The 111529-nt window shown below is 70.1% G+C and carries 105 protein-coding genes, 1 tRNA gene and 1 pseudogene (2 of these 107 cut by a window edge); 44 read left to right on the forward strand and 63 right to left on the reverse strand.

Features of this window, described 5'->3' with window-relative positions:
• On the forward strand, positions 1–946 hold the 3' end of the coding sequence (gene uvrA / locus KBZ08_RS05685; protein ID WP_254972000.1) for an excinuclease ABC subunit UvrA. Its footprint begins 2081 nt before the window's first position; 946 of the gene's 3027 nt are visible here — the last part of the coding sequence; its start codon lies beyond the left edge, outside the window; its stop codon occupies positions 944–946.
• Positions 947–949: 3 nt separating this feature from the next.
• Positions 950–1444: a TerB family tellurite resistance protein gene (locus tag KBZ08_RS05690; protein ID WP_254972001.1), complete on the forward strand. Its 495-nt coding sequence runs from the start codon at positions 950–952 to the stop codon at positions 1442–1444.
• 4 nt (positions 1445–1448) lie between these two features.
• Here the strand turns inward: KBZ08_RS05690 and KBZ08_RS05695 are convergent, their stop codons facing one another.
• Both KBZ08_RS05695 and purT read right to left on the reverse strand, forming a co-directional pair.
• On the reverse strand, positions 1449–2378 hold the full coding sequence (locus tag KBZ08_RS05695; protein WP_254972002.1) for an LCP family protein: 930 nt from the start codon (positions 2376–2378) through the stop codon (positions 1449–1451).
• 135 nt (positions 2379–2513) lie between these two features.
• The gene (purT, locus tag KBZ08_RS05700; RefSeq protein ID WP_254972003.1) at positions 2514–3719 is read right to left on the reverse strand and encodes a formate-dependent phosphoribosylglycinamide formyltransferase; all 1206 of its coding nucleotides are present in this window, start codon (positions 3717–3719) and stop codon (positions 2514–2516) included.
• A gap of 61 nt (positions 3720–3780) precedes the next feature.
• Here purT and KBZ08_RS05705 point away from each other — a divergent pair, with 61 nt between their 5' ends.
• Complete coding sequence (locus tag KBZ08_RS05705) at positions 3781–3987, forward strand: 5'-phosphoribosylglycinamide transformylase (protein WP_106222278.1); 207 nt, start codon at positions 3781–3783, stop codon at positions 3985–3987.
• Between the two features lie 12 nt (positions 3988–3999).
• Here the strand turns inward: KBZ08_RS05705 and KBZ08_RS05710 are convergent, their stop codons facing one another.
• On the reverse strand, positions 4000–4248 hold the full coding sequence (locus KBZ08_RS05710) for a hypothetical protein (protein WP_106222280.1): 249 nt from the start codon (positions 4246–4248) through the stop codon (positions 4000–4002).
• 357 nt (positions 4249–4605) lie between these two features.
• Between KBZ08_RS05710 and KBZ08_RS05715 the strand changes: the two genes are divergently transcribed.
• Entirely contained in the window at positions 4606–9012 is a 4407-nt protein-coding gene (locus KBZ08_RS05715; RefSeq protein WP_254972004.1) for an autotransporter domain-containing protein, read from the forward strand.
• Positions 9013–9033: 21 nt separating this feature from the next.
• Here the strand turns inward: KBZ08_RS05715 and mraY are convergent, their stop codons facing one another.
• Both mraY and KBZ08_RS05725 read right to left on the reverse strand, forming a co-directional pair.
• A complete protein-coding gene (gene mraY / locus KBZ08_RS05720; protein WP_254972005.1) occupies positions 9034–10110 on the reverse strand; it encodes a phospho-N-acetylmuramoyl-pentapeptide-transferase in 1077 nt (358 codons plus the stop codon).
• Between the two features lie 34 nt (positions 10111–10144).
• On the reverse strand, positions 10145–10396 hold the full coding sequence (locus KBZ08_RS05725; RefSeq protein WP_015109952.1) for a DUF3134 family protein: 252 nt from the start codon (positions 10394–10396) through the stop codon (positions 10145–10147).
• Between the two features lie 53 nt (positions 10397–10449).
• Here KBZ08_RS05725 and KBZ08_RS05730 point away from each other — a divergent pair, with 53 nt between their 5' ends.
• Both KBZ08_RS05730 and KBZ08_RS05735 read left to right on the forward strand, forming a co-directional pair.
• Positions 10450–10662: a hypothetical protein gene (locus tag KBZ08_RS05730; RefSeq protein ID WP_254972006.1), complete on the forward strand. Its 213-nt coding sequence runs from the start codon at positions 10450–10452 to the stop codon at positions 10660–10662.
• A gap of 93 nt (positions 10663–10755) precedes the next feature.
• Positions 10756–11964, forward strand: coding sequence for an argininosuccinate synthase (locus KBZ08_RS05735; protein WP_254972007.1), 1209 nt, complete (start codon positions 10756–10758; stop codon positions 11962–11964).
• Here KBZ08_RS05735 and KBZ08_RS05740 read toward each other — a convergent pair.
• From KBZ08_RS05740 to KBZ08_RS05755, 4 genes are all read right to left on the reverse strand, one after another.
• Positions 11927–12715, reverse strand: a complete 789-nt coding sequence (locus KBZ08_RS05740; RefSeq protein WP_254972008.1) for a hypothetical protein — start codon at positions 12713–12715, stop codon at positions 11927–11929. The genes KBZ08_RS05735 and KBZ08_RS05740 overlap by 38 nt on opposite strands.
• A 57-nt stretch (positions 12716–12772) precedes the next feature.
• The gene (gene rpsF / locus KBZ08_RS05745) at positions 12773–13135 is read right to left on the reverse strand and encodes a 30S ribosomal protein S6 (protein ID WP_015109956.1); all 363 of its coding nucleotides are present in this window, start codon (positions 13133–13135) and stop codon (positions 12773–12775) included.
• A gap of 93 nt (positions 13136–13228) precedes the next feature.
• The gene (locus tag KBZ08_RS05750; protein ID WP_106222289.1) at positions 13229–13696 is read right to left on the reverse strand and encodes a Tic20 family protein; all 468 of its coding nucleotides are present in this window, start codon (positions 13694–13696) and stop codon (positions 13229–13231) included.
• A 36-nt stretch (positions 13697–13732) separates the two neighbouring features.
• Positions 13733–14647 carry a shikimate dehydrogenase gene (locus tag KBZ08_RS05755; RefSeq protein ID WP_254972009.1) on the reverse strand — a complete coding sequence of 305 codons (915 nt, stop codon included), beginning with the start codon at positions 14645–14647 and terminating at the stop codon, positions 13733–13735.
• Between the two features lie 176 nt (positions 14648–14823).
• Here KBZ08_RS05755 and dnaK point away from each other — a divergent pair, with 176 nt between their 5' ends.
• Positions 14824–16728, forward strand: coding sequence for a molecular chaperone DnaK (dnaK, locus tag KBZ08_RS05760; protein ID WP_254972010.1), 1905 nt, complete (start codon positions 14824–14826; stop codon positions 16726–16728).
• A 77-nt stretch (positions 16729–16805) separates the two neighbouring features.
• On the opposite strand, the gene KBZ08_RS05765 is transcribed toward dnaK, so the two are convergent.
• Both KBZ08_RS05765 and psbQ read right to left on the reverse strand, forming a co-directional pair.
• Positions 16806–17975, reverse strand: coding sequence for an FAD-binding oxidoreductase (locus tag KBZ08_RS05765; RefSeq protein ID WP_254972011.1), 1170 nt, complete (start codon positions 17973–17975; stop codon positions 16806–16808).
• A gap of 158 nt (positions 17976–18133) precedes the next feature.
• Positions 18134–18589 (reverse strand): annotated as a pseudogene (psbQ, locus tag KBZ08_RS05770) (photosystem II protein PsbQ); the annotation flags it as partial.
• Between the two features lie 124 nt (positions 18590–18713).
• On the opposite strand from psbQ, the gene purU reads away from it, so the two are divergent.
• Together purU and KBZ08_RS05780 are read left to right on the forward strand one after the other, a co-directional pair.
• Positions 18714–19568: a formyltetrahydrofolate deformylase gene (gene purU, locus KBZ08_RS05775; protein WP_254972012.1), complete on the forward strand. Its 855-nt coding sequence runs from the start codon at positions 18714–18716 to the stop codon at positions 19566–19568.
• 49 nt (positions 19569–19617) lie between these two features.
• A complete protein-coding gene (locus KBZ08_RS05780; RefSeq protein WP_254972013.1) occupies positions 19618–20898 on the forward strand; it encodes an O-antigen ligase in 1281 nt (426 codons plus the stop codon).
• On the opposite strand, the gene KBZ08_RS05785 is transcribed toward KBZ08_RS05780, so the two are convergent.
• Entirely contained in the window at positions 20825–22438 is a 1614-nt protein-coding gene (locus tag KBZ08_RS05785; protein ID WP_254972014.1) for a radical SAM protein, read from the reverse strand. The genes KBZ08_RS05780 and KBZ08_RS05785 overlap by 74 nt on opposite strands.
• A 148-nt stretch (positions 22439–22586) precedes the next feature.
• Here KBZ08_RS05785 and KBZ08_RS05790 point away from each other — a divergent pair, with 148 nt between their 5' ends.
• On the forward strand, positions 22587–23678 hold the full coding sequence (locus tag KBZ08_RS05790) for a calcium/sodium antiporter (RefSeq protein ID WP_106219729.1): 1092 nt from the start codon (positions 22587–22589) through the stop codon (positions 23676–23678).
• Positions 23679–24348: 670 nt separating this feature from the next.
• Here KBZ08_RS05790 and KBZ08_RS05795 read toward each other — a convergent pair.
• Both KBZ08_RS05795 and KBZ08_RS05800 read right to left on the reverse strand, forming a co-directional pair.
• Entirely contained in the window at positions 24349–24933 is a 585-nt protein-coding gene (locus KBZ08_RS05795) for a hypothetical protein (protein WP_254972015.1), read from the reverse strand.
• 250 nt (positions 24934–25183) lie between these two features.
• The gene (locus KBZ08_RS05800; protein WP_254972016.1) at positions 25184–26053 is read right to left on the reverse strand and encodes a DUF488 family protein; all 870 of its coding nucleotides are present in this window, start codon (positions 26051–26053) and stop codon (positions 25184–25186) included.
• Between the two features lie 385 nt (positions 26054–26438).
• Between KBZ08_RS05800 and KBZ08_RS05805 the strand changes: the two genes are divergently transcribed.
• Complete coding sequence (locus KBZ08_RS05805; RefSeq protein WP_254972017.1) at positions 26439–27182, forward strand: hypothetical protein; 744 nt, start codon at positions 26439–26441, stop codon at positions 27180–27182.
• A gap of 110 nt (positions 27183–27292) precedes the next feature.
• Positions 27293–27673 (forward strand): thermonuclease family protein, encoded by a 381-nt coding sequence (locus KBZ08_RS05810; RefSeq protein ID WP_254972018.1) that lies wholly within the window; start codon positions 27293–27295, stop codon positions 27671–27673.
• Between the two features lie 25 nt (positions 27674–27698).
• Here KBZ08_RS05810 and acnB read toward each other — a convergent pair whose 3' ends face one another.
• The gene (gene acnB / locus KBZ08_RS05815; protein ID WP_254972019.1) at positions 27699–30341 is read right to left on the reverse strand and encodes a bifunctional aconitate hydratase 2/2-methylisocitrate dehydratase; all 2643 of its coding nucleotides are present in this window, start codon (positions 30339–30341) and stop codon (positions 27699–27701) included.
• A 164-nt stretch (positions 30342–30505) separates the two neighbouring features.
• Here acnB and KBZ08_RS05820 point away from each other — a divergent pair, with 164 nt between their 5' ends.
• On the forward strand, positions 30506–31579 hold the full coding sequence (locus tag KBZ08_RS05820; RefSeq protein WP_159817941.1) for a 3-deoxy-7-phosphoheptulonate synthase: 1074 nt from the start codon (positions 30506–30508) through the stop codon (positions 31577–31579).
• Positions 31580–31727: 148 nt separating this feature from the next.
• Positions 31728–32084 (forward strand): hypothetical protein, encoded by a 357-nt coding sequence (locus KBZ08_RS05825; protein ID WP_254972020.1) that lies wholly within the window; start codon positions 31728–31730, stop codon positions 32082–32084.
• A gap of 16 nt (positions 32085–32100) precedes the next feature.
• On the opposite strand, the gene KBZ08_RS05830 is transcribed toward KBZ08_RS05825, so the two are convergent.
• The 7 genes from KBZ08_RS05830 to KBZ08_RS05860 form a co-directional block, all read right to left on the reverse strand.
• A complete protein-coding gene (locus KBZ08_RS05830; RefSeq protein ID WP_254972021.1) occupies positions 32101–33564 on the reverse strand; it encodes a mechanosensitive ion channel family protein in 1464 nt (487 codons plus the stop codon).
• Positions 33564–34235: a diacylglycerol/polyprenol kinase family protein gene (locus tag KBZ08_RS05835; RefSeq protein ID WP_254972022.1), complete on the reverse strand. Its 672-nt coding sequence runs from the start codon at positions 34233–34235 to the stop codon at positions 33564–33566. Before KBZ08_RS05835 ends, KBZ08_RS05830 begins: the two co-directional genes overlap by 1 nt.
• A 20-nt stretch (positions 34236–34255) precedes the next feature.
• Complete coding sequence (locus KBZ08_RS05840) at positions 34256–35281, reverse strand: sigma-70 family RNA polymerase sigma factor (RefSeq protein ID WP_106219718.1); 1026 nt, start codon at positions 35279–35281, stop codon at positions 34256–34258.
• Between the two features lie 117 nt (positions 35282–35398).
• Positions 35399–37540, reverse strand: coding sequence for a polyphosphate kinase 1 (gene ppk1, locus KBZ08_RS05845; protein ID WP_254972023.1), 2142 nt, complete (start codon positions 37538–37540; stop codon positions 35399–35401).
• 55 nt (positions 37541–37595) lie between these two features.
• Complete coding sequence (locus tag KBZ08_RS05850; RefSeq protein WP_254972024.1) at positions 37596–38876, reverse strand: MFS transporter; 1281 nt, start codon at positions 38874–38876, stop codon at positions 37596–37598.
• A 7-nt stretch (positions 38877–38883) separates the two neighbouring features.
• Positions 38884–40188, reverse strand: coding sequence for a glycosyltransferase family 4 protein (locus KBZ08_RS05855; RefSeq protein ID WP_254972025.1), 1305 nt, complete (start codon positions 40186–40188; stop codon positions 38884–38886).
• Between the two features lie 66 nt (positions 40189–40254).
• Positions 40255–41247 carry a glycosyltransferase family 2 protein gene (locus KBZ08_RS05860; protein WP_254972026.1) on the reverse strand — a complete coding sequence of 331 codons (993 nt, stop codon included), beginning with the start codon at positions 41245–41247 and terminating at the stop codon, positions 40255–40257.
• A 102-nt stretch (positions 41248–41349) separates the two neighbouring features.
• Between KBZ08_RS05860 and KBZ08_RS05865 the strand changes: the two genes are divergently transcribed.
• Entirely contained in the window at positions 41350–41997 is a 648-nt protein-coding gene (locus KBZ08_RS05865; protein ID WP_254972027.1) for a succinate dehydrogenase, read from the forward strand.
• Between the two features lie 8 nt (positions 41998–42005).
• A complete protein-coding gene (locus KBZ08_RS05870; RefSeq protein ID WP_254972028.1) occupies positions 42006–43916 on the forward strand; it encodes a fumarate reductase/succinate dehydrogenase flavoprotein subunit in 1911 nt (636 codons plus the stop codon).
• Here the strand turns inward: KBZ08_RS05870 and KBZ08_RS05875 are convergent.
• Positions 43873–45606 carry a bifunctional diguanylate cyclase/phosphodiesterase gene (locus tag KBZ08_RS05875; RefSeq protein ID WP_106219711.1) on the reverse strand — a complete coding sequence of 578 codons (1734 nt, stop codon included), beginning with the start codon at positions 45604–45606 and terminating at the stop codon, positions 43873–43875. The two genes, KBZ08_RS05870 and KBZ08_RS05875, sit on opposite strands and share 44 nt — an antisense overlap.
• A gap of 306 nt (positions 45607–45912) precedes the next feature.
• Between KBZ08_RS05875 and KBZ08_RS05880 the strand changes: the two genes are divergently transcribed.
• The gene (locus KBZ08_RS05880) at positions 45913–46656 is read left to right on the forward strand and encodes a succinate dehydrogenase/fumarate reductase iron-sulfur subunit (protein ID WP_254972029.1); all 744 of its coding nucleotides are present in this window, start codon (positions 45913–45915) and stop codon (positions 46654–46656) included.
• Between the two features lie 4 nt (positions 46657–46660).
• Here KBZ08_RS05880 and KBZ08_RS05885 read toward each other — a convergent pair whose 3' ends face one another.
• The 3 genes from KBZ08_RS05885 to KBZ08_RS05895 all read right to left on the reverse strand — a co-directional run bounded on the left by KBZ08_RS05885 (position 46661) and on the right by KBZ08_RS05895 (position 50912).
• Positions 46661–47752 (reverse strand): acetate/propionate family kinase, encoded by a 1092-nt coding sequence (locus tag KBZ08_RS05885; protein WP_254972030.1) that lies wholly within the window; start codon positions 47750–47752, stop codon positions 46661–46663.
• Entirely contained in the window at positions 47749–50181 is a 2433-nt protein-coding gene (locus tag KBZ08_RS05890; RefSeq protein WP_254972031.1) for a phosphoketolase, read from the reverse strand. The genes KBZ08_RS05885 and KBZ08_RS05890 overlap by 4 nt, the downstream gene beginning before the upstream one ends.
• A 110-nt stretch (positions 50182–50291) precedes the next feature.
• A complete protein-coding gene (locus KBZ08_RS05895) occupies positions 50292–50912 on the reverse strand; it encodes a histidine phosphatase family protein (protein ID WP_254972032.1) in 621 nt (206 codons plus the stop codon).
• 100 nt (positions 50913–51012) lie between these two features.
• Between KBZ08_RS05895 and KBZ08_RS05900 the strand changes: the two genes are divergently transcribed.
• Positions 51013–53181, forward strand: coding sequence for a molybdopterin oxidoreductase family protein (locus KBZ08_RS05900; RefSeq protein WP_254972033.1), 2169 nt, complete (start codon positions 51013–51015; stop codon positions 53179–53181).
• A gap of 29 nt (positions 53182–53210) precedes the next feature.
• Here KBZ08_RS05900 and KBZ08_RS05905 read toward each other — a convergent pair whose 3' ends face one another.
• From KBZ08_RS05905 to KBZ08_RS05925, 5 genes are all read right to left on the reverse strand, one after another.
• Positions 53211–54044, reverse strand: a complete 834-nt coding sequence (locus tag KBZ08_RS05905; RefSeq protein ID WP_254972034.1) for an ABC transporter ATP-binding protein — start codon at positions 54042–54044, stop codon at positions 53211–53213.
• Between the two features lie 39 nt (positions 54045–54083).
• Positions 54084–56126, reverse strand: a complete 2043-nt coding sequence (locus tag KBZ08_RS05910) for a nitrate ABC transporter ATP-binding protein (RefSeq protein WP_254972035.1) — start codon at positions 56124–56126, stop codon at positions 54084–54086.
• Between the two features lie 2 nt (positions 56127–56128).
• Positions 56129–56962 carry a nitrate ABC transporter permease gene (gene ntrB / locus KBZ08_RS05915; RefSeq protein WP_254972036.1) on the reverse strand — a complete coding sequence of 278 codons (834 nt, stop codon included), beginning with the start codon at positions 56960–56962 and terminating at the stop codon, positions 56129–56131.
• A 52-nt stretch (positions 56963–57014) separates the two neighbouring features.
• Positions 57015–58328 (reverse strand): CmpA/NrtA family ABC transporter substrate-binding protein, encoded by a 1314-nt coding sequence (locus KBZ08_RS05920; protein ID WP_106219703.1) that lies wholly within the window; start codon positions 58326–58328, stop codon positions 57015–57017.
• Between the two features lie 177 nt (positions 58329–58505).
• The gene (locus KBZ08_RS05925; protein WP_219903826.1) at positions 58506–59684 is read right to left on the reverse strand and encodes a hypothetical protein; all 1179 of its coding nucleotides are present in this window, start codon (positions 59682–59684) and stop codon (positions 58506–58508) included.
• 229 nt (positions 59685–59913) lie between these two features.
• Between KBZ08_RS05925 and KBZ08_RS05930 the strand changes: the two genes are divergently transcribed.
• Genes KBZ08_RS05930 through KBZ08_RS05940 form a run of 3 tightly spaced genes read left to right on the forward strand, consistent with a single transcriptional unit; the run spans position 59914 to position 62773 of the window.
• Positions 59914–61533, forward strand: coding sequence for a ferredoxin--nitrite reductase (locus KBZ08_RS05930; protein WP_219903825.1), 1620 nt, complete (start codon positions 59914–59916; stop codon positions 61531–61533).
• Positions 61534–61540: 7 nt separating this feature from the next.
• Positions 61541–62233: a hypothetical protein gene (locus KBZ08_RS05935; protein ID WP_254972037.1), complete on the forward strand. Its 693-nt coding sequence runs from the start codon at positions 61541–61543 to the stop codon at positions 62231–62233.
• Positions 62234–62263: 30 nt separating this feature from the next.
• A complete protein-coding gene (locus KBZ08_RS05940; RefSeq protein WP_254972038.1) occupies positions 62264–62773 on the forward strand; it encodes a universal stress protein in 510 nt (169 codons plus the stop codon).
• Here KBZ08_RS05940 and KBZ08_RS05945 read toward each other — a convergent pair.
• The 6 genes from KBZ08_RS05945 to KBZ08_RS05970 form a co-directional block, all read right to left on the reverse strand.
• Entirely contained in the window at positions 62743–64341 is a 1599-nt protein-coding gene (locus tag KBZ08_RS05945) for a glycine betaine ABC transporter substrate-binding protein (protein WP_254972039.1), read from the reverse strand. The two genes, KBZ08_RS05940 and KBZ08_RS05945, sit on opposite strands and share 31 nt — an antisense overlap.
• Entirely contained in the window at positions 64338–65714 is a 1377-nt protein-coding gene (locus KBZ08_RS05950; RefSeq protein WP_254972040.1) for an APC family permease, read from the reverse strand. The genes KBZ08_RS05945 and KBZ08_RS05950 overlap by 4 nt, the downstream gene beginning before the upstream one ends.
• A 23-nt stretch (positions 65715–65737) precedes the next feature.
• Positions 65738–65899: a hypothetical protein gene (locus KBZ08_RS05955; protein ID WP_181279974.1), complete on the reverse strand. Its 162-nt coding sequence runs from the start codon at positions 65897–65899 to the stop codon at positions 65738–65740.
• Between the two features lie 67 nt (positions 65900–65966).
• Positions 65967–66905: an oxygenase MpaB family protein gene (locus tag KBZ08_RS05960; RefSeq protein ID WP_254972041.1), complete on the reverse strand. Its 939-nt coding sequence runs from the start codon at positions 66903–66905 to the stop codon at positions 65967–65969.
• 7 nt (positions 66906–66912) lie between these two features.
• Positions 66913–67458, reverse strand: a complete 546-nt coding sequence (locus tag KBZ08_RS05965; protein WP_106219696.1) for a DUF924 family protein — start codon at positions 67456–67458, stop codon at positions 66913–66915.
• A 3-nt stretch (positions 67459–67461) separates the two neighbouring features.
• Positions 67462–67683, reverse strand: coding sequence for a hypothetical protein (locus tag KBZ08_RS05970; RefSeq protein ID WP_219903824.1), 222 nt, complete (start codon positions 67681–67683; stop codon positions 67462–67464).
• Between the two features lie 63 nt (positions 67684–67746).
• Between KBZ08_RS05970 and KBZ08_RS05975 the strand changes: the two genes are divergently transcribed.
• The gene (locus KBZ08_RS05975; RefSeq protein WP_254972042.1) at positions 67747–68505 is read left to right on the forward strand and encodes a type 1 glutamine amidotransferase; all 759 of its coding nucleotides are present in this window, start codon (positions 67747–67749) and stop codon (positions 68503–68505) included.
• Positions 68506–68520: 15 nt separating this feature from the next.
• On the opposite strand, the gene KBZ08_RS05980 is transcribed toward KBZ08_RS05975, so the two are convergent.
• Complete coding sequence (locus KBZ08_RS05980; protein ID WP_254972043.1) at positions 68521–69636, reverse strand: anthranilate phosphoribosyltransferase; 1116 nt, start codon at positions 69634–69636, stop codon at positions 68521–68523.
• 40 nt (positions 69637–69676) lie between these two features.
• On the opposite strand from KBZ08_RS05980, the gene KBZ08_RS05985 reads away from it, so the two are divergent.
• From KBZ08_RS05985 to KBZ08_RS06010, 6 genes are read left to right on the forward strand one after another with little or no spacing between them, the layout of a single operon-like run.
• Positions 69677–70333 (forward strand): CbiX/SirB N-terminal domain-containing protein, encoded by a 657-nt coding sequence (locus KBZ08_RS05985; protein WP_254972044.1) that lies wholly within the window; start codon positions 69677–69679, stop codon positions 70331–70333.
• A gap of 7 nt (positions 70334–70340) precedes the next feature.
• A complete protein-coding gene (gene cobA, locus KBZ08_RS05990) occupies positions 70341–71150 on the forward strand; it encodes a uroporphyrinogen-III C-methyltransferase (RefSeq protein WP_106219692.1) in 810 nt (269 codons plus the stop codon).
• Between the two features lie 28 nt (positions 71151–71178).
• Positions 71179–71997, forward strand: coding sequence for a molybdate ABC transporter substrate-binding protein (gene modA / locus KBZ08_RS05995; protein ID WP_254972045.1), 819 nt, complete (start codon positions 71179–71181; stop codon positions 71995–71997).
• On the forward strand, positions 71997–73874 hold the full coding sequence (gene modB, locus KBZ08_RS06000) for a molybdate ABC transporter permease subunit (RefSeq protein WP_254972046.1): 1878 nt from the start codon (positions 71997–71999) through the stop codon (positions 73872–73874). The genes modA and modB overlap by 1 nt, the downstream gene beginning before the upstream one ends.
• Before the next feature lie 41 nt (positions 73875–73915).
• Positions 73916–74431, forward strand: a complete 516-nt coding sequence (gene moaC, locus KBZ08_RS06005) for a cyclic pyranopterin monophosphate synthase MoaC (protein ID WP_106219689.1) — start codon at positions 73916–73918, stop codon at positions 74429–74431.
• A complete protein-coding gene (locus KBZ08_RS06010; protein WP_254972047.1) occupies positions 74424–75680 on the forward strand; it encodes a molybdopterin molybdotransferase MoeA in 1257 nt (418 codons plus the stop codon). The genes moaC and KBZ08_RS06010 overlap by 8 nt, the downstream gene beginning before the upstream one ends.
• Position 75681: 1 nt before the next feature.
• Here KBZ08_RS06010 and KBZ08_RS06015 read toward each other — a convergent pair whose 3' ends face one another.
• Genes KBZ08_RS06015 through KBZ08_RS06030 form a run of 4 tightly spaced genes read right to left on the reverse strand, consistent with a single transcriptional unit; the run spans position 75682 to position 80363 of the window.
• A complete protein-coding gene (locus tag KBZ08_RS06015) occupies positions 75682–76263 on the reverse strand; it encodes a pyridoxamine 5'-phosphate oxidase family protein (RefSeq protein WP_254972048.1) in 582 nt (193 codons plus the stop codon).
• 43 nt (positions 76264–76306) lie between these two features.
• Entirely contained in the window at positions 76307–76792 is a 486-nt protein-coding gene (locus KBZ08_RS06020; protein ID WP_254972049.1) for a molybdenum cofactor biosynthesis protein MoaE, read from the reverse strand.
• 3 nt (positions 76793–76795) lie between these two features.
• Positions 76796–77083 (reverse strand): MoaD/ThiS family protein, encoded by a 288-nt coding sequence (locus KBZ08_RS06025; RefSeq protein ID WP_254972050.1) that lies wholly within the window; start codon positions 77081–77083, stop codon positions 76796–76798.
• A 49-nt stretch (positions 77084–77132) separates the two neighbouring features.
• On the reverse strand, positions 77133–80363 hold the full coding sequence (locus tag KBZ08_RS06030) for a GGDEF domain-containing protein (RefSeq protein ID WP_254972051.1): 3231 nt from the start codon (positions 80361–80363) through the stop codon (positions 77133–77135).
• A 370-nt stretch (positions 80364–80733) separates the two neighbouring features.
• Here KBZ08_RS06030 and KBZ08_RS06035 point away from each other — a divergent pair, with 370 nt between their 5' ends.
• Entirely contained in the window at positions 80734–81810 is a 1077-nt protein-coding gene (locus KBZ08_RS06035; protein ID WP_254972052.1) for an NAD(P)/FAD-dependent oxidoreductase, read from the forward strand.
• Positions 81807–82997 (forward strand): pyridoxal phosphate-dependent aminotransferase, encoded by a 1191-nt coding sequence (locus KBZ08_RS06040; RefSeq protein ID WP_254972053.1) that lies wholly within the window; start codon positions 81807–81809, stop codon positions 82995–82997. Before KBZ08_RS06035 ends, KBZ08_RS06040 begins: the two co-directional genes overlap by 4 nt.
• A gap of 15 nt (positions 82998–83012) precedes the next feature.
• Here the strand turns inward: KBZ08_RS06040 and KBZ08_RS06045 are convergent, their stop codons facing one another.
• Positions 83013–83867 carry an MOSC domain-containing protein gene (locus KBZ08_RS06045; protein WP_254972054.1) on the reverse strand — a complete coding sequence of 285 codons (855 nt, stop codon included), beginning with the start codon at positions 83865–83867 and terminating at the stop codon, positions 83013–83015.
• A gap of 80 nt (positions 83868–83947) precedes the next feature.
• Here KBZ08_RS06045 and KBZ08_RS06050 point away from each other — a divergent pair, with 80 nt between their 5' ends.
• Positions 83948–84409 carry a hypothetical protein gene (locus tag KBZ08_RS06050; protein ID WP_106219680.1) on the forward strand — a complete coding sequence of 154 codons (462 nt, stop codon included), beginning with the start codon at positions 83948–83950 and terminating at the stop codon, positions 84407–84409.
• A 25-nt stretch (positions 84410–84434) separates the two neighbouring features.
• On the opposite strand, the gene KBZ08_RS06055 is transcribed toward KBZ08_RS06050, so the two are convergent.
• The 3 genes from KBZ08_RS06055 to KBZ08_RS06065 form a co-directional block, all read right to left on the reverse strand.
• Positions 84435–84620, reverse strand: a complete 186-nt coding sequence (locus tag KBZ08_RS06055) for a hypothetical protein (protein ID WP_254972055.1) — start codon at positions 84618–84620, stop codon at positions 84435–84437.
• Between the two features lie 20 nt (positions 84621–84640).
• Positions 84641–85663 carry a restriction endonuclease gene (locus tag KBZ08_RS06060; RefSeq protein WP_106219678.1) on the reverse strand — a complete coding sequence of 341 codons (1023 nt, stop codon included), beginning with the start codon at positions 85661–85663 and terminating at the stop codon, positions 84641–84643.
• A gap of 184 nt (positions 85664–85847) precedes the next feature.
• A complete protein-coding gene (locus tag KBZ08_RS06065) occupies positions 85848–86279 on the reverse strand; it encodes an NUDIX hydrolase (RefSeq protein WP_254972056.1) in 432 nt (143 codons plus the stop codon).
• Positions 86280–86402: 123 nt separating this feature from the next.
• Between KBZ08_RS06065 and KBZ08_RS06070 the strand changes: the two genes are divergently transcribed.
• Complete coding sequence (locus KBZ08_RS06070) at positions 86403–87227, forward strand: GGDEF domain-containing protein (protein WP_254972057.1); 825 nt, start codon at positions 86403–86405, stop codon at positions 87225–87227.
• 22 nt (positions 87228–87249) lie between these two features.
• On the opposite strand, the gene KBZ08_RS06075 is transcribed toward KBZ08_RS06070, so the two are convergent.
• Positions 87250–88602, reverse strand: coding sequence for a glutamine synthetase (locus KBZ08_RS06075; RefSeq protein WP_254972058.1), 1353 nt, complete (start codon positions 88600–88602; stop codon positions 87250–87252).
• Between the two features lie 50 nt (positions 88603–88652).
• On the opposite strand from KBZ08_RS06075, the gene KBZ08_RS06080 reads away from it, so the two are divergent.
• Together KBZ08_RS06080 and KBZ08_RS06085 are read left to right on the forward strand one after the other, a co-directional pair.
• Positions 88653–89366, forward strand: a complete 714-nt coding sequence (locus KBZ08_RS06080) for a cysteine hydrolase family protein (RefSeq protein ID WP_254972059.1) — start codon at positions 88653–88655, stop codon at positions 89364–89366.
• A gap of 10 nt (positions 89367–89376) precedes the next feature.
• Positions 89377–89808, forward strand: a complete 432-nt coding sequence (locus tag KBZ08_RS06085; RefSeq protein WP_254972060.1) for a type II toxin-antitoxin system VapC family toxin — start codon at positions 89377–89379, stop codon at positions 89806–89808.
• A 7-nt stretch (positions 89809–89815) separates the two neighbouring features.
• On the opposite strand, the gene KBZ08_RS06090 is transcribed toward KBZ08_RS06085, so the two are convergent.
• The 6 genes from KBZ08_RS06090 to KBZ08_RS06115 all read right to left on the reverse strand — a co-directional run bounded on the left by KBZ08_RS06090 (position 89816) and on the right by KBZ08_RS06115 (position 92754).
• On the reverse strand, positions 89816–90121 hold the full coding sequence (locus KBZ08_RS06090; protein WP_254972061.1) for a hypothetical protein: 306 nt from the start codon (positions 90119–90121) through the stop codon (positions 89816–89818).
• A 209-nt stretch (positions 90122–90330) separates the two neighbouring features.
• On the reverse strand, positions 90331–91041 hold the full coding sequence (locus tag KBZ08_RS16485; RefSeq protein WP_254972062.1) for a response regulator transcription factor: 711 nt from the start codon (positions 91039–91041) through the stop codon (positions 90331–90333).
• A 92-nt stretch (positions 91042–91133) separates the two neighbouring features.
• Positions 91134–91562 carry a type II toxin-antitoxin system VapC family toxin gene (locus tag KBZ08_RS06100; protein ID WP_254972063.1) on the reverse strand — a complete coding sequence of 143 codons (429 nt, stop codon included), beginning with the start codon at positions 91560–91562 and terminating at the stop codon, positions 91134–91136.
• On the reverse strand, positions 91562–91798 hold the full coding sequence (locus KBZ08_RS06105) for a type II toxin-antitoxin system Phd/YefM family antitoxin (protein ID WP_254972064.1): 237 nt from the start codon (positions 91796–91798) through the stop codon (positions 91562–91564). Before KBZ08_RS06105 ends, KBZ08_RS06100 begins: the two co-directional genes overlap by 1 nt.
• A gap of 172 nt (positions 91799–91970) precedes the next feature.
• The gene (locus KBZ08_RS06110) at positions 91971–92393 is read right to left on the reverse strand and encodes a type II toxin-antitoxin system death-on-curing family toxin (protein ID WP_254972065.1); all 423 of its coding nucleotides are present in this window, start codon (positions 92391–92393) and stop codon (positions 91971–91973) included.
• Positions 92394–92682: 289 nt separating this feature from the next.
• Positions 92683–92754: transfer RNA gene (locus KBZ08_RS06115), tRNA-Val, on the reverse strand.
• An 89-nt stretch (positions 92755–92843) separates the two neighbouring features.
• Here KBZ08_RS06115 and KBZ08_RS06120 point away from each other — a divergent pair.
• The gene (locus KBZ08_RS06120) at positions 92844–93410 is read left to right on the forward strand and encodes a metal-binding protein (protein ID WP_254972066.1); all 567 of its coding nucleotides are present in this window, start codon (positions 92844–92846) and stop codon (positions 93408–93410) included.
• Here KBZ08_RS06120 and KBZ08_RS06125 read toward each other — a convergent pair.
• From KBZ08_RS06125 to KBZ08_RS06145, 5 genes are all read right to left on the reverse strand, one after another.
• The gene (locus tag KBZ08_RS06125; protein WP_254972067.1) at positions 93352–94443 is read right to left on the reverse strand and encodes a methyltransferase domain-containing protein; all 1092 of its coding nucleotides are present in this window, start codon (positions 94441–94443) and stop codon (positions 93352–93354) included. The genes KBZ08_RS06120 and KBZ08_RS06125 overlap by 59 nt on opposite strands.
• Before the next feature lie 52 nt (positions 94444–94495).
• Positions 94496–95467: an arsenosugar biosynthesis radical SAM (seleno)protein ArsS gene (gene arsS / locus KBZ08_RS06130; RefSeq protein ID WP_254972068.1), complete on the reverse strand. Its 972-nt coding sequence runs from the start codon at positions 95465–95467 to the stop codon at positions 94496–94498.
• 66 nt (positions 95468–95533) lie between these two features.
• Complete coding sequence (locus KBZ08_RS06135) at positions 95534–96874, reverse strand: cation:proton antiporter (RefSeq protein WP_254972069.1); 1341 nt, start codon at positions 96872–96874, stop codon at positions 95534–95536.
• A gap of 230 nt (positions 96875–97104) precedes the next feature.
• Complete coding sequence (locus KBZ08_RS06140) at positions 97105–97419, reverse strand: P-II family nitrogen regulator (protein WP_015110057.1); 315 nt, start codon at positions 97417–97419, stop codon at positions 97105–97107.
• A gap of 50 nt (positions 97420–97469) precedes the next feature.
• Positions 97470–98477 (reverse strand): sodium-dependent bicarbonate transport family permease, encoded by a 1008-nt coding sequence (locus tag KBZ08_RS06145; protein WP_106219620.1) that lies wholly within the window; start codon positions 98475–98477, stop codon positions 97470–97472.
• 733 nt (positions 98478–99210) lie between these two features.
• On the opposite strand from KBZ08_RS06145, the gene mazG reads away from it, so the two are divergent.
• A complete protein-coding gene (mazG, locus tag KBZ08_RS06150) occupies positions 99211–100137 on the forward strand; it encodes a nucleoside triphosphate pyrophosphohydrolase (RefSeq protein ID WP_254972070.1) in 927 nt (308 codons plus the stop codon).
• Here the strand turns inward: mazG and arfB are convergent.
• Complete coding sequence (arfB, locus tag KBZ08_RS06155; RefSeq protein ID WP_254972071.1) at positions 100097–100531, reverse strand: alternative ribosome rescue aminoacyl-tRNA hydrolase ArfB; 435 nt, start codon at positions 100529–100531, stop codon at positions 100097–100099. The two genes, mazG and arfB, sit on opposite strands and share 41 nt — an antisense overlap.
• Positions 100528–101295, reverse strand: a complete 768-nt coding sequence (locus KBZ08_RS06160) for a carbonic anhydrase (RefSeq protein ID WP_254972072.1) — start codon at positions 101293–101295, stop codon at positions 100528–100530. The genes arfB and KBZ08_RS06160 overlap by 4 nt, the downstream gene beginning before the upstream one ends.
• Before the next feature lie 57 nt (positions 101296–101352).
• Here KBZ08_RS06160 and speE point away from each other — a divergent pair, with 57 nt between their 5' ends.
• Together speE and speB are read left to right on the forward strand one after the other, a co-directional pair.
• The gene (gene speE, locus KBZ08_RS06165) at positions 101353–102246 is read left to right on the forward strand and encodes a polyamine aminopropyltransferase (protein WP_254972073.1); all 894 of its coding nucleotides are present in this window, start codon (positions 101353–101355) and stop codon (positions 102244–102246) included.
• A complete protein-coding gene (gene speB / locus KBZ08_RS06170; protein WP_254972074.1) occupies positions 102243–103127 on the forward strand; it encodes an agmatinase in 885 nt (294 codons plus the stop codon). The genes speE and speB overlap by 4 nt, the downstream gene beginning before the upstream one ends.
• Here the strand turns inward: speB and KBZ08_RS06175 are convergent.
• Together KBZ08_RS06175 and KBZ08_RS06180 are read right to left on the reverse strand one after the other, a co-directional pair.
• Positions 103121–103519 (reverse strand): cyclic nucleotide-binding domain-containing protein, encoded by a 399-nt coding sequence (locus tag KBZ08_RS06175; protein ID WP_106219614.1) that lies wholly within the window; start codon positions 103517–103519, stop codon positions 103121–103123. The two genes, speB and KBZ08_RS06175, sit on opposite strands and share 7 nt — an antisense overlap.
• Before the next feature lie 145 nt (positions 103520–103664).
• Positions 103665–103904 carry a hypothetical protein gene (locus KBZ08_RS06180; protein ID WP_159816280.1) on the reverse strand — a complete coding sequence of 80 codons (240 nt, stop codon included), beginning with the start codon at positions 103902–103904 and terminating at the stop codon, positions 103665–103667.
• 156 nt (positions 103905–104060) lie between these two features.
• Between KBZ08_RS06180 and gcvT the strand changes: the two genes are divergently transcribed.
• The 5 genes from gcvT (at position 104061) to KBZ08_RS06205 (ending at position 110145) form a co-directional block, all read left to right on the forward strand.
• Positions 104061–105176, forward strand: coding sequence for a glycine cleavage system aminomethyltransferase GcvT (gene gcvT, locus KBZ08_RS06185; RefSeq protein WP_106219612.1), 1116 nt, complete (start codon positions 104061–104063; stop codon positions 105174–105176).
• Between the two features lie 85 nt (positions 105177–105261).
• A complete protein-coding gene (gene aspS / locus KBZ08_RS06190) occupies positions 105262–107085 on the forward strand; it encodes an aspartate--tRNA ligase (protein ID WP_254972075.1) in 1824 nt (607 codons plus the stop codon).
• A gap of 89 nt (positions 107086–107174) precedes the next feature.
• Positions 107175–107660 carry a Dps family protein gene (locus KBZ08_RS06195; RefSeq protein ID WP_106219610.1) on the forward strand — a complete coding sequence of 162 codons (486 nt, stop codon included), beginning with the start codon at positions 107175–107177 and terminating at the stop codon, positions 107658–107660.
• A 183-nt stretch (positions 107661–107843) separates the two neighbouring features.
• Positions 107844–109523: a CTP synthase gene (locus KBZ08_RS06200; protein ID WP_254972076.1), complete on the forward strand. Its 1680-nt coding sequence runs from the start codon at positions 107844–107846 to the stop codon at positions 109521–109523.
• Positions 109498–110145: a 7-carboxy-7-deazaguanine synthase QueE gene (locus KBZ08_RS06205; protein WP_254972077.1), complete on the forward strand. Its 648-nt coding sequence runs from the start codon at positions 109498–109500 to the stop codon at positions 110143–110145. Before KBZ08_RS06200 ends, KBZ08_RS06205 begins: the two co-directional genes overlap by 26 nt.
• Before the next feature lie 31 nt (positions 110146–110176).
• Here the strand turns inward: KBZ08_RS06205 and KBZ08_RS06210 are convergent, their stop codons facing one another.
• Positions 110177–110725 carry an ecotin family protein gene (locus KBZ08_RS06210; RefSeq protein WP_254972078.1) on the reverse strand — a complete coding sequence of 183 codons (549 nt, stop codon included), beginning with the start codon at positions 110723–110725 and terminating at the stop codon, positions 110177–110179.
• Between the two features lie 119 nt (positions 110726–110844).
• Here KBZ08_RS06210 and queC point away from each other — a divergent pair, with 119 nt between their 5' ends.
• Positions 110845–111529, forward strand: partial view of a 7-cyano-7-deazaguanine synthase QueC gene (gene queC / locus KBZ08_RS06215; RefSeq protein ID WP_254972354.1) — the 5' portion only. It continues 56 nt past the right edge of the window; only the first 685 of its 741 coding nucleotides appear in the window; it begins with the start codon at positions 110845–110847; its stop codon lies off the right edge, out of view.

Raw genomic sequence — 111529 nt, forward strand, 5'->3', positions numbered from 1 at the left:
GGTGTGCGTCACCGGGGTGAGCGGCAGCGGCAAGAGCACCCTGGTGAACGAGCTGCTGCACCCGGCCCTCGAGAACCGCCTCGGCATGAAGGTGCCCTTTCCCACCGGACTCGAGGAGCTGCGGGGCATCAAGGCGATCGACAAGGTCATCGTCATCGACCAGTCGCCGATCGGCCGCACCCCCCGCTCCAACCCCGCCACCTACACCGGCGCCTTCGATCCCATCCGCCAGGTGTTCGCCGCCACGGTGGAGGCCAAGGCCCGCGGCTACCAGGTGGGCCAGTTCAGCTTCAACGTCAAGGGCGGCCGCTGTGAGGCCTGCAGCGGCCAGGGGGTGAACGTGATCGAGATGAACTTCCTCCCCGACGTCTATGTCCAGTGCGACGTCTGCAAGGGGGCCCGCTACAACCGCGAGACCCTGCAGGTGACCTTCCGGGGCCACACCATCGCCGATGTGCTGGAGATGACGGTGGAGCAGGCCGCCGAGGTGTTCGCCGCCATCCCCCAGGCCGGTGACCGCCTCAGCACCCTGGTGGACGTGGGCCTCGGCTACATCAAGCTGGGCCAGCCCGCCCCCACCCTCTCCGGCGGTGAAGCCCAGCGGGTGAAGCTGGCCACCGAGCTCTCCCGCCGCGCCACCGGCAAGACCCTCTACCTGATCGACGAACCCACCACGGGCCTGAGCTTCTACGACGTCCACAAGCTGATGGATGTGATGCAGCGTCTGGTGGACAAGGGCAATTCGATCCTGGTGATCGAGCACAACCTGGATGTGATCCGCTGCGCCGACTGGCTGGTCGACCTGGGGCCGGAGGGCGGTGACAAGGGGGGCCAGATCGTGGCCGTCGGCACCCCCGAAACCGTGGCCGAGAACCCTGCCAGCCACACCGGCCGCTACCTGCGGCACGTGCTGGAGCAGCATCCCCCCATCCCCCTCGCGGCCTGACCCATGGCTGAATTCACCCCCGCCCAGGCGGCCCTGCTGCGCATCGTCTGCACCGTCGCCTGGGCCGACGGCGAATGCTCCAAGGCGGAGCGGGAGCTGCTGGCCGAACAGATGGCCACCCAGCTGCACGGCGGCAGCCCCGAGAGCTTCGGCGACGCGCAGCTGGAGGCCTTCCTGGCCGAGCGGCTGCCGGTCTCCGGCCTGGACGACCTGGTCACCCAGCTCCCGGGCTCCGACGACCGCCACCTGGCGCTGAAGCTCAGCTACATGATGGTGCGGGTGGGGCGGCGTTCCCCGGCGGAGCCCAGCATCAACGCCCAGGAACGGGTGGCCTACCGCCACCTGGTGGAGCTGCTGGGCCTGGAGGACGCCAGGATCCAGGAGATCGAGTGGGCGGCGGAGGCCGACCTGCCGAAAAAGGAGGGGCTGGCCCAGCTGCTGGCCGAGCTCACCGCCGGCTGGCGCAGCCCGGATGACGGCCGGGGCCCGGCCGCCTGAGGCCTCAGGGCAGGGGCTCCTCGCCGCTGCCGCCGGGGTAGGCCTGGTTGCTGTCGGGCATCCAGTAGCTGAGGTCGTTGTGCCAGTAGAGCCGGCCGGGCACCCGCTGGGTGCTCAGCTTGGTCTTGCCGAGGGCGGACATCAGCTGGGTCATCTCGATCGGCGAGAGGTCGGTGACCATGTCGTTGCCGGCGATCTCCAGCAGGGCCGGCAGCTTGGCGATCGTGGCCGGCTGGGCCAGTTTGCTGAACACCTGGGCCATCACCAGCCGCTGGCGCTCCATCCGGCCCAGGTCGCCCCGCTCGTCGTGACGGAAGCGCAGGAACCCCTCCAGTTCCTTGCCCTTCAGCAGCTGCTTGCCGGGATAGAGGTCGATGTAGAGGCCCTGGGCGTTGTCGACGTAGTACATGCGCTTGGGCACATCCACCTCGACGCCTCCGAGGGCTTCGGCCACCTTGTTGACGGCGTCGAGGTTCACCTTGAGGTAGCGCTCCACCGGGGTGCCCAGCAGGGTGCCCACCTCCGCCTTGGCGGTCTGGATGCCGCCGAGGGCGAACAGGGAGTTGGCCTTCACCACCCCCAGATGGGGCGATTCGATGAACGTGTCCCGCGGCACCTGGGTGATGTGGGTGATGTCGCCATCGAGCCGCACGGTGAACATGACGTCAGTGTTCTCACCGACGGCATCGCGGCCGAGCACGAGGATCGGCCGGTTGTCGATCGTGAGGGGATTCAGCACCGCGCCGATGCCGCGCGAACTGGGAATCAGGCCCGCCAGGAAGGGGGCGATCCGGGCCGGCAGGGGGCCCGCCATCAAGGCTCCGACGGCGACACCGATGCCGAAGGTGACCAGGGGCCGACGCCGGGAACGCTGCGGGGCCGGGGGCCGCTGCTTCGGATCGGGCCGGGCGCCGGTCTTCTCCGGCAGCGCCACCGCCCCGAGTTCCCGCTTCTGCCGGGTCTTCCGGGAGCGAGCGAGCCTCGAGGGGGAATGGGCCTGATTCATTGTGCTACCTGCAGGCGCGCACCATAGGGCTCAAAGCGGCGAAAATCCAGTGGTGGCGACGGTTTATCGGCTGGTCTGCACCTGCACGAGGGCCGCAGCCCCGTCGGCGCGCCGGCGGGCGTCCGCCTCATCGTCGCCGCGGGCCAGGGCCACCCCCAGGCGCCGCCAGGGCCGGGCCTCCGGTTTGCCGAAGATCAGCACCTGGGTGTCCGGCACCGCCAGGGCCTGCTCCAGCCCCCGGTAGGTGGGGCTTCCGGCACCCGGTGGCACGTCCGCTCCGGCCAGGATCACCCGTGAGGCCGCCGCTCCGAGGCTGCGGATCTCCGGAATCGGCAGCCCCAGCACCGCCCGCAGGTGCAGCTCGAATTCGCTCAGGTTCTGGCCCACCAGCGTCACCAGGCCGGTGTCGTGGGGCCGCGGCGACAGCTCGGAAAACACCACCTCCTCGGCGCCGGGCTCGCCGCAGAGGAAGAACTCCACCCCGAACAGGCCGGCGCCGCCCAGGTCGTCGGTGACGGCCTTCGCCATCGCCTGGGCCGCCGCCAGCTGCTCCTCCCCCAGCCGGGCCGGTTGCCAGCTGCACTGGTAGTCGCCCCGTTCCTGGATGTGGCCGATCGGCGGGCAGAACAGGGTGGGCCCCTGCCACTGGCGCACCGTCAGCAGGGTGATCTCCAGGCCGAAGCGCAGGAACTCCTCCATGATGACCCGCGCCCCCTCCCCGCGCGCCCCGGCCATGGCCGCCTCCCAGGCGGCTTCGATCCCCTCGGGGCCGTCCACGACGCTCTGCCCCTTGCCCGAGGAGCTCATCACCGGCTTCACCACCACCGGCCAGCCCAGGGGCGCCGCCGCCGCCGCCAGTTCGTCGGCGCTTTCGGCATAGGCGAAGCGGGCGGTGCGCAGCCCCAGCCCGCCGGCGGCCAGGTCCCGGATGCGGTCGCGATTCATCGTCACCGCCGTGGCCCGGGCGGTGGGAATCACCGTGAGACCCTCCGCCTCCAGTTCGGCCAGGGCATCCACCGCCAGGGCCTCGATCTCCGGAATCACCACGTCGGGCTGATGGCGCCGCACCACTGCCTTGAGGGCCTCGGGGTCGGCCATGGCCACCACCTCGCTCACCTGCGCCACCGCCATGGCGGGGGCACCGGCGTAGCGGTCGACAGCGATGACGCGGCAGCCGAGCCGCTGGGCGGCGATGGCCACCTCCTTGCCCAGTTCGCCGCTGCCCAGCAGCATCACCGTCCGCGGGAAGGGGGAAGGGCCTGGTGCCATGGCTGCGGTGCGGATCAGGCGATCCTGACGCGGCACCTGCCCCTTCCCCTAACGTGCCGCGATGCCCGCGGCTCTCCCCTTGCTCCCCCAGAGCTTCGGCCCCCTGGCCCCCCGAACCCTCGCCTTCAGCACCGCCGGTGACGCGGCCAACGGGCTGCTGCCCTTCGGCTGGAACGTGACCGACTTCCAGACCTGGACGCTGGTCTACCTCGGGGTGTCGTCCCTGGCGTTCGTGCTGGTGTGGCTGGTGGGATACCTGCGCCGCTGAGGGGCCCCGCCCTCAGGCGCCGGACTCGTCCAGCAGGGTGAGCTGGCTTTCGGCCGATTCCTCGCTGACGAAGCCGTAGGCCCCGAACACCGCCGGATCGGGGTGGGTGATGCGCTGCCCCTCCGGGTGACGCTCCACCTTGAAGCCCTCATCGGCCATGCGGCGCATCAGGGCGGCCGCCTCCTCAAAGCGCGCCGCCATGGCCTCCAGGCTGGCGCAGTCGGCGGTGAGACCCGTTTCCTTCCAGGTGAAGTAGGCCATGGTGGTGACGTCCTGAAAAGGATTCGTTCTTAAAAGGATCTTGGACCAAGTTTAGTTCGAGCCGAACGGCTGGTGTGTCGGTGGTGTGTGTCGATTGATGGAGCTTCCCTTGTGGGGGAAAAACCAGTCGACCGTGAGCTAGATCGCCAGATCCCTGCAGGACATTCTTCAGCCACGGGTGGCCTGATCCTTTGCCGATCTGTTGGCCGTGATCCGCACCCCCGCCACCTGGCAGTCCCTTCATCAAGGCACTAGATTTCGCGCCGAAAAAAGTTTTGAGCCTTCTTCCGGTGCCATCACGCTCGTCGCCAAACGCCGATCTGTTCGGTCAACCGAGTTCCAGCGATTGATCGTTCGATGCTGTTCCAGGAGCTTCCGTCAACAGACGATGAGTGTGGCGGCAGGCCACGGGCGCGGATGGTCCCCTGTGGCCGCTGGCGCGCTCAGTTCCACGTCAGCGGCAGCGTTGCAGTCCTGCCCCTGGCTCTGTTGGCCGGGGGGGTCATCGGCGCGACCAGCGCTTCCGCACAGGTTGTCAACACCGGCACGTTGACCGGGACCGCGGGGACAGCCGGTGCGGCGGGTCTGCCGGGCACCACCGGCCCGGCCGGTTCCAACGGCAACGAGGGAGGGGCCGGTGGTCCCGGCGGCAACGGCAGCCTGGGTGCTGCCGGCGGCGCCGGTGGAGATGGTCAGACGGGTGCCAACACGTCCATCACAAATTCCAGATCCATTAATGGCGGCAGTGGTGGGACTGGCGGCGCCGGCGGCGACGGCGGCACCGGTGGTGTGGCCAGTGGCGCAGGTGGTTTTGGTGGCACCGGTGGGATCGGCGGCCGCGGTAACGACGGGGGCGCTGGCGGCAATGGCGGGGCTGGCGTCTCCGGGACCGGCCTCCTGATCGAGAACACAGGAAGCATCACAGGCGGCGCAGGAGCTGGCGGAGGGGCTGGCGGCTCTGGTGGCCGCGGTGGCAGCGGCGGCCAGGGCACGCCTCCGGCCATTCGGGGCGGCGCTGGTGGCAACGGCGGCGTCGGTGGCAACGGTGGCGCAGGCGGCAATGGCGGGGCTGGTGTCTCCGGCTCCGATCTCTCGATCAACAACACAGGAACCATCACGGGCGGCGCTGGCGGCGCTGGCGGCGTTGGCCGCGCTGGCGGTGCTGGTGGCAGCGGCGGGTCTGGCCCCACGAATGGATCAAGCGGCTCCTCGGGGGGTGCGGGTGTTGCTGGCGCCAGAGGGATTGGCGCGGCTGGCATCTCCCTGACGGGGGGCACGAACACGATCACCAACGGATCCAGTGCAACGATCCGGGGCGGGAGCGGGGGCACAGGTGGTGACGGCATCAACCTGAGCGGCGGCACGACCGCAATCACCAACCTTGGCACCATTGTTCGTGGCGTGGCCTTCACGAGCTACAGCGTCCGGCTGAGCGGGGATGCGCGTGTCAGTGTGCTGACCAATGCGCAGGCCAGCTCCCCGCTGACCTACTTCGGAGCGTTGCCGGGCACCTACAACGTGGTTGTCCAGTCACTTTCAAACCGGGGCAGACTTTCGGTGTTCGAGCCATCTGGAACGATGACCTTCGGCATCGATCCATCGTCAAGTCTTGCTGTCAATCGCTATACGAATATCCTCACCGGTGTGGCCGCTTCTGCCATCACGAATGAAGACACGCAGTTTGCATTCGGTCTGTTGTCGTGGCGCCTCAGCGCCGGATCGGAAACGAATAGCTGGGATCTGATCGTCTCTACAAAGATCAATCCCAGCCAAACGTATCATGAGGCGAGCCAACTCGGGGCTGGCCTGCTGCCGGATTTTGAGAGCGGCACGCTGAGGGTGGACCAGGCCAACGGCAGTTACGCGCAGAACTTCACACTCGACTCCTCATCCACCAACCGGATCGATCAGTACGGAAACGCGGCCACCTTCTCTGGGGTGTTCTCCGACGCCGTCGCCGGAACGGCGGGCAATCTGGCCATTGTCAATTCTGCTTCGGGCGGTCGAACCACCTTCACGGGCGCGAATACCTTCACCGGCACCACGACGATCGAGAACGGCGCGACGCTGGAGATCGGCAATGGCGGCACCACCGGCTCCATCAGCAACGCATCCAATATCATCAACAACGCAAGTCTTGTCTTCAATCGTAGCAACGACTATACCTACACCGGTGTTGTATCAGGAACTGGGCGCCTGATCCAATCTGGTGGTGGTGTCCTGAACTTGAATGGCATCAATCTCTATACTGGCAGTACCACGGTTGCCGCTGGAAGCGGCTTGGCGGTGAATGGTTCCATCGCCGCTTCTTCTGGGTTAACCGTGAATGCCGGTGCCACGATTAAGGGTACTGGAACGTTGCCTGCCACGTCGGTGCTTTCTGGGGGTATTCTTGCCCCCGGAAATTCCATTGGCACGCTCACTTTCAATGGCGACCTCAGCTTAAGTAGTGGATCAATCAGTAGCTTCGAGGTTGGAGTAGCCAGTGCAGACCAGGTGGTATCCACTGGATCTATCGCCCTGGGAGGAACACTGAATCTCAATTTTGGAAACTTCGATGGCGCGCCACTATCGAGCTATACCTTATTCTCCGCGCCAACGATTAGCTCTCAATTCTCATCGATCAATGCGACCGGCCTTTCGTCGTTCTTCAGCTACGGAATCCAATACACCGGTAATAGCGTGCTCCTTTCGGTGTTGCGGGGTATGGCCACCGGGACAACAACCGACATTACCAATGTCAACAGCACGATCTTTTCGGGTGGCACGTTGGTTGTGAATAGTCCAGGCCTGTATACGCAGAATTGGTTGCTTGGAGCCGAGGCCACAAGCACGGTTGACCTCGATGGCAATCGCTCCGTGTTCAGCGGGATCTTCTCTGATTTAACTCCAGGTCAGGCTGGGAGTATCACGTTCTCTAATCCCGGGTTTCTCTCTCTTACGGGCAATAGCACCTACACAGGTTCAACAACGGTTGCCAACGGCGCCACGCTATCGGTCAACGGGTCCATTGCTTCATCCTCCGAGTTGACCGTCCAGCCAGGCAGCACCATTGGTGGTTCCGGCAGCTTGCCTCAAACCAACCTGGTTGCAGGAGCCCAGATTTCGCCTGGCAATTCGATCGGCACGATCACGGCGGCGGGTCTCCGTCTGAACGGCGGCACCATCAACGCTGAAATCCAAGGCCCCCAGAACGACAAGATCAGCGTGATCGGTGACGTGACCAACGTCACCGGCAGTGTCAATCTGATGGCCTATGGCGGCGGCAGCCCCTGGCCGAACTTCAGTTACAACATCATCACAGCCGGCAATGGCTTTGCAACAAGCAACAGCCTCACACTCAATCCGTCCGGTATCAGCAGTGCCCTCCTGACTTACGGCACCAACCTGGTTCAAGAAGTGGATGGCAATGCGTCCACCTTCGATGTGCAGTGGCAACCCAGGAATGGCTCCGGGGCTACCGCTTCGGCACTCTCCAGCTTGGGCAAGGGTCAGCGGAATCAGTTGGCCATGGCGGGTGCCTTTGACCGTGTCTTCGCCTACCTGGCTACGGCGGCTGGCAACCAACCGGGAACCACCACAGGTGCCAATGCCACAGGGACTGCGATCGGTACGACGGGGTTCACATCAGGGCAGGCTGCGGCAGCGGGTGTCAGCAGTGACTTCCTCACCGCCACCTCCGAGCTCCTGGGCTTGACTTCAGGCAGTCAGCTTGCGGCGGCGATTGACTCTCTCTCACCGGAGCCCTATGCGGCTTACCAGGCTGTTGGCCTGGCGACCCTCAAGCGTCAGCGCGAGCTGTTGTTTTCGCTCGCTGGCAACTGCCAGAGCCATGGCTGGTTGATCAACGGCCCGGAGACCAGGAATGGGCAAGCCCCAGAACGTCCCGTGTGTGTCTTTGCTCAAGCCTCGAATACGACAAGCAGCATCAGGGGGCAGGAGGGTCTTTCCTCCTATGACGCTGGCATTTTTTCCTCCGTTTTTGGTCTGGAGTATGCGCTTTCCAGGCAGTGGAGTGTTGGCGCTGCCTACGGCTATGGAACCTCCAATCTCGATGACATGAGTCTGACGTCGGCCAATGTCAGCGCCGATGTCAATGGTGGTGCCTTCTACGCCGTCTATCGACCCACGGAGCGGTGGACCATCAAGGGTTTGCTCGGCTACAGCAGCTTTGCTGTCGACGGCAGCCGCAACGTGGCCTCCATCGGAAATGGCTCAACGATCCATGGGGCCACCGCTGCCAAGGGCTACACCGCGGCGATCCATGCCTCCTACGACATCCTCATCAACGCCGGCCAGGGGAATGGATCGATGCGGCTCAAACCCATTGCTGGTCTGGCCTGGGGCGGCTACCAGCAGAATGGGTTCACTGAATCGGATGGTGGGGCGCTGAACCTCCGTGTTGACGGCAATACGGCCAGCAGTCTGGTGGCCACCCTTGGGATGGAGTTGGCGTTCAGCCCCATCGCCTTGAGTCAGGACAAGGTTCAGAGCATCACACCCCGGTTGGCGGTGGCGTATCAGCTCGATGCACTGGCCAACAGCACTGGAAACAAGTCACTCAACGCAACCTTCGTTGCGGCGCCGAGTGCGGGCTCCTTCTCCACCCAGGGCGAAAACGGAGGGGCCAATGCCCTCACCGTTACCGGTGGTGTTGATGTTCAGCTTGCCAGGAATGCTTCTCTGTATGCAACGGTGAACTATCAAGTGGAATCCAACGGCAGTCAATTCGGCTACGGAGGCGGACTGAGGATTCAGTTCTAAACATCATGCGGTGGCAGGGGCTCAAGGCAGCAGCACCAGCCCCACCAGCACCAGGATCAGGCTGGCGCCCCACAGCCCCAGCACCACCTGCTGCTCCGCCATCCCACCGAGTTCGAAATGGTGGTGCAGCGGCGCCATGCGGAACAGGCGCCGCCCCTGGCCGTCGGGGCCCTTGGTGGCCTTGAACACCCCCACCTGCAGGATCACCGAGAGGGATTCGGCCAGGAACACCCCGCCCATCAGCAGCAGGGGCCAGAGGCTGTCCGTGAGCAGCGCCACCGAGGAGAGGGCCGCCCCCATGGCCAGGGAGCCCGTGTCGCCCATGAACACCCGCGCCGGGTGGCGGTTCTGGCTGAGGAAGCCGAGCCAGCAGCCCGCCATGGCGGTGCAGAAGGCGGCCAGCACCGGATCGCCCCCGTGCCCCCGCAGCATCAGCTGCAGCCCCATGCCGGTGAACACCACGGCGCCGCAGCCGGCGGCCAGGCCATCGAGCCCATCGGTGAGGTTCGTGGCGTTGCTCTCGGCCAGGAACACGAACAGGGCCAGGGGCCAGATCAGCAGCCCGAGGGTCAGCACCCGGCCGAAGGGCAGCCCCAGATCGCCGGGCACCCCGCCCCCCAGCCAGCCGCCCTGGTGGGCCCAGACCAGGAAGCCGACGGCGGCCAGGGCCTGGAGCAGCAGCTTGCCCCGGGGGCTCAGGCCCGTGTTGGTGCGCCGGGTGAGGCTGCGCCAGTCATCGACGGCGCCGATCGCCATGTAGGCCAGGGTGACCGCCGCCACCGCCAGCGGGCGGGGATCCTCCGGGCTGATCAGCCCCCCCACCAGCACCCCCACGGGGACCACCAGCAGGCCCCCCATGGTGGGGGTGCCCGCCTTGCTGTGGTGGGCCTGGGGCCCCTCATCACGGATCACCTGGCCGAGCTTCAGGGCCCGCAGCCGCGGCACCCCGAGGGCCGCCACCCCGGCGCTGACCAGGGCCGCCACCACCAGCGGCAGGGTCAGCATGGAATTGGCCACCAAGGTATCGCTGGCCAGGCAGGCGCCCAGCAGGATCAGGGCGAGCAGGGCCGCAGGGAGGCGGCCGTCGCGGGAGGCCATCGGAAACGCTGCAGGGTGGAGCCGGCGCGGGCCGTCAGTCCTCCCAGTCTTCCTCCGAGGGCTCGTCGGCCGGGTTGTAATCCTCCTTCTCGCCCATCAGCGCCGACAGCTCCTCCTCCTCCACCGTGCTCACATCGGTGCTGGCGGTCTCCTCGTCGGCGACCAGGCGGCCGCTGGCCTCCAGCAGGCTCAGCAGGTCGGGCTCATCCCGCAGCGGCAGCACCGGCGCCGGCTCGTTGCGCCGGTAGCGGGTCAGGGAGGGGTTGATGGTGTCGAGAATGCTCATGCCGTCAGGCTGGGTCGTCAAGGACCGACTCACCACTCTATCGCGCCGCCCCCATGACCCCGTCCAAGTCCCTGGAGGTGGGCCGGCTCTGGTCGGCGGCCCTCCTGCTCAGCACCCTGCTGGCCGCCGCCGGCCTGCGCTGGCCCCAGCCCCTGCCGGTCCAGCCGGCGGTGGTGGCCGCCCTGGTGCTGGGGCCGCCCCTGCTGCTGGCCCTGGTGGTGCTGCTGCGCTGGCGGCTGCCGCCGGCGGACCAGGGGGGAGAATGACCCCCAGGCGCCAGAATCGGGCGCCACAGCGCAGGAGCGGCACGGATGGCGACGTTGGGGCAGCAGGGGGCGGGCGCTGAACAGCCCGGGGGCATGCCGCGTGCCGAGCGGGTGGTGCTCGCCTATTCCGGTGGTGTCGACACCAGCGTCTGCATCCCTTACCTGATGCGCGAGTGGGGGGTGAAGGAGGTGATCACCTTCGCCGCCGACCTCGGCCAGGGCGATGAGCTCGAGCCGATCCGCCTCAAGGCCCTGGCGGCCGGCGCCAGCCAGTCGCGGGTGGACGACCTGATCGACCCCTTCATCCGCGAGTTCGCCTTCCCGGCCATCCGCGCCAACGCCCTCTACGAGGGGCGCTACCCCCTCTCCACGGCCCTGGCCCGCCCCCTGATCGCCCGCCGCCTCGTCGAGGTGGCCCGCGAGGTGGGGGCCGACGCGGTGGCCCACGGCTGCACCGGCAAGGGAAACGACCAGGTGCGCTTCGACGTCGCCATCGGCGCCCTGGCCCCCGACCTCAAGGTGCTGGCCCCGGCCCGGGAGTGGGGCATGAGCCGGGAAGAGACGATCGCCTACGGCGAGCGCTGCGACATCCCGGCGCCGGTGAGCAAGAAATCCCCCTACTCGATCGACCTCAACCTGCTGGGCCGCAGCATCGAGGCCGGCCCCCTGGAGGATCCGATGGTGGAGCCGCCGGAGGAGGTCTTCGCCATGACCCGGTCGGTGGCGGATGCCCCGGCCGAGGGCCAGGTGGTGGAGATCGCCTTCGAGCAGGGCAACCCGGTGGCGATCGACGGCGAGCGCCTCGATCCGGTGGCCCTGATCCGGCGGGCCAATGCCCTGGCGGGGGCCCACGGCTTCGGCCGCCTCGACATGATCGAGAACCGGGTGGTGGGCATCAAGAGCCGGGAGATCTACGAGACCCCGGGCCTGCTGCTGCTGATCCGCGCCCACCAGGAGCTGGAGAGCCTCACCCTGGCCGCCGACGTGCTGCGCTACAAACGCCAGATCGAGATGAGCTGGGCGGAACTGGTGTACCAGGGCCTCTGGTTCGGACCCCTCAAGGACGCCCTCGACGGCTTCCTCGACCGCACCCAGGCCACCGTCAACGGCCTGGTGCGGATCCGGCTCCAGAAGGGCAGCGCCACCGTGGTGGGGCGCTCCAGCGCCAGCGACAGCCTTTACGTGCCCGACATGGCCACCTACGGCGCCGAAGACCTCTTCGACCACCGGGCCGCTGAGGGCTTCATCTACGTGTGGGGGATGCCTACGCGGTTATGGGCCGCCCGTCGTCGTGGCGACTGATCTTCTGGGGTGCCCCTCCACCGCCGCGTCCCTCCCGATCCGAGCGGCTGGCGGCGTCCGGGCCGCCCAGCCGCAGGGCCCGCTTCAGGGCCTGACCCCAGCCCTGCTTCCTGGCCACGGTGGGCACCAGCAGGGGTTGGGGGCGGCCTGAACCGGGGGGCGGTCCGTCGGCCGCGGCGGGGTTGAGGCTGTAGAGCCGATCCCGCAGGGACTGGTTGTCGGCGAGCAGGTGCTTCTGGTGCTCCATCACCGTGGCCAGGCGCTGCTGGAACTTGCGCTCGAAGATCTCCGGCAGGTCCTCCAGCATTTCGTGCAGGGCCTTCAGCTCATCGCGGGCGGCGGCCAGCTCCATCTCCAGCTGCTGGGCGTCGGGGCCGGTGGTGGTGATGGCCAGGCTGGTGGGGCTGGCGGTGGCGGGGCCAGGGGTGGCCGCCGTGGCTGTGGCCGGTGGAGCCGCGGCCGCCGGGGGGGCGGTCGCCATGGCAGGGCCGAGGTCGTCAGCGACGGGCTCGGCGACGATGGGGGCCGGATCGTGGGCGGCGGGGACGTCGCCGAAACTGAAGCTGGCGGGCGGTGGCACCGGTACGGGGGCCACCGGCTGGCCGGGCGTCAGCACACTGGCGGCCGGCGGCGGCGGACTGGAGGGCCAGCTGGAAGGGGGGAAGGCCGGCTGGGCCGGCAGTCCGCGCGACGCCGGTCTGCCTTCCGGGCCGGCCTCATCGCCGTCCGTGGACCTGTCCGTCGCCGTCATCGCCTGGCACCCATTGGGCGGACTTTAGGCCCAGGGAACAGGGGAGAACAAGCCGACTCAGGCCGTCGCCGCTTCGGTGGGAGCCACCTCGACCGCCGCGCCGGGGACGCTGCGGGGCGGGGGCATGGGACCGTCCTGAATGACGGTGAGGTAGCGGATCACGTCCTCGGAGAGACGCATGGCCCGCTCCAGCACGGCCACCTGCTGGCCGTCGCCGCTGTGGTTGAGCTGCACGTAGATGCCTTCCCGATGCTTGGCGATCGGGTAGGCCAGGCGGCGCTTGCCGCGCATCTGGGTGTCGAGCACTTCGGCGCCGGCCTCGACGACGATGTCGCGGTACTTGGCGACGTGGGTCTCGACTTCCTCCTCCGGGATGTCCGGCCGGAGGATGTACATCGTTTCGTAATAGGGCTGCGTCATGGTCGCCTGTGGAGGGGCTGATGGGCACCGGGGCCCGTCAGCGACGGATCCAAGACCCTATCGCAGCGCCGTGGCTCCCTCCAGCGGAGCTGCTCAGTAGAGCTGCATCCGCACCGCCTCGGAGACGGTGGGGATGTCGGCCTCCTTGCCCCGCAGGCTCTGGACCACGGAGAACAGCACCAGCAGCACCGTGCCCAGGAAGATCGTGTTGGAGAGGGTGCGGACGGCGAAGCCGGCGCCGAGGGGTGCCAGCACCGTGTCGAAGGCCAGGCTGAGCAGCACCAGCACGATGTCGATCAGGATCGCCTGCAGCACGTTGAAGCGGATCGGGTAGGGCACCCGGGGGTTGCGCACCACCAGCAGGAACAGCAGCAGGAACAGCACCAGGCCACCGAAGGGGACGGCCTGCTCCAGGATCACCAGGGGCAGGGCCGGCAGCGCCAGCCACTGCAGCAGCGGGAACATGTCAAACAGGGCCTGCCCGAAGCGCAGGGCATCGCTCAGGGGCAGCAAGTAGGCCAGGGCTCCCAGCAGCCGCTGCCAGATCGGGGGACCTTCCATGGGGGCGCTGGCTCGGGGGCGGACGGTTCCCGCAGGCTAGGGGGGCCCCAGCCGGGCCAGGGCGGCCTCCCGCATGGCGATCACCGGCACGTCCCGCCGGCCGCTCCAGAGCCGCAGGGAGGCGGCCCCCTGCTGCACCAGCATCTCCAGGCCGTCGATGGTGCGGCAGCCCCGGGTGCCGGCCAGGCGCAGCAGGGCCGTGGGCCGAGGTGTGTAGATCAGGTCGTAGACCGTGGCGGCCGGTCGCAGCAGGGCCACCTGCTCCGGGGTCAGGGGCGAGCGGCCCGCCGCCGCCGGATCCCCGCCGGAGGCCATGCCCACCGGGCTGGTGTTCACCACCAGGTCGGCGCCCGCCAGCGCCGCGGCCAGGGGATCTGCCCGGTCGGCCATTGCGGAGTCCCAGGCCAGGGGTTCCAGGCCGGGGGCCCAGTCGGCGCAGGAGGTGAGGAAGTGCTCCAGGCGGGTGCTGTCACGGCCCGCCACCCGGATGCGGCCCAGGCCCAGCTCCACCAGCCCCGCCACCACCGCCCGGGCGCTGCCGCCGCAGCCCAGCACCAGGGCCTCGCGGGCGGCCAGGTCGCGCAGCGGCGCCAGGAACCCCTCCACATCGGTGTTGGTGCCCAGCCAGCCGCCGCCGTCCCGTCGCACCAGGGTGTTCACCGCCCCCAGCCGCTGCGCCAGGGGGGTCAGTTCCTGGGCCAGGGCGGCGGCGGCCTGCTTGTGGGGCAGGGTGACGTTGAGGCCGCGGCAGTCGATCGCCTCCAGGCCCTCCAGCACCACGGCCAGGTCTGCCGCCGCCACCGGCAGGGCCAGGTAGACCCAGTCAAGGCCGAGGGCGGCGAGGGCGGCGTTGTGCATCGCCGGCGAGAGGGAGTGGCGCACCGGATCCCCCAGCACCCCCGCCAGGGCGGTGCCGCCACCGATCGCCGGTGCTGCCTGGGGGGTCGCCATGGGCTCGGGTGAGCAGCTGCCGCCCGACCGTAGATCCCCCGGATCCCAGGCTCCGACAGGCCCAGACCCGCCTCCCGGTACGGCACCGGTTCGGGAACCACCCCTCGCCTGGGTGAACCCTGGATGCGGAAGATGGCTCCAGTCAGAACTTCATCCACACCAGGAGGTGGTCATCCATGGGCAAGGTCGTCGGTATTGACCTCGGCACCACGAACAGCTGCGTCGCCGTGATGGAGGGCGGCAAGCCCACGGTGATCGCCAACGCCGAGGGCTTCCGCACGACGCCGTCGGTGGTGGCCTACACCAAGAACCAGGACAAGCTGGTCGGACAGATCGCCAAGCGCCAGGCGGTCATGAACCCGGAGAACACCTTCTATTCCGTCAAGCGGTTCATCGGCCGTCGGGTGGATGAGGTGAACGAGGAGTCGAAGGAAGTCAGCTACGGCGTCGAGAAGGCCGGCGCCAACGTCAAGATCAAGTGCCCGGTGCTCAGCAAGCAGTTCGCCCCCGAGGAGATCTCGGCCGAAGTGCTGCGCAAGCTCGCCGAGGACGCCGGCAAGTACCTGGGTGAAACCGTCACCCAGGCGGTGATCACCGTTCCGGCCTACTTCAACGACTCCCAGCGCCAGGCCACCAAGGACGCCGGCAAGATCGCCGGCCTCGAGGTGCTGCGCATCATCAACGAGCCCACCGCGGCCGCCCTCGCCTACGGCCTGGATCGCAAGAGCAACGAGCGCATCCTCGTCTTCGACCTCGGCGGCGGCACCTTCGACGTCTCCGTGCTGGAAGTGGGCGACGGTGTCTTCGAAGTGCTCTCCACCAGCGGTGACACCCATCTCGGCGGCGACGACTTCGACAAGGTGATCGTCGATCACCTGGCCGACAGCTTCAAGGCCAACGAGGGCATCGACCTGCGCCAGGACAAGCAGGCTCTGCAGCGCCTCACCGAGGCGGCCGAGAAGGCCAAGATCGAACTCTCCAGCGCCACCCAGGCCGAGATCAATCTGCCCTTCATCACCGCCACCCCCGAGGGCCCCAAGCACCTCGACCTCACCCTCACCCGGGCCAAGTTCGAGGAGCTGGCCTCCAAGCTGATCGACCGCTGCCGGGTGCCGGTGGAGCAGGCGCTCAAGGACGCCAAGCTCTCCACCAGCGAGCTCGACGAGATCGTCATGGTGGGCGGCTCCACCCGCATCCCTGCCGTGCTGGAGCTGGTCAAGCGGATCACCGGCAAGACCCCCAACCAGACTGTCAACCCCGATGAGGTGGTGGCGGTGGGTGCTGCCATCCAGGGCGGTGTGCTGGCCGGCGAGGTGAAGGACATCCTGCTGCTCGATGTCACCCCCCTCTCCCTGGGTGTGGAGACCCTCGGCGGCGTGATGACCAAGATGATCACCCGCAACACCACCATCCCCACCAAGAAGTCGGAGGTGTACTCCACCGCCGTCGACGGCCAGACGAACGTGGAGATCCACGTGCTGCAGGGCGAGCGTGAGATGGCCTCCGACAACAAGTCGCTGGGCACCTTCCGCCTCGACGGCATCCCCCCGGCCCCCCGTGGCGTGCCCCAGATCGAAGTCACCTTCGACATCGACGCCAACGGCATCCTCAGCGTCACCGCCAAGGACAAGGGCAGCGGCAAGGAGCAGAGCATCTCGATCACCGGCGCCTCCACCCTCAGCGACAACGAAGTCGACAAGATGGTGAAGGATGCGGAGGCCAACGCCGCCGCCGACAAGGAGAAGCGGGAGAAGATCGACCTGAGGAACCAGGCCGAGACCCTCATCTACCAATCCGAGAAGCAGCTGGGCGAACTGGGCGACAAGGTGGCTGCCGAGGACAAGGCCAAGGTGGAGGGCTTCGCCAAGGACCTCAAGGAGGCCCTCGAGAAGGACGACTCCCCGGCCATCAAGGCCAGCCTCGAGGAGCTGCAGAAAGCCCTCTATGCCGCCGGTGCCTCCGTGTACCAGCAGGCCGGGGCCGAGGGTGCCGCCGCCGGCGCCGCCCCCGGTGGCAATGGCAACGGCACCGCTTCGGCCGCCGATGACGTCATCGACGCCGAGTTCACCGAGAGCAAGTGATCCGTCGGCCGAGTGCCGCGGTTCCGACAGCCACGGCCCCCCTCTCCAGGGGGGCTTTTTCATGGCTGCCGCAGTGTTCAGGCGCCGCTGGGGCGGGCCTCGATCTGCTCCGCCACCCAGGCGGCGCTGGCGGGAGCCAGCAGGATGCCGTTGCGGTAGTGGCCGCTCGCCAGCAGCAGCCCCGGGGCCGGCTGCTCCAGCAGGGGGGCCGGCCGGCCGACCGGGCGGGGGCGCAGGCCCTGCCAGCGGCGCACCACCCGCGCCTGCCGCAGCCACGCCGGTGCCGCCCCCCCCAGGTCCCGCAGCCCACTGAGCTGGTCCGGGTCGGCCTCGCGGCCCGGCTCCAGGGTCGCCCCCAGCCACAGGCGCCGGCCCCCCTCCAGGTCGGGACGGGGCACCAGGTTGATGCCCCGCCACACGACCGCCCCGGGCCAGTGGGTCGGCAGAGGGCTGTCCAGTTCCAGCTCCAGGGCCTGGCCCAGCACCGGCTCCAGCACCCTGGGGCCACCATCCCCCCCCAAGTTCACCCCCGCGGCCAGCCCCGCCGCAGCCTCCAGCAGCGTGCCGCTGGCGCTGCCCGCCGCCAGCACCACCCACGCCGCCCGCTCCACGCCGCCACCGGCCAGCTCCACCCGCCAGCCGCCCCCTTCGGGGCGCAGGGCCACGGCCGCCTCCGCCCGCAGGGTCAGACCCCGTTCGCGGCCGTCCGCCGCCAGGGCGGCCAGGGCCGATCCGGGATCGAGCTGGCCGTCGCGGCCGGAGTGGAGCCCGGCCAGCGACGGCTGGGGCAGGCCCGGTTCGAGCTGATCCAGCCGCCGCCGGTCCCAGGGCTCCAGGGGCAGGCCCAGGGCCCGCTTGCGGGCCCCCAGTGCCACGAGCCGTTCCTGCTCCTTCCCATCGGCCGCCAGCAGCAGCACCCCGGAGCGGTAGGGGATCCGATGTCCCCGCCGGGCCAGATCGTGGCGCCAGCGGCTCCAGAGCTCCAGGCTGCGCTGACGCAGCTCCCAGGCCCGGCCCCGGTCGCGGTGGAAGCTGTCGGCCATCAACACCCCGAGGGCGGCCAGGCTGCCGCTGCGCTCGGGGGATTTGCCCGGGCCGGGGTCAGCGCCGGGGGGCTCCCCAGGGGCAAGGCGCTGGGTCGGATCGAGCAGCAGCACCGTATGGCCACGGCCCTGGAGCCACCAGGCGCAGGCCAGACCCACGATGCCGCCTCCGATCACGATGACGGAGGTGCCGGATGCGGACAACGGGGACCCGCCCGGTTCAGGAGGGGTTGCGGGGCCAGCCGCGGTGCGGATCAGGCGTCGTCGCCGCTGGCGACGGGCTGGGGCGCGGGGGTGGTGGGGGACGGGGCCGGAGGCACGGCGTTCGAGACCTTGGCTTCGGCGGCGAAGGTCTCGGCCAGGGCGATGGCCTCGGCGGGGATCACCTCGGCATAGGAGCTGAAGCCGGTGGCCACCTTGATGTAGTCCTTGCGCAGGTTCTCGCCGTCCTGCAGACGGGCGGCCTCATCGAGCTTGGCCAGGGAGGCCTTCAGCTTGGTGGCCCGCTTGGTGGCCTCGGCCCGGTCCGCCGGCAGCAGGCGCTGGTTGATGTAGAGCATCTGGCGGCCCAGATCCTGCATCGGACCGTGGATCAGGTTGCGGGTGAACACCCAGTTGCGCTCGTTGACCAGGTCGGCCAGTTCCGGCAGGCGCTCCTTCGACGCCAGGAACCCTTCGGCCTGGCGGGCGATCAGGGTCATGTCCTCCGGGCTGATCGTCGGCGGCTTGCGGGTCTGGTCGCCCGAGCAGGCCACCAGGGAAAAGCTGAGCACCAGGGCCACCGCAACCAGGCTGAGGCGGCGCAGGACACCCATCAGGGAGAGGGGCGCAGGGATCGACGCGACGGCCATGGGACGGTGCAGTGACGTGGCTGGCGCCGTGACTTTACCGGCCCGACTGCGCCACGATGCAGCTTCCGACCGATCCGTTCCGGATTCATTGATGCGTTCCCCCACGGCGATCCTGCAGCTGATCTGCCCCGATCGGCCAGGGCTGGTGAGCGAACTCTCGGGCTGGGTGGCCGCCAACGGCGGCAACATCCTCCATGCCGACCACCACACCGATGCGGGGGCGGGGCTGTTCCTGAGCCGGATCGAATGGGCCCTGGAGGGGTTCGGCCTGCCCCGTGAGGCGATCGTTCCGGCCGTCGCGGCCCTGGCGGGGCGCCTCGGCGGCGAAGGCCAGGTGCATTTCTCCGATGCCCTGCCCCGGGTGGCGATCTTCGCCAGCCGCCAGGACCACTGCCTGGTGGACCTGCTCTGGCGCACCCGCTCCGGGGAGCTGCCGATGCAGGTGCCCCTGGTGATCTCCAACCACCCCGACCTGGAGGCGCTGGCGGTCGATTTCGGTGCCCGCTTCGTCCATCTGCCGGTCACGGCGGCCACCCGCCCGGAGGTGGAGCAGGCCCAGCTGGCCCTGCTGGAGGAGGAACGGATCGAGCTGGTGGTGCTGGCCAAGTACATGCAGGTGCTGAGCCCCGCCTTCCTGGACCGCTTCTCCCAGGTGATCAACATCCACCACTCCTTCCTGCCGGCCTTCCAGGGGGCCCAGCCGTACCACCGGGCCTGGGAGCGGGGGGTCAAACTGATCGGCGCCACGGCCCACTTCGTCACCGAGGAGCTGGACGGCGGGCCGATCATCGAGCAGGCCACCATGCACGTGGGCCACCGCGACGAGGTGGAGGACCTGATCCGCAAGGGCCGCGACACCGAACGGCTGGCCCTGGCCCGGGCGGTGCGTCTGTTCCTGCGCCGCCAGGTGATGGTCTACCGGGGCCGAACCGCTGTGTTTGATTGAGCCTTGCCCCGGGACCCGCCGTCGGTCCTTCGCTGCCGCCGCCGCTCCGGTGATCCGTTTCTCTGCCCTCGACGAGCGCCTGATGGCGCCCAAGCCGGCCGCCGCCACACCGCTGGGCTGGCGCTGCTTCCAGCTGGGGATGGTCCTGCTGGCCAGCAGTGCCTTCCTGGCCGGCCTGGCCCTGCTGCTGGCACTGATCCTGGGCAGCCGCGGCCGACGCCCGGTGCTGGCGGACCGGGTCAACGTCGTGCTCCTGGCGGCGGCGGTGCTGATGGTGCTGGGCTGCTTCCGGGCCGCCAGCAATGACCTGGCCTGGCTGGGGCTCGGCAACTGGCTGCCCTTCTTCTGGGGCTTCTGGGGCTTCCAGGTGTATCTGGGCACCCCCGCCGCCCGCCGCCGGGTGGCCCTGGCGGTGGTGGCCGGCACGGTGCCGGTGATCCTCACCGGCCTGGGCCAGATCTGGTGGGGCTGGAGCGGACCCTTCCAGTGGCTGGGGGGCCTGATCATCTGGCACATCAAGGCCGGCGGCAATCCGCCGGAGCGGCTGGCCGGGCTGTTCGACTACGCCAACATCGCCGGCGCCTGGCTGGTGCTGGCCTGGCCCCTGACCCTGGCGGCCCTGCTGGAGGGGGGCCTCGGCTGGCGCCGCCGGGGGGTGGTGCTGGTGATCGCCGCCGGCCTGGTGGCGGCGGTGTTCCTCACCGATTCTCGCAATGCCTGGGGGGCCCTGATGCTGGCGGTGCCCGTGGTGGCCGGGCCCGGCAGCTGGCTGTGGCTGCTGCCGGTGCTGCTGGTGGTGCTGGCGGTGATCGGCCTGTCCACCCTGCCCTGGGTGCCGGCGGCCCCGCAGGAACTGGCCCGGCAGGTGGTGCCCGAGGCGATCTGGGGCCGGCTGATCGACCTCGAGCACGGCGGCCAGCGGCCCCTGGCGATCACCCGCCTGGCCCAGTGGCAGGTGGCCCTGGGGCTGATCGCCGAACGGCCCTGGCTGGGCTGGGGGGCGGCCGCCTTCAGCATCATCTATCCGATGCGCACCGGCTTCTGGCACGGCCACCCCCACAACCTGCCGATCGATCTGGCGATGAGCCACGGGGTGCCGGTCGCCGTCCTGGTGGTGGGCCTGGTGCTGTGGCTGCTGCTCCGGGCCGGGCGGCTGGGCATGGCCGGCGGGGCCCTGTTCGACCGGGCCTGGTGGGCCGCGGCCCTGGTGCTGGTGGCCTTGCACGCCACCGACATCCCCCTTTATGACAGCCGGGTCAATGTGGCGGGGTGGGTGCTGCTGGCGGGTCTGCGCTGCTATCGCCGGCCAGCGCCTCCTGCCGATGCCTGAGCAGGGTGGCGGGCGGCAGGGGACCCTCCAGATGGGTCCAGGGCAGCACCCGCTCCTCGTCCCAGGTGGCGTGGACCACCTCCTCCCAGGGGGGCGGCGCCGGCAGGGGGACCGGCAGGTCGGCGGGGGCCGTTGCCTCCCCGGCCCGCACCGCCCGGTAGGCCGTCTTCCAGCCGCCCTGGCTGTCGTGGCGGCCGCGGGCCGCGGCGATCACCGGCGCCAGGCGCCGGTCGCTGCGGGAGAGCAGGGCCTGGATCACGCTCCAGCCGTAGCTCTCGGGGCGCAGCTCGATCCCCTTGGGCTGCAGGCGCCGGGCCAGCCGCTGCAGGCGCTTCTCCGCCTCCGGCCGCACCCCTTCCCACTGGAAGGGGGTGTGGGCCTTGGGCACGAAGGTGCTCACCCCGAGGCTCAGCCGCAGGCCCGGGGTGGCCTTCCTGAGGGCCAGCAGCAGGTCGGCGGTGGCCTCGATGTCGGCCTCCTCCTCGCTGGGCAGGCCCGCCATGCCGTAGAGCTTCAGGCCGCTGAGGCCCCCTTCCTTCGCGTAGCGGGCCGCCGAGAAGATCTCCTCGCCGGCCAGCTTCTTGTTGACCACCCGGCGCATCCGTTCGCTGCCGCTTTCAATCGCGATCGTCAGTGATTTGCTGCCTCGCCGGGCCAGGATCCGCCCCAGCTGGGGGGTCACGGTGGCGGCCCGCACCGAGCTGACGCTGACCCGGGTGCCCTCGAAACGGTCCTGATCGAGCCAGGTGAGCAGGTCGGCGAACTGGGGGTGCTGGGTCACCGAGGCCCCCAGCAGGCCGAGCCGCTGGGTCACCGCCAGGCCCGTCTCCACCGCCGGGATCAGGCCGTCGTCGAGGGAGGCGGTGCGGAACGGCAGGGTCAGGTAGCTGGCCAGGCAGAAGCGGCAGAGCTCCGGGCAGCTGCGGGCCACCTCGACCATGTGGATCGAGGGCCAGGCCGCCTCCGGTGTGATCACCGTGGAATGGCTGAGGGTGTTGCCGCGCCAGGTCTGCTTGGCGACGGTCGCCGGCACCTCGGCGGCGGTGGGCTCCACCGCCAGCAGGGTGCCATCGCTGTCGTAGCGGGGGGCATACAGCGACGGCACGTAGACCCCGGGAACCCGGGTCAGCTGCCGCAGGCGTTCGGGCCGGGGCAGGGCGCGGGCCGCCTGGAGCGCGTCGATGAAGGCGGGCAGCAGCAGTTCACCGTCGCCCAGCAGCACCACATCGAAGAAGGGGGCCAGGGGCTCCGGGTTGGCGGTGAGCACCGGGCCACCGCCGAACACGATCGGGTCGTCCTCCCCCCGCTGGTGACTCCACAGGGGGATGCCCTGCTGCTCCAGCAGGTCGAGCAGCACCGGTCCGTCCAGCTCCCAGCTGAGCGACAGGCCGAACAGGTCGCAATGGCGGTGCGGTGGGTCCCCCTGGTCGGTGAACAGCCGCCGCACGTCCAGGTCGCTGCGGCGCGCCAGGCTGGCCCACACCACCTGGTAGCCCAGGCTGGTGATCCCCACCGAATAGCTGCTCGGGAAGGCCAGCACGGTGCGCAGGGCATCCGCGCAGGGCCGGGCCGGCTCAAACAGCAGCGTTTCCTGGTTCAGGGGGGCGGCGGGACGGGGAGATCCAGCGTGTCACTTTCGGTGGCGGGCTGGCGCCTCCCTAAACTCACGCGCTATCCGACAGGCCACCATGCCCACCCTGCCCAGTTTCGTCGAGATCATCCTCGGGATCCTGGTGCTGTTCGGCGGCGGGGAACTGTTCGTGGCCGGTTCGGTCGCCCTGTCCCTGCTGCTGGGCATCCCCCAGCTGGTGATCGGCCTGACGGTGGTGTCTTTGGGCACCAGTACGCCGGAGCTGTTCGTGAGCGTGCTGTCCACCATTCAGGGGGATGCGGACCTGGCGGTCAGCAACGTGGTGGGCAGCAACATCTTCAACATCCTGGTGGTGCTGGGCGCCAGCGCGGCGATCGTTCCCCTGCGCGTCAGGAGCCGCCTGGTGCGCCGGGACGTGCCGCTGCTGCTGGGTGTCTCGATGGCCGTGTGGGGCATGGCCTCGGGGGGCCGACTCACCTGGCAGGCCGGGGTGGCGCTGCTGTTCGCGACGGTGGCCAATCTGGTCTGGGAGATCCGCACCGCCTCGGAGGATTCCGAGGAGGACGACGACAACGAGAACGAGCGGGCCACACCGCTGGTGGCCGCCTTCAAGCTGGCGGCGGGCCTGGCCCTGCTGGTGGTCGGCTCCCAGCTGCTGGTGCGCGGGGCCACCACGGCCGCCGTGGCCCTGGGGGTGAGCCAGACGGTGATCGGCCTGACGATCGTGGCGGCCGGCACCTCGATGCCCGAGCTCGTCACCTCCGTGGTGGCCGCCTACCGGGGCAAGGCCGACCTGGCCATCGGCAACGTGGTGGGCAGCAACCTGCTCAACCAGATCGTGATCCTGGGGCTCTGCGCCGTGGTGGCCGGCGGCAAGGGGCTGGCGGTGGATCCAGTGATGATTAACCGCGATCTGCCGATCATGGTGGCCACCACCCTGGCCTGCCTGCCGATCTTCTGGACCAACGGGGTGATCTCCCGCCTTGAGGGCTGGATTCTGCTGGGTCTCTATGGGCTCTATCTGGTGGAGCAGGTCCTGGCCTCCACCGCCGGCGGCGAGATCGTCGACAACACCTACCGGTTCGTGGTGCTGGTGGCGGTGCTGCCCCTGCTGATGGTGTTCCTTGTCTGGCAGGTGCTGCGCTGGAAGCAGCAGCGCAAGCTTCTGGCCGTTCAGGGCGGCGACTAGAAGGACGGCAGGCCTGGCTGGTGTGAGTCGCGCCGATAGGCCCTTGGGGTCAGCGGCGGTAGCGTTTGGCCATGGTCTCTGCCGCCGCACAGCCTTTCGTACCGCCTGCTGGCACGTGTTCGGCGATGTGGCCAGCGAGGGGAAGGTGCTCTTTGTCGCCGGCTGAGGACGCGGCCCTGCAGGAATTCGCCGTCGAGGCCCGCTATGAGGCAGGGCCCTTCCCGCTGCCGGCCGAGCGATTGGTGCTGCTGGCCCTGGCTGGAGGCAGAACTGGAACGCTGCGAGCGGGCTGTGGCGGGGCTCGACTGATCGGCGAGTCCGCGGGCGCCTGGGGTTCAGCGCTTCATAGTGACGCATGGTGGGGCTTCGCGCTCAAGCTTCTCCATCGGAACCGGACCCAACGCGGTGAGATTGGGTGCAAACACTGATTGGATGGACCGCTCACGGTTGGCAAGGTTGGACCACCACAGCAGCAGGGTGTTTCTCCGGGTCTGCCTAAGTCGACGGGATTGTGTAGCGCTGAGAGGTGAACCCAGGCAATGTCAAGAGTTTGGCGGCGTTGCTCTCAGAGCAACTTGCTTGTATGCTTCCCAAGGCTGAAAGTTTGGAACTTAGCTGGTTCCGCACAAGATGCGTTCGGTGGAGCGACTAAATAGGTCCTGCGACACCTCTAGAAAAGTGGTAGCTGGGTCTGGTATGGCGCAGGAAAGACGCCAATGATTAACCAAGGATTAGGGGCAACAGAATGAAACTGGAGAGTTGTTCCTAGAAAGAAATGAAGATCTTTAGTGGTAAACTCATCAAAGTATTTTGCCCTGACCTTCTCAATCGCAGCTTGTTCATTCTGGCGGTGATCTCGCCACAAGCAGTTCCAGAATAGCGCCCCAATCTCCCAGTCAAGAATTTGCAGCTGGCTGCGCTGGCCATTTGCATCTTCGAAACGATATGAGAACTTATACGGCAGTTTGGGAATCACCCTAAAGGTCTTTCGCCATTCGTTGTCATCAAAAAGAGAGAGCTGATCGATGTGTGCCCTCATTGCACTGAGCTTCTTCGGATCCCACTCTCGCGATTCTTCTCTTTCAGCGATAAAGTCAATAACCTTGGCGGGCTTGAAAACCGCTAGCGATATCTCATTCTGCTTTGCACCATGAATTAGCTCATCAAGCGTATGAGATACTTTTGCTTTGCCGAGTACTATTCTTCGCCTTTCGTGCCATTGGTCTTGAGTCCCAATATGGGCGGTTGCTTGCAATTCAGACTCATCTGCAGGCCGAAAGCTCTCAGGCCTTCGGTCCTGGGTGTTTCGTGCAATACGGCATTCAAGCCAATCGTACTTCTTGTATTGCTCTGTCTCTCCTAAGCGTCAAAATGGAACTGGATAAAGGCGTACCCATGACCCATCCTCCCTGATTGCTGCTGTACAGACTGTTTCGCCGTACTTCGTTGAAAGTGTAGGATAGGTCTTAACAAGAATAAGCAGCCTTTCCCGTTTCATCTTGAAATTACAGATGCTTAACCTGAAGATCTTTAGAGCAAGACTGGATAAGGCTAGCTACACAACCTCGATGGCACTGCCTTACGTCAGCCTCGTAGCAGGTTAGGGCCACCCTCTCTCCTGATTCAATCCAAGAGGAGATCATCGTTAACTCCTTTTCTTGTCTTGGGAGATACTCGATAGAGTATCCGGAAAATAAGTCAGCGTAGTCCGCTTGTGAACTGAGATTGTGGCGCTTGCTTGACTCAATTCCAAGTTGTGGTACGTGCTCATATTTAATTCCAACTCGCGAGCATCCAGAGGCAAGTACTCGCTTTGAAAAGCCATACTTTCGGCTGATCGGATTACGTCTTACATCACACAAAAGGGTAACACCGTCTTGCAGAAGAAGATTGAGATACGCTTCGATTGACTTGCCTTCATAGCCAATAGTCGCCAATCCGGAGATTACGGTACTGGGCTTGCTGTTTCGTATCGCGTCCAAGGCCGAAGAGTCGCTCGATAGTATATCGCTGGCAATCTCGCTATGAGTTGCGTAGTAGGGGAAATGCTTGTAAGTGTAGGCAATGAGCTCCCTGCCTCTCATCCAGCCAAGTCGACTGACAAAGGATTCCGCATCCTTTCGATAGCCAGGCTCTGAATAGATAGCGGCTTCTCCATCAGTAGAAAGTTCCCAATGATCACTAGAGCGGTTCAGGATTCCTTTCTCAATAAGCTTAAGCCGATCAGCATAAGAGGTAAACGAGAAGGCGCCATACTTATAAGGTACAAACTCGTATAGAGGAGGATCGGCTGCCTCTCTGGAAAAAAGAAATAGCAACTTCTGAAAATCAGTATTTGATGCTCTGCCGCCTATTGCCTCAAGCAGTGCAAGCAAGTATCGATGCCTCCGATAGAGCCGAGCCGCGGGGATGCTGGTTCTCACTACTGGGACTTCAAGGCTCGAGGCATCCTAGCGGCTTAAGGCACCAGCCGGAAGTGAGGCGGACTTATTTCAACACGGCTCAACGAGACTACCCAAGAGCTTCTGATAGTGTCGAATACACATGGCCCGCCGAACATCCAGATTCAGAAGACGGGAGCCGGCGTTGTCTGCCAAGGCGATGCTTGCCTACCCGCTTCTGATCTAGAGCGTTAGCTTAAGAGTCCATTCCACCCTTCTACACAAATCGGAACTCCCCACCCAGCCCTTCCATCGGCTGCAAGAAACGTTCCCGAGAGCAAGCGAGGTAGGGTATGCATTGGCCCCAAGCCAAGGACCGATGCGTGCTCCCCTCGCCTTCGCTGCCGCTGGCCTTCTGGCCATCAGCCTCCCTGCTGGAGTCGGACTGACCCAGAGCGCGATCGAGAGTCAAAGGGTCACGTTTCGAGCCGCAGCTGATTCCACCCTGCTGAAGGGCCAGCTCAAGGGCGACCAGACCATCGATTACAACCTGCGGGCCGCCGCCGGTCAGACCCTGACCGTGGAACTCAAGGGTTCCAACCCACAGAGCTACTTCAATGTGATGGCGGCCGGAACCGACACTGCCCTGTTCATCGGCAGCAGCTCCGGCAATCGCTTCCGTGGGCCTTTGCCCAGCGATGGTGATGTCAGGGTGAGGGTGTATCTGATGCGGCCGGCGGCGCGCCGCAATGAATCCAGCACCTACAGCCTCAAGGTGGGGATCAGTGGTGCTCCCCTCGCCCCGGTGCCCGCGTCCCGCGATGCCCTGATCCCAGGCACGCCGTACCACGCCTCTGCGGAGGTGCCCTGTGGGTCCGGCAGCAGCGGCAAGGCCGCCCGGTGTAAGGCCTCCGTGATCCGCCGGGCCAACAACAGCGCCACGGTGGTGGTGATGAACCCCGAGGGCCAGAAGCGTCAGTTCCTGTTCGTGAAGGGCAAGGCTGTTGCCTCCGATCAGCCAGAAAAGCTCACGGTGCAGCGGCGCGGCGATGTGTCGGTGCTGGTGCTTGGCGAGAACGTCGAGCGCTACGAGATCGTCGACGCCCTGGTGGTGGGGGGGTGAGGGATGGCGCCGTGAATCGCCCGTTGGTTGGTGTGTCCGCCCTGCTCCTTTCGATGTCGGGGGCTCCGGTTCTCGCCATTCCCCCGCCCCCTCCCAACGACGTCCGGGTCGTGAAGGTGCTGGATGGCCACACGATCGTCGTCACCCCCTACGGCGACCCGTTCAAGGTGCGGCTGGCCTGCATCCGTACCCCGCAACTCCCACAGGGCAGCTCGGGCCTGGCCGCCAAGGCCGCCCTGGAGGCCCGTCTCCAGCCCGGTGCCTGGGTGACGCTCTCGACGCGCAGCAAGGCTGCTGACGGCGTCGAGCTGGCGGAGATCACTCACGTTGGTTCGAGGGTGCCGATCAACCTGAGCCTGGTGCAAGTCGGATTGGCGGCGCTGGATCGCCAGGCCGCGAACCCATGCAACCAGGAGATCTACCGAGAAGCGGAGATGAGAGCCCAAGCCATGCGACTGGGACTCTGGATGTCATCGCCGGGCACCCGATAGGGGCAGCCCGGCTCCTCTCGGACCCCTACACCTCCGCCAGCACCTTCTCCTCCTCCTCCACGCTCACCACGCGGCCCACATCCTCGAAGCCATCGATCTGGTCGAAGTTGAGGTAGCGGTAGAGCTGGTCAGAGAGGGGATCGATCTTGGCCGCCGCGATCTCCAGGTATTCGGCCGGGCTGGGAATGCGGCCCAGCAGGGCGCACACCGCCGCCAGTTCGGCGCTGCCCAGGTACACCTGGGCGCCGTTGCCGAGGCGGTTGTTGAAGTTGCGGGTGCTGGTGGAGAAGACGGTGGTGTTGTCCTCCACCCGGGCCTGGTTGCCCATGCAGAGGGAGCAGCCGGGCAGCTCCATGCGGGCGCCGGCGGTCTCGAACTTGGCGGTGTAGCCCTCGGCCCGCAGCATCTCGTCGTCCATGCGGGTGGGTGGGCAGACCCACAGCCGTGCAGCGCTGGTGCCGGCCCCGTCCAGCACCGTGGCGGCGGCGCGGTAGTGGCCGATGTTGGTCATGCAGGAGCCGATGAACACCTCATCGATCCGGTCACCGGCCACTTCGCTCAGCAGCTTGACGTTGTCGGGATCGTTCGGGCAGGCCAGGATCGGTTCGGTCAGCTCGTCCAGGTTGATGTCGATCACCGCCGCATACTCGGCATCGGCATCGGCCTCCATCAGCACCGGATCGGCCAGCCAGGCCTCCATCGCCTTGATCCGCCGCGCCAGGGTGCGGGCATCGCTGTAGCCCCGGGCGATCATGTTGCGCATCAGCGCCACATTGCTGCGCAGGTACTCGCTCACCGTCTCGACGCTCAGCTTGATTGTGCTGCCGGCGCAGGAGCGTTCGGCGGTGGCGTCCGTCAGTTCAAACGCCTGCTCCAGCTTCAGGTCGGGGAGCCCCTCGATCTCCATGATCCGGCCGCTGAAGATGTTCTTCTTGCCGGCCTTCTCCACCGTCAGCAGGCCCTGCTGGATGGCCACGTAGGGGATGGCGTTCACCACGTCCCGCAGGGTGACGCCCGGCTGCAGGGAGCCGGAGAAGCGCACCAGCACCGACTCGGGCATGTCGAGGGGCATGGCGCCGATGGCGGCGGCGAAAGCCACCAGGCCGGAGCCGGCCGGGAAGGAGATGCCGAGCGGGAAGCGGGTGTGGCTGTCACCGCCGGTGCCCACCGTGTCCGGCAGCAGCAGGCGGTTGAGCCAGCTGTGGATGATGCCGTCGCCGGGCCGCAGGGCGACGCCGCCCCGGGAGCTGATGAAGTCGGGCAGCTCGGCGTGGGTCTTGAGATCCACCGGCTTGGGGTAGGCGGCGGTGTGGCAGAAGCTCTGCATCACCAGATCGGCGGAGAAGCCCAGGCAGGCCAGCTCCTTCATCTCGTCGCGGGTCATCGGCCCGGTGGTGTCCTGGCTGCCGACGCTGGTCATCAGCGGTTCGCAGCTGGTGCCCGGGCGCACCCCCGCCAGGCCGCAGGCCTTGCCCACCATCTTCTGGGCCAGGGTGAAGCCCTTGCCCGTGTCGACCGGGGCCACCGGCCGAATGAAGGCCTCCGACGGGGGCAGGCCCAGCTGCAGCCGCACCTTGTCGGTGAGGGAGCGGCCGATCAGCAGGGGGATGCGGCCGCCTGCCCGCACCTCGTCGGCGATGGTGCTGGGCTTGAGCTCGAAGCGGGCCAGCACCTCCCCGGCCCCCGGTTCGCCGGCGGCCCGCTCGATCGTGCCGGCGTGGGGCCGGATCGTGATCACATCGCCGCTGTTGAGGGCGCTGACGTCGCACTCGATCGGCAGGGCGCCGGAATCCTCGGCGGTGTTGAAGAAGATCGGCGCGATCTTGCCCCCGATCACCACCCCGCCGCTGCGCTTGTTGGGCACGTGGGGGATGTCGGTGCCGATGTGCCAGAGCACCGAGTTGATCGCCGATTTGCGGGAGCTGCCCGTGCCCACCACATCGCCCACGTAGGCCAGCGGATGGCCCTTGGCCTTCAGCTCGGCGATCAGGCCGAGCCCTTCGGGCATCCGCGTCTCCAGCATCGCCATCGCGTGCAGGGGGATGTCGGGGCGGGTGGTGGCGTGGGTGGCCGGCGACAGGTCGTCGGTGTTGGTTTCCCCGGTCACCTTGAACACCGTGACGGTGATCGCCTCCGGCAGGGGCGGCCGGGCGTGGAACCATTCGGCCGCCGCCCAGCTGTCCACCACCTGGCGGGCCAGGGGGTTGGTCTCGGCCAGCTCCAGCACGTCGTGGAAGGCGTCGTACACCAGCAGGGTGCGGCTCAGCCCCCGGGCGGCCTCCTCGGCGACGTCCGCCTCCGGGCAGGAGAGCAGCTCGATCAGGGCGCCGACGTTGTAGCCGCCGATCATGGTGGCCAGCAACCGTGTGGCCTCCAGGGGGCTCACCAGGGGGCTGGTGGCCGTTCCCTTGGCGATCCCGCTCAGCCAGCCGGCCTTCACATAGGCGGCCTCATCCACCCCCGGCGGAATCCGTTCGCTCAGCAGATGCAGCAGAAAAGCTTCCTCACCGGCGGGCGGCTGCTCCAGCAGCTCGGTGAGGGCCTGGGCCTGGGGGGCGGTGAGCGGCAGGGGCGGCACGCCGAGGGCTTCGCGGGCCGCGGCGGCCTCGCGGTAGCTGGGCAGCAGTTCGGCCGGGGTCAGGGGAGCGGGGCTGGGGGAGACGGACATATGGACGGATGACCGGGTCGGACCCCCGGTTGGCATGGGCATGGCTTCCATTGTTCTTCCCCGCGGGTCCGCCCTCTGGTGACGACGGCTGCAGAAGTCGGCGCTGGCATCGGTGCCGCCAGTTCGTAGGCTGGGGGGTCTGACCATTCCCCGCCGTCGGCCGCATGATCCCCACCTCCGATCTCCATGTGGTGGAAACCCGGCCGCTGGTGCCGCCGGCGGTGCTGCACCGGGAGCTGCCCCTCTCCGAGCAGGCGGCCCGCACCGTGCAGCAGGCCCGGGAGCGGATCAAGGCCATCCTGCACGCCGGCGACCAGCGGCTGCTGGTGATCGTCGGCCCCTGCTCGGTCCACGACGTGGCCGCCGCCCGGGAGTACGCCGAGGCGATCGCCCAGGCCCAGCGCCGCCACCGGGACGAGCTGGAGATCGTGATGCGGGTCTACTTCGAGAAGCCCCGCACCACCGTGGGCTGGAAGGGGATGATCAACGATCCCCACCTCGATGGCAGCTACGACATCAACACCGGCCTGCGCCGGGCCCGTTCCCTGCTGCTGCACCTGGCGGAGCTGGGCCTGCCGGCGGCCACCGAGGTGCTCGATCCGGTGGTGCCCCAGTACCTCGCCGACCTGATCAGCTGGACCGCCATCGGCGCCCGCACCACCGAGAGCCAGACCCACCGGGAGATGGCCTCGGGCCTGTCGATGCCGATCGGCTTCAAGAACGGCACCGACGGCAGCGCCGCCACCGCCATCAACGCCATGGAGGCGGCCGCCCGGCCCCACCATTTCCTGGGCATCAACAAGGAGGGCCAGGCCGCCATCGTCTCCACCACCGGCAACCCGGACGGCCACCTGGTGCTGCGGGGGGGCAAGAGCGGCCCGAACTTCCACGCCGAGGCGGTGGAGGCCGCCGCCGCCCTGCTGGCCCGGGACGGCCTGCCGGCCCGGCTGATGGTGGACTGCAGCCATGGCAACTCCAACAAGGACTACCGCCGCCAGGGGGAGGTGCTGCGCAGCGTGGCCGAGCAGGTGCGGGGCGGTTCCGTCCACGTGATGGGGGTGATGCTGGAGAGCCATCTGGTGGAAGGAAATCAGAAGATTTCCGCCGACCTGGCCTCGCTCACCTACGGCCAGAGCATCACCGATGCCTGCATTGATCTGGCCACCACCCTGGATCTGCTCGTCGAGCTGGCGGAAGCCGTGCGCCAGGCCCAGGCCCGCAGTCTGGCCCTCGCCTGAGGGGCTGTGGCCAACTCCAGAACACCGAAATCAGCACTCCGAGGGTGAGAGTGCTGATCCCATCTTCTGCAACAGAGTGTTCCTGGTGAACAGCTGACTGGCGTGCCCTGGGTACGTTTGGCATCAGCAAGATCGTGGTGGTCCGCTGATGACCTATCTCCTGCAGTTCTGCGGGTTGTCCGACCCCTTGCAGCTCTTCTATCTCGAACAGAAATCGGCCGCCGCCCCCGCCGGTGGCACCCCGGCCCCCGGCCCGATCTACGGCGGCTTCCGCCCTTTCCAGCTTGACGACCTGCTGGGCTGGGCCCTGGACACGGCCCGGGGCCGCTGCTGGGACGGTGAGGCCATCCAGCGCCTGGTGATCGATGTCTGGATGGAGCGGGCCGATGTGATCCGCCAGTGGCAGCTGCGGCTGCGGGAGGAACCGGCCGAGCGGGTGCTGGTGGCCGGCATCGGCACCCAGCGCGACTGGGAGCTCCGCTGCGAGCAGCTCCTGCGGGTCTGAGCTGCTGGGGCGCCCCTCAGTCGCCCTCGAGGCCGAACAGCTGCCGCATGCGCTCCAGGATCGAGGTCTGGCGGCGGGCCGCATCCGGCGAGGAGAGTTTCTCCAGTTCGGAGCGCCGCTGGCCCACGATCGCCGCCAGCGCCTCCAGCACCCCGTGATCGTCCTCCACCAGGGGCATGAAGTCGTCCCGCTCCACCTCCAGCAGCACACATTCCCCCCGTGAGCGCACCGTGGCCGTGCGGGGTTCCCCGGTGCAGACGGTCATCTCCCCGAAGATCTGATCCCGGCCCAGCACGGCCACCGAACGCCCCAGGGGCGAGCCGTCGGCCTTGAACACCTCCACCTCGCCATCCACCACCTGGAACAGGGCCTCCCCCTCTTCCCCTTCGGCCACGATCGTTTCGCCCGAGCCGAAGCGCAGGCAGCGCACCGAGCCGGCCAGCCGATCCACCTGCTCGGGATCCAGCTGGGCGAACAGCCAGCTGCGCCGCAGCAGCTGCGCCGTCAGGGAGGCATCCACGCCGGTGGGGTGGGCCGGATCCCGCTGGGGCTGGCGCCGCTTCAGCTCCCGCACCGGATAGGGCAGCTCCCAGCCCTGCCGCTCCAGGGCATACCAGATCTGCTCCAGCAGCTCGCTGCGCAGCCGCAGCCGTTCCCCCTCCGAGGGCCCCCGCTGGGCGGCCTGCAGCTCGTAGCGGATGCGGGAGTCCTCGTAGGCGAGGACCAGCACCTCCGGCGGTGGATCGTTCAGCACCAGGGGGTTCTCCACCATCACCCGCTCCAGCAGCTGGCGGGCCCGGGCCGGCGGGATCTCGTAGCCCAGGGCGATCTCGAAGCGGTTGCCCACTGGCTCGTGCTGGCTGAAGCGCCGCATCGGGTTGTCCGCCACCGTGTTGTTGGGCAGGTTCACGGTCGAGCCGTCCTTGCGGCGCAGGCGGGTGCTCATCAGGTGCAGGGATTCCACCGTGCCGCTCTCGTCGCCGACGCTGATCCAGTCCCCCTCCCGGAAGGGGGGATCCACCTGCAGCTCGATGCCGGCGAACAGGTCCTTGAGGGTCTCCTGGGCCGCCAGGCCGATCACGGCGGTGAGCACCGCCGAGGTGGTCACCAGGCCCACCAGGTTGAGGTTGGCCAGGCGCTGCAGCACCAGCACCGTCGCCAGGGCCGAGAGGCCCAGCATCAGCAGGTCCCGCAGGATCTTGGCGGTGGGCCGCCACCAGCCCAGGGCCTCCGGGCACTCCAGCACCAGCCAGCTCACCAGGGCGATCAGGGCGTAGGCGCTGGCCAGCTCGTCGACGGCGCCGAGCCAGGGCACCCCGGCCGGCCGGGTGGTGCCGCCGAGCACGCACCAGAGCAGCACCGCCACCAGCGGCAGCAGCAGGGGCGGCGACGGCAGGTGGAGGCGGCGGCTGACCAGCCGCAGGGCCAGCAGCACCGCCGCCAGGGCCAGGCCGATCAGGATCCGCTCGATCGGTCCCATCAGCTCAGCACCCGCCACAGCCCTGCCACCGCCAGGGGCACGCTGATGTTGTCGATGCCCAGCAGGGCCCACTGCTCCAGCCCCGTGGCCACCAGGGCGATCAGGGCGATCGCGGCCGGCGCCGGGCCACCGCCCAGCAGGCCCAGGCTGAGCAGCACCGCCAGGCTGGCGATCCCCATGGCGGCCGTGCCGGCCAGGGAGCGCCGCTCGCCGAACACCGTCCAGCTCGGTGACGGGATCAGCGGGCCCAGCAGACCGGCCAGACCGTCGCCGAATGCCATCACCAGCACGCCCGCCGCCACCGTGTCGGGGTGGGCGGGCCACCAGAGCCACAGCAGCAGGGTGATCGAGGCGCCGTAGGCGACCGTGCCGTAGCTGTGCCGCTCGACGTCCTCGATGGCCGGCAGCACCCGCACCCGGTGGTTGAGGGCGGCCAGCAGGGTGATGGCGGCGGCGGCGGGCACCGCGATCAGCCGCTCGACGCCGAAGGCCCAGGCGATCAGCACCACCGGCCCGGCTCCGATGTGCATCAGCTTGCGGCTCCATTCCCGCTGGTCGGGCCAGCGGCGGCGCACCAGCAGGGATCCGGCGCTCAGCAGGGCCAGCCAGACGGCCACGGCCAGCACGCCGGTCAGCCGGGCCAGGTCGTCATGCTCCGGTGGAAGGACCAACGCCAGCAGGGATGCTCAGGTCAGGCGGCCTGGTGAAGGTTGCTCATCAGGCGCAGCTTCATGATCGCCTTGGCCTCCAGCTGCCGCACCCGTTCACGGGAGACGTTGATCTGACGGCCGATCTCGGCGAGGGTGAGCGGTTCGGCCCCCTCGAGGCCGAACCGCAGCCGCAGGATCTTCTGCTCCCGTTCGTTCAGCTGGGAGAGCCAGGCGCCGAGGTGCTCCTTCTGCAGATGGCGGTCCATCGAGTCGAAGTGCTCGTTGCTGGCCGGATCCGCGATCAGTTCGCCCAGGGTGCTGCGGTCCTCCTCCCCGCGGGCGTGGGCGTCGAGGGAGGCGCAGGGGGCGCTCTGGGTCATCAGTTCCTCGAGCTCCTCCGGCTGCATGCCCATGGCATGGGCCAGCTCGAGCCGGTTGGGCTGGCGCCCGAGCCGGTGGGAGAGCTCGCGGGTGATGCGCCGCATCTTGGAGAGCTTCTCGCTGATGTGAATCGGCAGGCGAATCGTGCGGGCGCTGTTATCGATGGCGCGCGTCATTCCCTGGCGGATCCACCAGTAGGCGTAGGTGGAGAACTTGTAGCCCATGGCGGGGTCGAATTTGTCGACGGCCCGCTCCAGGCCGATCGCCCCTTCCTGCACCAGATCGAGCAGTTCGAGACCCTGGTTCTGATACTTCTTGGCGACGCTCACCACCAGCCGCAGATTGGCGGCCATCATGCGGTCGCGGGCCCGCTGGGCCATGCGCAGCTGGCGCCTCTGGCGGGCCGTGAGTTCCCCCTCAACGAGGGACAGCAAGGTCTTGCCGGCCTGAACGTGATGGGCGAGTTCGATCTCCTCAGCCGGTGTGAGAAGCGGCACACGACCGATGGTGCTGAGATACCAACCAATGGAGTCGGCGCTGATGCGCCCCCCCTGGCGGGCCGTTGTCTTGGCTGTGGCTGTCGGTTTGGAACTGGCTGAACCGCCGCTGGGTCTGGTCCTGTTGGACGAAGACCCATCCGCACTGCTTTTCAGCAGCGAGAGGGCGGAATGCAGAGGTGTCCCCATCACCCCAGGCTCCCGAATGAATTTGGCCGGAATGTAGCACCGCGGGAACGTTGAAACCCGGATCCAGCTGCAGATTGTATGTATTTTGACGGAAAGATGTTGCGTATGTCGTGATGGCTACGCTTTGGCCTCCGAAACAAGGCCACCCCGCCAGCGTTCCATCAGCAGCTTCTGGGTCAGTTTCGGCTCGCCGGAGTGCTGACGCTGTGCAAAGTGTCCATCGCTGTGCATGTGCCAGGCGCCCGTATCGGTCAGGTAAAGCTCAAGCAAGGCCTCGATCTGCTGCTGGAGCCGCGGGTCCTCGATCGGCGCCACCGCCTCCACCCGTCGATCCAGGTTGCGGGGCATCCAGTCGGCGCTGCCGAAGAACATCTCCGGCTGGCCGCCGTTGGCGAACCAGAACAGCCGCGAATGCTCCAGGAAGCGACCGATGACACTCACCACCGTGATGCCCTCGCTGACCCCCTCCACCCCCGGCCGGAGGCAGCACATGCCGCGGATGATCAGTTCGATCCGCACCCCGGCGGCCGAGGCTTCGTAGAGCAGGGCGATGATCGCCGGATCGACTAGGGCATTCATCTTGGCCTTGATGTGGCCGCCGCGACCGGCCTTGGCGTGCTCGATCTCCCGTCGGATCAACCCCTCCATCCCCTTGCGCAGGGTGACGGGCGCCACCAGCAACTTGCGGAAACTCTGCTGCTTCGAGAATCCGGTCAGGTAGTTGAACAGTTCCACCAGATCCTGGCCGAAGTCCTCCCGGGCCGTCAGCAATCCGATGTCGGTGTAGAGCGAGGAGGTCTTGGAGTTGTAGTTGCCGGTGCCGATGTGCACGTAGCTGCGCAGGGCTCCCTTCTCGCGTCGCACCACCAGCAGCACCTTGGTGTGGGTCTTGAGTCCCAGCACCCCGTAGACCACATGCACCCCGGAGCGCTCCAGCTGGCGGGCCCACTGAATGTTGTTGTCCTCGTCGAAACGGGCCTTGAGCTCCACCAGCGCCATCACCTGCTTGCCGTTCTCGGCGGCGCGGATCAGGGAGGCCACCACCGGCGAATCCTTCGACGTGCGGTAGAGGGTCATCTTGATGGCCAGCACCGAGGCATCGGCGGCGGCCTGGCTGAGGAATTCCTCCACGGAGGTGGAGAACAGGTCGAAGGGATGGTGCAGCAGCACATCACCGCGCCGCAGCACCGAGAAGATGCTCTCGAACTCCTCCTGCTTGATCGAGCCGTCCTCCAGCTGGCTGCGCTGGGCCCGCACCAGGGCCGGCGCCGTGCGTCCCTTGTGGGGGGCGTCCCGCAGCTGGCTGAGGGGGATCGCCATCAGGCTCATCAGGTCGTCGAGGCCCAGGGGACCGTTGGTGCGGTATACGTCCTCCGGCTCCACGTCGGTGCCCTCCATCAGCAGGTGCACCACCTCCTCGGGCATCTCGTCGGCCACCTCCACCCGCACCACCTCGCCGCCCACCCGGCGCTTGCGCAGGCCCTCCTGCAGGGCCTCCATCAGGTCGTCCGCCTCCAGATCCCGCAGCTCCAGGTCGGCGTCCCGGGTGATCCGGAAGAAGTAGTGCCCCTCGATGGTCATGCCCGGGAACAGCCAGCGCAGGTTGAAGGCCACCAGCTGCTCGAGCGGTACCGCTGTGTAGCCCGGGGTGGGCACGACGCCGCTCAGCTCGGTGGGGATCGGCACGAAGCGCGGCAGGATCTTCTGGGGCACCTTCACCCGGGCGAACTGCTGCCGGCCCGTGTCCGGGTCGCGGATCAGGGCCGCCACGTTGAGGCTCAGGTTGCTCAGGAACGGGAACGGGTGGGCCGGGTCCACCGCCAGGGGGGTGAGCACCGGAAAGATCGCCTTGCGGAAGTAGTCGTCGGCCCAGGTCTTCTGGGCCTCGTTGAGCCGCAGGTAGTCGAGCAGCTGGACCCCGTACTCGGCCAGATGGGTCTTGAGGGAGTGGCGGTAGTGCTGCTGCTGCATCTCCAGCAGGGGCCGCAGCTTCTTCTGGATCGCCTCCAGCTGCTCCTGGGGCGTCAGGCCGTCGTCGCTGCGGCTGGTGACCCCCGCTTCCAGCTGGGACTTCAGGGATGCCACCCGCACCATGAAGAACTCATCGAGGTTGTTGCTGAAGATGGCGCTGAACTTGGCCTGCTCCAGCAGCGGTGTGTGCTCATCCAGCGCCAGGGCCAGCACCCGGTGGTTGAAGTCGATCCAACTCAGCTCGCGGTTGATGTAGAGATCGGGAGCGACGACCGGCTGCGACGACATACGGCGGGGCTCCGCGGGCATGAGAGACGGCAACGTAGCAATGGCGATCCCGCCCTCAGGGTGTCGCCTCTGCTTGACGGTGGGTGCCCGCCGCCACAAGCCACACCACCACGGCCATCAGGACGATCCCCAGCCAGAACGGACTGCGGCGGCCGATGGTCTCGTAGGCCAGCCCCGCCAGGGGCGGACCGAGGAAGCTGGCCAGGCTCTGCAGTCCCTGCAGGCTGCCCAGGGCGGCGCCCTGGCCACTGTCGGCCAGACGCCGTGACACCAGGCTGCGCAGGCTGGGGGTTACCAGGCCGGTGCCCAGGGCCAGGATCGCCACCGCCGTGAACACCAGGGGAACGGCGTTGCCCCGATCCGCCAGGGGCACCAGCAGGAAGCCCGCCATGACGCAGCCCAGGCCGATCTGGGTGAGCCGCCACTCCCCCAGCCGCTGCACCAGCGGGCCGATCAGGCCCCCCTGCACCACCGTGGCCACCACCCCGACCACCAGGAAGGCGCCGGCCGAGAGGCCCGGGCCCCAGCCGAAGGCCTGCTTGAAGTACAGCACCAGCAGGGCGGTGAAGCCGCTGAAGCCCAGGAAGAACAGGAAGAAGGCGGCGCAGAGGCGGCGCACCCGCGGATCGGCGAACACCCGCTGCAGCTGGCCGAAGGGCTGCAGCTCCCAGACCCTGGGCAGGGGCAGCCGCGCCTGGGGCGGATGGGTTTCCGGCAGCAGGGTCACCACCACCACCAGGTTCAGCGCGGCGAAGCCCACGGCGAGCAGCAGCGGCAGGCTCACGTTGATGCGACCCAGCAGTCCGCCCAGGGCCGGCCCGAGGATGAACCCCAGCCCGAAGGCCACGCCGATCAGGCCGAAGGCCCGGGCCCGCCGTTCCGGCGTCGAGATGTCGGCCAGCACCGCGGCGGCGGTGGCGGCGGTGCCGCCGCTCACCCCGTCGATCAGGCGGGCGGCGAACAGCAGGGCCAGGGGCAGGCCGGCGGCGGCCGCCTCGGGCCAGACCCGGCCCCAGGGCAGGATCACGGTGAGGGCGAACATCCCCAGGCCCAGCACCGAGCCGGCGACGCAGGCGGTGATCACCGGCTTGCGGCCGTAGCGGTCGCTGAGGGCCCCGATCAGGGGGGTGAAGGTGAACTGGGCGATGGCGTAGCTGCCCGCCAGCAGGCCGAGGGTGCGGCCGTCGGTGGTGAAGTCCGCCAGCAGGAACGGCAGCAGAGGGAAGACGATGCTCTCCCCCAGCCGGTCGTTCAGCAGCGTCAGGAAGGCGCAGAGGAGGGTGGAGGGGCGCGAGAGTCGCACGGCCGGGAGCCGGGGATCGGTGCACCCTCCCATGGCGGGGTCACCCGCCCCGCCGACGGCCCAGGACCCGTCGGATCCGATGCTTGGCTCTGGCCACGGCCGTGCGCAGGGCCTGCCGCAGGGCGGCGGAGCGGGATCGGGGGGCCCGGTACTCCCGATGGAAGGAGGTCGGGATCCCCCGCAGGCCCTCGACCCGGCGGCAGGGGATCGGGTAGGGGCTGGACGGGGCGGCCCTGCCCTGCTGGTCGAGCTCCTCCAGCAGCTGGCGCCACAGCCGGTAGCTGGCGTCGGCGTTGTAGCGGGTGCTGACGAGCTCCCTGGCCGCCGTCGAGCAGCGCCGCCAGAGGGCGGGATCGTCGGCCAGCCGCCGCAGGGCCCGGGCGGCCTCGTCGGGATCCTCCGACACCAGCAGGCCGGTGCGCCCGTCCTCGACCAGCTCGGGGATGCCGCTGGGGATGCGGCGCACCACGGGCACCACCCCGGCCGCCATCGCCTCCAGCAGGGCGATGGGCAGCCCCTCGAAGTCGGACATCAGCAGGATGGCCTGGGCGTCCAGGAGCCGGGCCTTCACCTCCCCAGGGGGGAGCGATCCGCTGAAGTCGATCGCACCGGCGAGACCGGCCTCGGCCACCTGCCGCTCGCAGTCCGGGCGGGCATAACCGTCGCCGATCAGGGTGGCGCGGAGGGCGCCGTGGGAACGGCAGGCTCGGATCAGGGCCTGGATCACCAGCGAGGCCCGTTTCTGGTGCTCCCAGATCCGGCCGCTGAACACCACCCGGAACGGATCGGGGCGGAACTCCGTCGCCGCCTCCGGCACCTGGACGCCGTAGGGAATCACCCGCGCCGGCCGATCGATGCCCCGGGCGGTGCAGGCCTCGTGGATGTGGCGCGACACGCAGACGAGGACACTTCCCTGGCGGGCGCCCCCGAAGCCCCCGACGGTCGCCCAGTAGTCGGGATCGTCCGAATGCAGGGTGAGGGCCCAGGGCAGCCCCCGCCGGCCGGCCTGGGCCGCCGCCGCGTAGTGGGTCGGCTTGCACTGGGGCAGGAACACCGTGGGCCGCCAGTGGTTGAGGAAGGCCAGGGTGTCCCGGGCGTCCGCCGCCAGGCTGGTCCGCCTGGGCGTGGCGAACACCGCGATCCCCTCACGCCGGAGTGTCTCGAACAGCGGCGGTTCGCCCTCCCCCGCACCGGGACCTTCGCGGCCCCCCTCGCCGGGTGTCATCACGAAATGGATGGCGACGCTGATGCCATCGGCCGCCAGTCGTCGGGCCAGTCCCAGCACCCAGGTGGTGACGCCGCTGATGTCATCCGCCTGGCTGTAGTGGGCAAAGGCGACGCGCAATGACCACCCTGGGCTGCCGGGGCCAACGATAGTCGCGGCCACCGGGTCGGCCCTGGCCCCGGCGTTTCAGCCGGTGGGCCAGCCCAGGTAGCGGCGGCGCAGCTGCGGGGATTGCAGCAGCCGCGCGTACAGCCCCAGGCGCAGGGGGCCGTGCAGAATGCGGATCAGCAGCTTCTCGGCCAGCGATGGCCGGTAGCGCCAGAGGTATTCGTAGAGAATCCAGTCCCAGCCGCCGCTGGTGGCGACGGCATGCCAGTGCCAGGCCGGCTTCGGCCGGGTGATCCGCAGCACCGAGGCGATGGCGGAGGAGTATTCCGCGAAGCGGAGCCTTTCCCGGCTGCGGCTGACGGTGCTGCGGGTGGTCTGGTCGTGGCAGCGGAAGCCGGAGAGGGCGTCGGCGTCGAAGGCCACGGTGCCACCCATCCGCATCAGGTAGTGGCTCCAGAACAGCCAGTCGCCGGTGCAGCGCCGGCCGGCGGTCAGCGGACCCAGGGCCTGGAGGGTCGCGGGATCGGGCCTGCGGAACACCACCCCACTGGCATTGGCGATGACGTTGCCCCGGTCCATGTAGGCGCGACACAGCCGGGCCCCCTCCAGCGTGAAGGAACGCTGCCAGCGCTCGGGGTCGAAGTGATCGGGCCAGAAGCTCTGGTCGGCGATCGGATCGCCTGCGGCATCAATCGTGGTGGTGCGGCAGTAGGCCAGCACGCTGCCGTCCTCGAGGTGGCGCACCATCCGTTCCAGGAACAGCGGCGAGCAGGTGTCATCCGATTCGGCGATCCAGATGTAGCGGCCCGTGGCCATGGCCATGCCGCCCAGCCACTGCGCGCAGGGCTGACCTGAGTTGACCGCATTGCAGACCAGCCGGTGGGGATGGGCCCGCAGCCGCTCCCGGATCACCGCGAGAGAATCGTCGCTGGAGGCATCATCGAGAACGATCAGCTCGAAGTCCTGAAACGTCTGGTCGAGGATCGATCGCAGCCGCTCGCCGAGGAAGGCCCGGTGGTTGAAGTTGGGTACGATGACGCTGACGAGAGGCGACTGGTCGGATCGCTTCATGGGGGCGCCCCACCCGGTGAGTGGCGGCCGGGTCCCCCGTCCCAGCCGATCCCGCCGCTGCCTTCTGCCACCTTGCCTCCAGGGGCGCTGACCGCCAGCTGAATGATCACCGGATTCTGGATCGCCGTCACCGGCCTGGTGCTTGTCCTGTTCCTCGCCGTCCATCTCGGCGGCGTGCTCCTGGCCGTGCTGGATCCGTCGTCGTTTGAAACCTATGCCGCCTCCCTGCACCAGCAGGGCTGGCTCCCCTGGCTGGAGGTGGCGCTGCTGGCGGCCGGCCTGGCCCACCCCCTGCTCTCGCTGCACCGGGCCCACGTCAATCGCCGGGCCCGCGGGCCGGTGGCCGGCCCCCTGCGCAGCCGCCGCCAGGGGGGCTGGGAGCCCGTTGCGGCCTGGGCGGGCCGGGCGATTCCCTGGAGCGGTTCGCTGCTGCTGCTGTTTCTCCTCCTGCATCTCACCCAGCTGCGCTGGCCGCGGCCTGCGGCCGGGGCTGAGCTGGCCGCCCTGATGGAGGTGCTGCGAACGCCCTGGTGCCTGGCCCTGTATGGGGCCGCCGGAATCGCGGCGGGTCTGCACCTGGTCCACGGCACCGAGAGCGCCGTGCGCCGGCTGGGGCTGCTGGAGCCCGCCCATGCGGCCGCCCTGCGGCTGGGGGGCCGGGGCCTGGCCCTGCTGCTCGGGGCGGGGTTCACCCTGGTCCCCATCGCCCTGGTGCTGCGGCCCGCGGCCCCGCTGCTGGCCGGCGGATGAGCACGCCGATGCGGCCGGATCCGCGCCTGCCCGACGGCCCCGTCGCCACCGCCTGGCAGCGGTGCCGCGAGAGCCTGCCGCTGATCAGCCCCAACCGCAAGCAGCGGCTGCGGATCCTGGTGGTGGGCAGTGGCCTGGCGGGGGCTTCGGCGGCCGCGAGCCTGGCTGAGCAGGGCTATCGGGTGCAGGTGCTCACCTACCACGACAGCCCCCGCCGGGCCCACTCGGTGGCGGCCCAGGGGGGCATCAACGCCGCCCGCAACTACGCCAACGACGGCGACAGCGTCGAGCGCCTGTTCCGCGACACAGTGAAGGGCGGCGATTTCCGCGCCCGGGAAGCCGGCTGCCACCGGCTGGCCGAGATCAGCGGCGCGATCATCGACCAGTGTGTGGCCCAGGGGGTGCCCTTCGCCCGGGAGTACGGCGGCACCCTCGCCAACCGCAGCTTCGGCGGCGCCCTGGTGAGCCGCACCTTCTATGCCCGCGGCCAGACGGGCCAGCAGCTGCTCTACGGCGCCTACCAGGCGATGCTGCGCCAGGTGGCCGCCGGGCGGGTGGAGCTGCTCTGCCGCCGCGACATGCTCGACCTGATCGTCCATGACGGCAGGGCCAGGGGGGTGGTCTGCCGCCACCAGCGCACCGGCGCCCTTGAGGTGCTCGGTGCCGATGCGGTGCTGCTGGCCACCGGTGGCTATTCGAACGTCTACTACCTCTCCACCAATGCCCTGAAGTCGAACGCCACGGCGATCTGGCAGGCCCACCGGCGCGGCGCCTGGTTCGCCAACCCCTGCTTCACCCAGATCCACCCCACCTGCATCCCCAGCGGCGACGTCCACCAGAGCAAGCTCACCCTGATGAGCGAGAGCCTGCGCAACGACGGCCGGATCTGGCTGCCGCTGCGCCCCGGCGACGACCGGCCGCCGGCGGCGATTCCGGAGGCGGAGCGGGATTACTTCCTTGAGCGCCAGTACCCCAGCTACGGCAATCTGGTGCCGCGGGATCTGGCCTCACGCCGCGCCCGCGAGCTCTGCCTGGAGGGCCGGGGCGTGGGGCCCGGCGGCCGGTCGGTCTACCTCGATCTGGCCGGGGCCATCGACCGGGACGGCACCGAGGCGATCGACGCCCGCTACGGGAATCTGCTGGAGATGTACGAGCGGATCACCGGCGAGGACCCCAGGGTCACGCCGATGCGGATCTATCCCGCCCCCCACTACACGATGGGGGGCCTGTGGGTCGATTACCACCTGATGAGCACGGTGGGCGGCCTGTTCGTGCTCGGGGAGGCCAACTTCTCCGAACACGGCGCCAACCGGCTCGGGGCCAGTGCCCTGATGCAGGCCCTGGCTGACGGGTACTTCATTGCCCCGGCGACGGTGACGGGTTGGCTGGCCGGCGCCGGGGCCGGCGCCCTGGCGGACGACCACCCGGCCTGCCGCGAGGCGGTGGCGGCCGTGGAGGCGCGTATCGGCGCCCTGCGAAGCACCGGGGGAACCCAGCCCGTGGATGTCTTCCACCGCCGGCTGGGCCACCTGATGATCGACGCCTGCGGCATCAGCCGCCGGGCCGATCGCCTCACGGCGGCGCTGGCTGAGCTGGAGGCCCTGCGCCAGGACTTCCTCGGGGATCTGCGCCTCCCGGAGCAGGACGGTGTCCTCGACGGCGAGCTGGAGAAGGCCCTGCGGTTGGAGGACTTCTTCGGGCTGGCGGATCTGATGCTGCGGGATGCCCTGGCGCGGCAGGAATCCTGCGGCGCCCACTTCCGCGAGGACCATCAGACCCCGGACGGGGAAGCCCGGCGGGACGACGAGCGCTTCGCCCACATCGCGGCCTGGGAGCACCGGCCCGGGCAGCCTCCCCTGCGCCACTGCGAGCCCCTCACCTACCGATCCGTTGTGCCGGGACCGCGAAGCTACGGCTGAGCGGCTCGGGCCGGCCGAAGAAGAACCCCTGGCCCTGGTCGCATCCCATGGCAAGCAGCCCCTCGTGCTGCTCGGCGGTTTCGATGCCCTCGGCGATCAGGCCCAGCCCCAGGTCGTGGGAGAGGCGGATCATGGCATCGAGCACCACGGCCTTGCGGTGGTCGTTGAGAAAGTCGGCGATGAAACTGCGGTCGACCTTGATCGAGTCGATCGGCAGCCGCGCCAGCCACGACATGCTCGAGTATCCCGTGCCGAAGTCATCGAGATGCACCTTGACGCCGGCCTCCCGCAGGCGGCTCAGCTCGCAGGTGGCCAGTTCGGGGTGTTCGATCAGGATGCTTTCGGTCACCTCGATCACGGTCCAGCTGGGATCCACTCCCACCCGCTCCGCCTGGGTGAGGAAGTAATCGCTGAGGCCGCTTTCCTTCAGCTGCAGGGGACTCACATTGATCGCCATGGTGATCTCCGAGCCCCTGGCGCGGAGATCGGCGAGGTGCCGGAGGGCTTCGCTGATCACCCAGCGGCCGATGGGGAGGATCAGGGCCGTGCGCTCGGCAAGGGGGATGAATTCCGAGGGGGTGGCGATCGGTGCCGTGATGTCCCCGAGGCGCAGCAGCGCCTCCATCCCCACCACCGTCCGATCCTCCAGCCCGACGATCGGCTGATAGGCGAGAAACATGGCCTCGTGCTGGATCGCGCCTTCCAGTTGATGGCGCAGATGGATGTTCTTCCTGACTTTCTTGTCGATGGAGGAATGGTAGAAAGCGATGTGCTGGTCGTTGCTCTTGGCTTCGTACATGGCGAGATCCGCACGCCGGATCAACTCATCGACGGAGATGTCCGGATCATCCGAGATGGTGATGCCGATGCTCATCGACGGGCGGATCGTGTGATCTTCCACCGACCACGCCTGGCCGACGGCGTCGTTGAGGCGCATCGCCAGCTGCAGGGCATCGGCCTCATTGAAGATGCCCATCGTCAGGACAACGAACTCATCACCACCGAGGCGGGAGAGAATGTCGCCGAAGCGCAGCGAGCGCTGCAGCCGGCGGCCGATCTCGATCAGCAGGTCATCGCCGATCTGATGGCCGTGCAGGTCGTTGATCTCCTTGAAATTGTTGAGATCGCAGAAGAGGATGCTGATCCGGCCGCCACTCTGGCGCTGGGTCTTGAGGGCGGCGCGGATGCTGACGTGGAGCCCGCGGCGGTTGGGAAGGCCGGTGACCGGACACTCCATCACCTTGGTGGCCAGGGCGAGGCGTTCCAGTTCCAGGGCCCGGTTCAGGTTCTCGGTCTGCTGGCGCCGCCGCTCGATCCGCTCCACCTCGACCCGCAGCTGCTCGTAGGAGAGCAGGGCGCTGACGTCCCGGAAGCAGAAGATCAGCGGCCGCAGCCGCTCGCTGCGGATCGGCTTCCACTCGATCTCGATGGCCCGCAGCTTGCTGCGGTCCAGCACCCGGGTGAAGTGGCCCCCGAGGTCACCGCCGGCAAGCACCAGCTCCGGGTTGAGCAGGGGGGCGCTGTCGCAGTCGCGGGGCAGCTGGTCGTAGATCGACTCGCCCAGGACCGCCGGGGGGGTGCGGTCCACCAGCCGGGCGTAGCTGGCGTTGCACCACAGCACCCGCCCCTCGCAACTGGTGATCACCAGGGCATCGCTGATCGTGCCGAGGGCCGCCTCAAGACGGCCCATCGACCGGCGAAGTTCCACGACAAGTTTTCGGTGGTCGTTCACGGGGCGGTCGTTCTCGGGTCGTTCACACGGGACGCTCAGGGGGCAGCAGGGACCCGATGGGGGGTGGGGGCCGGACCCCTATTTCTGAAAATTGACTGAGTCTTGCATCTTTCGCCCCGCCACTGGGGCCCTGGCCGCACGGATGAAGCGGAACGACAACATCCCCGCCGCCCGAGCAGCAGAATCAGGGTCGACCCCCGGTGCCTGCCGGGGCTCGCCGACGGCAGCCCCCACGCCACGGCTGTCCCCGACACCGCCGTTCCCATGCCGACCGTTTCCCTCACCCTGAGGATCTGGCGCCAGGCCGGTCCCGACCAGCCCGGTGGCTTCGAGGTCCATGCGCTCGAGGCGGTGTCCACCGACCTCTCCCTGCTGGAAGCCCTCGACCTGCTCAACGAACGGCTGATCGCCGCCGGCGCACGACCGGTGGGCTTCGAGCACGACTGTCGCGAGGGCATCTGCGGGTCCTGCGGCTTTCTCGTCAACGGCCAGGCCCAGGGGCCCCTGCGGGCGACGAGCGTCTGCCAGCTCTACCTGCGCCAGTTCCGCGACGGCGCCGTGCTGACGCTGGAGCCGTTCCGCGCCCGGGCCTTCCCCGTGCTGCAGGACCTGGCGGTGGACCGTTCCGCCTTTGACCGGATCATCGCCAGCGGCGGCTACTGCTCGATCAACACCGGCAGCGCGCCGGAGGCCAATGCCCTGCTGATCGGCCGGGAACAGGCGTCCCAGGCCTTCGACACCGCCACCTGCATCGGCTGCGGCGCCTGCGTGGCCAGCTGCCGCAACGCCTCCGCCAGCCTCTTCGTGGCGGCCAAGCTGGCGCACCTGGGCCAGCTGCCCCAGGGCCAGCCGGAGCGCAGGGACCGTGCCCGTGCCATGCAGGACCGGATGGTCATTGAGGGCTTCGGCAGCTGCAGCAGCCACTTGGAATGCGAGGCCGCCTGCCCCAAGCAGATCTCCGCCGACTGGATCAGCTGGATGCACCGCGAAGCCTGGCGGCGCCCCTGAGCGCTCACACCCCGGCCGCGCCGCAGTGCCGGGCGATCACTCCCTCCTCATCGGCCGGGATCCGCAGCAGCTCGAACGGCCCCAGCCAGCCCAGCGCTTCCTCCAGCTCCCGCTTCAGGGCCCCATCGTGCTCGCCGATGCCGCCGGTGAGGGCGATCACATCGACCCCGCCGAGGCTGGCGGCCATGGCCCCGATGCCCTGCAGCAGCTGGTGGCGGAACACCGCGATCGCCAGCTCGGCACCGGCGTGGCCTTCGGCGGCGGCCCGGCGCAGGTCCTTCATGCTGGCGCTGAGCCCCGACAGACCCAGCAGCCCGCTCTCCTGCTGCAGCGCACGGTCGAGTTCCTCGGCCGTGACGCCCCGGCGCAGCTGGTGCAGCAGCAGGCCGGGATCGATGGAGCCGCTGCGGGTGGCCATCACCAGTCCCTCCAGGGGCGTGTAACCCATGGTGGTGGCGATGCTGCGGCCCCCCCGGATGGCGCAGAGGGAACAGCCGGCCCCGAGGTGGCAGCTGATCAGCCGCAGGTCTTCACCCCGGCGGGCCACGGTTTCGGCCACATGCTGGTGGTTGAGGCCGTGGAAGCCGAAGCGCCGCAGGCCCTCGGCGCGCCAGCGGGCCGGAATCGCGTAGGTGCGGGCGGCCGCCGGCAGGGTGCCGTGGAAGGCCGTGTCGAAGCAGGCCCACTGGGTGAGCCCGGGCTGCCAGCGGCTCAGCCAGCGCATCACCCGCAGGGCCGGACCGTTGTGCAGCGGCGCCAGCGGCACCAGCTCCTCCAGGACCGCGAGCACCGCGGCGTCGAGCTTGACCGGGGCCGTGAACCGCTCACCGCCGTGGACGACCCGGTGGCCGGCGACGGTCAGCCCGGCGACGCGGCCGGCCAGGGCGCCGGGCAGCCAGGCGTCCAGCACGGCCTCCAGGCGCTCCTCAGGGGCCGCCCCTTCCGCGGCGCCGACGCTCCAGCTGCGCTGGTCCCGCCAGAGGCTGTCCCCGGAGCGGCTGTGCACGGAGACCTTGAGGCTGGAGCTGCCGGCGTTGAGCACCAGCACCACGCCGGTCGCGGCGTCAGCCACCGCCGCCGTCGCCGGCTCCGTCATCCCTGCGCGGCAGCCGGTGGCGCCCAGCGCCAGTCGGTCACCTCCGGGGCATCGGTGCCGTGGGTGTGGGCGTAGGCCCGGTGGGAGAGGATCGCGTCCTGCATCCGTTCCTTCACGTGGGCGGCGCGGGAGCGCAGGAAGGGCACACGGTTGACCACGTCGATGACCAGGTTGAAACGATCGATCTGGTTGTTCATCGCCAGTTCAAGGGGCGTGTTGATGTTGCCCTTCTCCTTGTATCCGCGCACGTGGATGTTGGCGTGGTTGGTGCGGCGATAGGTGAGCCGGTGGATCAGCCAGGGGTAGCCGTGGAAGTTGAAGATCACCGGACGGTCGGTGGTGAACAGGGTGTCGAAGTCCCGGTCGCTCAGACCATGGGGATGCTCGTTCGGCTCGGTGAGGGCAAACAGCTTGACCACGTTGATCACCCGGATGCGCAGCTTCGGGATCTCCCTGCGCAGGATCTCCACCGCCGCCAGCGTCTCCTTGGTGGGGATGTCGCCGGCGCAGGCCATGACCACGTCCGGTTCATCCAGCTCGGCGCCGCAGTCGTCGTTGCTGGCCCAGCCGACGATGCTCACCCCCTTGGCCACATGGCGCCGGGCCTGTTCCAGGGTGAAGTACTGCAGGTGCTTCTGCTTGTCGGAGACGATGATGTTGCAGACGTTCGTCTCCTGCAGGGCCTCCTCCGCCACCGCCAGCAGGCAGTTGGCGTCGGCCGGGAGGTACACCCGCACCACGTCGCCGCTCTTGTTGCCGGCCAGGTCGATGAAGCCGGGATCCTGGTGGGTGAAGCCGTTGTGGTCCTGGCGCCACACCGTGGAGGAGATCAGGCAGTTCCAGGGGCCGATCGGGGCCCGCCAGGGGGCATGCAGGAGGCAGGACTCCAGCCACTTGGCGTGCTGGTTGAACATCGAGGCGATCACATGGGCGAAGGCCTCGTAGGTGTGGAAGAAGCCGTAGCGCCCGGTGAGCAGGTACCCCTCCATCATCCCCACCAGGGTGTGCTCGCTGAGCATCTCCACCACCCGCCCGCTGCGGGCCAGTTCACTGCCGTTGAGGTCCTCCGGCAGGAATTCCTCCATCCAGACCTTCTTGCTCACTTCGTAGATGGCCTGCAGCCGGTTGGAGGCCGTTTCGTCAGGGCCGAACACCCGCATCGAATCGGGATTGGAGCCGATGATGTCGCGCAGCAGCTCGCCGAGGGGATGGGTGTTCTCCACCTGGGTGGTGCCGGGGGCCGCCACCTCCACGGCGTAGTCCTCCAGGGGGGGGAACTGCAGCTTGCGGCGCAGCAGGCCGCCGTTGGCGTGGGGGTTGGAGCCCATGCGCCGGTGCCCCTGGGGTGACAGCGCCTGCAGCTCCGGCCGCAGGGTGCCGTTCCCGTCGAACAGCTCCAAGGGCCGGTAGCTCTTCAGCCACTGCTCGAGCAGCTGCAGCTCCTCCGGATCGGTGTTCGGGCAGGCCAGGGGCACCTGGTGGGAGCGCCAGAACCCCTCCAGTTTCTTGCCGTGCAGGGAGGCCGGCCCGGTCCAGCCCTTGGGCGAGCGCAGCACGATCATCGGCCAGGCCGGGCGGACGGCCTCGCCGCTGCTGCGGGCCTCGGCGCGGATCTCGAGGATGCGCCCGATCGCCCGGTCCATAGCGGCCGCCATGGCCTGGTGCATCGCCATCGGTTCGTGGCCTTCGACGAAGATCGGCTCCCAGCCGTAGCCGCGCATCAGGCTGGCCAGCTCCTCGCGCGGAATCCGGGCCAGCAGGGTGGGGTTGGCGATCTTGTAGCCGTTGAGGTGCAGCACCGGCAGCACCGCACCATCGTCGATGGGATTGAGGAATTTGTTGATGTGCCAGGAGGTGGCCAGGGGGCCGGTCTCCGCTTCGCCATCACCCACGCAGGCCAGGGCGATCAGGTCGGGGTTGTCGAACACCGCTCCGCAGGCGTGCGAGAGCACGTAGCCGAGTTCGCCGCCCTCGTGGATCGAACCGGGGGTTTCCGGGGTGCAGTGGCTGCCGATGTGGCCGGGGAAGGAGAACTGCTTGAAGAAGCGGCGCATCCCTTCGGTGTCCTGGCTCTTGTCCGGATACACCTCGCTGTAGCTGCCGTCGAGGTAGGTGGGGCCCAGCACGCCGGGGGCGCCGTGACCGGGCCCCGACAGGTAGATCATGTCGAGGTCGTGGCGGCGGATCACCCGGTTGGCATGGGCCCAGAGGAAGGCCTGGCCGGGGGAGGAGCCCCAGTGGCCCAGCAACCGGGCCTTGACGTGCTCATGGCGCAGCGGCTGGGCCAGTAACGGGTTGTCGCGCAGATAGATCATCCCGACGGCCAGATAGTTGGCGGCGCGCCACCAGGCATCGATCAGGGACAGCTCCTGCTCCAGTTCCGGCGTCATGGCCTGGGCCTCGAAGGGGGCCATCGTCGAGATGGTCATGGCCGTCGCATGCAGGGGGCTGTGACCTCAACTTTCGCCTGCCTTCGTAAAAAAGCAGGTAAATCAACCGCTCTCCTTTGGAGGGGTCAGGAATCCGACATGGACCGCCCTCAGGGGGTCGGGGCCAGGGGGGCGTTCCAGCACTTCACGGCCGGCAGGCCGCGGTAATCGGAGAGCACCGAGAGGGTGGCGGTGTCGAGCAGGAAATGGGCGCCGTGGCTGGGCGTCAGCCCGATCCAGCGGGCCATGAACACCCGCAGCAGATGGCCATGGGCGACCAGGGCCACCCGGCCGCCCTCCTGCCGCAGCCGGCCGATCACCCGGTCGACCCGCTCCCCCACCTGGGCCGGGCTCTCCCCGTCCGGACAGCCGTCGCGGAACACCATCCAGCCGGGACGCCGCGCCTGGATCTCCGCGGTCGTCAGACCTTCGTAGGCGCCGTAGTCCCACTCGACCAGATCGGGCTCGAGGCAGGCCTGGGCGGCCAGGCCCGCCAGTTCGCAGGTGCGCCGGGCCCGCTGCAGGGGGCTGCACAGCACCAGGGAGAAGGGGCTGGCCGCCAGCAGCGGCGCCAGGCTGCGGGCCGCCTCCTCCCCCCGCGCGGTGAGGGAGATGTCGGTGCTGCCGGTGTGCTGACCCGAGAGGCTCCATGCCGTCTCGCCATGGCGGATCAGGACCACCTCGACGGGGCCGGTGGGAGAGGCGGCTGGGCCGTTCTGAATCGTTGTCACGGAAGGGCTCCCGCGGGATGACGTCGTGACGCTCACTTAAGCTCGACACCCCGGACGGAGAGGTGATGAGGGTGGCCGCCGCTGACACCCGAACGCCATCTTGAGCCTCCCCGCCACGCCTCCTTCCCCCTCCGACGGCCCGGCCCGCGCCCAGTGTCCCTACTGCGGTGTGGGCTGCGGCCTGGAGATGAAGCCCCCCGCGGCCAGCGACGCCGGTGCGGCGATCTGGACGGCCCGCGGTGACCGCCACCACCCCTCCTCCCTTGGGCAGGTCTGCGTCAAGGGGGCCACCGTGGGGGAGACCCTGCACCGCAATCGCCTCACCACCCCGCTCTTCCGGCCGCACACCGACCAGCCCTTCGCGCCGATCGGCTGGGACCGGGCCTTCGACCTGATCGAGGCCCAGGTGCGCCGCACCCTGGCCGAGAAGGGCCCCGGAGGGATCGCCATGTACGGCTCGGGGCAGTTCCTCACCGAGGACTACTACGTCGCCAACAAGCTGATCAAGGGGGCGCTGGGCAGCAACAACTTCGATGCCAACTCGCGCCTGTGCATGAGTTCGGCCGTGTCCGGCTACGTGCGCAGCTTCGGCAGCGACGGCCCCCCCTGCTGCTACGACGATCTCGACCAGGCCGGCCTCGTGCTGCTGATCGGCACCAACACGGCCGCGTGCCATCCGGTGCTGTTCCAGCGGCTGCTGAAGCGCAGGCGCAAGCAGCAGCAGGACCTGCAGATCGTGGTGGTGGATCCGCGCGCCACCGCCACCAGCGATGCCGCCGACCTGCACCTGGCGATCCGCCCCGGCACCGACCTGGCCCTGCTGCATGGCCTCGGCCATCTGCTGCTGGAGCGGGGGGCGGTGGACCGGGCCTATTTGGCGGCGTCCACCGAGGGTTTCGAGGCGCTCGCGGAGCTCTGGGCGGGCTGGACGCCCGAGGCGGTGAGCCGGTTCTGCGGCATCGAGGAGCAGCTGCTGCACCAGCTGGCCGACCGCTGGGCCGCCAGCAGCGGCGTGATGAGCCTCTGGTCGATGGGGGTGAACCAGAGCGTGGAGGGCACCGCCACCGTGGCGGGGATCATCAACCTGCACCTGGTGAGCGGCCAGATCGGCCGGCCCGGGGCGGGGCCCTTCTCCCTCACCGGCCAGCCCAATGCGATGGGGGGCCGGGAGGCCGGCGGCCTGGCCCGGCTGCTGCCGGGCTACCGCTCCGTCACCGACGCCGGCCACCGCAGCGAGATCGAGCAGCACTGGGGCCTGGCGCCGGGGAGCATCGCGCCGGCCTCGGGCCTCACCGTGTGGGAGCAGATCGAGGCGATGGAGCGGGGGGACCTGGGGCTCTGGTGGGTGGCGGCCACCAATCCGCTGGTGAGCCTGCCCTGGCTCGATCGGGTGCGGGCCGCCGTGGCCCGCTGCCCGCTGGTGGTGCTCAGCGAGGCTTACGCCGGCACCGAAACCGCCGCCATCGCCCACCTGGTGCTGCCGGCGGCGCAGTGGAGCGAAAAGGCCGGGGTGATGACCAATTCCGAGCGCCGCGTCACCCTCTGCCCGGCCTTCCGCACCCCCCCGGGGCAGGCCCGTCCCGACTGGGCGATCTTCGCCGAACTGGGCCGTCGCCTCGGCTTCGAGCAGCAGTTCCGCTACAGCTCCTCGGCCGAGGTGTTCGCCGAGTTCGCGGCCATCACGGCGGGCCGGGTGTGCGATCTGAGCGGCCTCAGCCATGGGCTGCTGCGGGAGCACGGTCCCCAGCAATGGCCCTTCCCCGCCGGCACGGCGCCCGGAGGCGGTGCCCCGCGTCTGCACACCTCCGGCCGTTTCCCCACCCCCTCCGGCAGGGCTCGGCTGATCAGCGAGCAGCCGATGGGCCTGGGCGAACCCACCGATGGCGCCTACCCCCTGGTGCTCACCGTGGGCCGCTATCTGGAGCAGTGGCACACCATGACCCGCACGGGCCAGGTCGAGCGGTTGCTGCGGCCCCACGCCGAGCCTTTGCTGGAGATCCATCCCGCCGACGCTCGAGCCCACGGACTGGTCGATGGCGGCCGGGCTGAGGTGCGCTCCCGAAGGGGCGCCGTGACGGCCCGGGTGTGCGTCACCGACCGCATCCGCCAGGGCACGCTGTTCCTGCCCATGCACTGGGGGGCGGCCCAGGAGCGGGCCTGCGAGGCCAACCGGCTGATGCATGCCCTCGGCTGCCCCATCTCCCAGCAGCCGGAGCTCAAGGCCGCCGCGGTGACCGTGCGTCCCTGCGAGCAGGCTCCGGGGGACTGAGCCCCTGCGGGGGGTGGCTCAGCGGTGGATCACTGGTCGTCGTGGGCGAAGCGGCGGTAGAGGAAGTCCAGGGCGTGGTTGCGGTAGTCGTAGTACTCCGGCATCTCCATCAGCTGGGCCCGCTGGCGGGGTCGGGGGAAGGGCAGCTCGAGGATCTCGCCGATGGTCGCCGCCGGGCCGTTGGTCATCATCACCACGCGGTCGGCCATGAACAGGGCCTCATCGATCGAGTGGGTGATCATCAGGACGGTCACCCGGTGCTCCCTCCAGATCCGCAGCAGCTCCTCCTGCAGCTCCTCCTTGGTGATCGGATCGAGGGCTCCGAAGGGTTCATCGAGGATCAGCACCTTGGGCTGCAGCGCCAGGGCCCTGGCGATCGAGACCCGCTGCTTCATCCCCCCCGACAGGCTGGCGGGACGCTTGTCGGCGGCCTCGCTCAGCCCCACCATCGCCAGATGGCTCTCCACGATCCGGTCGGTGTCGCCGCTGCGCCGCAGATGGGGGAAAACGTTGTTCACCGCCAGGGCCACGTTCTCGGCGGCCGACATCCAGGGCAGCAGCGAGTAGTTCTGGAACACCACCATCCGGTCCGGCCCCGGCTCCCGGATCGGCACCGACTGGAGGCGCACCTCACCGCTGGTGGGCTGGCCGAAGCCGGAGACCAGGTCGAGCAGGGTGGATTTGCCGCAGCCGGAATGGCCGATCACACAGACGAACTCCCCTTCGGCCACCTCCAGGCTGATGTTGTCGAGCACGGTGTAGGGCCCGTTGGGGGTGGGATACACCTTGCTGACCCCATCGATCACCAGGAACGGTTCAGCGACGCCGGCGGTGCTGGGCTGGGGCAACGTCTGGGTCTGCATGCGATCGGAGCGTGGGGAGGGACAGGAGGGGAAGGGGCGTCAGCGGCGGGCCGGGGTGGGCAGCGGGGGGTCAGGGACCCGCACCGGCGCTGGGGGCAGGGGCGCCGGGGCCACCGTCACCGGACCCTTGACGCGCAGGCGTTCGAGGTAGGCGAGGGGATTGAGCGGGTCGAGAGGATCACCATCGAACGCCGACACCACCGCCACCGGTGACAGGGGGCGCTCGGCGGCCGGCAGCCCCAGGGCGGCGGCCGCGCTCCGGAACAGGGCCCGATCCTGCACGCGCTCGGTCACCTCCTGCCAGTTGCTGGGGAAGCTGGCCAGGCCCCAGCGGCCGAGCTGGCAGAGGATCCAGACCGCCTCCGCCGGGTTGGGCTCGTTGACCTCGGGGCCGTAGAAGCGGTTGAAGGACGGCATGGCGGCGGGCGCGCCGGTGCCGCGGTCGTAGGCGTCGACGAGACCAGGCCGGAGCATGGCCCCATCCGTGCCCACGTACTGGCTCTGGGAGAGCAGCTCCACCAGTTCGCCGCGGTGGGCCGGGTCCTCGCAGTAACGGCAGGCCTCCAGCAGGGCCTGCACCAGGGCCCGGTGGGTGCGGGGGTAGGCGGCCGCCCAGGCCTCCTTCACCCCCAGCACCTTCTCACCGTGGCCGTTCCACAGCTCCACATCCGTGGCGATCACCGTGCCGAGGCCCTCCTGGACGGCGCGGGAGTTCCAGGGTTCGCCGACGCAGTAGCCATCGATGGTGCCCGCCTTGAGGGCGGCCACCATCTGGGGCGGCGGGATCACCAGCAGTTCCACGTCACGGTCGGGGTGGATCCCCGCCGAGGCCAGCCAGGCCCGCAGCATCAGGTTGTGCATCGAGGCCGGGTGCACCACGGCCAGCACCGGCCTGGACTCGGGGTGGGCGCCGATCCAGGCCTTGAAGTCGGCCAGGGTGTTCACCCCGGCGTCGTGGAAGCGGCGGTGCAGGGTGATGGCATTGCCGTTGCAGCTGAGGGTGAGGGCACTCACCATCGCCAGTGGCGGTTGGCCACCGCAGCCGAGGGTCATGGCGATCGGCATCCCCGCCACCATCAGGGCACCGTCCAGAACGCCCTGGCGCACGTGGGTCTCGAGGGTTTTCCAGTTGCTCTCCCGCCGCAGCTGCACCTGGGTCAGGCCGTGCCGGGCGAAGAACCCCTTCTCCTGGGCCACCACCAGGGGCAGGCAGTCGGTGAGGGGAATGAAGCCCAGCTCCAGGTTCACCTTCTCGAGTCCGTCGGCGGCGATGGCCCCGGCGGGCTTGAGCCGCTGCTGCCGGGCCCGACGCTGGTCTGAGAGGAAGCCGACGATCTCGGCCCGCAGCCCGTAGTAGCGCGGGTGCTCCACCGTGCCCAGCTGGGTGCGGGGCCGGGGCAGGGGCACTTCGAGGATCTGATCGATGTGGGCCTCGGGGCCGTTGGTCATCAGCACCACCCGGTCGGAGAGCAGCAGGGCCTCGTCGACGTCGTGGGTGACCATCAGGGCGGTGACCTTCGCCTCCTGGCAGATCCGCATCAGCTGCTCCTGCAGGTTGCCCCGGGTGAGCGCGTCGAGGGCCCCGAAGGGTTCGTCGAGGAGGAGGAGTTTCGGGCGCAGGGCCAGGGCGCGGGCGATGGCAACCCGCTGCTTCATTCCGCCGGAGATCTCCCGGGGGTACTTGTCGGCGGCGGCCTTCAGGCCCACCAGCTGGATGTGGTGCTCGATGAGGGCGTCCCGCTCCCGGCGGTCGCTGGCGGTGATCACGTTGTCCACACCCAGGGCGATGTTCTGGCGCACCGTGAGCCAGGGCAGCAGCGAGTAGTTCTGGAACACCACCATCCGGTCGGGCCCCGGATCGGTGACCTGCCGGCCGCTCATCAGGATGCCGCCCTGGGTGGCGGTGGTGAGGCCGGCCAGCAGGTTGAGCAGGGTGGACTTGCCGCAGCCGGAGTGGCCGATGAGGGAGATGAACTCGCCCTCGGCGATATCCAGGAAGATGTCCCTGAGGGCCACGTACTCCCCCCCGCCGGGCAGGGGGAAGGCCTGGGTGACGTGGTCGACGGTGAACAGGGCGGCCATGGTCAGGCGGCTCCCTTGCTGAGCTTGCGCCCGGCGAAGGCCACCAGGCGATCGAGCAGCAGGCCGACAAGACCCACATAGATGATGGCCAGCACGATCTCACTGGAGCTGCCATCTCCCCCTGAGTTGTAGGCATCCCAGATGAAATAGCCGATGCCGCCGTCGGCCTTGAGCATTTCGGCGGCCACGATCGCCAGCCAGGCCAGACCGACGGCGATGCGCAGGCCCGCAAACACGAAGGGTACGGTGGCCGGGATGACGATGTCCCTGATGTAGGCGCCTTTCCGCAGCTTCAGCACCCGGGCGACGTTGATGTAGTCCTCGGGGATCTCACGGATGCCGATGGCCGTGTTGATGATGATCGGCCAGATGGCCGTGATGAAGATCACGAAGACGGCGGAGACGGTGGAATCCTGGAACACCATCAGGGCGATCGGGAACCAGGCCAGGGGCGGCACGGTGCGCAGCACCTGGATCACGGGATCAAAGCCCTTGCCGAGGAAGCGGCTCATTCCCAGGAGGCCACCGATGGTGATTCCCACCACCGCGGCCAGCCCGTAGCCCATCGCCACCCGCTGCAGCGAGATCAGGATCTGCCAGGCCAGGCCTTTGCTGGTGCCCCCATCATCGAAGAAGGGATGGATGATGTAGGGGTCCCACGTGTCGACGACGACATTGATGGGCCCCGGCAGGCGGGCGACTCCCAGGATCAGCGACAGCAGCTGCCACAGCACCAGAAAGGCGCCGATGCAGATCAGATAGGGAGACACCCGGGACACCCAGATCGGCGTGATCCTTCGGGAACGTTGGTGGGGTACTGCTGCGCTGAGGGCCATGGGGAATGGGTGGGGAATGGCAACGGGGGCAAGGGAAGCAGGAGCTTCCGCGTCAGGACATGGCCTTGATCTTCAGGGCGTCCAGGTAGGCCTTCGGATTTTCCGGGTCGAAGACGACACCGTCGAAGAAGGTTTCCTTGCCACGGGAATCACTGGCGGGAATCGCCTTCTCCTGGCCGATCGCCTTGGCCGCCTCCTTCCAGAGATCGGCCCGGTTCACCTGGTTCACGAGGGCGTCGACGTCGGTGCTGGCGGGGAGGTAGCCCCAGCGCATGTCCTCGATCACGAACCACTGGTCGTGGCTCTTGAACGGGAAGGAGGCGTTCTCGCTCCAGAAGCGCATCCGGTAGGGGCTGTCGGTCACCGTGCGACCGTCGCCGGCATCGAAGGTGCCGGCGAGGCGGGGTTTGATGTCGGCCACCGACGCCTTGAAATACCTGTCCTTCGAGGTGATCTCACAGAGCTCGTCGAGGTTGGCGGGGTCCTCGCACCACATCTGCGCTTCCAGCACCGCCATCAGCAGGGCCTTGGTGGCCTTGGGATTCTTGGCGACCCAGTCGGCGCGCATCGAGAAGGACTTCTCCGGGTGGAACTTCCAGAGTTCACCCGTTTCCGCCGCCGTGTAGCCCAGCTTCTTGTTGACCAGCCGCTGGTTCCAGGGCTCGCCGACGCAGAAGGTGTCCATGGTGCCGGTCTGCATGTTGGCCACCATCTGGGGCGGGGGCACCACCACCAGGTCGGCGTCCTTGTTGGGGTCGATGCCGTTGGCGGCCAGCCAGTACCGCATCCACAGGTCGTGGGTGCCGCCGGGGAAGGTAACGGCCGCCTTGAACTTCCGGCCGGTCTTGGCCGTGGCGGCCACGGCGTCGGCGAGGCCGGCCTTGTTGTCGATGGTGAGCTTGTTGGCCAGGAAGTCCTTGGAGACCGACAGACCCTGGCCCTGCAGATTCAGCCGGGCCAGGGTGGCCATCGGCAGCGGCTGCTGGCTCTTGGTGATCTTGCCCGCCGCCAGCAGCAGGGGCATCGGCGTGAGGATGTGGGCGCCATCGATGCCGCCGCCGCCGCCGCCCAGTTCCAGGTTGTCGCGGGTGACGGCCCAGGAGGTCTGCTTCATCACCTTCACCTCCGGCATGCCGTGCTTGGCGAAGAAGCCCTTCTCCTTGGCGATGATCAGCGGGGCGGCATCGGTGAGGGCGATGAAGCCGAGGGACACACCGGTGACCTCGGGCGCATCGGCACCACCGGCGGCTGGAGCGGCGGCGGGGGTGGCGACCTCCTTCTTGCCGCCACAGGCACTCAGCCAGATGGCGCCTGCCGTGGTGCCGGCAGCGGTGATCAGGAACTTGCGACGGGAAAGGTTGGACATGAAGCCTGAAGGGGAGCCAGGAAGGACCGGAGGGATGCACCGTGAGGTGCATGGGTTCTCAGGACGGGCTCCACAACGAAGCGCACCGTGCTGGCGAAAAGTGGGGTGGCTGGCGCGCAGGCTGACCAGTCAGCTCTCAAAAGACCACGCCGGCGGCCCCCACCAGGGTCGCGTCGGTTACCGATTCGGATCTTCGAGCGGCGGGTCTCCGTTCTCGGGTGCCGCCAGCTGGCGGCGCAGCCGTTCGCCGCTGCGGGCCATCAGCAGCGCCGTGGCCTGCTCAAGGGCGTCCTCGAGGTGCTCGAAGCGTCCGGCGAACCAGAGGTAGGCCGCCACGTTCCAGCGCAGCGCCGGCACCAGGGCCCCTTCGCCCCGGAGGGCCTCCAGGGCCTGGGTCCGCCAGACCTCCAGTCCCTGCCACGGCACCTCCGCGCTGGTGATGCCGTGGTCGCGGGGGTGGAGCAGGATCCGCTCGGTGGCTCCCCGACGCACCCGGGCGGTGATGCCGGCGCGGGAGGTGGGCAGGTCGGTGGAGCCCTCCAGACCCTTCACCGTCAGCAGGTCGGTCTCGCCGCAGTCCTGCAGGGCCTGCCAGGCGCGGGTCTCGGTGGGGGGATGGACGAAGCCGCTCACCAGCAGGTGCTCCCCGCGGTGCGGTGTCCAGAGCAGCTCCAGGCTGGCCACCGGGGGGCGTTTGCCGATGGCGTCCCGCACCGGCACCAGTCGTTCCGCCCAGACGAAATGGTCGGGCTGGTGGGTGAGGGCCAGCCCATGCCGGTCAAGGCGCCGCTGCACCGCGTCCAGCGGCAGGCCGGTCCAGGTGATGCCGATGGCGCTGAACAGCTCCGCCAGGGTGACGCCGAACTTCACCGGCATCGGATCGCCGCCGTGCAGCACCACCGGCACCGCGTCGCTGGCCAGCACCAGGGCCACCAGCGGCAGAAGGGGTGCGGTGCGGCTGCGGCCGTCGTAGGGCACCCCGAAGCACAGCGGCCGCCGGCCGGGGGTTTCCAGCACCGGCCCGCTGCGCCGGTAGCTGTCGAGCATGCCGGAGAGTTCGGTGGGGTGGGGGCGGCGGATCCGGTGGGCGATCAGGAAGGCCCCCATCTGGGCGTCATCGACCAGCCCCTGGAGCATCAGGTCCATGGCCTCCGCCGCCTCCTGGCGGTCCAGACCGGTGCTGGTGTGCTCGCCGCTGCCCACCTTGCCGATCAGCTCGCGGAACCGGGACCGCTCGGGGCCGAGCGCCCGCAGGCGCACCTGACGGCGATCCTCCGCACCGTGCAGCGGCTGGGCCGTCCCCGGCGGGGAGGCGTCAGGTCCCGGACCTGCCGGTTCTGGTAACAGTGACGACATGGGTGGACGGTTCCATGCCGGAAACTAAAGCCTTCCTGATCGGTGGGTTCGCGCAGCTTTCTCCGGCGCTCCCCGACACAACGATCCTTCCGGACGACGCAGCTCTCATCGGCGTCCCGGGTTCCCGTCTCGCCTGACCGGCTTGAGACGTGCTCCCCAAGCCCCGCTTCCGCCCACCTGCCTGGCAGGACTCCTCCGCATGGCCGGCCATGCGGACCGCCGCTTTCGCATGAACAGCACCGACACCAGCGTCGTCAACGACACCGCCAGCCCCACCCCCGACCGCTCTTCCAGCGACGGTTCCGCCCTGCCGCCGGAGGGCCTCAGCAAGGTCGAACGGGCCAAAGCGGAGCTCTGCGGCCTCGACCTGGCCCCCAGGCTGGCGGAACTGGCCGCGGCGGGCTGGGAGTCCCTCGATGAGGCCACCCTGACGATCCGCCTCAAGTGGCTGGGGATCTTCTTCCGTCCCGTCACCCCCGGCCGCTTCATGGTGCGGCTGCGGCTGCCCAACGGCGTCCTCCTTGCCGACCAGCTGGAGCTGCTGGCCGACGCCGTCGACCGCTGCGGCGAACACGGCAGCGCCGACATCACCACCCGCCAGAACCTGCAGCTGCGCGGCCTGCTGCTGGAGGACATGCCTCCCCTGCTGGAGGGGATGGAGCGGGTCGGCCTCACCAGCCGCCAGTCGGGCCACGACAACCCCCGCAACATCACCGGCAACCCCCTGGCGGGCCTCGACCCGGAGGAGCTGATCGACACCCGGCCGCTGGTGGCGGCGATCCAGGCCCGCCTCCTGGCTGATGACGGCCCCCGCAACCTGCCCCGCAAGTTCAACGTGGCGGTGGGCGGGGCCCCCGACAGCTTCCTGCTCCACAACGACCTCGCCTTCCTGCCGGCGCCCCATCCCCAGGATCCGGCCGCGCCGCTGGGCTTCACGGTGATGGTGGGCGGCTTCTTCTCGGCCCAGCGCAACGAACTGGCCGTGCCTCTCGGCCTGTGGCTGCGGCCCGACCAGCTGCCCGACTTCACCCTGGCCCTGCTGCGGCACTACGACGCCCACGGCAACCGGGTCCAGCGCAACAAAAGCCGGCTGATGTATCTGATCGATGGGCTGGGGCTGGCGGCCTATCGCGATGCCGTGGTGGCGGCCTACCGGGAGCTGGCCGGGGCGTCGGCGCAGGCACCCCTGCCCCATGACGGCCGCCATCTGGTGGTGCGGCCCCCCCGCGACGGGCTGGGATTCCAGCCCCAGAAGCAGGCGGGCCTCCACTGGGCGGGGCTGCACGTGCCGATGGGGCGGCTCGATGCCGCTTCGATGCTGGAGCTGGCCCGCCTGGCCCGCGCCTACGGCAGCGGTGAGCTGCGCCTCACCGAGGCCCAGAACGTGCTGATCGTGAATGTGCCGGCCGATCGCCTGGCGGCCCTGGGGGCCGAACCCCTGCTGGCACGGTTCCGGTTGGAGCCCGGTGCCCTCCAGGCTGAAGCGGTCAGCTGCACCGGCAGCCGGTACTGCAGCTTTGCCCTGATCCCCACCAAGCGCACCGCCCAGACGGTGATCGACGAACTGGAGCGCCGGCTGGAGCTGCCCGAGGCCGTGCGCAGCCACTGGACCGGTTGCCCCAACGCCTGCGGCCAGCCCTACATGGGCCAGATCGGCCTGATGGGGGCCAAGGCCCGCCAGGACGGCCAGATGGTGGAGGCGGCCAAGATCTTCCTGGGGGGCCGCCTGGACAGCGACCCGCAGCTGGCCGAGCTGCACGGGAAGGCCGTGCCCCTCTCCGAGCTCCCGGACGTGCTGGAGGGGTTGCTGGTGGAGCGCTTCGGTGCCCGGCGGCGGGCGGCGCCGTGAGTGCCCCATGACGGCCGCTTGCGGCCCGTGGGATCCCCGGCAGCTGCCGGCCGGCGGCAGCCCCGAGCGCTGGCCCTGGCTGCAGGGCCTGCGGCGGGCCCGGGACCTCGACCTGGAGCCCTGGCTCCAGGCGGTAGAGGCGGGATCGCTGCGGCCCGACGCCGACCTGCTCGCCGCCCTGGCGGAGCGGCTCGACGGCCCGGCGGCGGCGCGGCTGCTGGCCTGGTGGCTGGCCGAGCCCGCCGCCGACCCGGCCCTGCTGGCGGTGATCGGCCGCCACCGCCACCCCCGCTGCCGGACCCTGCTGCGGCAGGCCCTGGCACCGATCGCCGACGTCCCCGGCAAGGGCTCCGCCGCAGGGGCGCCGGCCGCGCTGCTGCTGCCCCTGCTGGGCCACCAGCGGCACCCGGACGATTTCCCGCTGCTGCGGGAACGGGTGCTGGCGCCGTTGCCGCATCAGCAGCGGCGGGCCGCCCTGGAGGGCCTGGCCGTGGGGCTCGGGGCCTGGCCGCTGCTCTCCCTGCGGCAGGTGCTCATCGCTCTGGTGGAGGATCTGGACCCGACCCTGGCCGCCACGGCCGTGGACCTGCTGGCCCGTCTGCCCGGGGGAGGCCAGGACCTGTCCGCCCTGGATCGCTGCCGCCTGGCCCCCGAGCTGGCGCGGCGGGTGGAGCGGCGGCTGGCGGCCGGGCGATCATGACCGCACCCCAGCGCGCTTGAGGCGAGGCCGATGTTCCGTCACCTGCTGGTGCCCACCGATGGCTCCGATCTCTCCGACGGCACGATCCGCCGGGCGGTGAGCTTCGCCCGCGACTCCGGGGCGACCATCACCTTCCTGCACGTGCTCGCCAACCTGGCGATGCCACCCCAGGGCTCCCTCTACGGCGATCCGGTGCTGCTGGACCCGGCCGTGGTGGAGCAGTTCAGCCAGGCGGAGCGAAGCTATGCCGACGAGCTGCTGGGGCGGGCCAGGGCCCTGGCCGAGGAGGCCGGGGTCCCCTGCGACACCGCCGTCGGTGAGCATCCGGTCGTCTACGAGGCGATCATCGAGGCCGCCAGCCACCACGGCTGCGACCTGATCTTCATGGCCTCCCACGGCCGCCGCGGCCTCGCCGGGCTGCTGCTGGGCAGCGAGACCCAGCGGGTGCTGACCCACACCGAGCTGCCGGTGCTGGTGTTCCGGCGCCCAGGGCCCGCCGCCGGCCATGGTCAGGAAGCGCCCTCGGCCCCCGCCTCCTGAAGCCGCCAGCGGCGCACCACCTCGGCCACGTCCAGGCCGTCGAGGTCGACCTGGGCATTGAGGCGCTGCATGGTGGCGGCGGAGATCCGGCCGGCCAGCCCCTGGATCACGGGCACCAGCTCCGGGCGCCGTTGCAGGGTCGCGGTGTGGAACACGGGCACCGCGTCGTAGGGGGGGAAGTAATGCCGGTCGTCCCGCAGCTGCTGCAGGTCGAGGGCGGGGATCAGTCCGTTGGTGGTGTCACCGGCGATCAGGTCGACGCGGCCCTCGGCCAGGGCCCGGTAGGTGAGGCCCAGATCCATGGCCTCGGGGGGCCGGGCGAAGCGCAGCCCGTAGCGCCGCGCCAGGCCGGCGAAGCCATCGGGCCGGTTGAGGAATTCGTAGCCGAAGCCCGCCCGCCAGCCGGGGGTGTGGGGGGCCGCCTCGCTGATCGTGGCGATCCCCAGCCGCCTGGCCTCGGCGCGGCGCACCAGGATCGCGAAGCTGTTCTCGAAGCCCAGGGAGGGGAACACGGTGAGCCCGAAGCGCTCGGCGTACAGCCGGCGCGTCTGCTCGAACACCCGCTCCGCCGGATCGGGCGTCTCCGGTGGCGGCGGCGGCTGGTCAAGAAGCGTGGTCCAGGCGGTGCCGGTGTACTCCACGTAGCCGTCGATGCGGCCGCTGCGCACGGCGGCGTGGATGAGGCCGGTGCCCCCCAGGCCGAAGTCGCGCCGCACCGTCAGTGGCGTGGTGGCCTCGATCTGCTGGGCCAGCAGTTCCCCCAGGATCAGCTGCTCGGTGAAGCTCTTGCTGCCGATCCGCACCGTGCCGCCGCCGGCGGGCGGCAGCAGTTTCAGGGCCAGCACGGCCCCCAGGGCAAGGCCCGCCAGGCCCCAGGCGAGCCGCAGCACCCGTCGCCGGCCGGGGGCGTTGGTGCCGCCGCTGGGGCGCCGGGCCAGCCGCCGCTCCAGCAGCCCCAGGCCGCCATCGGCGAGCAGGGCGATGGCGGCGGCCGGCAGGGCCCCCGCCAGGATCAGGCCGTTATTCACCGTGGCGATGCCCCGGAAGATGAACACCCCCAGGCCACCGGCGCCGATGGCGGCGGCGATGGTGGCCACCCCCACGCCGATCACCGTGGCCACGCGGAGGCCCGCCATCAGGGTGGGCAGGGCCAGGGGCAGCTCCACCCGCAGCAGCACCTGGCGGTCGCTGAGCCCCAGGGCACTGCCCGCCTGTTTCAGCCCCGGGGGCACCTGGGCCAGGCCCGTGACCAGCCCCCGCAGCAGGGGCAGCAGGGCGTAGAGGGTGAGGGCCACGATCGCCGGGGTGGTGCCGATGCCCCCGAGCAGCGGCACGGTCAGCAGCAGGCCGAAGATCGCCAGGCTCGGCACCGTCTGCACCGTGCTGGCCAGCGCCAGCACCGGCCCGGCCCAGCGGGGCCGGCGGCTGATCCAGAGCCCCAGCGGCAGGCTGATCGCCAGGGCCAGGCCGATGGCGCTGCCCACCAGCAGCAGGTGCTCACCGCTGCGCTGCAGGATCTCCCCCGCCAGGGCGCCGTCCCACCAGGCCGGCGGCCACCGGGAGGTCATGGCGCCTCGGCCGGCGTCAGGGCCCGGGTGGCCTGGAACACCGGCACGGCCACCCCGATCAGCAGCAGGGCCCAGCCGCTGTTGGCGGTGTCGTTGCGCAGGGCGCCGACCAGGAACGCCACCGATCCGATCAGCACGATGGCGGTGCTCCACGGGTGGCCCCAGGCCCGGTAGGGCCGCGGCCGTTCCGGCTCCCGCGCCCGCAGCACGAACAGGCAGACGATCCCCACCAGGTAGAGGCTCACGTACAGGAAGGCCGCCAGCCCCAGCAGGATGGTGAAGTCGCCGCCGAGCACCAGCAGGGCCGACGCCAGGCTGGTGAGCACCAGGGCCACGGTGGGGGTGCCGCCCCGGTTCACGCGGTCGACCAGGGGGCTGAACAGGCGGTCGCGGCTGAGGCCGTAGAGGATGCGCGGGGCGCCCATGATCGAGGCGTTGATCAGCCCTGCCAGGGACAGCAGCGCCAGCACGGTGATCGCCTGGCCGCCGAAGGCGCCGAACAGCAGGGCGGCCGCGTCCGCCACCGGCAGGCTGGAGACGGCGATCGCCGGCAGCGGCAGCACCCGCAGCAGGGCCAGGTTGAACAGGGTGTAGAGGACGATCACCGCCAGCACGCCGCCGATCAGGGAGCGGGGCAGGTCCTCCTGGGGTTCGCTGAACTCCTCGGAGAAATAGATGGGGCTGTGCCAGCCGTCGTAGGTGGTGACGATCGCCTGCAGGGAGAACACCAGCGCCACGGCCAGGCCCGTCCAGCCCACCGGGGTGGCCAACACCGCCGCGGTGGTGGGGATCGCGGCGGCGGCCGTGGCCCGGGTGGCGGGGCCGCCCAGCAGGAAACAGGCCGCCACCACCGCCAGGAAGGCGACCGCCTTGGCCAGGCTCAGCAGCTTCTGGCTGCCGCTGCCGGCCTCCACCCCCAGCAGCTGGATCAGGGTGAAGAGCAGCAGCACCGCCAGCCCCACCAGCTTTCCGTGCGGCGCCAGTCCCGGCAGCAGGAACGCCGCGTACTCGCCGATCGTGACCGCCACCCAGGCGATGCCGGTGCAGTGGCCGATCCAGTCCATCCAGCCCACGGTGAAGCCGGCGGCATCGCCGAAGCAGCGCCGGGCGTAGACGTACCAGCCGCCGGCCAGGGGCAGGGTGGCCCCCAGTTCCGCCACGGCGTTGGCGCCGAGCAGGGCGTAGAGGCCGCCGGCCAGCCAGGCCGCCATCACCCAGGGGCCGCTGCCCAGCTGGGCCGCCACCAGGCCAGGCGTGCGCAGGATGCCGGCGCCGATGGTGCCCCCCACCGCCCCGGCGATGCCGAAGCTCACCCCCAGCACGCTGAGCAGGCGGCCCGGGGCCTGGGCGGTCGACGCCTGGTCTGGGACCATCGGATCGGGGGGAGCGGGGCGGGTCAGGGGGCGATCACCCGTTCCAGCAGCCCGTGCAGCTCCTCCAGCTCGTGGCGGCTCAGCAGCCAGTCGCCGTCGAGATCCTTGGTGACGCGGGCCTCGAGGATCCAGCCATCCTCCGTGCGCACGACGGCGAAGTGGGGGGACTGGAAGGGGGCGGCCATGGCTGGCGGGAAGGCAGCGGTACCTCCTGCTTAGCCAGGGCCGGCGGGGCGGGCAGCGCCGGGGAGCTCAGGGACCCTCGGAGGGGGGCGGTGCCAGCTGGTCCAGCAGCGGCGGCGGCCCCAGCTGCTCGAGGTGGAAGGTGGCGCCGTAGCTCGGGGTGGGGCGCTGGGAATAGAAGCGGGCGGGGGTCGGCCTACCCAGCCCGGCACGGACTCCGGCCACCAGGGCGGCGGCCCGGCTGCGGGCCCGCAGGGCCTGCAGCACCAGCGCCTGCAGCCCCTCGGGCGCCCTGCTCCAGCCCAGGGCCGTGCAGGTCTGGTGGTCGAGCAGGCCCATCAGTGCCCAGCGCAGGGCGGGGCGCAGGGGGGCGGGCCAGTCGGCCAGGAGCATGGCCAGGGTGGCGTCGGCGATGCGCCGGTTGGTGGCCGCCGGGGCGAAGGCCTCCCGCTCCACCCGTTCGTTCAGGGCCAGCAGGTCGGCCAGGGTGTCCGGCAGGTCCACGATCCCCATGCGCTCGCCCACCCCGCGCCAGAACCGGAACAGGTGCTCCTGCTCCAGGGGGGTCAGGGGCCGCCAGCCGTAGCGCGCCAGCCAGCGGATCGGCTCGGCCACGAAGGTGGAGAGCACGTAGAGGAAATCGTCGTTGCCGATCGCGTAATGACCGTGGATGCGGTTCATGCGCTCGATCACCGCCGCCCCGGCCGGGCTGTCCAGCCCATGGCGCAGCAGTTCGGCCACCATCAGACCGGTGTCGTCATAGCGCTTGCGGGGCCGGCGCTCGAATTCCCCGGTGCGGGCCAGCAGGCCGGAGATGGTGGGCACACAGAAGGTCTTGAGCAGGGCCAGCTCCAGGGCCCGGGTGAGGTCCCAGGGAAACAGCTCGCCGGCCAGCCGGTGGGCGGTGGCCTCGGCGGCCCGCAGGCTCGCGGCGTCGTCGGCGGTTTCTGCGGCGTCGGCCGTGGTGCCGGCGGCCGGGGCGTCGCCGGGATCGAAGGGATCGGTCATCGGGGACTCAGAAGCGGGAGCCGGGCTGCTGCAGGAACGCCTCCTCCTCAGGGAGGCTCGGCCGCCCGAGGATCCGGTTGCGGTGGGGGAAGCGGCCGAAGCGGGCGATCACCGCCTGGTGGCGGCGGGCGAACTCCGCTGTGCGGGCGTCGGTGTGGCGCTCGAACAGGGGCAGGCCCAGCTCCTGCACCGCCGGATCCTCGCTGTGCATCAGGGGCATCAGCCAGAACGGCCGCCGTTCCGGTGCCGGCTCCGCCGCCACCCAGCCGGCCTCGACGGCCCGCAGCGTCAGGGCCAGGGCCTGACCATCGCCGGCGAAGGCGCGGGCCTGGTCGCGCCAGATCTGCCGCGGGAACTGGTCGAGCACCAGCAGCAGGGCCAGGGCCTCGGCGGGGCGTTCCCCCCAGGGGGCCAGGCCGCCGTCCAGGGCCTGGTCGGTGAGGGCCCCGAACCGTTCCCGCACGGTCCGGTCGCGGTCGGGACCGGGTCGGAACCAGGCGGAGGGGGGCGTCTCCTCGAACCAGAAGCGCAGAACCTCCTGCGGGGTCGGCATGGTTCAGACGAGGAATCGGTGCAGAAGAAATGGAAGCACCATCAGCAGCAGGGCGATGGCCACCAGGGCCGGCAGGTGGCTGATGCCGTAGGGAACCACCATCAGCAGCACGCCGCAGCCCAGGGCCACCGCATGGGCCTGCTTCCGGCCGTAGAGCAGGTAGCCCAGCCCGATCGACCCGATCACCAGCGTCAGCAGCTGGCGGAGGCTGGGATCGCTGCCCATGGAACCTGGCCCGGAGCGGCGGACGCCCCCATGCTGGGGCTCCCATCGCCGTCCTGCCCACCCATGTCCCATCTGGTGGTGCTCCAGCACCTGGAGCGCGAAGGTCCGGGTCGTTTCGGCGAGGAGGCCCGACGCCGGGGCTGGGACGTGACGGTGTGCCGGCCCGACCGGGGGGAGCCGATGCCCCGGCTCGGGCCCGGCCAGGCCCTGTTGGTGCTGGGGGGACCGATGGGGGTGGGTGACATCGGATCGCCGTCGTTTCCCTGGCTGGAGGCGGAGGTGGCCCTGCTGCGGGAGTGCCTGGAGTGCGAGCGCCCGGTGGTGGGGCTGTGCCTGGGGGCCCAGCTGCTGGCCTTCGCCGCCGGTGGGCAGGTGGTGCCACTGACGGCGGGGGACCCGCCCGTGCGGGCGTACGAAGTGGGCTGGGAGCCGGTGGCCTGGACACGGCCCGAGGATCAGGAGCCTGTGCTGGCGGGGCTCGGCGCCGCCCTGCCGGCCCTGCACTGGCACGGGGACCGGATCCGGCTCCCAGCCGCCGCCGTCCTGCTGGGGTCGACGCCCCTCTGCACCGAACAGATGTTCCGCATCGGGCACCACGCCCACGGGCTCCAGTTCCACGTGGAGGTGACGGACGCCGCCCTGGAGACCTGGCTCGAGGAGGACGGTGACTACGTGCGCCTCGCCCTGGGCCCGGACGGGGTGGAGCAGCTGCGGGCCGGTCGGGAGCGCTGGGGGGAGAAGGGGGAGCGCCAGGGGCGCCGGCTGATCAACAACCTGCTGGATCGGATCGGCGCCCTGCTCGGGGGGTATCCCCTGCTCTGAGGGCCGGTGCCATGGTCAGCGCGCCGTCAGCCCGTCGGCCAGCTGGCGGCGGCCCTGCTCCACCGCCCCGTCCTCCAGCAGCCGTTCCGCCCGGGTCAGCCCCGCCGGGAGGCTGTCGCTGATCCCGGCGCGCCAGAGCAGGAAGCCGCCGTTCCAGATCAGTCCAGGCCGCAGCGGTCCGGAGCCGGCCAGGGCCTCCCGGGCCTGGTCCCGCCACTGGGCCAGGCTTTCGAGCGGCACCTCGGGAGCCCCGAGGCCGTGGTCGCGGGCCCGCAGGATCAGGCGTTCCGCCCCACCGGCCGCTCCCCCCACCCGGTGGGAGGCGATCGCCACCCGGTTGGTGGGCAGCTCCACGCCCCCCTCCAGCCCCTTGATCAGTAGCAGGTCGTCCTGGCCGGTGGCAGCCAGGGCCTCGCCGGCCAGCCGCTCGGTCGGGGCGTGGACGAAGCCGCTGACCTGCAGGTGGGGTCCGGGGTGGCAGCTCCAGAGCAGTTCCAGGGTGGCGACCGGCGGGCGCTTGCCGATCTGCTCCCGCAGCGGCACCAGCCGCTCCGCCGCCGGGAAGTGGGTCGGCTGGTGGAGCAGGGCCAGCCCCTCGGCGGCGAAATGGCGGTTCACCGCGTCCCAGGGGAGGCCGCGGCGGTCGAGGTCGAGGGCGGCCAGGGCTTCGGCCGTGGTGAGGCCGTACTTCACCGGCATCGGATCGCCGCCGTGCAGCACCACCCCGGCCCCCGCCGCCAGGAGCAGCAGGGCCACCAGCGGCAGCAGCGGCGCCGAGCGGCTGCGGCCATCGAAGGGCACCCCGAAACTCAGCACCCGCCGCGGGCTCGCCGCCAGCCGCGGTCCGCGGCGTGCGTAGCTGTCGAGCATGCCGGCCAGCTCCTGGGGCTCCGGGCGCCGCAGGCGATGGGCGATCAGGAAGGCGCCGGCCTGGGCTTCCGTGCAGCACCCGTCGAGCAGCAGATCGAGGGCTTCGCCGGCTTCGGCCCGGCTCAGGGCCCGGCCGCTGCGTTCGCCGCTGCCCAGGGCGGCGATCAGTTCGCGGAAGCGGCGCGGGTCGGCCCCCAGCGCCTCCGCCCGCTCCAGCCGCCGCTGCGCCGTCCATTCCCCCCCGGGGCTCGGCGTCGACATGCGCGGCGACCTCCTTACGGTGATCCCTAGGGTGAGGGGCATGCCCGGGATCATCGCAAGCCCCCTGCTGCTGGTGGTGCATGGCCGTGCCGGTGGCGCCATCCCCGCCGAACTGCAGGCCCTGGCCAGGGAGCTGGAGGCGGTGCGCGGCGCTGCGGTGGGGCTGGAGGCGCTGACGGCGGGGGAGCCGCCGGCGGTTCCCTGCGGCAGCGCCGGCGCCCCCCTGGTGCTGGTGCCCCTGTTTCTCCTGCCCGGCAGCCATGTGCGCCGGGACGTGCCGCGGATCGCCGAGCGCTGCCGCCGGCGCGGGCCGGTGCGGCGCCTGCCGTTCCTGGGGGCCTGGCCCACCTGGCAGCGGGCCCTGGCCGCCGAGCTGGCGGCGCTGCCGGTCCCGGCCGAGGTGGCCGGATCCTCTGCCCCGGCAGCACCCTGGCTGCTGCATCACCCGCTGGAGGGTCCGCTGGGGGTGGCTTTCCTGGCCCACCTGGAGGCGGCCACCGGTGCCCGCTGCCACGCCACTCCATACAGTGCCCCCAATTCCGAGGACGCTCCGCTGTCCCTGCCTCGTCCCGCCCTGCCCCTGGCCCTGGCGGCCAACCGGCTCACCGACGCCCTGCCACCATCGCTGGGCCTGCCGCTGCTGCAGCGGCCCCGGTTCCGGGCCGTGGTGCTGGAGGCCCTGATGGCACTGCCATGACGGAGCCATGACCGACGAGACCCCGGCCCCCCCCATCGAGGACGGCCCCGGGACCGTGTACCTGGTGGGGGCGGGCCCGGGGGATCCGGACCTGCTCACCCTGCGGGCCCACCGGCTGCTGCAGCAGTGCGATGCCCTCGTCTACGACTCCCTGGTGCCCACCGCCCTGCTGGATCTGGTGCCCCAGGGCTGTGAGCGGCACTTCGTGGGCAAGCGCCGCGGCCACCATTCGGTGCCCCAGCCCAGCACCAACGCCGTGCTGCGGGAGCTGGCCGGGCGCCGGCGGCTGATCGTGCGCCTCAAGGGCGGCGATCCGTTCCTGTTCGGCCGCGGTGGGGAGGAGGCGGCCCACCTGGCGGCCCACGGAATCCCGGTGCAGGTGGTGCCGGGGGTCACGGCCGGCATCGCCGCCCCCGCCTATGCCGGCATTCCCGTCACCCACCGCCGGGCCGGATCGAGCGTCACCTTCGTGACCGGCCATGAGGAGATCGACAAGCGCCGCCCCGGCGTCGACTGGCGCGGCCTGGCCCGCAGCAGCGACGGGCTGGTGATCTACATGGGCCTGCACAACCTGCGCCACATCGTCGCGGAGCTGGTGGCGGGCGGACTGGCCCCCACCACCCCCGCCGCCGTGATCCAGCAGGGCACCGTGCGGGGCCAGCGCCAGCTGGTGGCCACCCTGGAGGTGCTGGCCGACCGGGTGGAGGCCGAGGCCTTCGCCTCCCCCTCGATCGTCGTCGTCGGCGCGGTGGTCCAGGAGCGGGTGCCGTCCTGCGCCCCGTCGCCCGCCGATGTGGCGATGCCGATACCCTTCTGATACCCTTCTGCCCCTGACTGTGCCGCTGATGGCCACCCCCCTGCCCCGGCGTGCAGCGGTCGCGGCCCTGCTGGCCGGACCCCTGCTCGTCGGTGCCCTGGTGGCCGCGGCGGGCGGCCGCCAGGACGAGGCCAGGGCCGCGGCACCGCCGCTCCTGGTGAGTGCGGCGGCCAGCCTTTCGGGGCCGCTGCAGGCCCTGGCCGTTCCCTTCGCCAGGGGCCAGGGGGCGGCGCCGCCCCAGTTCAACTTCGGCGCCTCCGGGCTGTTGCAACAGCAGATCCAGCAGGGGGCGCCGGCGGACGTGTTCCTCTCCGCCGGCGTCCGGCCGATGGACAGCCTGGAGCGGGCGGGCCTGCTGCTGGCCGGCAGCCGGCGGGATGTGCTCGGCAACCGGCTGGTGCTGGTCGTGCCGGCCCGATCGCCACGGCGCCCTCTGGACATCGCGGGACTGGCGGGCCCCAGGGTGCGGCGCATTGCCATCGGTGACGGCACCGTGCCGGCCGGCGACTACGCCCGCCAGGTGCTGGCCCACTACGGACTCACGGCGGCCGTGGCCCGGAAGCTGGTGCCCCTGGGATCGGTGCGGGCCGTGGCCCGGGCGGTGGCAGAGGGCAACGTGGACGCCGGCTTCGTCTACCGCAGCGATGCGGTGCAGCTGGGGGGACTGCGGGTGGTGGTCACCGCCCCGCTCGCCAGCCATGCCCCGATCCGCTACAGCGGCGCGGTGCTGCGCAGCAGCCGCCAGCCCCAGCTGGCCCGCGCCTACCTGCGATCCCTGGGCAGCCCCGCCGCCGGGGCGCTGTTCCGTCGCGAGGGCTTCGAGGTCCTGCCCGGTCGGGCCCCCTGATGGAGGCCGACCCCGGCCTGTCGCCCCTGGTGCTGTCGCTGCGCAGCGCCACCCTGGCGGTGCTGCTGGTGGCTCCGGCCGGATTCCTCGCCGCCGACCGGGTGCGGCGCTGGCGGGGTGTGCGGCGCGCCACGGCCGACCTGCTGCTGCTCTCGCCCCTGGTGCTGCCGCCCACGGTGCTGGGGTTCGTGCTGCTGCAGCTGCTGGGCCGCTACGGCCCCCTTGGGGAGCCCCTGGCGCGGCTGGGCCTGGAGCTGGTGTTCAGCTGGCCCGCCACGGTGCTGAGCGCGGCGGTGGTGGCCTTCCCCCTGATGTATCGCACCCTGCTGGCGTCGCTGGAGCAGCTGGATCCCGGCCTGGAGGGGGTGGCGCGCAGCCTCGGAGCGGGGCCCTGGCGGGTGTGGCGGCGGATCACCCTGCCCCTGGTGCTGCCGGGGTTGGGGGCAGGCCTGAGCCTGAGCTACGCCCGGGCCCTGGGGGAGTTCGGCACCACCCTGATGCTGGCGGGCAACATCCCGGGCCGCACCCAGACCCTGCCCCTGGCGATCTACGCGGCCGTCGATGCCGGCGACCTGGCCCGGGCCTGGGCGTGGACCGGCCAGGTGCTGCTGCTCAACGGGCTCTGCCTGGGGCTGGTCCAGCTGTTCCTGAGCCGCTCCCGCCGCTCCCGCCGGCCCGGCACCGTGGCCGCGGCGTCCCCCACGGCCCTGCCCCAGCCGCCTCTGCTCAGCCCTCCGTCGTCCCCGAGGCCTCCGGTGTCCTCGCTGGCACCCGGCCGCCCCTTCGCTCTCTCCTTCGCGCTGCAGCAGCGCCACGCTGACTTCCGCTTCGAGCTGGCCCTCGACACCTCCTGCCGTCGGCTGGCGATCCTGGGGCCGTCCGGCGCGGGCAAGAGCCTGCTGCTGCGTCTGCTGGCCGGGCTGGAGCGCCCCCGGACCGGCCGGATCGAACTCAACGGCCGGGTGCTGTTCGATGCGGAGCGGGGGCTCGATCTGCCGCCGGAGCGGCGCCGCATCGCCGTGATGCTCCAGAACGATTCCCTTTTCCCCCACCTGACCGTGGCCGCCAACGTGGGCTTCGGCCTGGCCCACCTGCCGCTGGCCGAACGCCACGCCCGGGTGGCCGCCCAGCTGGCGGCGGTGGGGCTGCAGGAGCAGGCGCGGCTGTTCCCCGCCCAGCTCTCGGGCGGCCAGCAGCAACGCACGGCCCTGGCCCGGGCCCTGGTGACCGATCCGGACCTGCTGCTGCTGGATGAGCCCCTCTCCTCCCAGGACACCCACCGTCGCCGGCACCTGCAACAGCTGATGGAGGACCTGACGGCCCGCTCCGGGGTGCCCACCCTGCTGGTGACCCACGACATGGAGGAGGCCTACCGCCTCGGTGAGGAGCTGCTGGTGATCGACCGGGGGGTGCTGCTGCGCCACGGCCCCCGCGCGGAGGTGTTCGAGCGGCCCGGGGCCGTGACGGTGGCGCGGCTCACGGGCTGCCGGAACATCGCGGCGGTGCGGCGTCTCGGGCCCACCCGGCTGCGGGCCCCGACCTGGGGCCTGGACCTGGAACTGCCGGAGCCCCTGGAGACGGCCGTCAGCCACGTGGGGCTGCGGGCCCACCAGCTGGAGCTCGCCGCCGCCCCCGTGCCCGGGGCCGCCCACCACTGGCCCTGCCGGGTGGTGGGGGTGAGCGAGGGGCCGCGGCACGTCACCGTCTCGGTGGTGCCGCTGGCCAGCCCCGCGGGGGCGGATCTCCCGGGGCGCGGGCCGATCGAACCGATCCTGGTGGAGCTGTCCCGTCGGGCCTGGGAGGCCCTGGGATCGGCCGCCGCTGCTGGCCCCCTGGTGCTCTGCCTGCCCGCGGGCGGGCTGCTGCCGCTGCGATGAGCGCCATGCTGTGTGCACCATCCCGACGCCTCCGACCCGGCATGAGCCAGCCCGGCCTTTCCCACCTCAACGCCGCCGGCCAGGTGCACATGGTGGAGGTGGGCGACCGCCCCGCCAGCGACCGCCGCGCCGTGGCCGAGGGCTGCATCACCATGGCGCCCGAGGTGCTGGCCCTGGTGCTGGAGGGCCGGGCGGCCAAGGGGGACGTGCTGGCGGTGGCCCGGGTGGCGGCGATCCAGGGCGCCAAGCGCACCTGGGAGCTGATCCCCCTGTGCCATCCCATCGCCCTCACCGGGCTGGAGGTGCGGATCGAGCCGATGGCCGACGGCCGCGGGCTGCGGCTGGAGGCCAGCGCCCGCACCACAGGCGCCACGGGCGTGGAGATGGAGGCGCTGACGGCGGTGCAGGTGGGCCTGCTCACCCTCTACGACATGGTCAAGTCGGCCGATCCGGCCATGACCATCGGCCCGGTGCGGCTGCTGCGCAAGGAGGGGGGGCGCCGGGGCCCCTGGGAGCACCCCGCCGTGCGGGGCCTGGCGGAGGCGAGCGATGGCTGAGCCGTTCCCCCGCGAGGGCCTGCCCGTGGAGGAGGCCCGGCGACGCGTGCTGGCGGCGATCACGCCGCTGGCGGGACGTGAGCGGCTGCCGCTGGCGCGCTGCCTGGGCCGGGTGAGTGCCGAACCGGTGCGGGCCCCCGAGGCCGTGCCGGGTTTCCGGGCTTCGATCATGGATGGCTACGCCATCGCCGACGCCGAGGCTCCCAGCCCTGGCCGCCGCTGGCGCCTGGTGGGCCGTTCCGCCCCCGGAGATCCCTACGGGGGGGTGCTGGCTGAGGGGGAGGCGATCCGGATCCTCACCGGCGCCCCCCTGCCGGAGGGGGCCCAGCGGGTGCTGCCCCAGGAGCTGGTGAGCCCCGAGAGCCCCGGCGCCGGCGGTGGGGCCGAGTGCCTGCGGATGACCGGAGAGGCGGGCCCCAACCCCTGGATCCGCGCCCCCGAGGAGGAGGCCGCCGCCGGCGACGAGCTGCTGCCGGCCGGGGTCCGCCTCGGGGCCGCCGCCCTGGGGCGCCTGGCCAGCTGCGGCGTGGCGGCGCTGGCGGTGAGCGTCCAGCCGCGGGTGGGTCTGCTGATCAGCGGCGATGAACTGGTGGCGGCCGGTGCGGCCCGGGGGCCGGGCCAGATCTGGGAGAGCAACGGCACCCTGCTGCGGGCCCTGCTGGAGCGGCTGGGCTACCCCGTCAGCGAGCAGCGGGTGGTGGCCGACGATCCCGCCGCCCTGCGCCAGGCGTTGCTGGAGCTGGCCGCCGGCTGCGACGTGGTGGTGAGCACCGGCGGCGTCTCGGCCGGCGACAGCGACTGGATCCGGCCCCTGCTGGCCGAGCTGGGGGAGGTGGGTTTCTGGAAGCTGTTCCTCAAGCCCGGCCGGCCCTTCGCCTTCGGCCGGCTGGGGCCGCGGCCCTTCTTCGGCCTGCCCGGCAACCCGGTGGCCGCGGCGGTCACGGCCCTGCAGCTGCTGTGGCCGGCCCTGCAGCAGCTGGAGGGGGGCGAGGTGGTGCCGCTGCCCCGGCTGAAGGTGCGCCTGGCCTCGCCCCTGAAGCGGGGCGCCGGCCGGCCCGAGCTGGCCCGGGCCCGCTTGGTGGTGGATGGGGACGGCGCCCTGCTGGCGCAGGTGGAGGGCAGCCAGGCCTCCTCCCGCATCGGCTCGCTGCAGGGGGCCGACCTGCTGCTGGAGATCCCCGCCGAGGCCGGATCCCTGGCGGCCGGCACGGAGCTGTGGGCCCAGCTGCTGCGGCTGCCGCTGCTCTGAGTCAGTCGCCGACGACGTCCGGCGCTCCGGGGGCGGCGATCGGTGCCGGGATCGGGGCGGGGAGGCCGTCGATGCTGCGGCGGTTCTTGCGCTTCCAGTAGCGCTCCAGGCCGTCGTTGCCCTTGCGGCGCGCCCAGCTGTCGAGCTCGGTGCGGTCGCCCCCGTAGCTGTAGCGGGGCACCGCCATGCCGCAGGAGGTCTGGACCCGTTCGATGGCCAGGTCGAAGATCTGGCGGGCACCGGCCAGGGGCTCGAAGTGGCCGAACAGGGCCTCCCAGTCGGCCTCACCCCGCTGGGTGGTGCGGGCGGTGCCATAGAGCCGCAGGATCTGGGGCGGGCCCTCGAAGGCGCAGAACATCAGGGTCATGCGCGGGCACGCCTGAACGTGGGCGGCGGTCTCGTTGCCGCTGCCGGTGAGGTTGAGCCAGATGACGCGGCGCTCGTCGAGCACCCGCAGGGCATCGCGCCCCTTGGGGGACACGTTCACCGTGCTGTCGGCGGTGGCGGTGCCGACGAAGAAGAGCTTCTGGGCGCCGATGAAGGTGATCTGGTCGGCGGTGAGGGCGTCGCTGGACTGGCCCATGGAACGGGGTGCGAAGGGAAGGGGGCGTGGGGAGGTGGGGACGTCACAGCGGTGTGTTGCCGGCCACCCAGGTGCCGCGGCCGCCGCTCCACTCCCGTTTCCAGAAGGGGGCGTGGTGCTTGAGATCTTCCAGCAGCTCCTGAACGCAGCGCAGGGCGGGACCGCGGCGGTCGGCCCGGACAGCCACCAGCACGATGGCCTCCCCCGGCCGCACCCGCCCCACCCGGTGCGCCACCAGCACCGCGTCCGCCCCGTGGCGCGCCGCGCAGGCCTCGGCGAGGAGGACCAGCTGGGCCTCGGTCATGCCCGGGTAGTGCTCGAGTTCCAGGGCCTCGAGGGGATCGCCGGTGGCGGTGGTGGGGCGCACGCGGCCGATGAAGTGGCTTTCGGCGGCTGCGTCCGTGGCGCCGGGCCCATCGGCCGCCAGGCTCCGCTGCCAGGCGGCCAGCCGCTCCAGCGGCTGGAAGGGGGTCTCCAGGATCTGCACCACGATCGGAGGGGCCGGGCGCAAGGGGCTGGTGGTGGCCATGGTTCAGCCTCCGGTGATCGGGGGCAGGAAGGCCACCTCGTCGCCCGGGGCGAGGGGGCTGCCCGGGGCGGCGAACGCCTGGTTGATGGCCACCCGCACCGTGGCCGGCAGCTCGGTGCTGTCCGCTCCGGGGCCGGTGCCCAGGGCCAGCTGCCGCCAGAGGTCCGCCGCGGTGGTGCACCGGGCGTCGGGGCGGGGGGCGAGGGGGATGAGCCGTTCGCCCCAGCCGGCCCGCTCGCGCAGGCCGGCGAACAGGCGCACGCGCACGCTGGGGACGCTCGGCTGGGTCATGGGGTCTGCCTGGGCTGGGCCATGGCCATGGTGGCGGCTCCGATGCGCCTCAGGCGGAAAGACCGACCTGGCTGTGCAGGGACCGGCAGACCACCCGGTTGCGACCATGGCGCTTGGCTTCGTAGAGGCAGTCGTCGGCCAGCTGCAGCATCCGGTCGGCGTCGCACTCGGCCATCGACAGCGGATCCCAGGACGCGATGCCGATGCTGACGGTGAGGACGTTGCCCGTGGCAACGCCGGGATGGTAGATGCCCTTGTCCTGGATGGACTCGCGCAGCTTCTCGCACAGGCGCAGGGAGGCCGCGGCATCGGTCTTGGGCAGGATGATGGCGAATTCCTCGCCCCCCAGCCGGGCCACGAAGTCGCTTTTGCGACTCAGGCCGGTCCGGAGGGCATCGGCAATCTCCTTGAGGCATCGGTCGCCGTAGGCGTGGCCGAGAACATCATTGACCACCTTGAACTGATCGATGTCGATCAACGCCAGGGACAGGTTGACCTGGGCGGCTCTGGAGGCGGAGACATTCCCCTTGAGGAAGGAATCGAAGCTGCGGCGATTGGCGAGCTGGGTGAGGGGATCCAGCATCGCCAGCCGCTTCGAGCGTTCACTCTCGAAGGCATAGAACAGCAGGCTCAGCAAGCTGCTCATCGCTTCGATGCGCTGCACCTCCTGGTCGCTGAAGACACTGCCTTCATGCAGGGCAATCGTGAGAACCGGTATGGAAACACCACGTGAGTCCAGCCGGATGCCGAGGTAATCGCTGCAGCCCACATCCTTGAGGGAGTCCAGAAAGGGGAAGCCGTTGTCCTTGGTGGTGAATAGCTGCTGCCGAAACAGCTTGCTTCTTGTGGCAATGAAATGCAGGGGGCTGCGCAGGTGCTCATCCTGCTCCAAGAAGTCCCGCTCCATGCGCAGGGTGCTGACAAGGCCCGGTCTGGAGCTGACCCAGACATACTGGCTGCAGTCGATGTCATCCTGATCGGGCAGAAAGGCCAGGGAGAAGCGATAGATCTCCAGGCCCCAGGATTTCAGCTCATTGACAAACAGAAGCACGAACTCCTCGAAGCTGCGCAGTCTCGACCAGTTGTCGATGATGTAGCGCTCCAGCGGAATCTTCCTGTCGGAGGTCTGGTAGCCTTCGCCATGCCCGGAGTCACGCAGCCGCGACGTGGCACGGATCTGCTCCAGCGTCTGCTGCAGGGAATCGCGGTCCGCCCAGTCGGAGGATTGAATGAACGACTCCACGTCCTCCAGGGAAAGGGGAGGCGAGACGAGGAACCCCTGCAGGGCATCGGCGCCCAATCGGATGACGGCGGTCAGTTCGTTGTGGGTTTCGACGCCTTCGCAGACGACCGTTTTGCCCAGCGCATGGACCGTTTCGATGAAGGAGCCGACATAGCGCTGCAGCCGGAAGGATCGATCGATCCCCTTGATCAGATCGATGTCGAGCTTGATGGCGTCGTACCAGGCTTCACTGATGCGCCGATAGTTCGACAGTCCGGATCCGAAATCATCGATGAAGATTCTGAAGTTCAGCTCCCGCATCAATCGCTCCGATGCCGTCGTCACGCCTTCCGAGCCCGCCAGGATGTCCGTTGCGGCCATCTCGGTGATCTCGATGCAGAAGATGGAGCTGTCGATGCTGTGCTGCTTGAACAGGCTGATCAGCTGATTGAGACGCTGATCGGTGGACACGGAATCGGAACTGACATTGACGGAGATATACTCAATGCGATGGCGAAGAAACTCCGATGCCTTGAGCTGCTGTTGCACGTCAGCGAGCCGGCTGACAACCAGCGCATCGATCTTGTGGGTGATGCCGATGTCATGGGCCAGCTGAATCACATGTCCCGTGCCGAGCTTGCTCAGGGCCGGGGGCAGGAAGCGGATCAGCAGCTCGAGGCCGAAGTGGCCTGGATTGCTGAGCTGCAGAATCGGTTGGAAGCGCAGCTCAAGATCACTCGCCTTCAGGGACGTGAGTTGACTTCTGATTTCTCCTTTATCCTTGACCAGCAGATCATCACCGCTCTTCACCAGGCGGTACGAACGTCTGTCTTCGGCGGCCAGAATCTCCCCGAAAGCCTGCATCGTCAGCAGGGAGTCGGGCGGCTCAACCAGCGGAAACCGTTGCCCGGTGATGATCACATCATCCCAGGCCAGCACCGAATCGCTGGAAATCTGAATGGACCCGGAGACAATGCCGAGCAGACGGGCCAGGAGCGCCTCGCAGGCGCCATTGTCATCGATAGGGATGTTGCCGGAGGACCGGACGATCAGAGCAATCTTGTTCTTCGACACATGGTAGAAATTGAAGCCGGGGTGTACGGCCCATCCCTTGTCGATGGCACGACAGGCCTTTGTGAGGATCTTGTTGATCTCCACCTCACTGAGATAGCCGCGTTGCCGTTCGAGATAGCGAAAGTCGATGGTCACGAGGAAGCCATCCTCGCCGCGCTCGGCGTGCTTCCTGAGGGCCGAAGGCTCCAGATCCTTCACCAGGGCATAGTGGGTCAGGAAGGACGTGTGGCCTTCCCTGCGGAAGCTTCCGGTCGCCGGTTGATCCTTCCGGCGGTTATGGCTGGAACGCCAGGCGATCACCACGCTCAGCCCGATGCCCAGCAGCCCCAGGGCCAGGGCGAGGCTGCGGACGCGATCCGCCTGTGTCGGCAGGGCCGGTGCCAGGGTCAGCCCCACCGCCAGATCTCCGAAGCCGACCCGGTAGAGCGCACCGGCCGGCGCCCCCTTCGCCATCCCCTTCGCCTCCAGGGCGGTCCATGGGGCCAGCCGGATCTGCCTGTCGCCATCCTGATCGCGCTGGATCAGGCTGCTGCCGCTGACCCTGATCCATTCGGGGGCCCGGCGGCGACCGGGGGCCGTGCTGAGCAGCAGGCCATTTCCTTGCCCCGGTTCGCCCGCCATCACCAGATCCAGCCGGGAAAAGCGGCGGGGGCAGATCAGCAGTCTGCCCTTCAGGGAGGAGGATCCGGTCGCCATCACCGCCGCAACGGGGGGGGGCACCAGCTCCGCCGCGCTGACGGACTGCAGACCGGGGGGGGACATGGACGGCCCTTTGGCCTCCGCGCCGGCGGACCCCGGCGCCGATGGCGTGGCGAAAAAACGCTCGACGTCCTGCAGGGTGGTGCACAGCCGCCCGGCAATCCGATCATTCTGGCGGCGTAAGTCGTTGAAACTGCGCTGATCCAGCAGATGGGTGAAGATCAGGAGAGAGGTGCCCGAAAGAAGCGCTCCACTGATGATCATCAATGTGGTGCGTCGGCGCATGTTCCTCCCTCTCCGGCCTCACCTTAGCCTCAGCTGCCGTGTGGAGCCCCGGGCCGACGCCGCTTCCCTGCCCGGCGCAGCGGTTTGATGATGTGGCCCAGCGCCCGATTCCCTCGGCGCCTTCACCCTTGCTCAGGGAAAAACTCAGGCTTCCTTTCTGAGCCCTCGAAGGTGACGACGGCGACGTCGATCGGTTTGCCCACGCCCCTAACATTCACGGGCATGCATCCTTTCAGGCCGTGGGCGCCGCACGGATCACGAGTTCAGTGGTTTTGCGGGCGGTGACGCCAGCCGTTCTGTCGGTGGTTGTGTCAGACCATCCGTTCCTGATCTGCGGGCCTGTTTTCTCCTCAGCGTTGGATCTTCAGCGGTGATCCATACAGCTGTCGTCGGAGGAGGCGCCTGCGGGCTGGCCCTGGCCAGGGGGCTGTGGCAGCAGGGACGACCCGTGCGTGTCTACGAACGGGCCATGGCCTCCCATCTCCATGGCCATGGGTTTCTCTTGCTGGCCAATGGGCTCGCCGCCCTGCGGCGACTCGGCTGCGACCCGGACGGCACCCTGGGCCATCCGATCACATCGGTGAGGATTCTCTGCGCTTCCGGGCAGGTGCTGGTGGAGCACCCACTCGAGGGGGCGGTGGCGATGCTGCGCCACGATCTGCTCAATGTGCTGCTGCACGGCGCCCCCGACGCGCTGGTCCAGTACAACCACCCGTTCGAGCGCTTCGACTGGGACCGGGAGCGTGCCCGGGCGGTGTGTTTCCAGAACGGCCGCTCCCAACCCGCCGATGCCTTCGTCGCGGCCGATGGGGTGCGCTCCAGCTGCCGCCTGTCCCTGGGATGCGGGGCGATGACCAATCCCGGCCGGGTCAAGGAGATCGTGGCCCATGTGCGCCAGCCCCTGGTGGCCGCCGAACTGGGCCATCGCTTCCTCAAGGTGCTCGACCCCTCCGGAGGGCTGGCGGTCGGCCTGGTGCCCCTGGGGGATGACCGGCTGGTCTGGTTCGTTCAGTTCGACAGCCAGCGTTTCACCGCCCCCCAGCCCTCCGAGGTGGGGGCCTTCCTCCAGGACCACTTCCGGGGATTCCCCGTTGTGGTGCGCCACGTGCTGGGCGCCACCGATCCGGCCCGCGCCCATGTGTGGCACACCGTGGACGAGGACCCGGCCACCCGCTGGAGCAAGGGCAACGTGGCCCTGGCGGGGGACGCGGCCCACCCGCTGCTGCCGTTCACCAGCCAGGGGGTCAACTCGGCCCTGGAGGATGCGGTGCTCCTCAGCGACCTGCTGGTCGGCTGCCGCGACCCCGACGAGGTTCCTGAGCTGTTCTGCGCCTACGAACGCCAGCGGCGGCCGGCGCTGCTGGGCTGTGTGGAGGCTGGTCGCCAGATGGCACGGGACTTCGTCCAGCCGTCGCCCACCCGGCTCCAGCTGCCGCTGATGGCATGAGCGATCGCTTCACCGACAGCTTCCGTGACGGCGCGGTGCCGCTCGAGCTGCTGCGCCAGCGGGCCCACAACCTGCGCTGGGCCGAGCAGCCCCCCGGGGTGATCCCGCTCACCGCCGCCGATCCCGATTTCCCGGCGGCGCCGGTCATCCGCGACGCCATCGCCGACTACGCCCGCTCCGGGGTGTTCAGCTACGGCCCCGCCGGCGGGCTGCCCTCCTTCCGGCAGGCGGTGGCGGGCTACCTGCGGCAGCGGGGGGCGTCCGTGCCCCCCGAAGCGGTGCTGGCGGTGAACAGTGCCGCCGCCGGTCTGGCCCTGCTGACGCGCCACTGGCTCTCGCCCGGCGACGAGGCGATCATCTGGGATCCGGTCGACTTCCTGTTCGCCCACACCGTCCGGAGCGCCGGCGGGGTGCCGGTGCTGTGGCGCATCGATCCCCAAGCCCCCCTGGATCTGGCGGCCCTGGAGGCCCTGGTGACCCCCCGCACCCGGCTGCTGTGCCTCTGCAATCCCCACAACCCCCTGGGCCGCTGCTTCCGCCGCGACGAACTGGAGGCCCTGGGTCGCTTCTGCCTGGAGCGGGGCCTGCGGGTGCTGAGCGACGAGGTGTGGAGCGATGTGGTCTACCCGCCGGCCACCTTCACCAGCTGGCTGGCCCTGGAACCGGAACTGGCCGGCCTCGGGGCGGTGGTGCATGGCTTCTCCAAGTCCTTCGGTCTGGCCGGCCTGCGGGTGGGCTACGTGGCGATGGCGGATCCGGAGGCGGCCGCCCGGCTGCTGGCCGCCAGCGAGCTGCCCTCCACCGTCGATGGCGTCGCCACCCTCAGCCAGGTGGCGGCCACGGCGGCCTACAGCCCCGACGGCCTGGCCTGGCTGGAGGCCTTCCTGCGCCACCTCCAGGCCCGCCGCGACCAGGCCGTCAGCCGGCTGGCGGCGATCCCCGGCCTGCGGGTGCGGCCCCCCGCGGCCACCTTCGTGCTGTTTGTCGGCCTGCCGCCGCTCCAGGAGAGCGTCGAGGCGCTGGTGGAGCGGCTGCGGCGGGACCACGGGGTCGCGGTGGTGCCGGGGAGTCCCCGCTGGTTCGGCCCCGGGGCGGCGGGCCACCTGCGGCTGAGCTACGCCACCTCCGAGGCCCTGCTGGCCGAGGCCCTCGAGCGCCTGGCGGCCGGACTGGCCTCGGGGCCCTAGCCAGCTGGGAGCTGCTCAGGGCAGCAGCCGCACCGGGTCCCCCACCGCCATCGGGCCGGGGGTGACCACGCTGAGGCGGATGCCGGCCACGACGCCGTTGTGGCGGGCGGTGGCCCGCAGGATCTCCAGGTTCTCCTCCAGGGCGCCCTGGGCCAGGGTGGTGACGACGCAGCGGGGGCAGCCACCGTCGACCCGCAGCACCAGCTGCTCGCCGATCTGCAGGCAGGCGCCGCTCCAGGCCTCCTCCACGAAGCCGGAGGCCTCTGGCGGCGTGGCGATCAGCAGGTTGGGGCGGAAGCGCTCGACGGCGAAATCCAGCTCGGGCTCGAGCTGCCGCAGCCGCTCCAGGGTGGCGGTGGTGATGGCGTGGATGGGGCAGGCGTCGAAGAAGGTGCCTTCGGGCAGCTCCAGGGCGTTGGTCACGTTCTGGAAGGCGCGCCCCTCCACCGGCGGCCAGTACTGGTCGAGGCTGGCGCCATCCGGCGGGGTGTCCATCAGGCTCACCCGGCGGCCGAAGCGCTCACTGAAGACGGCGCCCACGTCGTCCTCGGCGCTGCAGAGCCCGGCGCTGCCGTCGTCCTCACGGGGGCTGATCAGCACCGGTGGCAGGGGCGCCGCCTCCGCGGGCTCCTCCCGGAAACGGGCCCGGTAGCCGAGCAGGCCCTGCCAGAGCCGCGGGTTCTTGGCGCTGGCCACCCGGCCGCTGGCGTGGTCCCAGAGGGCGTAGGCCCGGTCGCCCCGGATGCCGCGGGGATCCACCGCCAGCTGGCTGGGGGAGTCCCCGAGCATCGATTTCACCGGGTAGCGCCAGAGCGTCTGCACCGTTCCCACCAGATCCTGCACGCCTGTCGCCTGTCGTTGCCGGCGCACTCTGGGGGCGGAGGCGCGACAACGCCGGTAGCAGCACCTACCGTCCGCAGAGCGCACGCCGGGATCCGCTCGCCAGGGCCATGAAGGCGTTCATCCACCTGAGATCCGCCCGGTTCCCCGAGCTGCCCGGCGAGGCCGGGGAGATGGTGAATCCGGGCACGGTCGGCAAGGCCCTGGCGCTCCACCTGCAGCAGCGGCTCCAGGCCATGGGCCGACGGGCTCCCTTCCTCTGCTGCGAGGACTGGGGCTGGTGGGTGGAGCTGGCCGATGCCCCGTTTCGCTTCGGCGTCTGCATCTACAGCCTGCCGCCAGAGGCGGAAGCGGACGCCGATGCGGACGCGGCGACGGAGGGGGTGGGGATGGCCTTCTGCTGCACCGACGGGGCCGTCGCCGAGCGGATCTGGGACTGGCGCCGCTTCCGCTTCATCGACACGGCCCCCTGGGCCGAGGCCCTGCACGGGGAACTGCTCGCAATCCTCGGCGACGATCCGGAGGTGGAGCTGCTGGGCTGCGGACCCAGCTTCCCGGGAACAGGCGCCTGAGGGCCCCCTGGGCTGGCGGGCTCCGTCAGGGGCTCCAGAAGCCGCGGGAGTTGAGCCACAGCCCCAGCACCAGGAGCGGCAGCAGGAATCCCGCCAGGATCTGCAGCCGCGGCCGCAGGCCGGTGGCTTCCGGGGCGGCCCCGGCGACGTCCTGCCGTGGGGGCGTCCCTCTGCCGTGGCCGGGCGTGCGTCGGCGTGATCGCGAAGCCATGGAGGCGAGGGGGAGGGGCCTCAATTCTTCACCAGCACCTGCTCCAGCGACAGATGATCACGGATGTCACGGGGCAGATGGGTCCAGTGGCGGGCGATCAGCTCGGCCAGCTGCTGGCCGTTGACGAGGCTGATCCTGGCGAAGCCCTCCTCACCGGCCGCCGTGGTCGCCGCCGGCTGGAAATCGGCGGTGGTGATGAAGATCCCATGGCCGCCGAAAGGAATGAACTGGCGCAGTTCCCGCACCGCATCGGCGCCGATCCGGGCGCCGAGGTTGCCGCGGTGGAAACGGGCGTGGATGCGGATGCGGGCCGGCAGCGACAGGCTGATGTCGCCGCAGGCATCGAACACGTCGCGCAGCACCCCGTGGTGCTCGGTCCGCTCCCAGTCCTGGAAGCCGAGGGCATCCAGCAGATGGACCACCAGCCGCTCGAATTCGCCGGGATCCAGCTGCAGGAGCTGCTCGAGCACGCTGCGGTGGGACTCCTCCTTCCTGGTCGTCGACCGGGCCGGGGTCGTTGTCTCCTGACGGCCGATGGCGCGGATGAATTCGGCCTGGTGCTCCACCAGGAACACCGTCAGCAGGGAACGCATCCGGGTGTGGGACGGGACGGTGAGCAGGGTGCGGATGGAATTGCGGAACGGCGCCGAGAAGTGGTCGAGCCGGAGCGGTTCGGGTGACCAGGTGACGGGACGCCGATGGCGCAGGGGACAGCCGTCGTCGCCGGTGGGGTCGTAGTAGGCGCGGCCCTCATCGACGACTCCGAAGCGCAGCAGGTCGGCTTCCGCCGCCGGAATGATCACGTGGTCGCCGGGACGGATCTCGAACAGGAAGCGGTGGATCTCGTTGACGTAGTTGGAGAGCAGGATCGCGCTCTGGATGTCCGGGAAGTAGCGGCGCACCACCGAGAAGAGCTGCTCCCGGTTCCGGACCGGACCGAGGTCCTCGGTGATCTCCCGCCAGCCGATGCCGACGAAACCGCCGCTGAGGAAGTTGTCCGCGTAGATGCCGCCGCCCGCCCGAACGCACCAGACGTTGGTCATCGAAGGGACGCGGGTCGGGGGGGCAGGCCTGCGGGCGCCATGGAGGGGGTGACGGCGCCTACAGCTTCCGAATGGAAGATCCCTGAGATTGTCGCGAATCTTGCCGGGAAGCGCATCCTCATCAACCCTGAGACGCAGGAGAACGGTCTGATACCTCCAAGCTTAAGCCATCATTCACCATTCTTTAGTTCTTCGGGTCGAGCCTTGGCTCGAGGCGGCGCACGGCCCGCTCCAGGGACGGGGCCAGGCCACGCCGCTGCTGCAGCCTCGGGCTCCAGATCCGGCCGCTGCGCAGCTCCTCCAGGCCGGCCAGCGCCATGTCCTGGCCTTCGTTCAGCTGCAGCGCCGTCAGCGGCACGGTGAGGGGTCCTCGGAAGTAGTAGGCACTGAGCTGGTCGTCGTGGTGCTCGAACCAGAGCGGCAGCGCGGGCGCCCCCCAGCCGATCTCCTCGCGCAGCTCCCGCAGGATCGCCTGCTCCGGCCGCTCGCCGGGGTCGAGGTGGCCGCCGAACAGGCCCCAGCAGCCCGGATGGACGATCCCCTCAATGTCGTCCCGCAGCTGCAGCAGCCAGCGCCCCTCGCGCTCCAGCATCGCCAGCGCCACCGCAAAGGTCATGGGTGGGGGCGGTCCATGGGGCGGTGCGGCCGGTCGTGGGGATTCTGGCGGGGGCGGGGTGGCGTGATGGACACCTGGTGTCCTCCGTTCCCGCCTACTTTTCCCCGGACATTCCTCCAGCCCGTGAACACCGCCGATCTCCTCTTCCTCCTGCTGCGGGCCGCCACGGCGGTGCTGTGCGGGGTGGCGGCGCGGGAGGCCTGGGAGCGCGCCCGCCTGCCGGGGCAGCCGCGGCAGCGGCGCTGGCGGGCCCGATGCGGGGCGGCCGTCCTGCTGGCCCTTGGGGTGTTCGCCCTTGAGGACGGGGTGGGGGAGGCCCTTGGCCGGCCGGGCGAGCCGTTGCGCTGGCGCAGCTGGGTGTGGGTGATTCTCGATCTCTCCATCCCCGCCCAGGTGCTGGCGGTGCTGAGCACCCTGCGTGAGCGCGACCGCCTGGAAGCCGAGCTGGCTGCTGCGGTGCGGAGCGATCCGCTGACCCGCCTGCCTAACCGGACAGGCTTCGCCGAGGCGGCCACGGTGGCCCTCGCCGCCGCCGCCCGCGACGGCCGGCCGGTGGCGGGGGCCATGCTCGACATCGACTTCTTCAAGGCCATCAACGATGGCTGGGGCCATGGCGCCGGCGATGCCGTCCTGCGCGACGTCGCCGGCGCCATGCGGGCCGTGCTGCGCCCGGGCGATGTGCTGGCCCGCGTCGGCGGCGAGGAATTCGCGTTGCTGCTGCCCGGGGTCGATGCGAGGGGGGCGGGTCCCCTGCTGGAGCGGCTGCGGGCAGCCGCTGCGGCCGTGCCCCATCCAGGGGCACCGGGGCAGCGCATCACCCTTTCGGCCGGCGTTGCGGTGGTCGAGGGCACGGGCCTGGAGGCGCTGGAGACCGGCCTGCGCAACGCCGACGGCGCCCTCTACGCCGCCAAGGCCGCCGGGCGCAACCGGGTGATGGTGGCGGGCTGAGGAGCCCCTGCCTGGCCGCCCCTCAGCCGATCCCCCCCACCACCGGCCACCAGGCGTCCGCCGCCACCAGCTCCGCCTCACTGCAGCCCGCCGCGCGCCGCACCTCCGCCGCCTGGCTGTCGCACAGGGAGCCGTGCAGCGCTTCCCCCAGGGCCTGGCGCAGCAGATCGCTGGCGGCGAAGGCGGCCGACGCCTCCGCCAGGCTGGCGGGGAGGCGTTCAGCCGTGCCGGCGGGCAGGCCGGCCGGATCACCAACCACCGGCGGCGGCAGGGGCCGGGCCCGTGCCAGGCCATCGGCCACCACCGCCTGAACGGCCCCCAGCAGCAGGTAGGGATTGGCGGCCAGATCCGCCACCTTCAGCTCCAGGTGGGCCGGGGCGCCATCGGCCGCGGCGGGCACCAGCCGCAGGGCCGCCTCCCGGTTCTCCACCCCCCACACCTGGAAGGGGGCCGACCAGGAGCCCGGGGCCAGCCGCCGGTAGGACACCGCCAGGGGGCAGGCCAGGGCCAGCAGGGCCGGCAGCTCCGCCAGCAGGGCCGCCAGCACCCCGGCGCCCGCGTCGCTGAGGCCGGCCTCGCCGTCGCCTCCCTCCAGCAGCGGCATCCCGTCGCGGCACAGGCTCAGGTGCAGGTGGCCGCCGTTGCCCACCCGCTCCAGGCTGGGCTTGGGGCTGAAGCTGCAGTGCCAGCCGAAGCGGCGCGTCAGCCGCTGGATCAGCAGCTTGGCGTGCACCAGCCGGTCGGCGGCCTCCAGAGGCGTGCCCGGCGCCAGCGACAGCTCGAACTGGCTGGCGCCGTACTCCGGGTGGAACTGCAGCCAGGGCAGGCCGGCCGCCTCCAGGGCGTCGAGCAGGGCCGTGGCGTAATCCAGCCCCTCCACCAGCCGATCGGCCCCGTAGGGCCCCCCGGGAATCGTCGGTGCCGGCGTGCCGTCGGCCGCGGGGCTGGCCACCAGCCACTCCAGCTCGAAGCCGGCCCGCAGCTCCACCCCGGCCCGCCGCAGCTGCTCCATCTGGCGGCGGCACAGGTGGCGCTGGTCGCCGGCGTAGGGGGCGCCGCTGCGTTCGTAGCGCTCCCCCGGCGCCCAGGCCCAGCCGCTGGCCGGCTCCAGCGGCGCCAGGGCCGCGGCGTCCGCCCGCAGGCGCAGGTCGCCGTCGGGCCGGGCCAGGCGATGGCCGGCAGCGATGCCGCCGCCTGCGCTGAAGGCATCGGACACCGGCGAGAAGCCCACCCCCACCGCCACCGCCGCCTCGAAACCGGCCAGGGGCACCACCTTCACCAGCGGCGCCCCGGCGTGGTTCACCCAGGTGATCGCCACCCAGCGGATCCCCTGGGCGGCCAGGGTCGCGGCCATGGTGTCGTGGGGAATGGACACGGGCCCGGCAAGCGTCTGCCGCCATGATTGGACGGATCGCCGCCGCCTGCATGCCGTCGTGCCCACCCGCGGAGTGGCTCCACCCGGGCGGCACCGCCCTGCTGCTGGTGGATCTGCAGCAGGGCACCTGCGGCGACGCCCAGCCCCGCCCGGATGCGGACTTCGATCGCCGCTTCCGCGCCACCACCCTGCCGAACGCCGAGCGGGTGCTCGCGGCGGCACGCCGCGGCGGGCTGGAGGTGATCCACACCGTGATCGCCAACCTCACCGCCGACGGCCGCGACCGCAGCTTTGACTACAAGCGCTGCGGCATGGGTTTCCCGCCCGGCAGCCGCGCCGCCGAGGTGATCGCCGAGCTGGCGCCGCTGGCCGACGAGCTGGTGCTCCCCAAGAGCTCCTCCTCGCCCTTCAGCTCCACCAGCCTCGACTACCTGCTGCGCAACCTGGGCGTCCGCACCCTGGTGGTGATCGGCCTGCTCACCGACCAGTGCATCGACCACACCGTCAAGGACGCCGCCGATCGCGGCTACCGGGTGGTGTGCGTCCACGACGCCTGCCAGGCGGTGACCCCGGAGCGCCACACCGCCGCCCTGGCCTGCTTCGCCGGCTACGGCGCGCAGATCAGCAGTGGGGAGTTCGTGGCGGAACTGGACTTAGCCGCAAGCGGCGAACCCCGCCGGGGCGGCTTCCTGAGCAGCTCCGCAGTGCTGGGAGCCGATCTCAAGGCCGATTTCGCCGCCGAGATCGACAGCCTGTTCGGCTGATTCGTACACCATGAGCCGTAGCGAACCCACGCCGCTGCTGCTCGACACCCAGCTGCTGCTCTGGTGGGCCATCGAACCGCGTCGGCTGCCGGCCGGGACCGCAAGCCTGCTGGCGGATCCGGCCCAGCCCCTGGTGTTCAGCGTCGTGAGTCTGTGGGAGGTGGCGATCAAATCCTCCCAGGGCCGGGCCGATTTCTCGGTCGAGGCCACCGCCCTGCGCCTGGGCCTGCTGGGGCAGGGATTCCGCGAACTCCCCGTCCGCGCCGAACATGCGCTGGCAGTGCAGCACCTGCCCTGGATCCACCGCGACCCCTACCGCTGCGCGGAAGACTTCGTCTTTGACCGCCTGCTGGTGGTTCAGGCCCAGCTGGAGGGCCTGCGGCTCCTCAGCGCCGATCGCACCCTCGTGGCCTACGGAGAGCATGTGCAGGCCGCAGTCTGATCCGCCCTCAGGCGCCCGGCTCCGGGTCGTAGTAGACGCCGGAGGCGTTGAACGGGGGCATGCTGGTGACGTACTCCGTCGTCAGGCTGGCGGGGTCGAAGGTGATGATCGTCCGGGTCCGGTCGAGCCATTGCACCCGGTCGGCGCCGGTGACCGTCAGGGTGGCCACCCAGGGGCCCACGACGTTGTCGTTGAGATCGAAGTCGCCACCCTCGGGGTGACGCTCGTACAGCTTGACGACGCCATGGGCCAGGACCCGGTCCGGGTCGCACAGCCAGTAGCCGGTGCGGCCGGCCAGGATGACCTCGGACACGCGGGAATGTCCGGCCGCGGCGAAGCTGAGGTGGACGGCCATGGTGCGCAGAGCTGCTGAGGTCGAGCGGGTTGCCGGGGAACACGGCTGGCGACATCCCGGCTTGGCATCGGGAGGCTGCTCGGGTCATCCCCGGACCTGACCACCTTCCCCTGGAGCACCCTCGGCCCGCATCCCCAGAACGGGGGATTGCCGCAGAGCTGGCCGGCTCAGCTGGTGACGGGGGTGCGACCCTCCAGGGCCGATTCCAGGTTGATCAGGCCGGCGGCGATCGACTTGACGACCGCCTTGGTGCGGTTGTCGACCTGGAGCTTCTGGAAGATGTGCTTCACGTGGGTCCGCACGGTCTCGGGGCTGACCACCAGCTCCTGGCTGATCCGCTGGTCGGTCAGGCCCAGCATCAGATGGTTGAGCACCACCCGTTCGCGCTCGGTCAGCGGCTCGATCAGGGCCACGGGCGGCTGTTGGCGCAGCACCGCCGCCACCGGTTCGGGGTAGTAGATGCCGCCGCCGGCCACCACCCGCAGCGCCGGCATGAACAGGCCCGACTCGAAGCAGATGCCGTTGCAGCCCCGGGCCAGGGCCTCCCGCACCAGGTCCTCATTGGCATCGTCGGCGATCAGCAGGGTGCGGATGGCGGGGTCAAGCGCTTCCGTGCGCTCCACCAGCGAGAGGCCGGTGCCCTCCTGCAGCCGTTGGCTCACCACCAGCAGCGACGGCCGCTGCCCCTCCACCAGCCGGAAGCCCTCCTCCTCCGTGGTGGCGGCCCCCACCAGGCTCCTCTGGATCGGGCTGATGCACATGAAGGCCCCCAGCCATTTCATGTGCTCCAGGCAGGCCACGGTGGTCAGTCCGGCGAGGATGTCCTCGAGCTCCACCAGCAGGGCGGGGATCCCCGGGATGAGATCCGTGAGGTCCACGGCTTGAGGAGCGTCCGGCGCCCATGATGGCTGGCACTGGGTCCGTCTGGGCCTGCAGGTCCTTCGCGGCGGGGTGTGCCGCCCGATAGGCGTCAGGCAGCCCCGATCAGCTGGGCCTCGAGTCCGAGTTGCCGGGCGGCCATCACAAAGGGCCCATCCAGGCTGCAGAGGATGGCGCCCCGTCCGGCGGCGATCGCCAGGTGCAGGGCATCGGCCGCCCGCAGGGCCGTGGTCCAGCCGCGCAGACAGGCGCTGGCATTGCGGAAGTCCTGCGGTTGCACCTCCAGCATCAGGAACCCTGGGGCCAGGCTGCGTTCGAAGCCTTCGAGCACCGCCTCGGCCTGCGCGGGACTCCGGGCCCCGGTGCGCACCTTCATTCCGAGAGCGGAATGGAGCTCAGTGGCACTCCAGGGGCTGATCGCCAGTGGCGCAGGGGCCTGTTCGAGAAAGGCCGCGGCGGCGCCGGAGTGGGCTTCTGGTGTGAGGGCCGCCAGCAGCACGCAGGTGTCCAGGTACAGCATCAGGAGCCGACGTCATCCCGCAGGGCGCGCATCGTCTCCACGCCGCTGGTGGCCTGATGGGGCAGGGAGTCCCGCAGAGCCTGGAGCTGGGGCAGGAGATCGCGCACGGCCTGCCGCGGAACCAGCTCAGCGATGGCTTTGCCGCGGCGGGTGATCACCACAGGCTGGCCTTGCTCCACCGCGTCGAGCAGGCTCGACAGCTGGGCTTTGGCCTCCGCCACCGTGACCTGTCGCATGGTGTTGGTCATCGAGATGACCAACATTAGGGCGGGTCCGTGGGACGGCGCCCCGGCAGAAGTGGCCAACGTGCGCCGTCTGTTTATGCCCCCTCAGGCCACCAGCCGCGCGAGCGGCAGGGTCGGAGAGGAGATGCTGCCCTTGCCTCTGCCAGCGAAAAAAATGGCGAGATCAGCTGGACAGCGGCGTGCAGCTTTGCCGTATCCAGATCGAGAGTTCTTCAAGCACCTGATCACGCTGTGCAGGGGAGGTTTCTGCGAGCCGCCACAGGCGCTGCTCCGCCTCTTCATGGCGGGGCTTCCACTCAAACCCATTCGCCCGCAGCACCATCTTCACAGAGAAAAACGCCACCCGCTTGTTGCCATCGGGTAAGGGGTGGCCCTTGGCGAAGGCGTAGGCCACAACAGCAGCCAGAAGAGCGATGTCCGCCTCAGGCCTGAAGGTGTGGAATGCCAGGACTTCCGCCAGAGCGGTTTCGATCTTGCGTAGGTCCGGCGTTACCTGGAGACCACCATGCCTGTTGATCGTCGCCGCATGGACCCGTGCAATCTCAAAAGGGCCTGGGAGGATCAGGGTCCCAGGCGCAATCCTCACTGAGCCAGCGAACGGAACACGTCGTCGTACTCATCCATGAACGCCAGAGCGTCATCGATGAGTTCCGGGCGCACTCCATTCCGCGTCGTCAGGGGCGGGAGAGCGCCTGGCCGGGGAGGCTCAACAGAGGGCACGCTGCTCTGACCGGCAACCTTGCTCTTCCAGATCGGGGAGGCATCGGTAGCCACGGCTGTAGCTCAGGTTCAAGTGGATTGACACTAGCCCTGATCGTCAACCTTCCTGGTGGCCGTAGTGACAGGGATCCCCGCCTTTGCTGGGATCTGAGCGATGCCCGATGCCGGTTTCGAACCAGCGACATCCTGCTTGTAAGGCAGGCGCTCTACCACTGAGCTAATCGGGCGGTGGGCCCATTCTGTCGGAGGGGGCGACGCGGACCAGACATCGGCGGCCGGCGGCCGGTACCTTGCCGGCAGCGTCCGGAGCCCGGCCATGGCCAGCGGCCGCCGCCACGATCGCACCACCGGCTGGCTGGCCCTGCCCTTCGGGCTGCTCTGGGGCCCGGCCCTGGGGCCGGCGGGGGTGGCGGTCGCCACCGGTGCCTTCCTGGTCGGCGGCCTCTGGCTCTCCCCCGACCTCGACACCCGCTCCAATGCCACCCGCCGCTGGGGTCCCCTGCGGCTGCTGTGGTGGCCCTACCGGCGCCTGCTCAGCCACCGCTCCCTGCTCTCCCACAGCCCCCTGCTGGGCACCAGCCTGCGGCTCCTCTGGCTGGCGGCGCTGGTGCTGGCCGCCTGCGTCGCCCTCGGGCCCCTGGGCGCCCCGCCACCCGGTGAGCTGCTGCAGCGGGGCCGGGAGCTCTGGGGCTCCCAGAGGCCCCTGCTGATCGCGGCGTTCGTGGGCCTGGAGGCCAGCAGCTGGCTGCACCTGCTCCAGGACGGCGATCCGATCCCGCGGTTGCCGCGGCCCCTGCGCGCCCTGGGGCGTCTGCTCAGCCGCCTCAGCAGCAGGAGCCGCCGCTGGCGGGGGCCGGCGCGGCGGCGGGGGCGTCGGCGTTAGGGGCGACCCCCCCGTCGAAGGGAATGGCGCTGCCGCAGCCCTCGAACAGGCCGTAGTGGCGGCTGAAATCCCCGATGAAGTCGAAGTGGGGCGCCAACCGGCTCTCCGCCAGCATGCGGAAGGTGTTGCCGCAGACCGGAAACACCCGGCCGGCCTCGATGTGGTGGTGCTTGTCGAAGGGCAGGGCGTCGGGGTGGCCGGCGATGCTGCCGCGGTAGACCACCGCCTGGCCGTGGTCCTCGCAGGCGTCCTCCAGGGCCTCGATCTGGAACAGCCGGTAGGTGGCGGAGAAGAAGCGGATCGCTCCGGTGCGGGCGGCCAGCTCCGGGTCGGTGATCTCCAGGGGCCGGTCGCCCACCAGGCGCGGATCGGCGAAGCCGGCCTGGCGCGCCAGCCGCAGGAAGTCGTTCCAGTAGAGGGCGCCGCTGAGGCATTCGCCGTGCAGCACCGGGTCGTGGCGCAGGGCCTCGGGCACGCGCCGATCCGCATAGACATCGGCGAAGAAGAACTCACCGCCGGGCTTCAGCAGCCGCCGCACCCCGTTCAGCACCGCCAGCTTGTCGGCCGAGAGGTTCACCACGCAGTTGGAGATCACCAGATCGAAGCTGCCGGGCTCCAGGGGCAGGGCCTCCAGCTGCTCGATGCGCCCCTCCAGGAATTGCACATTGCCGAAACCGAACACCTCGGCGTGGTGGTCGGCGTGGCGCCGGGCCACCGCCAGCTGCTCCGGCGTCATGTCGATGCCCACCACCGCGCCGCCCGCCCCCACCAGCTGGGAGAGCAGGTACACGTCGCGGCCGCTGCCGCAGCCCAGATCCAGCACCCGCAGGCCCTCCAGCAGCGGCGGCACCACCAGGCCGCAGCCGTAGTAGCGGCTCAGCACCTCGGGGTGGATCCGGGCCAGCAGGGGCCGCAGCGCCGGCGGCACGCTGCTGGCATCACAGCAGGCGCTGGTGCGCAGGTCGGCGCTGCTGCTGAGGGTGGAGCCGTAGTACTCCTGCACGCTGCGGTGCAGATCGGTGGCGCTGGTCATCGGGGAGGGCTCGCGGGGGCTGGGGCGGCGTGGGGCTGGGACGGGCGGGGCTTCAGCTCAGGGCGCCGCCGCAGCTGGAGCCGGCGCCGGCGGTGCAGCCGAAGCAGTGCTCGGCCACGGCGATCGGCGACCCCTCGAGATCCTGGTCCAGCAGCTGGCGCAGGTGGGCCCGGGGGAGGCCGCTGCCGGCCGGGAGGGCGAGCATCTGGTTGAAGTCGCAGTCGTAGAGGAAGCCCTGCCAGTCGACGCTGACCGTGGAGCGGCACATCACCTGGGCCAGGTTGGCCGGGTTGTGGTGCTGGTGCAGCAGCGTCATGTAGTCCTCCAGCTGCCCCTGCTGGCGCAGCACCGCCGCGAAGCGCTGGATGGGCATGTTGGTGATCGTGAACAGGCGGTTGAAGCGCAGTCCGAAGCGATCGGCCAGTTCGCGCCGGTAGTCAGCCTCGAGGGCCGCCTGGGGGGGCGGCAGGCTGGGGCCCTGGGGGTTGTACACCAGATCCAGTTCCAGGCCCGAGCCGGCTTCGCCGTAGCCGAGGGCGTTGAGCTGGCGCAGACCCGCCAGGCTGCGCTCGAACACGCCATCACCGCGCTGCCGGTCGACGTTGTCGGCGAGGTAGCAGGGCAGGGAGGCCACCACCTTCACCCCCTGCTGGGCCAGGAAGGCGGCCAGGTCCTCCTGGCCGGGTTCGCTGAGAATCGTGAGGTTGCAGCGGTCGATCACCGCCACCCCCAGGGCACGGGCCTGGCGCACCAGGTCCCGGAAGCCGGGGTGCAGCTCCGGCGCGCCACCGGTGAGATCGAGGGTGGCGATCCCGCGAGCCTCCAGCACCGCCGGCACCAGGGCGATGGTGTCGGACCCCATCATTTCGGTGCGGCTGGGGCCGGCGTTCACATGGCAGTGGCTGCAGCTCTGGTTGCAGCGGTAGCCCAGGTTCACCTGCAGGGTGTCAAGGCGGCCGCGGCGCAGGGCTGGGAACGGGGGGGCCAGGGTGGTGGTGGAGCCGGTCAGATCGGCGACGCCCATGGATCAGGGGGATGGATGCCGGAGGTACCGGCCGGGGGCGGCGATACGGATGGCGGGTGAGGTGGCTCAGCTGGGCTGAGGCGCCGTCTCCTTCTGACCACCGATCACGAGCCTCAGCAGAACCGGGGCCAGGAAGGTGGTGCCGATCACCATCAACAGGATGGCGGCTTCCAGGGCCGGGGTGAGGATGCCGGCCTGGGTGCCGAGTCCCAGGAAGATCAGACCCACCTCGCCGCGGGGCATCATCCCCAGGCCCACCACCAGGCGGTTGGTGGGGTCTTTGCTGGTGTAGGTCCAGCCTGCGGCCACCTTGCCGGCCACGGCCACCACCAGCAGGAACAGGGCCACCACCAGCCCTTCGCGGTTGGCGGGATCGAAGGGGTTGAGCACCGAGAGATCCATGCCGGTGCCGATCAGCACGAAGAACACGGTGGCGAACAGGGCCACCAGGGGTTTGACGGCGGCTTCGATGTCGTGGGTGTGCCTGGAGGCGCTGAGGATCAGGCCGGCGGCGAAGGCCCCCAGGGCGGCCTCCAGGCCGATCGCCTGGGCGGCGAAACAGCAGAGGGTGAGCACCACGAAGCTGGCCACCGCCACATCACCGGGGGCCTTGAGATGGTCGACGACCCAGTCGAAGGCGGGGGCGGCGAAGCGGCTGAGCACCAGGGCGACGGCCACGAAGATCACCGCCGCGACGCACAGCTGGATGACAGGACCGAGGGTGAAGGAACCGCCGCCGGCCAGGGAGACCACCACCGCCAGGATGACGATGCCGAGGATGTCGTCGAGCACGGCGGCACCGATGACGATCTGGCCCTCCTTGCGCTTCAGCCACTGCAGCTCACCGAACACGCTCGCCGTGATGCCGATCGAGGTGGCCGTCATGGCGGCGCCGGCGAAGACGGCCGGGATGAACGGCACATGGAACAGGTAGTAGAGGCCGGCGGTGCCGGCGGCGAAGGGCAGCACCACGCCGGTGAAGGCCACGGTGCCCGCCTGGACGCCGACGGCCACCAGCTCATCCAGTTCGCTTTCCAGGCCCGTGAGGAACAGCAGGGAAAAGAGGCCGATCTCGGCGACCACCTTCAGGCTGGAGAAGGTCTCGGTGTAGAGGGAGCTGATGGACTCCGGGGTGAGGCCTCCAAGGGAGCTCAGCAACCCGAGCAGAGCACCGCTCAGCTGGGCCTGGGCCTCGGGGGGCACCACCAGATGCAGACCGGAGGCACCGATGATCACCCCTGCGACCAGCTCGCCGAGAATGGTGGGCAGCTGCAGCCGCACCATCAGCTCGGCCATGATGCGGGCCGCCACGAAAATGACGAGAAAACGGCCGACCCCGATCAGGGTTTCCGTCACTTCAACCTGGTGGCTGCCGACTTCCATCAGCAAGGTGGGCAGCAGATCCATCAGGTGGGGTACGGGTTGGTGCAGTTTTAGAAGGAAGGTGGCTCGCGCTGTTGTCTGGACGACACCAGAAACGAATGGATGCCGTGATGGGTCCGATCAGCGCTGGTGATCGGTGGACCGTCGAGTGCAGGGCGGGCCCGGTAGAGGACGGTACCGCCCTCCATCCGGTGCCCTGGAAGAAACCCTCCCGACCAGGCAGGAACGGGAGGGCAACGTGGAACCGAGAGCGTTCAGAACTTGTGGTCGCGCAGGGCTTCCACGGGGTAAATGTAGGTGATGATCGAGAAGTCCGCGTAAAACTTGGCTTCGATCTCACGGGTGATGGTGTCGGCCAGCTCACGGGTGCCGGTGAGCACTTCGATCTTCACATTCGAGAGGGTGTGGGACACACTGGGCTCGCCCGTGGAGCGCACATTGCGGCTGCCTTCTCCACCGGCGGCATTGACGGTGTAGCCGGTGGCACCTGCCGCCTTGATGAGCTTGACGAGCTTCTTGGAGAGAACCTCCTCCGCAACGATGACAAGCTTCCAGACCTGTTGACTCATGGGTTTGACCTAAAGGGTTGAAGGCAGGAAATGGATAGGTGGGTGAGAGCTTATCGACCGAGCATGACCTCTGCAATCCCAATGAACAGGGGGATGCAGATGGCGATTGCCACGGGCGTGCCGATGGCGGTCGAAGCGCCGATGTAGGCCGAGGGATTCGCGGAGGGAATGCCGGCACGCAGGGTGGGCGGGCCCGAGATATCGGAGCTGGAGGCGGCGATCACCGCCAGCACGACAGCGCCGCCGATGGTGAAGCCGGTGATCTTGTGAATGATCAGGCCGACACCGAAGGCCAGGAAGCCATGGACGATCGGGGAGATGAAGGCGTAGATGGCAAACCACTGGGCGACCTTGCGCAGTTCGTTCATGCGCTGGGCCGCTTCCATCCCCATGATGATCATCAGCACCGCAAGGAAGCCGCGGAACAGGGGGTTGAAGAAGCTTTCGTAGACGGGTTCGGGCTTGGTGAGGATGCCAAGGGCCACGCCAAGGAGCAGCGACGTCACGGCCGAACTCTGGATGCTTTCCTTGATGATCGGCCAGACCTCAACTTTCTCGGCGGTGTTACCGGTCTTTTTGGAGAGGTAGACGCTGGCCACCACGATGGCGGTCACCAGCGCCGGAATGTCCATGAAGGGATAGAGGGCCGCTGTCCAGGCCTCATAGGGGATCTTGGCGGAATCCAGCTGCGGCAGCACCGCTGCCAGGGTGGAGCCACTCACCGCCCCGAACAGACCGCCGGTGGCCACAGCGTCAGGCACGCTGATGCCGGGCAGCTTGCCGAGGGTCCAGCGGGCGATGAAGACGATCACGATGCCCAGTCCCACGGCCGCCAGTGCCGGCAGAAAGATCTCCGTAGGGTTGGAATTCCGAATCGCGATCCCGCCCGTCAGGCCGATCTTCATCAGCAGGAAGAAGCTGATGAACTTGTAGATCGAATCCGGGATCGCCAGCTGGCTGCCAAGGGCGGCAACGATGATCCCGCCGATCAGGAATCCCAGGGTCGGGGACTGAACCTGCTCCAGGAAGAGCGGGAGGAAGTCGGAGAAGAATGCCACGTGGTGTCGGAGTTCTCTTCGGTTGAGTGGCCGTGAAAGGTAGCAGCCGCCACAGCTTGCCTGCCGAAAGTAACAAAGTGTGAAGAGCACGCCTTGCGGATGGTCCTTGCCTGGCTGTGAGTTTCTGCTGTGTCGGAAGACGGCGACGGTAAATGGAGCAGGATTTTGGCAAAGTCCGTGCCGCCACGGTCATTCAGGGATCTTGAAACAGCAGCCTTTCCGTGATTCCAGGATCGCTCTTTTCTGTGTCTGAAGCAGGGCAGTGTTTGCGTTCGTGAATGGATCGTCCCGCGCCAGGCCCATGAAGCCTCTGTCGCCCTTACCCATTGCCCTGCAAGGCCTCAGGCGGTGGTCGGATCATGGCCAGATGATCTGATGCCGCCGGTTGGAGTGGTCGCGTTCGGTGCAACTGTGGCCCGATGGGTCATGGCTTTACGGCGCGATCGATCGCGCCGGAATCTTGTCCTGTGGTCGCCGATGCCAGCCCTGGTGTTCCCAGCCACCACCGGCATGGCGATACCCGTCGGCGGCGCCAGGGGGTGGTGGAAGGGGTCGGTGTCGCTCTCAGGCTGGGGCGGACGTGAAGATCGGGTCATCGCTGATCCCATTCCCACAGTATTCACAGCCACCCCCATGGGTATCCGCAGCCACCGAAGCAGTCCACCCGGTCCCTCCCGTCCACGCCCATGCCTCCATCGCCAAGGATGGTGCCCCTGGTCCTTCTCTCCCTGCGATGTCCAGTTCCCGCCCTCTTTCCGCATCTCTGGCCGATGGGGCCGCGCCGGAGGCCCTGGCGGAGCTGGTGGCGATCGTCGACCGGCTGCGGGACCCGGAGGGTGGCTGCCCCTGGGATCTGGCCCAGACCCACGCCTCCCTCATTCCCTACGTGCTCGAGGAGGCCCATGAGGTGGCCGATGCGATCCGCCGCGGCGACGACGATCACCTGGCCGACGAACTGGGGGACCTGCTGCTGCAGGTGGTGCTGCACGCCCGCATCGCCAGCGAAGCGGGTCGCTTCGATCTGGCCACCGTCGCCCGCACCATCGCCGCCAAGCTGGTGCGCCGTCATCCCCATGTGTTCGATCCGGCGGCGGAGCGCGCCGCCGATCCCGAGGCCCTGCGCCGCAGCTGGGAGGCGATCAAGGCCGCCGAGCGCCAGGAGCGCCAGCGGACCGCCGCCGGCCCTGACGCGCCTCCAGAGGCCGCCAGCCCCCTCAGCGACCGCCTGGCGGAGAAGGTGCGCGGCCAGCCTGCCCTGGCCGGTGCCATGACCATCTCCCGCAAGGCCGCTGCCGCCGGTTTCGAGTGGGACGACATCGAGGGGGTGTGGGCCAAGGTGCAGGAGGAATGGGACGAGCTGCGGGAGGCCGTGGCCAGCGGCGACCGGGCCCATGCCCAGGAGGAGCTGGGCGATGTGCTCTTCACCCTGGTGAACGTGGCCCGCTGGTGCGGCCTCGACCCGGAGGAGGGTCTGGCCGGCACCAACCGCCGCTTCCTCGACCGCTTCTCCCGGGTGGAGGCCGCCCTGGGCGGCGATCTCGGCGGCCGCGGCATCGCCGAACTGGAGGGCCACTGGCGGGCCGCCAAGGCCCAGATCCGTGCCGAGCAGGATCCCGGCCCTAGACCTCCTCAGGAGGGCCCAGCCGCCGGTTGCTCTTGATCGATCCCCGCTGCCGTTTGGCCTTCAGCCGCCGCTCCACCGAGCCCCGGCTGGGTTTGGTGGGACGCCGCGGCGGCGGCGGTGGCGCGATCGCCGCCTGGACCAGCTCCACCAGACGCTTCTGCGCCGCCTGACGGTTCTGCCACTGGGAGCGGTGTTCCGCCGCCACGACCACCACCCCGGCCGGGGTGAGCCGGGCCGCCAGCCGCCGCAGGGCCCGCGCCCGCAGCGCGGGGGGCAGGGCGCCGCTGGCGGCCAGGTCGTACACCAGCTCCACCCGGGAGTCGGTGGTGTTCACCCCCTGGCCCCCGGGGCCGGAGGCGCGCGAGAAGCGCCAGCCCAGCTCCGCCGCCGGGATCACCAGGCCGTTCCCCAGGGGCAGATCGCCGCTCACACCAGGCTCACTTCGCCGCTGCCGATGTCGAAGTAGGCGGCCTGGATGGCCAGCCGCCCCTCCGCCACCGCCTGGCCCAGCAGGGCGCTGCGCCGGGGCAGGGCGGCGGCGGCGGCGGCGGCGTTGCGGCGCACCGCCTGGGCCAGGTCGGCTCCCGGCTGCAGGTTCGCCCGGATCGGTGCCACCAGCTCCTCCAGCAGGGGGGTGAGCGGGGTGCTGGCCATGGCGGCCGTCACCGCGCCGCAGCCGCTGTGGCCCATCACCAGGATCAGCGGCACCGCCAGCTCCGCCACGGCGTACTCCAGCGAGGCGACGCCCGCATCGAAGGCCGTGTTGCCGGCGCTGCGCACCTCGAACAGCTCCCCGGCACCGCAGGCGAAGATCCACTCCGGTGCCACCCGCGAATCGGCGCAGCAGAGCACCGAGGCCCAGGGCCGCTGGCCGGCCGCCAGGGCATCGGGCCGCACCTGGCAGTGCAGCGGCCAGCTGTCGTGCAGCAGGGTCGCCCGGTCCAGGGGATTCTCGCTGCGCTCGGCCGCCTGCCAGGTGCGGCAGAAGTCCCGGTTGCGGCGCAGCAGCTCCTGGAGCGGATCGCCGCCGGGGCGGCACACCGAGAGCCGCTCCACCAGGGTGCCCTCCGCCTCCGCCGCTGCCTCCGCCACCCCCTCCGCGGCCGCCGCCGGCCGGGGTCCCAGGGTGTCCAGGGCGACCCCAGCGCCTGCCAGGGCGAGGATCCTCAGCAGGTGGCGTCTGGAATGTGCCATGGCGCCGTGACAAGGGGTCCTGCCGAAGGTTTAGCTGGAAACCCACGAGCCAACCGCATGGGACCGCAACAGCCACCGGCCGACGCCTGCCCCCCGGGCGCCTGGGTGGACGAGGAGCTGGGCGGGGTGCGCTACGGCCTGGCCGCCACCGTGGTGGAGGAGCACACCAGCCCCTACCAGCGGATCACGATCATCGACAGCCAGACCTACGGCAAGGGGCTGCTGCTCGACGGCTGCTGGATGACGGCGGAACGCCAGGAGCGGCACTACCACGAACCCCTGGTTCATCCGGCCCTCTGCGCCGCCGCTGCCATCGAGCGGGTGCTGGTGATCGGCGGCGGCGACGGCGGCACCGCCCGTGAGTGCCTGCGCCATCCCGGCGTCGCCCACCTCGACATGGTGGAGATCGACGGGCTGGTGGTGGAGCTCTCCCGCCGGCACCTGCCCGGCCTGGGCGGCGACGCCTGGAGCGACCCCCGCTTCCACCTCACCGTCGGCGATGGCATCGCCTGGGCGGCCAACGCCCCCGCCGCCAGCTACGATGTGGTGCTGGTGGACGGCTCCGATCCCGCCGGACCGGCCGAGGGCCTGTTCAACCGGGCGTTCTTCGAAAACTGCCGCCGCCTGCTGCGCCCCGGCGGTGTGTTCGCCACCCAGAGCGAATCCCCCGAGGCCTTCCGCCAGGTCCACATCGACACCGTCCGGCTGCTGCGTGAGGTGTTCGGCCACGCCGATCCGCTCTACGGCTGGGTTCCCATGTATCCCAGCGGCTGGTGGAGCTGGACCTTCGCCTGCCCCGACGGCCCCCGCTACCGGGAGCCGCTGCCGGAGCGGGCCGCGGCGGTGGCGCCGGGCTGCAGCATCTGGTCGCCCCGCTGGCAGCGGGGGGCCTTCGAGGCGGTGCCGGCCTTCGTGGAGCGCGCGCTGGCCGACGCGGCAGGCCAGCCATGACCCCGGAGCTGTTCGACACCGAAGGGGCGATCTACATGGGCGCCCGCCGCGAGCCCGCGGGCTGCACCGTGGGGCTCTTCGGCGTTCCCTACGACGGCACCACCTCCTTCCGCCCCGGCGCCCGCTTCGGCCCGGCGGCGATCCGGGAGGTGAGCAGCGGCCTGGAAAGCTATGACCCCCAGCTCGATCTGGACCTCGACGACCTGGCCTTCGCCGACCTCGGGGCCGTGGCCATCCCCTTCGGGGCCCCGGAGCCGGTGGTGGCGGCCGTGGGCAGGGCCACGGAGGCGGTGCTGGAGCTGGGTCTGGCGCCGCTGATGCTGGGGGGCGAGCACTCGATCAGCAGCGGCGCGGTGGCGGCGGTGGCGCGGCGTCATCCCGATCTGGTGCTGGTGCAGCTCGATGCCCACGCCGACCTGCGGCAGGAGTGGCTCGGCGCCCGCCACAGCCACGCCTGCGCCATGCGCCGCTGCCTGGAGGCGCTGCCCAGCGGCGAGCTGCGCCAGATCGCCATCCGCAGCGGCACCCGCGAGGAGTTCCAGGAGCTGCACGCCACCGGACGGCTGGTGCCGATCGACGCCATGGCGGCGGCGCTGGCGCCCCTGCGGGGCCGGCCCCTCTATCTCACCGTCGACCTCGACTGGTTCGATCCCGCCGTGCTGCCGGGCACGGGCACGCCCGAACCCGGCGGCTTCCACTGGCCCCACTTTGCGGCCCTGGTGGAGGAACTGCGCCACCACCGGCTGGTGGCCGCCGACGTGGTGGAGCTGGCACCCCAGCTCGATGCCAGCGGCGTCAGCGCCGTGCTGGCGGCCAAGGTGACCCGCAGCCTGCTGCTGCTGCTCGGGCGGCCGGTTCCCTCAGGCGCCCCGGCTCAGTAGCAGCAGGTGCCGCTGGCCCGCTGCTCCCGCAGGCGGCTGTGCTGCTGCCCGATCAGCTGCACGGCCATGGTGGGGTGGTTGTGCAGCAGGTTGAGGAAGCGGAGCCGGTCCAGCCGCAGCACCTCCACGGGCGTACGGGCGAAGGCGTCGCTGCGGTGGCTCAGTTCGCGCCAGGTGATGTCCTGATAGCTGAACAGCTCGCCGGGGCGGTAGCAGGTCTTCTCCCCCTGCTCGCCCACCAGCTCGACGATGCCGCGGCGCACCGCGTAGATGGCGTTGGCGCTGGCGCCGCGGCAGAAGACGTGGGCTCCGGTGGGGAGGGTGAAGGTTTCACAATCCACATGAACGGCCATCAGTTCGATGGGCGATGGGGATGTGGCGGTTCTGATCAATGCAGGGGACCTCCGTGGTCGTGGTGGACAGGGTCCTGCCTTCCTAGGGCCAAACGGACCGTTCCGCTACTGGAAGGGATGGAGATTAGGGAGAAGAAGGGCGAAACGGAAGCATCCGTCACGCTTTTCAGCTTTTGATCAGCTTTCAGGGCAGGCCGGTGGCCAGGCTCAGCTGCTGACTGGCCACGGGAAGGCGGGCCTGCTTCAGCAGGGCTTCAGGGGACACCACCGGCAGCCGGGGCGGACGCGCCGTCCAGTGGTGGCACCAGAGATCGGCCACCAGCTCGGGGTGGATGGGGAGCTGCCGCAGCTGGCACCATCCCAGCTCCACCCCGGCGGGCGGGGTGCAGTGGCGGCAGCTGCGGCAGTTGGGACGGTTGCCCATCCTCTTGACCCATTGGGCCATTCAAGGTACGCATTTCCTTGACGGTGTGATAGGGGTGGAAGCCGAATCACAGGCTTTCTTCGGTATTCGCCGCAGCCGCTCCATAGGATCGCGCCACCGAGCTCCGGCGTCCCCCTGGCCGGCCGGCCGCCTCCGATGGACTCCACCCCCCTGCGCCGCACACCCCTGGATGCCGCCGCCATCGCCGCCGGGGGCCGCATGGTGCCCTTCGCCGGCTGGCAGATGGCGATCCAGTTCTCCGGCCTGGTGCAGGAGCACAACGCCGTGCGGCAGCACTGCGGCGTCTTCGACATCTCCCACATGGGGGTGCTCACCCTGCGGGGCCAGGGCACCAAGGACGCCCTGCAGCGGCTGGTGCCCACCGACCTGTTCCGCATCGGCCCCGGCGAGGCCTGCTACACGGTGCTGCTCAACGAGGCCGGCGGCATCCTTGACGACCTGATCGTCTACGACCGCGGCCGTGTCGCTGGCCCCGAGGGGGAGTGCGATGAGCTGGTGCTGGTGATCAACGCCGCCTGCGCCGAGGCCGACACCGCCTGGATCGCCAGCCAGCTGGAGCCCGAGGGCCTCTCCATCAGCGATCGCAAGGGCGACGGGGTGCTGCTGGCCCTGCAGGGCCCGGAGGCCCCCGCCCGGCTCGAGGCCCTGGTGGGCACGAGCCTGGCGGGTTTGCCCCGCTTCGGCCACCGGGAGCTGGCCATCGAGGGGGCGCCGGTGTTCGTGGGCCGCACGGGCTACACCGGTGAGGACGGCTTCGAGCTGCTGCTGGGCCGCGAGGCCGGCGTGGCGTTGTGGCAGCGGCTGCTGGCCGAGGGGGTCACCCCCTGCGGCCTCGGCGCCCGCGACACCCTGCGGCTGGAGGCGGCGATGCACCTCTACGGCAACGAGATGGATGCGGCCACCACGCCTTTGGAGGCGGGCCTGGGCTGGCTGGTGCACCTGGAGATGCCCGCGGACTTCATCGGTCGGGCCGCCCTGGAGCGCCAGACCGCCGAGGGGGTGGCCCGCAAGCTGGTGGGCCTCAAGCTGCAGGGCCGGGCCATCGCCCGCCACGGCTATCCGGTGCTCCTCGATGGCGAGCCGGTGGGCGAGGTCACCAGCGGCACCTGGTCCCCCACCCTGGGGGAGGCGGTGGCCCTGGCCTACGTGCCGGCGGCGGCGGCGAAGCCCGGCACCGCACTGGCGGTGGAGATCCGCGGGCGCGCCGAGCCGGCCGTGGTGGTCAGGCGGCCCTTCTACCGGCGCGGCTGAGCGCCCTTCCGGCGCTGTCCCGGCCCCTTAAGAACGGCCCGCCGCTGCCCTGTGGGAAACTCGCGGATTCGTTCTGCTTGCCACCATGCGCAGCCACGGGTGCGGCGATCTGCGCATCGACGCCATCGGCGAGGCCGTTCAGCTGGGCGGCTGGGTCGACCGGCGCCGCGACCACGGCGGCGTGATCTTCATCGACCTGCGCGACCGCAGCGGCACCGTGCAGATCACGGTGGATCCCGACCTGGCCCCCGCCGCCTTCGCCGTGGCCGAACGGCTGCGCAACGAGACCGTCCTGCGGGTGGAGGGCAAGGTGCGGGCCCGGCCGGCCGAGTCCCTCAACGAACGGCTGGCCACCGGCGCCATCGAGGTGCTGGCCGCCGGCATCACGGTGCTCAACGAGGTGCGCGGCAACCTGCCGTTCCCGGTGTCGGTGCACGACGAGGAGAACACCCGCGAGGAACTGCGCCTGCGCCACCGCTACCTCGACCTGCGCCGCGAGCGCATGGGCCGCAACCTGCGGCTGCGCCACGCCACCGTGAAGGCCGCCCGCGGCTATCTGGAGGCGGAGGGCTTCATCGAGGTGGAGACCCCGGTGCTCACCCGCTCCACCCCCGAGGGTGCCCGCGACTACCTGGTGCCCTCCAGGGTCTGCGGCGGTGAGTGGTTCGCCCTGCCCCAGTCGCCCCAGCTGTTTAAGCAGTTGCTGATGGTGGGGGGCATCGAGCGGTACTACCAGGTGGCCCGCTGCTTCCGTGACGAGGACCTGCGGGCCGACCGCCAGCCGGAGTTCACCCAGCTGGACATGGAGATGAGCTTCATGGACCAGGAGGAGATCCTGGCGCTGAACGAGGGCCTGATCGCCGCCATCTGGAAGCAGGTGAAGGGCATCGAGCTGCCGCGGCCGTTCCCCCGCCTCACCTGGCACGAGGCGATGGCCCGCTACGGCACCGACCGGCCCGACACCCGCTACGGCATGGAGCTCACCGACGTCTCGGACATCGTCCGGGACATGGGCTTCAAGGTGTTCTCCGGCGCCGTGGCGGCCGGGGGCTCGGTGAAGTGCATCGCCGTGGCCGGCGGCAATGAGGCCGTCAGCAACGTGCGCATCAAGCCCGGCGGTGATGTGTTCAGCGAGGCCCAGAAGGCGGGGGCCGGCGGCCTGGCCTTCATCCGGGTGCGGGCCGGCGGCGAGATCGACACGATCGGCGCCATCAAGGACAACCTCACGGCCGAGAGGAAGGCGGAACTGCTGGAGCGCACCGGCGCCACGGAAGGCACCCTGCTGCTGTTCGGCGCCGGCGACACCGCCACCGTCAACAAGGCCCTCGACCGGGTGCGCCAGTACCTGGCCCGCGAACTGGGCCTGGTGCCGGCCGAGCGGGACAACGACCAGTGGAACTTCCTCTGGGTGGTGGACTTCCCGATGTTCGAGTTCAACGCCGGCGAGAACCGACTTGAGGCGCTGCATCACCCCTTCTGCGCCCCCAACGCCGAGGATCTGGGAGGCGACCCGGCCGCCTGGGCGGCCACCCTGCCCACCGCCCGCGCCCAGGCCTACGACCTGGTGCTCAACGGCCTGGAGCTGGGCGGCGGCTCCCTGCGCATCCACGATGCGGCCCTGCAGCGCCAGGTGCTGCAGACCATCGGCCTGCCCCTGGAGGAGGCGGAGCGCCAGTTCGGCTTCCTGATGGAGGCCCTCGACATGGGCGCCCCGCCCCACGGCGGCATCGCCTTCGGCATGGACCGGCTGGTGATGCTGCTGGCAGGCGAGGAGTCGATCCGCGACACGATCGCCTTCCCGAAAACCCAGCAGGCGCGCTGCCTGATGACCCAGGCCCCGGCCGATGTGGCCCCGAAGCAGCTGGAGGAGCTGCACGTGGCCAGCACCTGGAGCGACGAGGAGGGCTGAGGGGCAGCCACTGCCGCGCCGTTGCCGCCATGCTGCGGTCATTAAGCGGAATCACTTCGCCTTAGACTGGCGCTTCCCGCTTCCTGGCCATGGCCATCACAGCTCCCCCCATCGACATCGGCATCCCGGCGGACCAGCGCCAGCAGATCGCGGATGGACTCGGCCGCGTGCTGGCCGACAGCACCGTGCTCTATGCCAAGACCCACGGCTTCCACTGGAACGTCACTGGACCGATGTTCAACACGCTCCACCTGATGTTCATGGACCAGTACACCGAGCTCTGGACCGCCCTCGACCTGATCGCCGAGCGCATCCGGGCCCTCGGTTTCCCCGCCCCCTATGGCGGCACCCTCTATGCCGGCCTCTCCTCGATCCCCGAGGCCGAAGGCGTCCCCGCCGCCCTGGCCATGGTGCGCGAGCTGGTGGAGGGCCATGAGGCCGTGGCCCGCACGATCCGCTCGGTGTTCACCACCGCCGACGACGCCAGCGACCAGCCCACCGCCGACCTGCTCACCCAGCGGCTGCAGATCCACGAGAAGACCGCCTGGATGCTCCGGAGTCTCCTGGAGGGGTGATCCTGAGGGGGCTGGCCTGCGCCGGGACGCGCCCGCGCTGCGGGCAACGCCCGGCTACGGCCAGCCCCCTCAGCTCCCCCCAGGAGGCGCGGGGCGCGGGGCGGAGGGTCGTTGGGAGGGGAGGTCTCTGGGCGCGGACGGACTGGAAGGGGTCGGTAGATTGGGGGATCAGCGCAGCGCCCGATGTCCGCACCGTCCGCCACGCGGGGCCATGCCGCGAAGTTCGTCTTCGTCACCGGCGGGGTGGTGTCCAGCATCGGCAAGGGCATCGTCGCGGCCAGCCTCGGGCGGCTGCTCAAGTCCCGCGGCTACAGCGTCTCGATCCTGAAGCTGGATCCGTACCTCAACGTGGATCCGGGCACGATGAGCCCCTACCAGCACGGGGAGGTGTTCGTCACCGAGGACGGCGCCGAGACCGACCTGGATCTGGGCCACTACGAGCGCTTCACCGACACGGCCATGTCGCGCCTCAACAGCGTGACCACCGGCTCCATCTACCAGGCGGTGATCAACAAGGAACGCCGCGGCGACTACAACGGCGGCACCGTCCAGGTGATTCCCCACATCACCGGTGAGATCCGCGAGCGTATCCACCGGGTGGCGGCCAACAGCGGCGCCGACGTGGTGATCACCGAGATCGGCGGCACGGTGGGCGACATCGAGTCGCTGCCGTTCCTGGAGGCCATCCGCGAGTTCCGCGGCGACGTCGGCCGCCAGGACCTGGCCTACGTCCATGTCACCCTGCTGCCCTACATCGGCACCTCCGGCGAACTCAAGACCAAGCCCACCCAGCATTCGGTCAAGGAACTGCGTTCCATCGGCATCCAGCCCGATGTGCTCGTCTGCCGCAGCGACCGGCCCATCAGCACCGACCTCAAGGCCAAGATCGGCGGCTTCTGCGGCGTGCCGGCCGGCGCCGTGATCCAGGCCCTCGACGCCGACAGCATCTACGCCGTGCCCCTGGCGATGGAGAGCGAGGGCCTCTGCCGCCAGGTGCTCGACGTCCTCTCCCTGGTCGACCATGACAGCGACATGGCGCGCTGGGCGGAACTGGTGGAGAAGCTGCGCCACCCCGGCCCCGCCGTGAAGGTGGCCCTGGTGGGCAAGTACGTCCAGCTCAACGACGCCTACCTCTCGGTGGTGGAGGCCCTGCGCCATGCCTGTCTGGAGCGGGACGCCTCCCTCGATCTCCGCTGGATCTGCGCCGAGCAGATCGAGAGCCAGGGTGCCGACGCCCTGCTGCGGGGCATGGATGCGGTGGTGGTGCCCGGCGGCTTCGGCCACCGCGGCGTCGACGGCAAGGTGGCGGCGATCCGCTGGGCCCGGGAGCAGCGGGTGCCGTTCCTGGGCCTGTGCCTGGGGATGCAGTGCGCCGTGATCGCGTGGGCCCGCCACCAGGCGGGTCTGGAGGGGGCCACCAGCGCCGAGCTGGATCCCGCCTCGCCCCACCCCGTCATCCACCTGCTGCCCGAGCAGCAGGACGTGGTGGACCTGGGCGGCACCATGCGCCTGGGCGTCTACCCCTGCCGGCTGACGGCGGGCACCATGGCCCAGCGCCTCTACGGCGAGGAGGTGGTCTACGAGCGCCACCGCCACCGCTACGAGTTCAACAACGCCTACCGCTCCCTGTTCCTGGAATCGGGCTACGAGATCAGCGGCACCTCCCCCGACGGCCGCCTGGTGGAGCTGATCGAGCTGAAGGACCACCCCTTCTTCACCGCCTGCCAGTACCACCCGGAGTTCCTCTCACGCCCCGGCAAGCCCCATCCCCTGTTCCGGGGGCTGATCGCGGCGGCCCAGCAGCGGCTGCCCGGCTCCCCCAGCGAGGCCGTGGACCGTGTCGCCAGCCCCATCTACGGCTGACGGCCCGGCGGTGGTGGAAACCTTCCACTCCCTGCAGGGGGAGGGGCTTCACGCCGGTCGCAGCGCCTTCTTCATCCGCCTGGCGGGCTGCGATGTGGGCTGTCCCTGGTGCGACACCAAGCACTCCTGGCCGCAGGCGGCCCATCCCACGCGCCCCCTGGCCGACCTGGCGGCCGAGGCCAGCGCCGCCGCCGTCGCCGGTGCCGCCTTCGTGGTGATCACCGGCGGCGAGCCCCTGCAGCAGCCCCTGGACGGCCTCTGCAAGGCCCTGGCGGCAACGGGCCTGCCGCTGCACCTGGAAACCAGCGGCGTGGGGCAGCTCAGTGGCCGCTTCGACTGGATCACCCTCTCGCCGAAGCCCCACCGCCCCCCGGCCGCCGATCTCCTGGCCCGCTGTGATGAGCTCAAGGTGGTGGTGACCTCCCCGGCCGACCTGGCCTTCGCCGAAGCCATGGCCGCCGAAGCGGCCCGCCTGCGTCCGCCCGCCGCCCCCGGCCCCGCTCTCCTGCTCCAGCCCGCCTGGGACGAACCGGCCGGCCGGGAGCTGGCGGTGGCCTACGTGCGTGCCCACCCCGACTGGCGCCTCAGCCTGCAGAGCCACAAGTGGCTGGGGGTGCGCTGAAGCCCCTGGAACGGCCCCCCGCGCTGAAACCTCAGAGGGCCTGGGCCGGCTGCTGCACCTTCTCCGCCTTCCAGAGCCGCCAGCGAAGCTGCAGATCCTTCGGGGTGTACACCACGATCGGCCGGCTGGCGTCGTAGGGCACCACGAAGGGCTTGCTGCCCATCGGCACGAACACCTTGCGGGTCGCCTGGCCGGGGGGGCAGGCCATCAGGGTCGAGACCATTGGCCCCACATCACTCACCGTGTAGACGCTGACGCCCAGCCCCTTCACCTTGCTGGCGCGGAAGCGGCCGCGGAAGGCCCGCTGGTTGCAGTCGGCCTCCACCTCCCGGCCGGCGATCAGCTGCACCCGCCAGTCGCTCGGGTGGGGCGACAAGCGGGGATCGGCGGTGGGCGGCAACACGCCGGGCAGCTGGATCACCCAGCGGGTCTGGGCGGCGGTGGGCTTGGGGTAGGGCGTCAGATCCAGCCGGGGGATGGCCCGGGCCGGCGCCACCGTGAGCGCCAGCAGGGACGGCAGGCTAACGATGACGCTGGCGGTGGCCGCGGCCGCCGTGGCGCGGCGCAGGGCATGGGCCATGGGGAACCTCGGAAGGGACCGGAAACCGGCGCCACCACCATGGCATCCTCCGTCGCGTCCGGTCGCTCCGCCCCCGGCGCCGCTTCCACAATGGGGGGGCCGTCGTCACCGCTCGCCCCATCACCCGCTCCCCCGCCACGCCCTCCCCACCCCCGCCGCTCGCCATCGCCCTGCTCTCCGGCGGCCTGGATTCGGCCACCGCCGCGGCCCTGGCGATCGAGGCGGGCCACCGGGTCATCGGCCTTTCCTTCGACTATGGCCAGCGCCACCGGCGCGAGCTGGACGCCGCCGCCGCGGTGGCCGGCGCCCTGGCGCTGGAGGAGCACCACGTGATCGCCGTGAACCTGGCGGCCTGGGGCGGCTCGGCCCTCACCGATCCGGCCATCCCCGTCCCCGACGGCGGCGTGGTCGCGGGGGTGATTCCCAGCACCTACGTCCCCGGCCGCAACACGGTGTTCATCGCCCTGGGGCTAAGCCTGGCCGAAGCCCGCGGCGCCACCAGCCTCGTGCTCGGGGTCAATGCGGTGGATTATTCCGGCTATCCCGACTGCCGCCCCGACTACCTGGCCGCCTTCCAGACCCTGGCCGACCTGGCCACCAAGGCGGGACGGGAGGGTCAGGGGGCCCGCCTCTGGGCCCCCCTGGTGGCCTGGGACAAGGCCACCATCGTGCGCGAGGCCCTGCGGCTCGGGGTGCCGATCGCGGCCACCTGGAGCTGCTACAGCGGCGAGGATCTCCCCTGCGGCCGCTGCGACAGCTGCCGCATCCGTGATGCCGCCCTGGTGGCCGCGGGCCGGGCCGACC

It is taken from the genome of Cyanobium sp. Candia 9D4 (assembly GCF_024346155.1).
Classification (GTDB): Bacteria; Cyanobacteriota; Cyanobacteriia; order PCC-6307; family Cyanobiaceae; genus Cyanobium; species Cyanobium minutissimum.

What these genes read in the sequence shown, in the direction of transcription:
- KBZ08_RS05690 (WP_254972001.1), top strand. Translation starts at nt 950, where the DNA reads ATGGCTGAATTCACCCCCGCCCAGGCGGCCCTGCTGCGCATCGTCTGC.
- purT (WP_254972003.1), bottom strand. Translation starts at nt 3,719, where the DNA reads ATGGCACCAGGCCCTTCCCCCTTCCCGCGGACGGTGATGCTGCTGGGC.
- KBZ08_RS05705 (WP_106222278.1), top strand. Translation starts at nt 3,781, where the DNA reads ATGCCCGCGGCTCTCCCCTTGCTCCCCCAGAGCTTCGGCCCCCTGGCC.
- KBZ08_RS05710 (WP_106222280.1), bottom strand. Translation starts at nt 4,248, where the DNA reads ATGGCCTACTTCACCTGGAAGGAAACGGGTCTCACCGCCGACTGCGCC.
- KBZ08_RS05715 (WP_254972004.1), top strand. Translation starts at nt 4,606, where the DNA reads ATGCTGTTCCAGGAGCTTCCGTCAACAGACGATGAGTGTGGCGGCAGG.
- mraY (WP_254972005.1), bottom strand. Translation starts at nt 10,110, where the DNA reads ATGGCCTCCCGCGACGGCCGCCTCCCTGCGGCCCTGCTCGCCCTGATC.
- KBZ08_RS05725 (WP_015109952.1), bottom strand. Translation starts at nt 10,396, where the DNA reads ATGAGCATTCTCGACACCATCAACCCCTCCCTGACCCGCTACCGGCGC.
- KBZ08_RS05730 (WP_254972006.1), top strand. Translation starts at nt 10,450, where the DNA reads ATGACCCCGTCCAAGTCCCTGGAGGTGGGCCGGCTCTGGTCGGCGGCC.
- KBZ08_RS05735 (WP_254972007.1), top strand. Translation starts at nt 10,756, where the DNA reads ATGCCGCGTGCCGAGCGGGTGGTGCTCGCCTATTCCGGTGGTGTCGAC.
- KBZ08_RS05740 (WP_254972008.1), bottom strand. Translation starts at nt 12,715, where the DNA reads ATGACGGCGACGGACAGGTCCACGGACGGCGATGAGGCCGGCCCGGAA.
- rpsF (WP_015109956.1), bottom strand. Translation starts at nt 13,135, where the DNA reads ATGACGCAGCCCTATTACGAAACGATGTACATCCTCCGGCCGGACATC.
- KBZ08_RS05750 (WP_106222289.1), bottom strand. Translation starts at nt 13,696, where the DNA reads ATGGAAGGTCCCCCGATCTGGCAGCGGCTGCTGGGAGCCCTGGCCTAC.
- KBZ08_RS05755 (WP_254972009.1), bottom strand. Translation starts at nt 14,647, where the DNA reads ATGGCGACCCCCCAGGCAGCACCGGCGATCGGTGGCGGCACCGCCCTG.
- dnaK (WP_254972010.1), top strand. Translation starts at nt 14,824, where the DNA reads ATGGGCAAGGTCGTCGGTATTGACCTCGGCACCACGAACAGCTGCGTC.
- purU (WP_254972012.1), top strand. Translation starts at nt 18,714, where the DNA reads ATGCGTTCCCCCACGGCGATCCTGCAGCTGATCTGCCCCGATCGGCCA.
- KBZ08_RS05790 (WP_106219729.1), top strand. Translation starts at nt 22,587, where the DNA reads ATGCCCACCCTGCCCAGTTTCGTCGAGATCATCCTCGGGATCCTGGTG.
- KBZ08_RS05805 (WP_254972017.1), top strand. Translation starts at nt 26,439, where the DNA reads ATGCGTGCTCCCCTCGCCTTCGCTGCCGCTGGCCTTCTGGCCATCAGC.
- acnB (WP_254972019.1), bottom strand. Translation starts at nt 30,341, where the DNA reads ATGTCCGTCTCCCCCAGCCCCGCTCCCCTGACCCCGGCCGAACTGCTG.
- KBZ08_RS05820 (WP_159817941.1), top strand. Translation starts at nt 30,506, where the DNA reads ATGATCCCCACCTCCGATCTCCATGTGGTGGAAACCCGGCCGCTGGTG.
- KBZ08_RS05825 (WP_254972020.1), top strand. Translation starts at nt 31,728, where the DNA reads ATGACCTATCTCCTGCAGTTCTGCGGGTTGTCCGACCCCTTGCAGCTC.
- KBZ08_RS05830 (WP_254972021.1), bottom strand. Translation starts at nt 33,564, where the DNA reads ATGGGACCGATCGAGCGGATCCTGATCGGCCTGGCCCTGGCGGCGGTG.
- KBZ08_RS05840 (WP_106219718.1), bottom strand. Translation starts at nt 35,281, where the DNA reads ATGGGGACACCTCTGCATTCCGCCCTCTCGCTGCTGAAAAGCAGTGCG.
- ppk1 (WP_254972023.1), bottom strand. Translation starts at nt 37,540, where the DNA reads ATGTCGTCGCAGCCGGTCGTCGCTCCCGATCTCTACATCAACCGCGAG.
- KBZ08_RS05850 (WP_254972024.1), bottom strand. Translation starts at nt 38,876, where the DNA reads ATGGGAGGGTGCACCGATCCCCGGCTCCCGGCCGTGCGACTCTCGCGC.
- KBZ08_RS05860 (WP_254972026.1), bottom strand. Translation starts at nt 41,247, where the DNA reads ATGAAGCGATCCGACCAGTCGCCTCTCGTCAGCGTCATCGTACCCAAC.
- KBZ08_RS05865 (WP_254972027.1), top strand. Translation starts at nt 41,350, where the DNA reads ATGATCACCGGATTCTGGATCGCCGTCACCGGCCTGGTGCTTGTCCTG.
- KBZ08_RS05870 (WP_254972028.1), top strand. Translation starts at nt 42,006, where the DNA reads ATGCGGCCGGATCCGCGCCTGCCCGACGGCCCCGTCGCCACCGCCTGG.
- KBZ08_RS05875 (WP_106219711.1), bottom strand. Translation starts at nt 45,606, where the DNA reads ATGGGCCGTCTTGAGGCGGCCCTCGGCACGATCAGCGATGCCCTGGTG.
- KBZ08_RS05880 (WP_254972029.1), top strand. Translation starts at nt 45,913, where the DNA reads ATGCCGACCGTTTCCCTCACCCTGAGGATCTGGCGCCAGGCCGGTCCC.
- KBZ08_RS05885 (WP_254972030.1), bottom strand. Translation starts at nt 47,752, where the DNA reads ATGACGGAGCCGGCGACGGCGGCGGTGGCTGACGCCGCGACCGGCGTG.
- KBZ08_RS05890 (WP_254972031.1), bottom strand. Translation starts at nt 50,181, where the DNA reads ATGACCATCTCGACGATGGCCCCCTTCGAGGCCCAGGCCATGACGCCG.
- KBZ08_RS05905 (WP_254972034.1), bottom strand. Translation starts at nt 54,044, where the DNA reads ATGCAGACCCAGACGTTGCCCCAGCCCAGCACCGCCGGCGTCGCTGAA.
- KBZ08_RS05910 (WP_254972035.1), bottom strand. Translation starts at nt 56,126, where the DNA reads ATGGCCGCCCTGTTCACCGTCGACCACGTCACCCAGGCCTTCCCCCTG.
- ntrB (WP_254972036.1), bottom strand. Translation starts at nt 56,962, where the DNA reads ATGGCCCTCAGCGCAGCAGTACCCCACCAACGTTCCCGAAGGATCACG.
- KBZ08_RS05920 (WP_106219703.1), bottom strand. Translation starts at nt 58,328, where the DNA reads ATGTCCAACCTTTCCCGTCGCAAGTTCCTGATCACCGCTGCCGGCACC.
- KBZ08_RS05925 (WP_219903826.1), bottom strand. Translation starts at nt 59,684, where the DNA reads ATGTCGTCACTGTTACCAGAACCGGCAGGTCCGGGACCTGACGCCTCC.
- KBZ08_RS05930 (WP_219903825.1), top strand. Translation starts at nt 59,914, where the DNA reads ATGAACAGCACCGACACCAGCGTCGTCAACGACACCGCCAGCCCCACC.
- KBZ08_RS05935 (WP_254972037.1), top strand. Translation starts at nt 61,541, where the DNA reads ATGACGGCCGCTTGCGGCCCGTGGGATCCCCGGCAGCTGCCGGCCGGC.
- KBZ08_RS05940 (WP_254972038.1), top strand. Translation starts at nt 62,264, where the DNA reads ATGTTCCGTCACCTGCTGGTGCCCACCGATGGCTCCGATCTCTCCGAC.
- KBZ08_RS05945 (WP_254972039.1), bottom strand. Translation starts at nt 64,341, where the DNA reads ATGACCTCCCGGTGGCCGCCGGCCTGGTGGGACGGCGCCCTGGCGGGG.
- KBZ08_RS05950 (WP_254972040.1), bottom strand. Translation starts at nt 65,714, where the DNA reads ATGGTCCCAGACCAGGCGTCGACCGCCCAGGCCCCGGGCCGCCTGCTC.
- KBZ08_RS05955 (WP_181279974.1), bottom strand. Translation starts at nt 65,899, where the DNA reads ATGGCCGCCCCCTTCCAGTCCCCCCACTTCGCCGTCGTGCGCACGGAG.
- KBZ08_RS05960 (WP_254972041.1), bottom strand. Translation starts at nt 66,905, where the DNA reads ATGACCGATCCCTTCGATCCCGGCGACGCCCCGGCCGCCGGCACCACG.
- KBZ08_RS05965 (WP_106219696.1), bottom strand. Translation starts at nt 67,458, where the DNA reads ATGCCGACCCCGCAGGAGGTTCTGCGCTTCTGGTTCGAGGAGACGCCC.
- KBZ08_RS05970 (WP_219903824.1), bottom strand. Translation starts at nt 67,683, where the DNA reads ATGGGCAGCGATCCCAGCCTCCGCCAGCTGCTGACGCTGGTGATCGGG.
- KBZ08_RS05975 (WP_254972042.1), top strand. Translation starts at nt 67,747, where the DNA reads ATGTCCCATCTGGTGGTGCTCCAGCACCTGGAGCGCGAAGGTCCGGGT.
- KBZ08_RS05980 (WP_254972043.1), bottom strand. Translation starts at nt 69,636, where the DNA reads ATGTCGACGCCGAGCCCCGGGGGGGAATGGACGGCGCAGCGGCGGCTG.
- KBZ08_RS05985 (WP_254972044.1), top strand. Translation starts at nt 69,677, where the DNA reads ATGCCCGGGATCATCGCAAGCCCCCTGCTGCTGGTGGTGCATGGCCGT.
- cobA (WP_106219692.1), top strand. Translation starts at nt 70,341, where the DNA reads ATGACCGACGAGACCCCGGCCCCCCCCATCGAGGACGGCCCCGGGACC.
- modA (WP_254972045.1), top strand. Translation starts at nt 71,179, where the DNA reads ATGGCCACCCCCCTGCCCCGGCGTGCAGCGGTCGCGGCCCTGCTGGCC.
- modB (WP_254972046.1), top strand. Translation starts at nt 71,997, where the DNA reads ATGGAGGCCGACCCCGGCCTGTCGCCCCTGGTGCTGTCGCTGCGCAGC.
- moaC (WP_106219689.1), top strand. Translation starts at nt 73,916, where the DNA reads ATGAGCCAGCCCGGCCTTTCCCACCTCAACGCCGCCGGCCAGGTGCAC.
- KBZ08_RS06010 (WP_254972047.1), top strand. Translation starts at nt 74,424, where the DNA reads ATGGCTGAGCCGTTCCCCCGCGAGGGCCTGCCCGTGGAGGAGGCCCGG.
- KBZ08_RS06015 (WP_254972048.1), bottom strand. Translation starts at nt 76,263, where the DNA reads ATGGGCCAGTCCAGCGACGCCCTCACCGCCGACCAGATCACCTTCATC.
- KBZ08_RS06020 (WP_254972049.1), bottom strand. Translation starts at nt 76,792, where the DNA reads ATGGCCACCACCAGCCCCTTGCGCCCGGCCCCTCCGATCGTGGTGCAG.
- KBZ08_RS06025 (WP_254972050.1), bottom strand. Translation starts at nt 77,083, where the DNA reads ATGACCCAGCCGAGCGTCCCCAGCGTGCGCGTGCGCCTGTTCGCCGGC.
- KBZ08_RS06030 (WP_254972051.1), bottom strand. Translation starts at nt 80,363, where the DNA reads ATGCGCCGACGCACCACATTGATGATCATCAGTGGAGCGCTTCTTTCG.
- KBZ08_RS06040 (WP_254972053.1), top strand. Translation starts at nt 81,807, where the DNA reads ATGAGCGATCGCTTCACCGACAGCTTCCGTGACGGCGCGGTGCCGCTC.
- KBZ08_RS06050 (WP_106219680.1), top strand. Translation starts at nt 83,948, where the DNA reads ATGAAGGCGTTCATCCACCTGAGATCCGCCCGGTTCCCCGAGCTGCCC.
- KBZ08_RS06055 (WP_254972055.1), bottom strand. Translation starts at nt 84,620, where the DNA reads ATGGCTTCGCGATCACGCCGACGCACGCCCGGCCACGGCAGAGGGACG.
- KBZ08_RS06060 (WP_106219678.1), bottom strand. Translation starts at nt 85,663, where the DNA reads ATGACCAACGTCTGGTGCGTTCGGGCGGGCGGCGGCATCTACGCGGAC.
- KBZ08_RS06065 (WP_254972056.1), bottom strand. Translation starts at nt 86,279, where the DNA reads ATGACCTTTGCGGTGGCGCTGGCGATGCTGGAGCGCGAGGGGCGCTGG.
- KBZ08_RS06080 (WP_254972059.1), top strand. Translation starts at nt 88,653, where the DNA reads ATGCCGTCGTGCCCACCCGCGGAGTGGCTCCACCCGGGCGGCACCGCC.
- KBZ08_RS06085 (WP_254972060.1), top strand. Translation starts at nt 89,377, where the DNA reads ATGAGCCGTAGCGAACCCACGCCGCTGCTGCTCGACACCCAGCTGCTG.
- KBZ08_RS06100 (WP_254972063.1), bottom strand. Translation starts at nt 91,562, where the DNA reads ATGCTGTACCTGGACACCTGCGTGCTGCTGGCGGCCCTCACACCAGAA.
- KBZ08_RS06105 (WP_254972064.1), bottom strand. Translation starts at nt 91,798, where the DNA reads ATGCGACAGGTCACGGTGGCGGAGGCCAAAGCCCAGCTGTCGAGCCTG.
- KBZ08_RS06120 (WP_254972066.1), top strand. Translation starts at nt 92,844, where the DNA reads ATGGCCAGCGGCCGCCGCCACGATCGCACCACCGGCTGGCTGGCCCTG.
- KBZ08_RS06125 (WP_254972067.1), bottom strand. Translation starts at nt 94,443, where the DNA reads ATGACCAGCGCCACCGATCTGCACCGCAGCGTGCAGGAGTACTACGGC.
- arsS (WP_254972068.1), bottom strand. Translation starts at nt 95,467, where the DNA reads ATGGGCGTCGCCGATCTGACCGGCTCCACCACCACCCTGGCCCCCCCG.
- KBZ08_RS06135 (WP_254972069.1), bottom strand. Translation starts at nt 96,874, where the DNA reads ATGGATCTGCTGCCCACCTTGCTGATGGAAGTCGGCAGCCACCAGGTT.
- KBZ08_RS06140 (WP_015110057.1), bottom strand. Translation starts at nt 97,419, where the DNA reads ATGAGTCAACAGGTCTGGAAGCTTGTCATCGTTGCGGAGGAGGTTCTC.
- mazG (WP_254972070.1), top strand. Translation starts at nt 99,211, where the DNA reads ATGTCCAGTTCCCGCCCTCTTTCCGCATCTCTGGCCGATGGGGCCGCG.
- KBZ08_RS06160 (WP_254972072.1), bottom strand. Translation starts at nt 101,295, where the DNA reads ATGGCACATTCCAGACGCCACCTGCTGAGGATCCTCGCCCTGGCAGGC.
- speE (WP_254972073.1), top strand. Translation starts at nt 101,353, where the DNA reads ATGGGACCGCAACAGCCACCGGCCGACGCCTGCCCCCCGGGCGCCTGG.
- speB (WP_254972074.1), top strand. Translation starts at nt 102,243, where the DNA reads ATGACCCCGGAGCTGTTCGACACCGAAGGGGCGATCTACATGGGCGCC.
- KBZ08_RS06180 (WP_159816280.1), bottom strand. Translation starts at nt 103,904, where the DNA reads ATGGGCAACCGTCCCAACTGCCGCAGCTGCCGCCACTGCACCCCGCCC.
- gcvT (WP_106219612.1), top strand. Translation starts at nt 104,061, where the DNA reads ATGGACTCCACCCCCCTGCGCCGCACACCCCTGGATGCCGCCGCCATC.
- aspS (WP_254972075.1), top strand. Translation starts at nt 105,262, where the DNA reads ATGCGCAGCCACGGGTGCGGCGATCTGCGCATCGACGCCATCGGCGAG.
- KBZ08_RS06195 (WP_106219610.1), top strand. Translation starts at nt 107,175, where the DNA reads ATGGCCATCACAGCTCCCCCCATCGACATCGGCATCCCGGCGGACCAG.
- KBZ08_RS06200 (WP_254972076.1), top strand. Translation starts at nt 107,844, where the DNA reads ATGTCCGCACCGTCCGCCACGCGGGGCCATGCCGCGAAGTTCGTCTTC.
- KBZ08_RS06210 (WP_254972078.1), bottom strand. Translation starts at nt 110,725, where the DNA reads ATGGCCCATGCCCTGCGCCGCGCCACGGCGGCCGCGGCCACCGCCAGC.